A 115,343-nucleotide genomic window follows, 5' to 3' on the forward strand; every position below is an offset into this window, starting at 1 on the left:
ATGATGCCTTTTCGCCTCTCGCGCATCGACGTCGAGCAGGACGGCACGCAGCTCTCCACCAAGGCTCTCGACGAAAAAATCGCGCCGTACCTTCGCCGCCCGATTTCTGAAGCCGACATCAACGACCTGCTCGCCGAACTCACCGACTACGCACGCAGCCACGGCTACCCTGCGGCAGCCGCCTATCTGCCGGCGCAGTCGAATGCGGACGGCACACTCACCATCCGCATCCTCGCTGGACGCTACGGCAAAATCACCGTCGAAAACAGCGCCGCCATCAGCGACGCGAAAATCAAGCGGCTCGCCCATGCACTCAAAGAAGGCGCACCCATCGAAGGGAAGCCATTGGAAACCGCGCTCTACAACATCTCCGCCCTCGGCGGCATCGAAGCGGCGGGACTTCTCTCGCCGGGCACAGCCTTCGGCACGGGCGACCTCACGATCCGTGTCAAGGACGGCAAGCGCCAAAGCTATGTCCTCTACAGCGAGAACTACGGCAGCGAACCCTCGGGCCGCTACCGCTTCGGTCTGCAAGGGAGCTTTGAAAACCTCACGAAGAGTGGCGACCGTCTGAACCTGGGGCTGACCCTCTCCAACAAAGATCTGCACAACTACAGTATCAGCTACAGCCACCCCGTCGGCGCCGACGGCACCACGCTCGGCATTGGCGTCAGCCGCATGGACTACGAGCTATCGGGAGCTTTCCGCACGCTCGGCGCAGAAGGCACGGCGGACACCTTGAGCATCTTCGGCACGACGCCGCTCTGGCGCACGGCACAAAGCTCGCTCGCCGTCTCCTACGGCTGGGACTGGCGCAGGCTCAAGGACGAGTACAAGAAGGTCGGCATGGAGCTTGAAAAGCACAGCAGCACCTTCCATCTCGGCATCAAAGGGGCAGAGCGTCAATATCGCACCTCGTGGAGCTACGACCTCACGGGCTACTGCGGACATCTCGGCGCGGACTCTGACTGGGCGCGTCGGCAGATGAAGCGTGCAGGTACGGAAGGCAGCTTCACGAAAGCCGTGCTGAACCTCAACCTGCGCCACGAGATCAGCGACCGCTGGAACATCAGCCTCAAGGCGCAGGCGCAGAAAGCCGGAACGAACCTCGACAGCTCGGAAGAAATCTACCTCGGCGGAGCGAATGGTGTACGCGCCTACCCGCAGGGCGAAGCCTCGGGCGACAATGGCGTTCTCGGGAGTCTGGAACTGTCGTATCGGACGGATGTGCCGAACCTCGTTCTCAGCACCTACTTCGACATGGGGCGCGTGCAGTACGCCAACGACGGAAAAGACGGCAGCGAAACCCTCAAAGGCTGGGGCATCGGCATCTCTTACAGCCGCCCCGGCGACTACTTCCTGCGCCTCGACTGGGCGCGACGCATCGGCCTCGCCAATAACGCAAGCGACGACGCCAAGGCAAAGAACCGCCTGTGGTTCATGGTCGGCAAGGTCTGGTAAGAGAAAAGCAAAAGAGCGTGATACACAAAAAGCAACAGACCGCACACAATTCGGCTGCAAAAACAAGCGAAATGGCAGCCGACAGACAGCAGCCCCCTTCTTGTTGCAAGAGAAGGGGGCTGCTTTTCTGCGAGGAAGCGATAAATATGTGGAAATGAAGGAAAATCCCGAACTTGCCGCTATTTTTTCCGACAATGGCATGCCGTAAGCCTCTGTTTGGCAATCGTCCGGTGCATCTGTCTGCCAACGAATCTTGCGACCGTCTTGGTGATCTGAGCTGTGACGGACGCCGTCTTTGCCAAGTGGAGGGTGCATCGTTAGATTGTATCAAAGTTAGGGGTAAGACGGATGTCTAATGCGTGAAAATGATACAAAGGCTATCGCCGTCATACGCTGTGAAACCACAGTCTGCAAGGGCTTTCAGAGATCTCCTTGTCTGGAAGCCCGTTGATTTTTGACGATGGTCAGCGATTTTTCGCTCGATGGAAGCTCGACCAACTGGCAGGGGTGTCAAAGCCTTTGACACCCCTATGGTGCACCCGAAAGGAAAAATATCAGAGTTCATGAAGCCTTACGGGAACTGGCATCACGAGCATTTTTAGGACTCGGATTTTTGACGCCCCTGGATGTTTCACCGAAATTTTCAGCCTTGACAATCTCTGCCGTAGTGCATACCATGATAGTAGAACAAGGTGAGGAGGCTATAGGCGCGGTGAGAATCATCAAGAAGGACATTCCTGCGGAATATAGTGTACTGATTCAAAAATTTCGCTTGATAGACGATACGTTTTTCAACGTATGTTTTGACAACTATGTCGAGGGAATGCAGCTCCTGCTGCGTATCTTCTTTGACCGCGACGATCTCGTTGTCAAGCATGTCGTCACGCAGCAGAGCGCGGACAATCTCTATGGTCGTGGCGTGCGTTTCGACGTGTTGGCAGAAGATCGCGAGGGGAAGCTTTACGACTGCGAGGTGCAGCGTGCAAACGAAGGCGCGATCCCGCGTAGGGCGCGCTATAACAGCAGCATGATGGACTCGCGTGCATTGGCAAAAGGAGAGGATTTCTCCGCGCTTCCCGAAACATGGGTGATCTTCATTACGGAAAACGACATCTATGGCGAGGGCTGCCCTCTGTACCATGTGGAGCGAATCATAGAGGAGCTTCAGCGACCATTTGATGATGGAGCACATATTCTTTACGTCAACGGTGCGAATCGCGATGATACACCGCTCGGGACGAGCGGTCAACGTCGACCGCTCGTCTGCATCCTTCGGATTTGACTTGCGGGACGTTTTCGCATACGACCTATTAACCAATCAGCTGCATGCTTTGCACTTGCTTCTTGGATAGGTCAGCATGATGCAGGATTTCTTCTGTGAGAATCCCCAAAAGATGAAGTATAAGGAGCTTGCCCAAAGAGCGGATTACTTTAAGGCAGAAGCAGAGGGGGTACATACCATGTGCGAACTGATGGAGAAATTCGGCGAGAGGAAATTGGAAGAAGGGCGTATGGAAGGACGCCTTGAGGGGCGTGCTGAGGGACGTGCTGAGGGACGTGTCGAATCGGCTCGTCGGACGGCGGCGGCTTTAATTGCTTTGGGGAAACTCACACTTTCCCAGATTGCTGAAGCAACACAGTTGTCCCAGGAAGAAGTTGAACGCTTGGCAGGGTCAACAGGAGCATAAGAGAAGATCGACTGTTCCTCAACATTTTGCCCGAGAGAAAGCTACTGGTTACATTCGGTGTGTGGCATCTCTCGGGTTTTTGTTGCTAAAATTTCTGGCCTTCCGGAAACATGAAAATGACATCTATGAAGAGGGATTTCCTCTGTACCATGTGGAGCGAATCATAGAGGAGCTTCAGCGACCGTTTGATGATGGAGCACATATCCTCTACGTCAACGGGTCGAACCGTGATGATACGCCGCTTGGGACGAGCGGTCAACGTCGACCGCTCGTCTGCATCCTTCGGATTTGACTTGCGGGACGTTTTCGCATACGACCTATTAACCAATCAGCTGCATGCTTTGCACTTGCTTCTTGGATAGGTCAGCATGATGCAGGATTTCTTTTGCGAGCGTCCGGAGCAGATGAATTACAAAGAACTTGCCCAAAGAGCGGATTACTTTAAAGCAGAAGCAGAGGGGGTAAATGCTATGTGCGAACTGATGGAAAAATTCGGAGAGAAGAAATTGGAAGAGGGGCGTGAGGTAGGCCGCATTGAAGGACACCGTGAGGGAATGATCGATATGGCACGTTCCTTGCTCACGCTGAACGTCCCTGTCGAGGTGATCGAGAAGTCGAGTGGTTTGACGCGTGCGGAGATTCTGGCACTGTAAGACGTGTTTGCCGAGTGGTTTTGAGATCCGTTGCTCTATTCAAAAACTTACCCGAGAAAAATTTCGCCGTCGATATTTGGTGCGCGGAATTCCTCGGGTTTTTTGTGTTATTAGGGATAATGCTTTTATCTTGGTGCAATTGTCAACAAAAACTGGACATAAAAATTCCAAAAATAGTCATAAAAAAGCTAAATGTCAGACAAACCCTATCGAAGAGTTAGACAACCGTTGAAAACGGAGCGTTTCTTCCCAATCTTTTCTCTGGCGGCAGGTTTTTCGCCATGAAAGTCGAATGATGGTGATAAGGGCGAAGATTACAGCGATTTTTGAAGGGAGGTGGAAAAGATGGCAGACTGCATTTTTTGCCGTATCGCGGCGAAGGAGATTCCCGCGACAGCGGTCTACGAAGATGATTCCGTCATCGCCTTCAAGGATCTTGAGCCGCAGGCGCCCGTGCATGTACTCATCATTCCGAAGAAGCATATCAAGAGTTTGCTCGGCTTGACGCAGGAAGACAGAGCACTCGTCGCGCACATCCATGTCGATGTCGTGCCGCAGCTTGCAAAGGAACTGGGACTTGCGGAAAAAGGCTTCCGCGTCGTCGTCAATACGGGCGAGGAAGGCGGGCAGACCGTCGGGCATCTGCACTTTCATCTCTTGGGCGGACGTTCCATGCAATGGCCGCCTGGTTGATGGTTGACATCAAAAAGGGAAATCATGTATAATGTTAGCGTGCACGATGCAGTGTTGGCAATTTTCATGCCTGCCTTCCCGTGCGCCCCAAATCTAGTGGAGGGGGGGAAGAACAATGGCAAATGAGGTCAAAGTAGGAAAGAACGAAACGATCGACAGTGCTCTCCGCAGATTCAAGCGTACCTGCCAGAAGGCTGGTACTTTGGCAGAAGTTAGGAAACGTGAACATTACGAGAAACCGAGCGTCAAGCGCAAGAAGAAGTCCGAGGCGGCTCGTAAGCGCAAGTTCCGCGCATGATGATTCGTGATGGAAGCGTGTGAGAGAAGCTGAAACAAAAATCCGCAAAGCGTATGCTCTGCGGATTTTTTTCTTGCGCCATCTGGCGGAATCCTGATGAAAACGACAGAGAAAACATCTGCTCCGAGAAGAAATAAGAAAAAATAATATAAATATACAAGGACTCTTTCCAAACTTACGATAATCTGCTATAATAGGCGCAGGACAATTCAATAAGTGAAATTTAGGCGGAGTCTGTTCAATCAAGGGCTCCGTCTATTTTTCGGTCGGCTGTCCGTCGTTCTTCTGCCTCTCCAGCTTGACGGGGGAGGGCGGACAGAAAGGTGCAGGAGACTGTCTGGCAGACAGTCAAATTCAAGGAGGTTTTTATGGAACAGGAAACAATAGCTGGTATCATCTTCGTTGCGATGTATGCGGTGATCGTCTCTGAGAAGATCCATCGCACGATCATTGCGATGATCGGCGCAATCCTCATGATCGTCATGGGCATCATGACGCAGGAGACCGCCGTTCACCACATCGATTTCAACACGCTCGGGCTTCTGATCGGCATGATGATCATTGTCGCCATCACGAGCAAGACGGGACTCTTCAATTTTATCGCCGTCTGGGCGGCGAAAAAGGCGAAGGCCGACCCCGTGAATCTCTTGGTCTACTTGTCACTGATCACGGCTGTTTGCTCGGCGTTTCTCGACAACGTGACGACGGTTCTCTTGATGGTGCCGGTCACGTTCAGCATCACGACGAAGCTCCATGTCGATGTTATGCCGTATCTTTTGGCGCAGGTCATCGCATCGAACGTTGGCGGCACGGCGACGCTCATCGGCGATCCGCCGAACATCATGATCGGCAGCGCCGTCAAGGAACTGACGTTTGCAGCGTTCATTGAGAACCTTGCGATCATCTCGATCATCAACCTCATCCTCATCACGGCGATCTTCGTTCTGCTCTATCGCAAGCATTTGACGACGAAGCCCGAACTCAAGGCTCTCGTGATGCAGGAGAACGAGTGGGACGAGCTCAAAGACATCCCGCTTCTCAGGAAGTGTCTGTTCGTGCTCGGACTGGTCATCTTGATGTTCTTCCTGCATTCGCTCACGGGCCTTGAGTCTTCGCTCATCGCGATTGCGGGCGCGTTCCTCCTGCTCCTTCTGGTCGGCAAGGAAGAGTTCGTCGAGCACGCGATGCACGGCGTCGAGTGGCCGACGATCTTCTTCTTCATCGGTCTCTTTATCGCCGTCGGTGGCCTCGTGGAAACGGGCGTCATCCGCGATCTCGCGGTGCAGGGCGTCAATCTCACGGGCGGTGACGTGACGAAGACGTCGATGCTCGTCCTGTGGATGAGCGCGATCGTTTCGGCTTTCCTCGACAACATTCCGTTCGTTGCGACGATGATTCCGCTGATTCAGGATATGGGCGCGATGGGCGTCTCGAATCTTGAGCCGGTCTGGTGGAGCCTCGCGCTTGGCGCCTGCCTCGGGGGCAACGGCACGATCATCGGCGCTTCCGCGAACGTCATCGTCGCGGGCATGGCAGCGGAGAGGGGCGTTCCCATGACGTTCGTCCGCTTCATGATGGTCGGCTTCCCGCTGATGATCCTGACGATCCTCACGTCGACGGTCTACGTCTACCTGCGCTATCTCATGTAATCTGTATTTTTGCCTCCCTCGCTTGCGGGGGAGGCTTTCTTTTTTCTATGCGGCACGCGAAAGAAATGACCTTAGTCGAGCAGGATTTATGTCGCGCGGCTAGAAAAGAGGCAGAAGCAATTAAAATCATTGTGCAGCGCCGTTTGACTGTCGATGCATTCGCTGAAGGATCGCTGATAAATGAAGTCGCCTGAATGTGCAAAAATGGGCGATTGAGGGGATCAGCGATTTCCTGAATCGTCGAGGCAAGCGGTGTTTCCTTTGGAGGGATTTTCTGTGAAATTTTCTTCGGGGCGCGGCTTTGGCATGTGCGCCGTATTTGTTTTTACCGGCGCGGTGCTCGGTGGACTCTTGGGTGAGGCTCTGCGCGGCGTGGAGGCGCTTTCTTCGATTGCGCCGCTTCTTTCCGAGACGCATCCGGCGTTCGTCTTGGCGCCCGTGGCGATCAATCTCTTCGTCGTCAGCGTCAGTTTCGGCCTTTCTTTCACGCCGAACATCATGAGTCTCGTCGGCGTCATCGTCGCGCTCGTTCTTTTCCGACGTTATTGAGGAGGAATATTCATGTTCATCCTGGCATCGGCTTCGCCGCGCCGCCGCGATCTTCTCGCGCAGATCGGCGCTTCGTTCCGCGTGGAAGTGAGCGAGGCTGAAGAGGTGCGCGAGGCGAAGACGGCGGAGGAGCTTGTCCGCGTCAATGCGCTCGCCAAGGCACGCGCCGTGGCGGCGCACGCGGCGCTTCCCGTGCTCGGCGCTGATACCGTCGTCGCGCTCGCCGGACGCATCTTCGGCAAGCCTGCAGATGAGAGGGAGGCGCACGAGATGCTCGCCGCGCTCTCGGGGCGTGCGCACGACGTTCTGACGGGCGTCGCCTGGTGCAGGGGCGGCAAAGAGTTCTCGACGGTCGAGAAGACGCGCGTCTTCTTTGCCGCACTTTCAAAAGAGATGATCGCGCGTTACGTCGCTACGGGCGAGCCTTTGGGCAAGGCGGGCGCCTATGCCGTGCAGGGGCGTGCCGCCGTCTTCGTCGAACGCATCGAAGGCTCGTTCTCGAACGTCGTCGGACTGCCGCTTCATGCGGCGGCTCATCTTGCAGAAAAAGCGGGGGTCGATCTCTATGACGCTTCTCGTGCGTGATCTGCCCGCCGACGAGCGGCCGCGCGAAAGGCTTCTGGCCGAGGGCGCGGCGAGCCTTTCCAACACGGAACTTCTCGCCGTTCTCCTGCGCACGGGCGTCAAGGACGACTCGGTGCTCCGCGTCGCCGAGAAGGTGCTCGCGCTCTACAAGGAGCGCGGACTCGCCGCCATCACGCAGATGAGCGCGAAGGAGCTTTCGTCCATCAAGGGCGTGGGCATGGCGAAGGCGGCGACGATCCTCGCCGCCGTCGAACTCGGACGCCGCCTCGCGCTCAAGGCGGCAGAGGAGCGGACAATCGTGCACGGCCCAGCGGATGCCGCTTCCTATGTCATGCCGCGCTTTCGCTTCGAGCGCAGGGAGCACTTCGCCGTGCTGCTTTTGAATGCGAAAAACCACATCCTTGCCTTGAAGACGATTTCCGTGGGAACGCTCACATCTTCCGTCGTTCATCCGCGCGAGGTGTTCCAGGCGGCGATCGAGCAGTCGGCGGCGGCCGTCATCCTTGTCCACAATCATCCGTCGGGCGATCCTGCGCCGAGCGGCGAGGATCTCGCCGTGACGCGCCGCATGGTGGAGGCGGGGGAGATCATGGACATCCCCGTGCTCGATCACGTCATCGTAGGTTATGATAAATTTATTTCCCTAAAAGAAGAAGGTATGATACAATAGAACTCGTATCTTCATCAGCCATTATATCTATGATTGACGAGGCTTTTTGACAGATTTTTGCAGACGTGTTTTATGGGATGCGTGTGAAGAGAAGGGAGTTTTATTTCAACATGTGGAGTCTTTTTGGTGGCTTGTCCCGCGATATGGGCATCGACCTTGGAACCGCGAATACATTGGTGCATGTGAAAGGCAGGGGCATCGTTCTGCGCGAGCCGTCTGTCGTAGCGATAAAGAGTGAGAACGGCGAGGTGCTCGCTGTCGGTGAGGACGCGAAGCGCATGATTGGCAGGACGCCGGGCAACATTATCGCCATCCGTCCAATGAAGGACGGCGTCATCGCCGACTTCGACGTGACGCAGGCGATGCTCAAGTACTTCATCCGAAAGTCGATGAATACGAAGTCCTTCGTGCGCCCGCGCGTCGTCGTCGGCGTTCCTTCGGGCGTGACCGAGGTCGAAAAACGTGCTGTCATCGATGCGGCGCAGCAGGCGGGAGCGCGTGAAGCCTACCTCATCGAAGAGCCGATGGCGGCGGCGATCGGCGCAGGGCTTCCTGTCGAGGAAGCGACGGGAAGCATGGTCGTCGACATCGGCGGCGGTACGACGGAGATTGCCGTCATCTCGCTCGGCGGCATCGTCACGAGCCGCTCGATCCGCATCGGCGGCGACGAGATGGATTCGTCCATCGTGCAGTACATCAAGCGCCAGTACAACCTCATGATCGGCGAGCGCACGGCGGAGGAAATCAAGATCACGATCGGCTCCGCCATCGTGACGCCCGACGTTGACCGTGAAATGGACATCCGCGGACGCGACCTCGTCAGCGGTCTGCCGAAGACGCTCTCGATCCGCGCGAGCGAGGTCAGGGATGCTCTGAATGAGCCGATCTACAAGATCGTCGACGCCGTCAAAGGCACGCTTGAAAAGACGCCGCCGGAGCTGGCGGCCGATGTCATGGATCACGGCATCATGATGACGGGCGGCGGCGCGCTCCTGACGAACCTAGATAAACTGCTGAGCCACGAGACGGGCATGCCCGTCCTCATCGCGGAAGACCCCTTGTCCTGTGTCGGCGAAGGCACGGGCAAGTCGCTTGAAAACATCGAGCTTCTAAAGCGCGTCGTGATGATCTCTAAGAAGTTGAGACAATGAGCCGCATACGCAGAGACGACCAGGACTCGAACCGCAAGGTCTGGCTGCTCCTCGTTGCGCTCGTCTGCGTCCTCTGCCTCGTGTTCTTTGCGGGAAAGGGCAGGTTTCAGTCCCCCTTCCTGAGCCGCGCCGCCGAGACGGTGCTGCGTCCCCTCCAGTCCGCGACGGCCTGGGTGGGAGACAAGATCCACAGCCTCGGTACGGAGTTTTGGGAAGTCTATTACGTCTACGACCAGAATCGTATGCTGAAGAACGAGGTGGAAGGGCTGCGCGTGCAGAATCTCGAAGCGAACGAAGCGCTTGCTGAAAATGCACGCCTCAAGGCGCTTCTCGGCTACAAGCAGACGAAGACGCAGTTCGACCTCGTGGCAGCCCGCGTCATCGGGCGCGACTATGCGACGTGGTCGGGCGTCATCGTCATCGACCGCGGTACATCGAGCGGCGTGCATGAGAACATGCCCGTCGTGACGGAGAAGGGACTCGTCGGCGTCGTCGTTGAGGCCGCGCCGTACTCCTCGAAGGTGCGGCTGATCCTCGACCCGCGCGCCGCCGTCGGCACGATCGTGCAGCGGCAGGAGTCGCGCGTCGCGGGCATCGTCGAGGGCGATCCAGCCAATCCCCTGATGCCGCGCATGAAAAACATTCCGAAGTCCGCCGATGTCGTCGAGGACGACGTCGTCGTGACGTCGGGCTACGGCGGCGTCTATCCGAAGGGGCTTCTCGTCGGCACGGTCAAAGCGTTGAAGAACGACGAGGGCGGCCTGTTGAAGTACGCCGTCTTAGAGCCTGCCGTCGACTTCCAGCGTTTGGAGGATGTCGCCGTCATCGTGGCGTCGCGCGAGGCGCCGCCCGCACCGATCACGCCGCCCGCGCAGACGCCGGGCACGGAGACGGACCCGGCGGCAGAGAAGGCGGCAGCAGAAGCGGCGAAGCGTGCGGCATCGCAGCCTGCGCCTGCTCCCGCTCAGCCGGCCGCACCGGCGCAGCCGAAGCAGCCGGCGAAACAGCAGAACGCCCAGCCTGCCGTGCAGCCGCAGGGCGCACAGAAGCGCGAGGCAGGTGCGCGGCCATGATCAGCTACCGCAGGATCTTCTTTTGGCTTGCGTTCGTGATCGCACTCTTCGTCCTGCAGACCTCATTTTTCCCCGTATTTTCATGGAACGGCGTTTCGGTGAACCTCATGCTGGTTCTTACCGTTTCGTGGAGCCTCCTTTACGGGGCGCGCCGCGGTGCTTTTCTGGGCTTTATGACGGGACTCCTGCAGGATCTCACCACGGGCATGTTCTTCGGCATGGACGTCTTCGCCCTGACGATCATCGGCTATGCCACGGGCGCATTTTCGCGCAACGTGTTCAAGGATCCCGTGTTCCTGCCTGCGATGGCGACGATGTGGGCGACGGCCGCGCACTATTTCTTTGTGCTCGTTCTCATGCTGCTTCTCGGCTACGGCTTCAGTCTGCTCTATGTTGTCAAGACACTTCTTCCGGCGCTTTGCTGGAACGTTCTTTTCGCCTACCCCGTCTATCGCGCGGCGAGCCGCATGCAGTCGTGGCTGGGGCGGCGAAAGTAACGGCCGGGGCGCAGCGCCTCTCAGGGAAAAGATCAAGGCGCCTTGCGGGGCGTCTTCTTGTCTGAATGGGGAGATATACCTTTGGAAGAAAATGAAAACGAGTATGCAGGGCGCATGCATGTGCTCGGCGGCGTCATCGTCGCCGTCATCGTTGTGCTTCTGCTGCGGCTCGTCTATCTCCAGATCTACGACGGCGACTATTATGCGAGCCTTGCGGACGGCAACCGCATCCGCATCATCCCGAGCGTCGCGCCGCGCGGCAATTTCTTCGACCGCAACGGCACGCCTCTCGTCATGAACCGCCCGAGCTTCACCGTGTCGCTCTTGCCACTGTCGGGTACGATTCCCGAGGACGTCATCGAGCGATTGTCCGTGCTCCTTCATGTGCCGACGGAAGAGATTCACAAGAAGATCGACGCGCATGTCGGCTTCGATCCCATACGCATCAAGCAGGACATCGGCCCTGAAGTCTATACGATCATCGAGGAACAGCGCGACAAGTATCCGGGCGTCATGATCGAGGCGCAGCCGATCCGCGATTACGTCTACAAGACGTGGGGCGCACACGTCTTCGGTTACGTCAGCGAGATCAGCAACGAGGAACTGGAAAAGCGCAAGGCGGAAGGCTACAAGTCGGGCGACATCGTCGGCAAGTTTGGCTTGGAGCGCGTCTACGACAAGACGGTGCGCGGCACGGACGGCGGCAGGCAGGTCGAAGTTGATGTCGCGGGCAAGCCCGTGAACAATCTCGGTACGAAGGAGCCGATCGCGGGCAACGACCTCGTCCTCACGATCGATGCGACGATTCAGGTCGCCGCCGAACGCGCCATCGATCAGCAGCTTTCCGCCATCGGCGCCAATGCGGCGGCGGCGGTCGTCATGAATCCGCAGACGGGCGAGGTGCTCGCCCTCGTGAGCCGTCCGTCCTTTGATCCGAACCTCTTCGTCAATGGCATATCGACGAAGGATTGGAAGGTTATCAACGAGAATCCGTATCATCCGATGGACAACAAGGCGATCACAGGCGAATATCCGCCAGGATCGACCTTCAAGATTGTCACGGGCACCGCTGCGCTGCAGGAAAACGTCGTCTCGCCGAATGAGATCATCTACGACTCGGGACGTCATTGGATCATCCCAAAGGGCAATGCGGGCGGCGAAGCGCTCGGCCCTATCAATTTCATCCAGGCGCTCGCCCACTCGGACAACGTCTACTTCTATGAGATGGGCAATCGACTTGGCGTCGACCGCCTCGGCGAGTATGCGCGCATGTTCGGCGTCGGCTCGAAGACGGGCATTGACCTGCCCTACGAGGCCGAAGGTCTCGTGCCGAGCCGCGAGTACAAGAAGAAGGTCTACGAGGACGACTGGTATCTGTCGGAGACCTTCGATGCGGCGATTGGGCAGGGATTCGACCTTGTGACGCCGCTGCAGGCGGCCGCCATCATGGGGACGATTGCAGCGAACGGTGACCGCTATCAGCCGCATCTCGTGCAGCGCATCGTAGGACCTGACGGCAATACGGTTGAGACGATAAAGCCCAAGCGCATCGGCAGGCTCGATGTGCGCCCCGAGGTCATCGCGCTCGTGCAGCAGGGACTCAGGGACGTCACGAAGTACGGCACGGCGGCGGCGGCCTTTGGCGCGAAGTATCCCGTCGACATCGCGGGCAAGACGGGGACGGCGGAGAACTCGCACGGGCGCGACCACGGCTGGTTCGTTGCCTATGGGCCGTTCAACAACCCGACGATCGTCGTCGCGGTCATCGTCGAGCAGGGCGGCTTCGGCTCTCTGTCCGCCGTGCCGATCGGCAAGAAGATCCTCGACGCGGCTTTTGGCCTCGATACGCCCGAAGTCAAAGCTGTTCGTCAAGAAGTGGCGGCGCGGCAGAAATCTTGATATAATAGAATCGTATTACAGCAAGGAGAAACGACAGGGCAAATGCACCGAAGCCGTTTCTTGACCCTTTGTGCGGCGCATCGTCGCACACGCACGCAAAAGCGAGGAAATCATGGAGAAAGAAAGCGTATTGTTCAAGGGGCTGAAGACGGGGCTTCTGCTCGTGCTGGTGGGAAAGCCCGAGTTTTCTGTTGTTGAGCGCGAGATTCGTGAAAAGCTGGAATCGAGCGCCCTGTTCTTTCGGCGCGGCACGGTCATCGAGTGGCGCACGGGGACGTTCACGGCGAAGGAAAGCCTCGCTCTGAAGAAGCTCTTCCTGCAGCACGGTTTGTACTTCCGTGAGATGAAGGAAGAAGCTGATGCAAAGAAGCCTGTCGTCAGCGCGGTGAGCGGGGCGGCGGCAGCGGCGCGGGCGGGAGCCGTCCTCGGCAGGAAGAAGGCGGAGTCTTCCGAGATGAAGACAGAGCCGGACGCGGACAAGAAGGACGTGCAGATGCTCGTCGTGAACCGCACGCTTCGCGGCGGGCAAGAGGTGCAGAGCCAAGGCTCGGTGCTCGTTCTCGGCAACGTGAACCCCGGGGCGCAGGTCATCGCAGGCGGCAGCATCGACATTCGCGGCACTTGCCGCGGCATCGTCCATGCGGGCGCCTATGGCGACAGGGACGCCATCATCATCGCGGATCACCTGATGCCCGTGCAGATCCGCATCGCCGATGTCATAGCGCAGTCGCCCGAGCAGTATGAGAAGCCGGAGCTTGCCGAAAGGGCGAGCGTGCAGGATGGACGAATCGTGATTGAACCGATAGAAAGGTAGGAAGCAGCCGATGGCAGAAGTTATCGTTATCACCTCAGGCAAGGGAGGAGTCGGCAAGACGACGACCACGGCGAATATTGGCGTGGGACTCGCGAAGCGCGGCAAGAAGGTCGTGCTCATCGACACCGATACGGGGCTCAGGAATCTCGATTTGCTCCTAGGACTCGAACGCCGCATCGTCTATACACTCGTCGACGTCATCCAGAAGCGCACGACGTACAAGCGGGCGCTCGTGCGCCACAAGAAGTATGAGACGCTCTTCTTGATGCCGACGTCACAGGTCGCGGACAAGTCGGCGATCGAACCCGAGCAGATGAAGGAACTCATCACTGAGATGAAGGGAGAGTTCGACTACATCCTCGTCGACTGCCCGGCGGGCATCGAGCAGGGCTTCCAGACGGCGGTCATCGCAGCGGATTGGGCGATCGTCGTCACGATGCCCGAGATCGCCGCCGTGCGCGACGCCGATAAGATCATCGGCAGACTGCAGAACGACGGCAAGGAGATCAAGCTCGTCGTCAACCGCATTCGCTCGCAGATGGTCAAGGACGGCACGATGCTCGACATGGATGCGATCAACGACATCCTGTCCCTGCCGTGCATCGGACAGATTCCCGACGATGAGAAGGTCATCGATTCGGCGAACCGCGGCGAGCCGGTCATTGACAATGCGAACTCGCTCGCAGGCAAGGCGTATGCCAACGTCGTCTCGCGCATCATGGGCGAGGATGTGCCCTTTCTTGAAGCACCGAACGAGGGCTTCCTGCAGCGGCTCAAGAACATGATCCTCGGAAGGGGGAAGCGTGATGATTGAAGCTTTGCTCAAGATTTTCGGCAAGCAGGGCAAGTCGTCGCGCGAGATCGCCCATGATCGTTTGAAGGTCGTCCTGATCCACGACCGCTTGAGCGTTTCGCCCGAGGTCATGGACAAGATCAAGACCGACATCATCCACGTCATTTCTAACTATGTGGAGATCAATCAGAAGGACATGGAGATCTCGCTCGCCAACGATCAGGATTCCGTCGCGCTCATCGCGAACATTCCCGTGAGCCGAATGAAGCCCAAGGAAAGCAGCAGACGCTAGGAGGCGCAGGGGAAAATGAACAAGCGTTGGCTCAGGCGCATGGACTTCACATTGATCGGTGCGACGGCGGCGATCATCGTCATGAGCCTCATCGTCATCGGCAGCGCCACGCACATCAATACGGCGGGCGGCGATCACTACTGGTTCGTGCAGAAGCAGGGCGCATTCGTCGTCTTGAACGTACTCTTCGCCATATTCCTCATGAACTTCGACTACAAGGCACTGCAGAACTATGGCAAGAATCTCTACATCTTCAATGCCGTCATGCTTCTCCTCGTCATGATCATCGGCCAGACGGCGCTCGGCGCACAGCGCTGGATTCAGCTCGGTCCCATCACCCTGCAGCCGTCGGAGTTTTCGAAGATCATCATGATCATCGCGCTTGCTGCGATGCTGGAAGATCGCGTGGGAAAGCTCAATACCGTAAGCGACATCCTGCCCGTCGTCGGCTATGTGGCGTTGCCGTTCTTCCTCGTCCTCAAGCAGCCCGATCTCGGCACGTCGCTCGTTTTCATCGCCATTCTCTTGGGCATGATGTTCGTCGCGGGCGTGAACCTTCGCATACTTGCGGCAGGCTTTGCGGCGGGCGTGGCGGCGTCGCCCCTTCTCTGGCTCTTTTTGAAGGATTACCAGAAGATGCGCCTCAAGGTTTTTCTCGACCCGAGCGTTGACCCGCTCGGCTCGGGCTATCACATCATTCAGTCGAAAATCGCCATCGGCTCGGGGCTGATCTTCGGCAAGGGGCTTTTCGGCGGTACGCAGAGTCAACTGAACTTCCTGCCTGAGAACCACACGGATTTCATCTTCGCCGTCGTCGGTGAGGAACTGGGCTTCGTCGGTGCGGCGGCGCTGCTTCTTTTGTACCTCGTCGTGCTCTGGCGCGGCGTGAAGATCGCGCGTGACGCGAGCGACACTTTCGGCCGGCTGCTCGCCGTCGGCATCACCTCGATGCTCGCCTTTCATGTGCTCGTCAACGTCGGCATGACGACGGGGATCATGCCCGTCACGGGCATACCGCTGCCGCTCATGAGCTACGGCGTCAGTTCGCTGACGACGAATTTGATCGCGATTACGATCTTGCTCAACATCCACATGCGCAAGGCAAAGTTTGTATTCTGAGAGAGGAATTATTCCAGGGAGGATTTATGGTCAAGTTGGAACAGGAGATGCTTCAGGCTGTCGAGAAACCCGCACGCTATACGGGCGGCGAATGGAACGCACAGCCGAAGGACTCCGCCGCCGTCCTTTGCCGCATCGCGCTCGCGATGGCGGACGTCTATGAGGTCGGCATGTCAAACCTCGGGCTGAAGATTCTCTATGAGATTTTGAACCGCCGCGATGACATCGCGGCGGAACGTGTTTATGCGCCCTGGCTCGATATGGAAGAGGAAATGCGCCGCCGCGGCATCCCGCTCTTTTCGCTCGAAACCTTCCGGGAGATTTCCTCCTTCGACATCCTCGGCTTCTCGCTGCAGTACGAACTTCTCATCACGAACACGCTCAACATGCTTGACCTCGCAGGGCTGCCGCTCCATGCGGCGGAGCGCACGAACGAGCAGCCCTTCGTCATCGGCGGCGGCCCCTGCGTATACAACACGGAGCCAATCGCCGACTTCTTCGACTTCTTCGTGCTCGGCGACGGCGAGGAAATCGTCGTCGAGGTGTGCGACGCCTTGATCGCATGGAAGAAGGAGGGTCGCCCGGACGGCAGGCGTGGCTTCCTGCGCCGCGCTGCGCGGATTCCGGGCGTCTACGTGCCGTCCTTTTATGCGCCCGAGTACGATGCGCAGGGCATGTTCACAGGGCTTCGCATCCTCGATGAGGCAGCTTCGCCGCAAATCTATCGGCGCGTCGTCAAGGATCTCGATGCCACGCCGTTTTTGGAAAAGCCCGTCGTGCCGTACCTCGGCATCGTGCACGACCGCCTCATGCTTGAGCTTTTCCGCGGCTGCACGCGCGGCTGCCGCTTCTGTCAGGCGGGCATGGCGTACCGTCCCGTGCGCGAGCGCCGTCCCGAGACACTCGAATCTCTGGCGCGCACCCTCTTCGATTCGACGGGCTACAACGAGATGTCCTTGACGTCGCTCTCGTCCGCCGACTACTCGTGTCTCTCGCCGCTCGTCGACGGGCTTCTTGCCGGCACTCAGGGCGAGCGCGTGAGCTTTTCTCTGCCGTCTTTGCGCATCGACAGTTTCTCCGTCGACATCGCCGAGCGATTGCAGCAGGTGCGAAAGAGCGGCTTGACGTTTGCACCTGAGGCGGGCACGCAGCGCCTGCGCGACGTCATCAACAAGAACGTGACGGAAGACGACTTGTTGCACTCGGTGCGCACGGCATTTGAGCAGGGATGGAAGGCGGTCAAGCTCTACTTCATGATGGGGCTGCCGACTGAGACGGACGAGGATATCGTCGGCATCGCAGAGCTCGCGCAGAAAGTTGTCGACTGCTACAAGAAAGTCAAGGGGAAGCGCGGTGTCAAGGTCACGGTGTCCGTCTCGTGCTTCGTGCCCAAGGCGTACACGCCGTTCCAGTGGTTCGCGCAGGTGCCGCAGGAAGAATTCGAGCGCAGACAGCAGCTCTTGAAGGAGAGCATACGCGACCGCGCGATCTCGTTTCACTACCATGACGCACGCGCAAGCGTCCTCGAAGGAGCGCTGTCACGCGGCGATCGCAGGCTCTCAGCCGTCATCGAGACGGCGTGGCGAAACGGCGCGAAGTTCGACGGCTGGACGGATCAGTTCAAAGACGAGGTTTGGAAGGACGCCTTTTGCCGCTGCGGCGTTGCGCCCGAGTTCTACAGCCGGCGCACGCGCGATCCGGAAGAAGTCCTGCCGTGGGCGCACACGAGCCCTGGCGTGTCTGAGGACTTTTTGCGCCGCGAGTGGCAGCGTGCACAGGAGGCGGCGCTCACGCATGACTGCCGGCGCGAAACGTGTACGGGCTGCGGCGTCTGTCCCGAGCTTGGCTGCGACGTCGTCGATTGGAGGGGAGAAGCATGAAGCTGCGCGCACTCTTGACGAAGGGCGAGGAGATCCGTTTCATCTCCCATCTCGATTACGCTGCGCTCATCGAGCGGGCGATCCGCCGCGCCAAATTGCCCGTCGCCTATTCGGAGGGGTTCAACCCGCACATGAAGTTCTCGTTCGCCTCGGCGCTCGCCGTGGGCGTGACGAGCGAGGCGGAGGTCATGGACGTGGAGCTTTCGCGCCCCGTCGCGCAGCCCGAGGCGTGGGACAGGCTCGCCGCCGCCCTGCCGCTGGGCGTGCGCCTCGGTCGTCTCGTCCCGTACGAGGGCAAGGCGAAGTCGCTGATGGCGGCGGTCGACCGCGCCGAGTACCGCGTGCGCGTGCCCTATGCGGGCGCGGAGGAGGCGGCGCGGCGCGCTGTCGCCGCCTTCTTTGCTGCGCCCGAGGCCATCTATCGGCGCGTCCTGCCGAAGAAGACGCGCGAGGTCGATGCGAAAGCGTACCTGAAGGAAATCCGCGTCGAAAAAGAGGGCGGCGCTCTGCTGCTTTTCCTCGCTATCGCCGTCACGCCTGAGGGCAGTCTGAAGCCTGGCGAGGCGATTGGGCTTCTGGCGCACGACTTCGGTCTCGCCGTCGAGCCGAGGGAGGCCCAGATCTGCCGCACGGCGCTCCTCTCGGGCGGCAAAGACCTTTTCACCCTGATCGAATCGTAAGACCGATACCCATCGATGGAGTTGATGTGATGAAAACCATTCTTGTAAACTGCGCTCCCGAAGAGACGCGCATGGCGATCGTGGCAAACGACGAGCTTCTGGCGGTCGAGGTTGAGCGCGAGTCGCAGTCGCACCTCGTCGGCAACATCTACAAGGGACAGGTGCAGAACGTCCTGCCGGGCATGCAGGCGGCTTTCGTCGACATCGGCTGGGAGAAGAATGCGTTCCTCTACATCGGCGACGGCGTGCCGCACGAGGGCGCACAGAAAACGACGCCCGCCGCACGCATCCACATCGGCCAGCGGCTTCCCGTACAGATCACGAAGGACGCCATCGGCACGAAGGGGCCGCGTGCGACAATGCACCTGTCGATTCCGGGCAGGAACGTCGTGCTCATGCCGACGGCCGCCTACATTGGCATCTCGCGGCGCATCGAGGGTGAGGCCGAGCGCACGCGGCTTCGGGAGATCGCCGCGCGCATCTGCCCGGCGGGCATGGGACTCATCATCCGCACGGCGGCGCACGGGCAGACGGAGGAGAGTTTCCAGGAGGATGTCGACCGCCTCGTGCGCCTCTGGCAAACCCTGCAGGCGAAGAACAAGATGGCGAAGGCGCCGGCGCTCCTCTACCGCGATGCCGACCTCATCGTGCGCCTCGTGCGCGACTCCTTCACAGAAGAGATTGATGCGCTCTACATCGATGACGCCGACGCCTGCCGTCGCGTGAAGGAACTCGTCGAATCCATCTCGCCCGAGCTTGCACAAAGAGTCCATCTCTACGAAGAGCGCGAGCCGCTCTTTCGTCGCTACGGCGTGGAGGAAGAAATCGAGCGCCTCGGCGAGCGCGAGGTCGTGCTTCCCTCGGGCGGCTCCATCGTCATCGACAAGACGGAAGCGCTGACCGCCATCGACGTGAATACGGGGCGCTACGTCGGCAAGGCGAATCTCGGCGACACGGTCTACCGCACGAACCTCGAAGCGGCGGCCGAGATCTTGAAGCAGATTCGCCTCAGGGACATCGGCGGCATCATCCTCGTCGACTTCATCGACATGGACACGGACGAGCAGAAGGAAAAGCTCCTCACCTTTCTGCGCGACCGCGTGCGTTTCGACCGCACGAAGACGAATATCGTCGACATCACGGCGCTCGGCCTCATCGAGATCACGCGCAAGAAGTCGCGGCAAAACTTGGAGAGCATCATCTACAGCCCGTGCCCTTACTGCCACGGCCGGGGCAGGGTCGAATCGCCCGAGACGATCGCCATCCGAATCTGCCGTGACATCCGCCGCTTGGAGAGCAAGGCGCACGCGGGCGCATATGAGATCGAAGTGGCGAGCCGCATCGCACGCGCCGTGGAAACCGCCGAGCCGCTCGCACACCTCGCAGCCGAACTCGCGCTCCGCCTGACCGTCGTCGCCAAGGACGTCATGGCGCTCGAAAGCTACACGATCTTGCCCAAGGAAGATTGAGGCAGACATGCATGTGATGTTGTTTCGGAAATTTGACGAAAGTTTCGTCATGTCGTATAATAAGCATAGAAAAGGTGCTGCCGGCAAGCGGTCAGCCCCAAAGTTTTAGTAAAGGAATATCCCGCCTAAAGTTTGGGTGCTAGAGGCGGGGTATTCTTATTTTGCTTTTAACGCAACGATGCAAATCGTCACGCAGAAAACCAACGATAAAAAATCGTACAGCTCCATAAGCAACGCCCCTGCTGAGCCGTCCAAGAAGCAAGCCCGTGGGCGTAGCTGATTGGCAAACGGCTCGTATGCGAAAACGTCCCAAGAGCGTGAGCCGAAGGCGAAGCGCGATTGGCTGACGTTGACCGCCTTTCAGGGGCAAGAATCGACCGCCTACCGTTTGGGCAGCACCATTCATATTATAGCATAGGTTTGCGCTTTTGTGTGCTTTTCCCACTTGCTTTTCCGCCCCATCTATGCTAAAATTCTTCACGGTGTCTATAACGCACGCGCACTGACGTCTGCCCTGTGCTCCTTTGGGAGTGGTGCAGAGGATGAGGGGCGCGGAGGAAAAAACAGGAGGTGCACCAATTATGGCAGTAGTTTCTATGAAACAACTTTTGGAGGCCGGTGTCCATTTCGGACATCAGACCCGCCGTTGGAATCCGAAGATGGCGAAGTACATCTTCACGGAGAGGAACGGCATCTACATCATTGATTTGCAGAAGACCGTGCGCAAGGTTGACGAGGCGTACAACTTCCTTCGCAGCTTGGCGGAAGAGGGCAAGAGCGTTCTCTTCGTCGGCACGAAGAAGCAGGCGCAGGACGCCGTGAAGGAAGAGGCGACGAAGGCTGAGATGTTCTATGTCAACGAGCGTTGGCTCGGCGGCATGCTGACGAACTATCAGACGATCCAGAAGCGCATCCGCCGCTTGAAGGATCTTGAGCGCATGGAAGAGGACGGCACGTTCGACGTTCTGACGAAGAAGGAAGTCCTGCAGCTGCGTCACGAGATGACGAAGCTGGAGAAGTTCCTCGGCGGCATCAAGGAGATGAACCGTCTGCCGGGAGCGCTCTTCGTCGTCGATCCGCGCAAGGAGCGCATCGCCGTCGCTGAGGCGAAGAAACTCAACATCCCCATCGTCGCAATCGTTGATACGAACTGCGATCCTGATGAGATCGACTATGTGATTCCGGGCAACGACGATGCGATCCGTGCCGTCCGCCTTTTGACGAGCGCGATGGCGAGCGCCATCGTCGAGGGTCGTCAGGGTCAGGCAGGTGCAGGCGAGGAGGCGCAAGATGGCAAAGATTGACGCAAAGATGGTCAAGGAGCTGCGCGAGCGTACGGGCGCAGGCATGATGGATTGCAAGAAGGCGCTGACGGAGACCGACGGCGACATGGACAAGGCGATCGACTACCTGCGCGAGAAGGGCATTGCGAAGGCTGAGAAGAAGGCCGGCCGCATCGCTTCCGAGGGTGTCGTTGCAGCCTATGTTGCGGACGATGCGAAGGTCGCGGCGCTCGTTGAGATCAACTGCGAGACGGACTTTGTCGCCGTTACGGAGAAGTTCCATGCGCTTTGCGACAAGATCGCCAAGCACATCGCAGAGACGAATCCTGCCGACCTGGACGCCTTGAATGCGAGCACGCTTGAAGGCAAGACGGTGGCGGAAATCGTCACGGAAGCTGTCGCGAGCATCGGCGAGAAGATTTCGCTGCGCCGCTTCGAGCGCTATGAGAACGCTTCGGGTCGCATTGCAAGCTACATCCACATGGGCGGCAAGATCGGCGTGCTCGTCGACCTTTCGGGCGGCACGGCGGAGATCGGCAAGGATGTCGCCATGCACATCGCAGCGTCTGCGCCGACGGCAATCGACCGCTCGGGCGTGAAGACGGAAGACCTTGAGCACGAGAAGGAAGTCCTGCGCGCGCAGGCTCTCGAAGAGGGCAAGCCCGAGAAGATCGTGGAGCGCATGGTCGAGGGTCGCATCAACAAGTTCTATCAGGAAGTGTGCCTGCTGGAGCAGCCCTTCGTCAAGGATCCTGACAAGAAAGTTCAGGAGGTTCTCGGCGATGTCAAGGTCGAGCGTTTCGTGCGCTTCGAGCTTGGCGAAGGTCTTGAGAAGAAGTCGGAAGACTTCGCGGCTGAGGTCGCTGCTCAGATCAAGGGCTAAGAGATTTGGAATAAGAAAAGCTGCTGCATGGCGATGGATGAAAAATGTTTCTGTGCGGCAGCTTTTTTCCTGCCATTTTCAGGAAGTTGTCGCGAAAATGCACAACACCTTAGGAAGTTCTAACGGCAGGGCGGTTTTCTGAAAAGTGAAGAGGATTATTTCCATCTTCGTCGAATAGGGAAGAAAAGCAACGAGATGGGAAGATACTTCTGCAAGGAGGACGTTCATTTTGGATATTGCCAGCTACAAGCGTGTCGTTTTGAAACTCAGCGGTGAATCTCTCGCAGGAGATCAGGGCTTCGGTATCGACCTGCCGACCGTCGACGCCATTGCGGCCGAGGTCAAGAAGGTGCGCGAGCACGGCATTGACGTTGCCGTTGTCGTCGGCGGTGGCAATATCTGGCGCGGTCTTGCGGGAAGCGACAAGGGCATGGATCGGGCGCAGGCAGATTACATGGGAATGCTCGCGACCGTCATGAACTCGCTCGCCTTGCAAAGCTCTTTGGAAAATATCGATGTCGATACGCGCGTGCAGAGCGCCATCGAGATGCGTCAGATTGCCGAGCCGTACATTCGCCGTAAGGCTGTGCGCCATCTCGAAAAGGGACGCGTCGTGATCCTGGCGGCAGGCACGGGAAATCCGTACTTCTCGACCGACACGACCGCGGCTCTTCGTGCTGCTGAGATCGAAGCGGACGTCATCCTCATGGCGAAGAAGGGCGTCGACGGCGTCTACGATTCTGACCCGCGCAAGAATCCTGCGGCAAAGAAGTTCAGCCGCCTCGCATACATGGAGGTTCTGAATCGTGGCCTCGCTGTCATGGACTCGACGGCGACGAGCCTCTGCATGGATAATAAGATTCCCATCGTCGTATTCAACATTGACAAGCATGAGAATATCCTCAAGGCTGCGGTCGGCGAGGATATCGGCACGATTGTAGGGGGAGAGGAAGCATGATCAAGGATATTTTCCATGCGCAGGAAGAGCGCATGAAGAAGACGCTCGAAGCGCTGCGCCGTGATTTCGGCTCACTGCGCGCTGGACGCGCAACCCCTGCGCTTCTCGATCGCGTGATGGTCGACTACTATGGTCAGCCCACGCCCGTGAGCCAGGTCGCGGCAATCGCCGTGCCCGAGCCGCGCATGCTCATGATCACGCCTTGGGAGAAGACGATTCTGCACGACATCGAGAAGGCGATCATGAAGTCCGATCTCGGACTCACACCGAACTCCGACGGCACGGCGGTACGGCTTTCCATTCCGCAGCTCACGCAGGAGCGTCGCACGGAACTCGTGAAGTCGCTGAACAAGAAGACGGAGGATGCGAAGGTCGCGATCCGCAACATCCGCCGCGATGCGAACGAGCAGATGAAGAAGCTCGAAAAGGCGAAGGAAATCACCGAGGACGACGCAAAGAAGGGCCAGGACGACATGCAGAAGCTTGTCGACAAGTACATCAAGGCCGTGGAAGATGCGCGCGTCGTCAAGGAAAAGGAAATCATGGAAGTCTGATGGAAGAAGTCGATGTTTTGGGCATTCCCTGGCAGGAGGCGAAAGAGCGTCTTGAGGCGCTCGGATTCCTCTATGATGTGGAGTGGACACGTCCCACACGAGATTTTTTTCCGATAGATGAGCAGTCTCCCTATGTCGTGCGGCAGAGGCGAGAAGGCGATAAGATAAAGCTCGTGCTTGCAGCGCGGCTGCGAAAGGAGGTGTCCTGTCATGGCTTACAAGATTAGCGAAGAGTGCATTTCGTGCGGTTCGTGCGCTGGTACCTGTCCCGTCGAGGCGATCTCGGAGGGTGAGTCCCAGTACGTGATTGACCCGGAGAAGTGCATTGAGTGCGGTGCGTGTGCGGAAGGCTGTCCCGTCTCCGCGATTTCCGCGCCCTGATGCGCAGAAATGCATGAAAAAACCGCTGCCTGGCAGCGGTTTTTTTGTGCGCTTTCGAGGGAGCGCTTCCTTAACCTTCGCTTTCGGAGAGTTTCTTCTCGAAGCGGTCTTTGTTTGTATTCTTCGGGATACTCGTCGGATAATCGCCGCTGAAGCAGGCGTCGCAGCATGGGATGTTGCCGGCGAGTGCGGGCAGCGATTCGATCGGCAGGTAGCCGAGGGTGTCGGCGCCGACGATCTTCGTGATTTCCTCAAGCGTGTGATGCGCGGCGACGAGGTGATCGGCAGAGTCGATGTCCGTGCCGTAATAGCAGGGATGGAGGAACGGCGGTGCGGAGATGCGCAGGTGGATTTCCTTCGCGCCCGCCTTGCGGATGAGGTCGGTGATGCGCTTGCTCGTCGTGCCGCGCACGATGGAGTCGTCGATGAGCACGACCCTTTTGCCGTAGACGGTTTCGGCGATGGGATTGAGCTTGATGCGCACCTTGTCGACACGGTTTTCCTGCCCGGGCGCGATGAAGGTGCGGCCGATGTACTTGTTCTTGATGAGCCCGATGCCGTAGGGGATGCCTGAGGCGCGGCTGTAGCCGAGTGCCGCGTCGAGTCCCGAGTCGGGCACGCCGATGACGACGTCAGCGTCGATGGGATGCTTGGCGGCGAGGATCTCGCCAGCACGCGTCCTTGCCGCGTGGATGGAAACGCCGTCGATGATGGAGTCGGGACGTGCGAAGTAGATGTACTCGAAGACACACGATTTTCTAGGCTTCGTATGACAGTGTTCCAAGCGGCTCGTCATGCCGTTCTTCGTGAAGACGAGGATCTCGCCGGGCAGGAGGTCGCGCTCGAATTCGGCGCCGACGGCGCTCAGAGCACAGCTCTCAGAAGCGACGATCCAGGTGCCGTCGGGCATCTTGCCGTAGCAAAGCGGACGGAAGCCCTGCGGGTCACGCACGGCGACGAGCTTGGCGCTCGACATCAGACACAGTGAATAAGCGCCTTCGAGGCGGTTCATCGTCTGACTGACCGCGTCTTCGATGGAGGGAGTCTTGAGCCGTGCCTGCGTGATGAGGTAGGCGATGATCTCTGTGTCGATCGTCGTGTGGAAGATTGCGCCCGCGAGTTCGAGCTTGTCGCGCAGGACATCGGCGTTGCTGAGGTTGCCGTTGTGTGCGAGCGCCAGCTTTCCCTTCTGGTGGTTGATGGCGAGCGGCTGACAGTTGCGGCGGCTCGTCGCTCCCGTCGTGCCGTAGCGCACATGGCCGACGGCCATCGTGCCCTCGGGGAAGCGAGAGAGGACTTCGCGCGAAAAGACGTCGTTGACGAGTCCGAGATCCTTGTGCGAGGAAAAGACGCCGTCGTCGTTCACGGTGATGCCGCAGCTCTCCTGGCCGCGGTGCTGCAGCGCGTAGAGTCCGTAATACGCCATCGCGGCGACGTTCGCCGGCTCGGGGGAAAATGCGCCGAATACGCCGCATTCTTCATGTATGCTCATTCCTGTGCCTCCTGCTTGGGGGAAACTTCTTTTTCCCCTACATCGTACACCATGAGAAAAGTCATGTCAATGGAACGACTGTATACAAAATACGCAGGAGGATGTGCATGGATGGCAGAGGATTAAAATTTCTCGTGAAGCACAATAAATGATCCTAAGGGAAGGATTTCAAAAGGTGCATGTCGAAAAAGAAAAAAGCTAGGCTATGTCTGATAGATTGGCTTTTCCTGCAAATGGGTGGGCATAGGTCCGGCAGGTTCCTATTTTAGGAAGAAGACTGCACGAAGCAGCATATCCATGAATTTAGAGCAAGGGAGATCATTGGCATGAAAAACAAGCTGCACCATACTTTGACGAGGGCGGTGCTCTTGGGGCTTCTCGCGAGCACGGCGGCGGCGCCGGCGTATGCCGCGTCTTCGCTGTCAAAGCCCGGGCAGGACATCGAAGGGACGCTGCCTGGGGCAGAGGCGGGCGTCGAGAACAACATGAAGAAGAATACAGCGACGAACGAAGTGAAGTTCCTCGTGAAGAACATCCAGCTTGACGTCGAGGACGAGATCAAGTTCAACAATGCCGAGATTCGTGACATTCTCTTAGCGCGCATTGGCAAGGAGACGACGCTCGCGGGACTCAACGACCTGCAGGATCAGATCACGGCGTACTGCCGCAGTCATGGCTATCCGGCTGCCGCCGCCTACCTGCCCGCGCAGGAGTCCGAGGACGGCAATGTCATCATCAAGGTCATTCCTGGCCGTTACGGTGATGTGAAGCTCGACAACAAGAGCCGATTCAAGGATGCAGCGGCTCAGGGCTTCCTCGCGGGGCTAAAGAAGGGCGAGATCATCCGCACGAAGGATCTTGAGACGGCTCTTTACACGATCAGCGACTTCAGCGGAGCGCGTGCCGTCGGCACGCTCAGTGCGGGAAAATCGTTCGGAACGAGCGACGTGACTGTGCACATTGAGGATGGCAAACCGTCCTCGACCATCGTCTACGCCGAGAACTATGGCAGCGAGGCTACGGGACGCTACCGCTACGGCGCACAGCATTCGATCTACAACGTCGACGGCATGGGATCGAAGGTCAATGTCGGCGCCTTGATTTCCAACAAGTCGCTGCACAATTACTATGTGAACTACGAAGCGCTTGTAGGGCACGGCGGCACGTCGCTCGGTATCGGCTACAGCCGCATGGACTATGAGGTCGGCGGACCTCTGAAGCGTCTGGGAGCGCATGGCACGGCGGATACGATCAGCGTCTATGGCAGCCGCCCTATCTACCATACGACGGATGAAAAGCTCGCCCTTACCTACGGCTATGATTATCGCAGCCTCAAGGATGATATGGACGCTTTCGGCGGCATGGCGGACAGCAAGAAGCACTCGCACGATATCCATGCCGGCGTAGAAGGCTTTTGGCGTGACCGCAAGAGCGGCCTTTCGCTGAACTACAATTTCGTGCTGACAGCAGGCAATGTTACGGCGGATTCGTGGTATGCAAAGAAACTGGCGAAAAGTGCGGGAACAGACGGTGGCTTCACGAAGGCGGAGGCAAAGGTCACAGCCGTTCAGTCGCTTGGCAAGCAGGCGGATGTCATGGTAAAACTGTCAGGTCAGGCGGCATCGAAGAATCTCGATAGTTCCGAACAGATGTATTTGGGCGGTGCTAATGCCGTACGCGCCTATCCGCAGGGCACAGGCACGGGGGATAAAGGGATACTCGGCACGATTGAGTTCCGTTACTACACCAATGTGCCAGGGCTTGTCGCGAGTACCTACCTCGACGCAGGCCGCAGTTCGTTTGACGGCAGCACGACGACGCTGAAAGGGTGGGGTGTCGGTCTCGCCTACAATGCGCCCGACTGGTTCGCGCGCATCGACTATGCACGTCGCATCGGCTTGGGGAGATCACTCAACGAAACCATATCGGCGGATCGCGGTCGTTTCTGGTTCCTTGCGGGCAAGATCTGGTAATGGCGAAAAATACATAAGGCAGGCTGCCGCACGAAGCAAGGATGGGCTTCGTGCGGCAGCCTTTTTGTATGGGAGGCTCTCGTGGGACATGAGCAAGGTTATTCTGATCGAGGCACGATTCTTCTGATTTGTGCAAAGAGAAGATAAAATAATAAAAGGGCTTCAACTTCCGCCGCCTTTCCGATATAATAGGGGGAAGCAGCAAACGGAGGAAAATACTTTATGGAGAATGTGATTCGCATACAGGGCGCGCGCGCCCATAATCTGAAGAATATCGACGTGGAGATACCGCGAGACAAACTCGTCGTCGTCACAGGGCTTTCGGGATCGGGCAAGTCCTCGCTCGCTTTTGATACAATTTATGCTGAGGGGCAGAGGCGCTATGTGGAGTCGCTGTCATCCTACGCAAGGCAGTTCCTCGGTCAGATGGACAAGCCCGATGTTGACAATATCGAGGGACTTTCGCCGGCGATTTCCATCGACCAGAAGACGACGAGCCGGAACCCGCGCTCGACCGTTGGCACGGTGACGGAGATTTACGATTACATGCGATTGATGTTCGCACGCGCCGGCCGCCCGCATTGTCCGAAGTGCGGCAAGCCCATCGCGCAGCAGACGGTCGATCAGATGATGGACAAGCTTGAGGCTTTGCCCGAGCGCACGAAGCTCCTGATCATGGCGCAGATCGTTCGCGGCAAGAAAGGCGAGCACAAGAAGATTCTCGACCACATCCGCCGCGAAGGATATGTGCGCGTGCGCATCGACGGCGAGGTCGTCGACCTCGGTGAAGAGATTCACCTCGACAAGGCGAAGAAGCATACGATCGAAGTCGTCGTCGACCGTCTTGTCGTCCGCGAGGGCATGGAGCAGCGGCTTGCCGATTCCTTGGAGACGGCTTTGAAGATGGGCGAGGGAGTCGTCTACGTGCAAATCGTCGACGGCGAACTTTTGATGTTCAGCGAAAACTTCGCGTGCGTCGACTGCGGCATCAGCCTGCCCGAAATCACGCCGCGTATGTTCTCGTTCAACAGCCCTTACGGCGCATGTCCGACGTGCAGCGGCCTCGGTAGCAACATGGAGTTCGATCTGGAGCTTGTCGTACCCGACGATTCGCTGTCGCTTGCCGAAGGAGTATTCGCGCCGCTTTCCAAGAATCTCAACACCTATGCGAACTGCCAGATGGAGGCCGTTCTCAAGCATTACGGCTATACGGTTGACACGCCGTTTCGCGACTTGGACAAGAAGGTGCAGGAGTTTCTTCTCTATGGCACGGGCGAAGAGAAGTTCGAGTTTGGCTACGAGAACATGTTCGGCGAGTACAAGCTGCATCATTCGGCCTTCGAGGGTGTCATGCCGATGCTTACGCGGCGTTACCGCGAAACGGACACGGACGCGATGCGCGAGGACTACGAGAACTACATGACGATCACACCATGCCCTGCGTGCCATGGAGCGCGTCTTCGTCCCGAGGTGCTTTCCGTCAAGGTCGGCGGCAAGAACATCGCCGAGGTTACGGCGCTGACGATTCGAGAATGCGATGAATTCTTCTCCGAGCTTTCGCTCTCGGAGCGCGAGGCGAAGATCGCCGCGCAGATCTTGAAAGAGATCCATGCGCGCCTCGGCTTTCTCTTGAACGTCGGGCTTGATTATCTGACGCTCTCGCGTGCGGCGGGGACGCTCTCGGGCGGCGAGGCGCAGCGCATACGGCTTGCGACGCAGATCGGTTCGGGACTCATGGGCGTGCTCTACATCCTCGATGAGCCGAGCATCGGACTTCATCAGCGTGACAACAACCGCCTCTTGGCGGCGCTGCAGCATCTCCGCGATCTCGGCAACACGCTCATCGTCGTCGAGCATGACGAGGATACGATGTACGCCGCCGACCATATCATCGACATCGGCCCCGGCGCAGGGGCGCATGGCGGGCGTGTCGTCGCCGAGGGTACGGCGGAAGAGATCAAGAAGGTCGCCGAGTCCGTCACGGGACAGTATCTCGCACGGAAGAAGTTCATCCCCGTGCCGAGCCGCCGCCGGACGGGCACGGGCAATTTCATCGAGATCGTCGGCGCGGCGGCGAACAATCTCAAGAACCTGCGCGTGAAGTTCCCGCTCGGGGAACTGATCCTCGTCACGGGCGTTTCCGGCTCGGGCAAGTCGACGCTCGTCAACGAGATCCTCTACAAGGGCGTCGCCTCAAGGCTCTACCATGCGAAGGGAAAGCCCGGCAAGCACAAGAAGATTCTGGGACTTGAGCACGTCGACAAGATCATCGACATCGACCAGCAGCCGATCGGGCGCACGCCGCGCTCGAATCCTGCGACGTATACGGGCGTATTCGATGCCATCCGGCAGCTCTTCAGTCAGACGACGGAGGCGAAGATGCGCGGCTACAAGCCCGGGCGCTTCAGCTTCAACGTCAAAGGCGGCCGCTGCGAGGCGTGCCGCGGCGACGGCATCATCAAGATCGAGATGCACTTCTTGCCCGACGTCTATGTGCCCTGCGAGGTTTGCAAGGGAGCGCGATACAATCGTGAGACGCTTGAGGTGCGCTACAAGGGAAAGACGATCGCCGACGTGCTCGCCATGACGGTTGACGAAGCTGTGGAGTTCTTCAAGAATATCCCGCGCATCGAGACGAAGCTCAAGGTCATTCAGGACGTCGGGCTCGGTTACATCAAGCTTGGGCAGAGTGCGACGACGCTCTCGGGCGGCGAGGCGCAGCGCGTGAAGCTCGCGACGGAACTGGCGCGCCGCTCGACGGGGCGCACGCTCTACATCCTCGACGAGCCGACGACGGGACTTCACACCGCCGATATCGCGAAGCTCCTCGGCATCCTGCACCGCCTCGTCGACGGCGGTGACACGGTCGTCGTCATCGAGCACAACCTCGACGTCATCAAGACGGCCGACCACATCATCGACCTCGGCCCTGAGGGCGGTTCGGGCGGCGGCACGATCGTTGCCGAAGGCCGTCCCGAGGACATCGTGAAGGTCAAGGCGTCGTATACGGGCAAGTTCCTGAAGCCGCTGTTGGAAGAGAATTTTGAGAGGAATGTGAAATGAATCGATTGAAGAAGAAGGATCTTTTGACTTTGGGCTTCATGATGTTCTCCGTCTTTTTCGGGGCGGGAAACCTCATCTTTCCGCCTGCCTTGGGACAGGCGGCGGGGACGAACACGCTGCCTGCCATGCTCGGCTTCATGACGACGGGCGTCGGTCTGCCGCTCCTTGGCATCATGGCGATCGCTCTCGCGGGCGGCGAATATGTGCAGCTTCTGAAGAGGCGCACGTTTCCCTGGTTTGCGACGGCGCTTCTCGTCATCCTCTACCTCATCATAGGGCCGTTGTTCGCCATGCCGAGGACGGGCGCCGTCTCGTTTGAGATCGGCATTCGTCCCTTCGTCGGTGCGGGCGATGTCACGCTTCCGCAAGTCATCTACACGGCGCTTTTCTTTGGCGCATCGTACTATTTGTCGCTCAATCCGAACAAGCTCATCGACCGCGTGGGCAAGATGCTTACGCCCGCGCTGCTCGTCGTTCTTGTGATCCTCTTTTTGCGTACCTTCTGGTCGCCGATGGGGGAGGTGCTCGCTCCGACGGGCGTTTACCTGGAATCGCCCTATGCGCAGGGATTCCAGGACGGCTATCAGACGATGGATCTCCTCGCGACCATCGCCATCGGCGCGCTCGTTGTCAATGCCGTGCGCTATCGTGGCGTGACCGACACGCGCACCATCGGCAAGGCATGCCTCGCAGCCGGTTTCATCACCGTATTCCTCATGGCCTGCGTTTACGGCTCCTTGGCCTATCTCGGAGCGACGAGCGCGACGGTTCTCGGACATTCGGAGAACGGCGGCCAGCTGCTCGCCGAAGCCGTGCGCATCTTCTTCGGCGCGGCGGGCAACGTGCTCCTCGCGCTCATCATCATCCTCGCATGCATCACGACGTGCTGCGGCATCACATCGAGCGCCGCCATGTTCTTCCACAAGCTCTTCAAGAAGAAGATCTCCTACGAGCGCCTGCTGCTCTTTTCCATCCTCTTCAGCTTCGGCGCGTCGAACATCGGCCTCACGCAGATCATTGCGCTCGCCGTGCCCTTCCTCGTGGCGATCTATCCGCTCGTCATCGTCTTCGTCATCCTCTCGCTCTTCGATCGCTTCATTGGCTGGCGAAAGAGCATCTACCAGGGCGCGATTCTTTTCACGCTCGTCTTTTCGCTGACGGACGCGATGCATGCCGCAGGCTTCGGCTCTGCCGCCCTCTATGAAATGCTTGCCGCGCATGTTCCGTTCTACGGCGTCATGATGGGCTGGGTCTGCCCGGCGCTCGCCGGAGCGGTCTTAGGATTCATCATCTCGCTCGGGCAGAAAGCGCCGGCGCCGAAGGAAGCGTAGTGAGCACATGCGGGATGCCGCCGCACATGAAAAGAACCCGACGGATGGCCGTCGGGTTCTTTTCATGTGCAGGTCTCACGCGTAATACATGCTCGCGTTGATGGAAGCGGCAAGATCGAGCTTGTCCTTGAGCTTGAGCTTTTTCGGCTCGTTCTCGTAGTGGGTGATGCGGCGCTTGATGAATTGCGTGTCGATGTTGCCCGTGCGGAAGTAGCTGTCCTCAAGAATTTTCTGGTGCAGGGCAATCGTTGTCTTGACGCCTTCGATGCGGAATTCGCTTAGGGCACGTTCCATGATCTTGATGGCATCGCCGCGCGTTCTACCGTGCACGATGACCTTGGCGATGAGGGAATCGTACCACGGCTCGATTGTCAGTCCCGTCGTCACGCCGCTGTCGAAGCGTACGCGCGGACCGCTCGGCTCGTGCATGAAGGTGATGAGACCGGGAGACGGCAGGAAGTTGTTGTCGGGATCTTCGGCGTTGATGCGGCACTCGATGGCGTGACCGCGGATCTTGATATTCTTCTGCATGAGCCCCAGAGGCTCACCGTCGGCGATCTGGATCTGGCGGCGCACGATGTCGACGCCCGTGACGGCTTCCGTGATGGCGTGCTCGACCTGGACGCGCGGGTTGATCTCCATGAAGTAGAACTTGTTGTCGGCGAGATCGAGGAGGAATTCCACCGTGCCGGCATTCGAGTAGTGGACGCTCTTCGCCGCCTTGATGGCAAGGCGGCCGATCTCGCGGCGCATCTCTTCCGTCAGGGCGACGGAAGGCGACTCTTCGAGGAGCTTCTGATTGCGGCGCTGCAGCGAGCATTCGCGCTCGCCGAGGAAGAGCACCGTGCCGTAGTTGTCGGCAAGAATCTGCGCCTCGATGTGGCGTGAATGCTCGATATAGTGTTCGAAGTAGTGGACGACTTTCTTGAGATCGACGAGATGTAGGATGTTCTTGAGATCCTCTTCGGAATGTGCGACGAACATGCCCTTGCCGCCGCCGCCTGATACAGGCTTCAAGATGACAGGGTAGCCAACTTCCGCGGCAGCCTTCAAGGCCATCTCGTTGCTTTCGAGAGGGGCGCTGCCCTTTGACATCGGAATGCCGGACGGCGCCATGGCAGCGCGCGCTGCATCCTTATCGCCGACGAGGCGCAGGGTCTCGGGCATGGGGCCGATCCAGACGATGCCAGCCTTCGTGACCATCTCGGCGAAGTCGGCATCTTCGGATAGGAAGCCGTAGCCCGGATGGATGGCGTCGGACTTCGTCTGAATGGCTGCCTCAAGGACGGCTTCCTTGTTGAGGTAGCTTTCCGTCGCATCGGCGGGGCCGACGCGATAGGTGAGGTCGGCGAGCTGGACGTGCAGGGCGTTCTTGTCGGCGTCGGAGTAGATGGCGACCGCCTCGACGCCGAGCTCTTGACAGGCGCGGATGACGCGGACGGCGATTTCGCCGCGATTGGCGATGAGGATTCTCTTGAACATGATACAGCCTCCTGATTCATATTATCCTTTGAGTCCCGATCCTGTCAGTGGCACGACGACGCGATAGTTGTCGGGTTTTGCCGTACCGAAGATTTGCATGGCGCCGGCGAGAGCTGCGGCGCTTGTCGTTTCCACATAGATGCCTCGGCGTCCGAGCATTTCTTTGCACTTCACGATTTCTTCATCTTCAACGATAAGGACGTCACCGCCGCTGTTCGTGACGGCAGCGAGCATATCGTGCAAACGTTTGGGTGTTTCGATGCGGATCGATTCGGCAATTGTTTCCGTCTTTGGGCTCGCCGGTATCTTGTTGAACGCCTCGTAGAGCGGTGCACAGTTCTTGCTCTGCACGGGCACGAGGCGTGGCAGGCGGCCGATCTCGATGAAGCCGTAGTAAAGACCTAAGAGCATCGTGCCGTTACCGACGGGCAGGAAGATGTACTCGGGCACACTCTCGCCGAGCTGTTCATAAATCTCGTATGCCATCGCCTTCATGCCCTCGAAGAAGAGCGGATTGTAGACATGCGAAGCATAGTAGGCGTCGCCGAGGTTTTCCTTGACCGCCTGACACGCGCCCATGCGGCCGCCTTCGGTCTTGACGATCTTCGCGCCGTAGGCGGCAATCTGACGCAGTTTGTCGGGCGACGTCTCCTTTGGCACATAGACTGTGCAGTCGATGCCCGCTGCCGCTGCGTGCGCTGCGATGGAGGCGCCGGCGTTGCCTGCTGAATCGAGCGCGATCTTCTCAATGCCGACGTGGTGGATCTCATTGATCAGCGTGTAGGCTCCGCGATCCTTGAAGGAGCCAGTCGGCAGAAGGTTCTCTGTCTTCAGCAGATACTCTATGCCGTCAATCTTGATGCTCAGAAGATCGGTGTGCATGTGTCCGATCGTGACGTCATGCACCGTTTCTTCGTTTGCCGCCTTGTTCAGATGGAACATGCCGCCGCATTCGCAGCGGTAGTTCATCGAGCTGATGGGATATTTTTTTTTGCATTTCTCGCAGTAAAAATACACGGAGCATCCCGCCTTTCGTCATGGCATATGATTTCCCTTTGTTTAGTATTTTGTCGTCATGAATATATTCGCGTTTTCCTGCGCATTTCCTTTTCTTATGTAAATTTTCCTGCATCTCAATTGAAAGTTTTAAGAGAAAAATAAGGACAGCTTTGTGTTTCTCCAGAGAAAATGTGGTTGGCAAAGGAGAAGAAATGATGTATGATAGCATGTGAGAGGTTTTTATGACCTTTGTTTTTACTGCAGGGACGGCTTTTTTGATAGATATAAGAAGAACGAGGAGGGGCGGCCCTCTTTTTCTTTTCCGCCGGCCGTGCAAACGGCCTTCTTAGGAGAGGATTATGACAAATAAGATTTATGCGCTGGTCGGGCCGCACGCTTCGGGCAAGACGGTGCTGATCGGCAAACTTATGCAGATGGGGATTCATTACATTCCTTTATATACGACGCGGAAACCAGGAAAAATCGATTCCGATACGAGATTTTACCGCTTTGTCGGCAAGGCGGAGTTCTTCAAGCAGGAATTCATTGTGCACGTCACATATAAGGGTGACTATTATGGCGTCTTAAAAAAAGACGTTCTTTCGGCGTTGCAGGAGCATAAGATCAGCCTTGTGATGTTGGAGGCGAATGGCGTCAAGCAGCTCGCGCGCCTTTTGAAAGAGAATTTCGAGACGATTTTCCTCATGGTCGACTATGTGACGCTCGTCGAGCGCATGATTCGTCTCGGACATAAAAATAGTGAGATAAAGTATCATTTGGAATATGCGGAAAACAACAGTGAGTTTGACAACTGGAAGGACGCTACGCATGTCGTGAAGATCCGGAATGTGGCGAATCCGGGGACGGCGTTTGATCAGATCCTGGCAATCATGGGATTGATGCGCCTCCTGCCACCGGAGAAGCTCAAGGAATGCGTGCAATAAAGGGGCAGCCTGCAAGGGCTGCTTCTTTATTTTACAGAGAAATTTAGTCGACGGAAAATATTTCAAGATTTTTCAAAATATTATTGACAACTTATAGGAGATGTTTTATAATAAAAGTGCAGATGGAAGGAGGCATCCCTCGCGAAGATGTTTGCAGAAAGAGGAGAAACTTTAGTATGCAGACTAGCAAAAATAGCAGAAAAGCTTAAGGTAAGCTGAAGGTTCAGGCATGAGGCGCATCGTGGAGGAGGAAGAGCGTATTCCGAGACTATGATGAACAAGCTCACGGAGAGAATCCAAAGGGCGGCAAGCCGTTGCAGTATGGCGGCAGGAAGCGGAACGAATATTCATGAAGGGTTGAGGGGCGCTTGCGGAACTGATGTAAGGCAAGACGCAAGTGCCGAAGAATCCACGGATACGATCCGTGCGTCAAGGCGGAAGCTCATGCAGCTGCGAAGAACAATGCATGAGTTTGACGCAGAAGAAGAGCAGTTCCGATCAATTCCGAGTCCGAGTAGAAGAATCATGCGCAGGAAAAGCAGGGCACATAATGCCGATACCGCTTGACTGTTGAAAGAGAGCGCCAGAGAGTGCATCTCCATGCGGCAGGGCAAAGGCTTCATGGCTTCGGTGAAACTTGGGGAATCTGCGGGGGTCGACTTTCAAACAAAAAGGGAACTGGTGCATAAGTTAAGTTCAGCTTATGCACCAGTTCCCTTTTTGTCGTCAATCGTGCTGCGACCGTTGCTCTTGAGCCTTCGTTAAGGGGGACGGCATAGATGTGTAAAGAGGGAGGGCGGGGAATTTATCTGTGCAGGTTTAATGGCCGCTTTTCTTGAATCTCCCGCCTACGATGTCGTGGACGGCGTTGATCGTTACGAAGGCGCTTTCGTCGATGCTGAGGACGGTTTCCTTGAGTTTGTTGACTTCGAGGCGCGTGACGACGGAGTAGAGAACCTTTTTTTCCTCGCCCGTGTAGCCGCCTTCGCCGTAGAGGAGGGTGACGCCGCGTCCCAATCGCTCGGCGAGGGCAACATTGATTTTGTCCGGTTCGTTCGTGACGATCATGACGGCGTAGGATTCGTCAAGCCCTTGCACGACGACGTCGATCATCTTGGCGATGACGAAGTAGGCGACGAGCGAGTACATCGCCTTGTCCCAGCCGAAGAGAAGACCGGCGCCTGAAAGGATGAAAAGGTTGATGAACATGACGACTTCGCCGACGGAGAATACGGATTTCTTGTCGAGGATGATGGCGACGATCTCCGTGCCGTCGAGCGAGCCGCCCGAGCGAATGATGAGACCGACGCCGAGACCGACGATGATGCCGCCGAAGATGGCGGCGAGGAAAAAATCCTGCGTGACGGTCGGGAACGGTGCGAAGTAGGCCGACCATAGAGAGAGGAGGGCGATGGCGGTCAAGGTGGCGAGGGCGAAGGCTTTGCCAATCTGCTTGTAGCCGAGGTAGAGGAACGGGAGGTTGAAGAGGATGAGAAAGACGCCCAGAGGCTGCTCTGTGATGGCATGAGCCATGATGGAGAGGCCGACGACACCGCCGTCGATGATGTTGTTCGGGATGAGGAAGAGCTCAAGGCCGACGGCCGTGATGACGGCGCCGATGAAGATCGTCACATATTTTTGCATCAGGGCGAGCAGGTGCTTCTTGCGACTTTTCTTTTCTTTTTCCATAAAGCAGATCCTTTCGTACAGCCGGACGCTTCCTCAAGGAAGCGGATTCAGTCAATGACTCTTTCATTATACGGAAAAACGGGGAGTTTGTCACGGAACACTTGAATTTCAAGGCTTTCCGACAGTCGGAGTATGCTATACTCAATGTGTTGCCGCCCCCAGACATGGCAATGGAAAGGGGGTGCGTCAAGGATGTTACTCTCGTTTATGCTCTCCGTTTTGGCGGGGATAGTCTGCCACTATCTGTGCAAATGGTTTGACGGTTGAGAGCAACGGCAACAAGCCTAGGCGTTAGTCCCTGCCTGCAATATGGGAACAGAAAAGCCCCCAAGCTGCAACTTGGGGGCTTTTCGCGTGCGCCTAATGCTACTCTCGTTTGCCACCCATAGTATAGCATATTTGGTTGTTTGTATGCAAGCTAAACCCGTCGAAATCAAGGGGTAAATTTACCTGTACGGAAAAAATAGGAGACGTGCAAATTTTATTTGACAACGGGTGTTTCCTGTGATAGAATCACTTATGTTGATTGCGAGAGCGGTCGGCTTGTGACTCAGTAGCTCAGTTGGATCAGAGTATTTGACTACGAATCAAAGGGTCGGGGGTTCGAGTCCCTCCTGGGTCACCATTTTGAAGTTTTGCGCTGGCAGTAGCCGGCGCTTTTTTTGTGTGCAAGAGCGCTCGTCGTTCAAAATGCTTTATTAAGCGACTTCATTTTAGCAGCGTTTCCTTAAAATTATGAAGATGCTTCATTTTCTGCTTTAAAAATGAAGGGGATTCATGTATAATAGGCAAGGAGAGTTGGAGTGTGCAGGAGACTCCTTGAGCGAGGAGGATTTGTATGGAAGAAGATAAGATCAGCCGCCGCGAGATGAAGAAGATTCAGTCGCGCAAGGCGATTCTCGATTCGGCGGCAAGCCTGTTTCAGAGTCGCGGGCTGGAAGATGTTGCGATTGCGGATATCATGAGCGGGGCGGATCTTGGCATCGGTACGTTTTACAATTACTTTGACTCCAAGGACGATGTCTTGATGGAACTTCTGGGGCGCATCATGAAGGAACTGGGAGAAAGGGTGCGCGTCCTGTCCGAGGAGCGTAGGCCCGTGACGGAAATCCTGCGCGAGCTGCTTCTGGCCGCCGCCAGACTTCTTGGGCAGAATCGTTATGTGTTGCCGCTTTTCCTGCGTGCTGCACAGCAGGCGACCTTGCTGAAGCGCTCGGAGGCGAGCGTTTCGGCGCCGCCTTTCACGGTGCTTTTCACACGCTTGGTTGAGGAAGGCCAAGCGAATGGCGAGTTCCGCCATGACATCCCGACGGCGATCATCTCAGAACTTTTCCACTCGCTGTTTCAAGCAGCGGCGTTCAGTAAATTGGAAATTCCCTTCGAGGAGAACGTGCGCCTGAAGCTTGGATTGATTCTCGACGGCATGCGCGTGATTGAAAAGCAGGAAGAGCAAAAGGAATGAACGGGAGGATTTTTATTTCATGATCAGTGTAACGAAGCTTCTTTTTGCGCGTGAGTATTTCGGCGACTCGCTGCGCTATACGAAGAATGCGCATCGCATGAAAAACGGTGCTGCTGAAGGAATGGGACCCGTCGTCGTCTGGAATTCGACGAAGACGTGCAACCTCAAGTGCCGCCATTGCTACATGAATTCGGATGCCAAGAAGTATCAGAATGAGCTGACGACGGAGGAGGCGCGGCGCTTCATCGACGATCTCGCCGACTTTCGCGTGCCCGTGCTGCTCTTTTCGGGCGGTGAACCGCTCCTTCGTCCCGACTTCTTCGAGCTTGCGGCGCATGCGGCGGCAAAGGGCGTGCGCCCGACGCTCTCGACGAACGGCACGCTTATTGACCGCGCGACGGCGCAGCGCATTAAGGACATCGGCGTGGGCTACGTCGGCATCTCGCTTGACGGTCTCAAGGATGTGAACGACAAGTTCCGCGGCAAGGAGGGCGCCTACGAGGCTGCCATGCGCGGCATAGAGAACTGCACGGCGGTCGGGCAGCGCGTGGGGCTTCGTTTCACGATCAACCATCATAACATCATGGAACTCGACAAGATCTTCGATTTCATCGAGGAGGAGGGCATCAACCGCGTGTGCTTCTATCACCTCGTCTACTCGGGGCGCGGCAACGCGATGATGGAAGAGGATGTGACGGCACAGGAATCGCGCCGCGCCATGGATACAATCATCCGCCGCACGCAGGACTTCGAGGAGCGCGGTCTGGAAAAGGAGATCCTGACGGTTGACAACCATTGCGACGGCGTCTATATCTATCTCAAGACGCTCAGGGAGAAGGGCGAGGCGGCGGCCGAGCATGTGTGGAAGCACATTTCGATGAACGGCGGCAATCGCTCGGGCATCGCTTTCGGCGAGGTCGATCCCCTGGGCTACGTCCATCCCGATCAGTTCACGCAGCACCATACCTTCGGCAACGTGCGCGAGAGGAAGTTCGGCGAGATCTGGCAGGACACGTCGAACGCCATCATGGCGGGACTCAAGGACCGAAAGCCGCTTCTTAAGGGTCGATGTTCCTCGTGTCGCTACCTCTCGTGCTGCAATGGCAACTTCCGCACGCGCGCTGAGGCACGTACGGGCGATTTCTGGGCAAGTGATCCTTCGTGCTATCTGACGGACGAGGAGATTGGACTTGCGCGTGAGGAGGCGGCGATATGATCATCTCGTGGAACACGACGAATGCCTGCAACATGTACTGCAAGCACTGCTACCGCGATGCGGGCTGCAAGGCGGAGGAGGAGCTTTCGACGGCGGAGGCGAAGAAGCTCCTCGATGAGATCGCGCGCGCGGGCTTCAAGATCATGATCTTTTCGGGCGGCGAGCCTCTGACGCGCCCCGACATTCTGGAACTTGTAGAACACGCGACGAAGCTTGGCCTGCGTTCGGTCTTCGGCACAAACGGCACGCTGATCACGCCTGAGATGGCACGCGACTTGAAGGCGGCGGGCGCGATGGGCATGGGCATCTCGCTCGACTCGATGTCGCCCGCGAAGCACGATACGTTCCGCAGCTATCCGGGCGGCTGGGCGGGTGCTGTCGAGGGCATGAAGAATTGCCGCGCGGCGGGGCTGCCGTTTCAGATTCATACGACGGTCATGGACTGGAACGAAAAGGAGCTGGAGGCGATTACGGACTTCGCCGTGGAACTCGGCGCTGTGGCGCACCACTTTTTCTTCCTCGTGCCGACGGGACGCGCCGAGACGATCGAGGAGGAATCGCTTCGTGCCGAGGCGTATGAGAGCGTCTTGACGCGCATCATGAAAAAGTCGGAAGAAGTGGATATCGAATTGAAGCCGACGTGCGCGCCGCAGTTTTTGCGCATCGCGGGGCAGATGGGCATCAAGACGCGCTTTCGGCGAGGCTGTCTCGCAGGACTCAGTTACTGCATCATCAGCCCGCGCGGCAAGGTGCAGCCGTGCGCCTATCTCAACATGGAGCTTGGCGACGTGCGAAAGACGCCGTTCGACGAGATCTGGAAGAGCAGCGAGGTGCTGAACAAGCTGCGCACGCTCGAATATTCGGGCGGCTGCGGCACTTGCGACTACAAGCGTGCCTGCGGCGGCTGCCGTGCGCGTGCTGCCTACTACAACGATGGCGATTATATGGCGGAAGAGCCTTGGTGTCTTTACCACGGGCGCAAGGGATAGTATAATTAGATAGGCAGGGGCGACGGTGCGCCGGAAAGCGTGCCGCCGCCCTTTTGCGTGAGGCGGCGCGGGATGCTCAAACGGCGGATGTTAGTGCGTGCAGCCTGCAGCGATGGGGGTTGAAGAAAGGCGGCTTTTATGATCAAGCTGGTATTTTGCGATATGGACGGCACGCTTCTCGATGCGCAGGGAAATCTGCCTGAAGGACTCGGCGCTATCCTCACCGAACTCAAGGCGCACGGCGTGATCTTTGCGCCTGCGAGCGGCAGGCAGTATGCGGCGCTTCTGCGTCACTTCCGACCGTGGGCGGATGATCTCATCTTTTGCGCGGAAAACGGCGCTTACGTCGTGCGGCGCGGCGAGGAGCTTTTCTCTACGACGATCGCGCCCTACCTGTGCAGGGAAATCGTGCGCCGCGCTGCCGCCGTCAAGGGCGCCTATACCGTCTGGTGCGGCAAGGAGTACGCCTATGTGACGGAACGCAACGAGGATTTTTTCGCCGAGATGGAAAAATATTATACGGAATACAAGATGGTCGAAGATTTTTCTGACGTGCATGATGCGGCGATCAAGTTTTCTATATGCGATCCCGTGGAGGCGGATGCTGAGCGCACGATCTATCCTTCGCTGCAGGACTTGTCCGAGGAGCTGAAGGTCGTCGTCTCCTCGAACTATTGGGTGGACATCATGCAAAAAGATGTGAACAAGGGCGCCGCCGTGCGCCGCGTGCAGCAGCTTCTGGGCATTCGCCCCGAAGAGTGCCTTGCCTTCGGCGACTATCTGAACGACGTCGAGATGCTCGGCGCGGTAGGCGAGAGCTACGCGATGGAGAATGCGCACCCGAAGGCGAAGGCGGCGGCGAAGCATATCGCGCCGCCCAACACGCAGCACGGCGTGCTGCGCATCCTGCGCCGGCTGCTCGATGAAGGAAAGATGTAGGGAGGAAGATCATGAAGCTCGACTATCATATGCATTTGGAATACGGCTCTTACGATGAAGCGTGGGTGGAAGGATTCTTTCGGGCGGCGGCGGCGCGCGGCGTGGCAGAGATCGGCTTTTCCGAGCACAGCCACACGTTTCCGGAGTTTGAATCGCTCTATTACGATGATCTCATCTTGGATGACTCCTTCGTCGGCAGTTTTCAGCAGAAGTGGTTGAAGAAGAACAAGTTCAAGTATACGCTCGAAGAATACTTCGCCTTCATGGCAAAACTCAAGGAAAAGCACGCGGTCAAGACGGGCATCGAGGTCTGCAACTTCCAAGATCAGACGGCTGTTGCCAAAATCCTCGGCAGCTGCGATTTTGACTATGTGATCGGCTCCGTTCACTTCATTCGCGGCTGGGCCTACGACTCGTCCGAGATCAAGGCGGAGTGGGATCGCATCGCGCTCTTTGACATCTACGAATGGTACACGCAGGAGATCGAGAAGCTCTGCGCCTCGAAGCTCTACGATGTGCTCGGGCATCCGTTCAACATTCGCCTCTTCCGCTACTTTCCCGACTTCGATGTCACGCCTTTCTTGGAACGCGCCGTGTGCGCGATGGAAAAGGCGCAGATGGCGGTCGACATCAACACGGGTACGCTCTACCGCTACCCGATTGCGGAGATTTCGCCTTACGAGGATTTCATGCGCCTCGCGGCGGCGCACAAACTGCCTGTCATCACGACCTCGGATGCGCACAAGCCCGAAGATGCGGGCGCGTACAATGACGAGGCCGTCGCCTACGCACGGCGCTTCGGCTACGAGACGACACTGCGCTTCACGAAGAGGGAGCGCGAGGTCGTGCCGCTCGGCTGATCGTTGCAGCCGCTCCTTTCACCTCTTGCCAGACATGCGGATTTTTCGTACAATATGGGGGAGAGATTTGTACGTTTGTTAAAGAGAAAAGGGGGAGTCGCCTTGAAAAACGCATGGGAGAAGTTCTGTTGCGCGGTTGTTGCCGTGCTTCTTTTTGCCGTCGTGCCGTGCTGCGCTCTTGCTGCGCCCGATGCGTCGGAAGAATGGTATTGGTTGGCATCGGATGCGAAGTACAGCAAGTATTTTGCGCCGAACGAAGTCACGGTCGTCAAGAGTCTCAATGTCGCAGGCCTGGAGCGTGCGATGCCGACGGTCATCCACGGCTGGATAAAGACGAGCTTCAGCTATGAAGGCGCAAAGGAGACGATTGCGAACTACGGCATCAAGGATATTCTGCCCGATCCGGCTGCGCTTGCCTACAGCCTCGCACTCGTCGAGGTCAGTCCGCAGAATCGCACTTTCCGCTATCTGGAAGAGGACTTTTACGATGCGCAGGGAAACATCCTTTGGTCGAAGCGCACGCCTGGCTCGGAAAAGGAAATGAACTCGCAGCAGTATGATGAAACCTTTTATGCGGCAATCGTCGACAGCGTTTTCGGCATGGGCGAACTGGAGCGTCTGACGAGTTCGGATCGCTGGTATGAGCTTTGGAAAGAAAAGCGGTTGGACGGAGGCGAGGAGAGCGCCATGGCGGACACCTCGACGATGCGGCTCAAAGGGGAACTGCTCTTTTATTGGGAGTGGGTCACGAAAAAGGACGCCAAGGGAAATACGTTGGAGGTGCAGTTCCTCAAGCGCGCCTTGAACGTGCCGATGGGCACGGTAAGCACGAAGGATGGCAAGACTTGGACGCCGCAAGCGGGTTGGCAGGATTTGGAGGAGACGGATCTGACGTTTCACGGCATCCAGCAGGGCAGCAGGGAATATACGGGACTCCTGCGCCTGCGTACCTATACGGCGAAAAACCTCGCGTGGCTCTATCGCGCGAGCTTGGAGCCGAACGCCGAGCGGCGTCTCCAACGCGATGAGGAGTGAGGTGCGGGCATCGCGCCGGGCATCTTTGTCATGGGGAGTGGCTCGCCCCGTAGGAAAGTCAACGAGCCGATGGACAAGGAAAGGAATTTTTGATGCAGAACAAATACATCCGCAATTTCTCGATTATCGCGCACATCGACCATGGCAAGTCGACGCTTGCCGACCGCCTCATTGAAAGCACGGGCACTTTGACTGAGCGCGAGATGGAGGCGCAGGTGCTCGACAACATGGAGCTTGAGCGCGAGCGCGGCATTACGATCAAGGCGCAGACCGTGCGACTGCACTATCGCGGCAAGGACGGCGAGGTCTATGAACTCAATCTCATCGACACGCCGGGTCACGTCGATTTCACATACGAGGTGTCGAGAAGCCTTGCAGCCTGCGAGGGAGCGCTTCTCGTCGTCGATGCGGCGCAGGGCGTCGAAGCGCAGACGCTCGCGAACGTCTACATGGCGCTGGAGCACGATCTCGAAATTATCCCTGTCATCAACAAGATCGATTTGCCGAGCGCCGATCCCGAGCGCGTCAAAGAGGAGATCGAGGAGGCGATCGGCCTCGATGCGTCCGAGGCGATCCTGACTTCGGCGAAGACGGGCGTAGGCATCGAGGAGATCTTGGCCGCCATCGTCGAGCGAATCCCGCCGCCGAAGGGCGAGGACAATGCGCCGCTTCGCGCTTTGATCTTCGACTCGTACTTTGACTCGTACAAGGGCGCGATCGCGCATGTGCGCCTGATGGAAGGCCATATCAAGAAGGGCATGGAGCTGAAGATGATGGCGACGGGCAAGACTTTCGAGGTGACCGACGTCGGCTGTTTCCGTCCCGCGCCTGCAGAACTCGGCGAGCTTACGGCGGGAGAAGTCGGCTTCGTCGCGGGAAGTTTGAAGAACGTGCGCGACGTGCTTGTCGGCGATACCGTGACGAGCGCGAAAAATCCTGCGCCTGAACCGCTGCCCGGATATCGCGGCGTGACGCCGATGGTCTACTGCGGACTTTATCCTGTGGACAGCGCCGACTACGACAATTTGAAGGATGCGCTCGAAAAGCTGCAGCTCAATGATGCGGCGCTGATCTTCGAGCCGGAGACATCGATCGCGCTTGGCTTCGGCTATCGCTGCGGTTTCTTGGGTCTTCTGCACATGGACGTCATCCAGGAGCGGCTGGAGCGCGAATACGGCATGAAGCTCATCACGACGGCGCCCTCCGTCATCTACCACGTCCACAAGACGAACGGGACGATGCTCAAGGTCGACAATCCGTCGAAGCTTCCGCCGCCGACGGAGATCGACTTCATCGAGGAGCCATTCGTCAAGGCGACGGTCATCGTGCCGAAAGATTATGTCGGCCCCGTCATGGAAGTCTCGCAGGAAAAGCGCGGCACGTTCGAGAGCATGGACTACCTCGATACGAACCGCGTCATGATCATCTACCACATTCCTTTGAGCGAGATCATCTACGACTACTTCGATCGATTGAAATCGACGACGCGCGGCTATGCCTCGCTCGACTACGAGCTTGCCGACTATCGCCAGTCGCGCCTCGTGAAGCTTGACATTCTCTTGAACGGCGATCCCGTCGATGCATTGTCGACCATCGTCCATGCCGACCGCGCCGCGACGCGCGGCCGCCAGCTCGCGCAGAAGCTCAAGGAGATCATTCCGCAGCAGATGTTCGAGATTCCGATCCAGGCGGCTGTCGGCAATAAGATCATCGCGCGAGAGAACGTGCGTGCCATGCGAAAAGACGTGCTCGCCAAGTGCTACGGCGGTGACATATCGAGAAAGCGCAAGCTTCTCGAAAAGCAGAAGGAAGGAAAGAAGCGCATGAAGGCGGTCGGCAGCGTCGAAGTGCCGCAGGAAGCCTTCATGGCGATATTGAAGATCGACTGATTCCCGCGCGGTTCTGCGCTTCCTTTTATTGTGGGAATTGCCGAGCGAAGGGGAAAGCGAGAATTTGAAAGGAAAAGAGGCGGCAGAATGGGCGATTTCGGCGTGTATGTCCATATTCCCTTCTGCCGCCGCAAGTGCTTTTATTGCGACTTCCCTTCTTATGCAGGAGAAGAGCGATGGATGAGCCGCTACCGAGAAGCCCTGTGTCGCGAGATTGCGGCGCAGGGCTGTCGCTGTCTGCAGGAAGGGGCAGTGCGCACCGTCTACATCGGCGGCGGCACGCCGACGGCGCTTGCGGCAGACGACCTTCTCGCTGTCATCTGCTCCGTGCGCGAGAGTTTTCATCTGACGGGCGCGGAGGAGTTCACGGTCGAGGCGAATCCCGGCACGGTCGACGCAAAGCTTCTCGAGCGATTGCGCGAAGCAGGCGTCAACCGTCTGAGCTTCGGCGTGCAGTCGTTTTCTGATGCGCTGCTCGCTGTTATCGGGCGCATTCATACGGCGCGGGAAGCGGAAGATGCCGTGCGCATGGCGAAAGAAGCGGGATTTCGCGTGAGCCTTGACCTCATGTACGGACTGCCCGGGCAGACGCTTTCTGATCTCAAGGACAGTGTGGCGCGAGCCGCTGCGCTCGACATCGGTCACATCTCCGTCTATGGACTTGCCGTTGAGGACGGCACGTCGTTCGCCCGCATGGAAGAGGCGGGGCGGCTTCATCTGCCGACGGATGACGAGTGCGGCGATATGTACGACTATATCACGGCAGAATTGCCATGCTTGGGTTACCGCCGCTACGAAATCTCGAACTATGCGAGGGCGGGCGAAGAGAGCCGCCACAACCTCGCCTATTGGCAGGACGTGTCCTACATCGGTCTCGGCGCAGCGGCGCATTCGTATTGGCACGGACGGCGCACGGAGAACGAGCAGGATCTTTGCCGCTACATCGCCTGCATCGAAGGAGGCCTGTCGCCTGCAAGGGAAGAGGAGCCTTGCTCGCGCGAAAGCCATATCGAAGAATTCGCCTTCCTCGCGCTTCGCACGGTGGACGGCATTGACAAGAAGCGCTTTCGAGAAACCTTCGCTTCGGAAGTGCAGGATATCTACGGCGAAGTGATCGCGCGCTTGCAGGCGGCGGGCCTTGTTGAAGAAACGGTGAAAAGCATACGTCTGACGGCGCAGGGCATGAAGTTTGGCAATCGCGTCTTTGAAGCATTCTTGTTGGAGAGAGATGAAGCGTAGCTGCCGCAAGCGGCTTTGCTGGCAAACTTTAAGCTTTCCTCTTATATGTACGATAAATAAGAGGAGAAAGGAGCGATTTCGATGGATATGAGCATAGCGGCGATGTCGGTCGATCTAAGCCAGGCACGCTTCTCGCAGCAGTTCGGCATCTCCGTCATGAAAATGGCGATGGATACGACGGAAGAAGCTGTGGGCGAGATGTTGGAAAGCCTCGACCCTGCGGTCGGCAACAATATTGATATCGCGGTATGAAAAAGAGGGCTGTCGCACAAAATGTGCGGCAGCCCCTTTTTGCTTGACTCGATCGGTTGACAGCGCAAACTTCTGCAAGAGAAAGAAGCGTAAATTACACGCACAAACGTCCACTTTGTGGATATTGTGCGACGCCCTTACCAAAAACCGAACAATCAGTCAGCGCCCTTTGGGCTTGACTTCTTGGACTTTCATAGTAAACTTTCAGGACATATGTTCAGCCGTCGCGCGAAACGGCATGATTGTTTTTGCGTCCGTTTCCTGCAATGGGACCATCAGAGAGGCACGCTGTACATATGTCCTCACGCCTTACAGAAACCTAGCCAATCGGTCTGCGCCTTCGGCTTGACCTCTTGGGGTTTCATGGTAAAACTTTTTTGCGAAAGGCAAAAAAGATGTTGACTTTTTGACTTTTATCGTGTATATTTTAGTCATGGGTTAGCACTCAAGACGATTGAGTGCTAACAGCATGAATTATACGCACAAACGTCCACTTTGTGGACATTGTGCGCCGCTCTTAATGAAAGTTACCCAATCGGCCTGCGCCCTTCGGGCTTGGCTTCTTGGACTTTCATAGTAGACCTTATCAGAGGGGGTGTGAAGATGCTTGATGAAAGGAAGCAGCGCATCCTGCAGGCGGTAGTCGATGACTACATCTCGTCGGCGGAGCCTGTCGGCTCGCGCACTGTGGCGCGGCGTCATGATTTCGGCGTTAGTCCGGCAACGATCCGCAACGAGATGGCGGATCTCGAGGATATGGGCTACTTGGAGCATTTGCACACGTCCTCGGGGCGCATCCCTTCGTCGAAAGGGTATCGCCTCTATGTGGACGATCTGCTCTCGCCCGCACCGATTGACGAGCGCGAGAGGGCGTTGATTGACCACTGGTATCGAAAGCGCGTCAAGCGCGTCGAGAGCGTCTTTCAAGAGACGGCGAAGATCATTTCGCGCGTGACGAAGAATCTCGCGCTCGTCCTTGCGCCGCAGCTGGATGAAGCGGCTTTTCGCACGCTGCAGTTCGTGCCGCTGGGCGAAGATCGCGTCATCGCCGTCTTGATGACGGACGCGGGCTTCGTGGAGAACCGCGTCGTCAAGATGCCGAAAGGCGCGAGTTTCGAGGATTTCCAACGCATGGCGGAGGTCATCAACCGATGTCTTTCGGGCGAGAAGCTTTCCTCCATCGGCACGGCCGCTTTGAAGCGCATACGCGCCGAGGTCATGGACGAGTCGCTTTATCAGGCGGCAATGGAACTGATTTACGAAGCGCTCGACGAGGAGCGCAAGGAGCAGCGGCTCTATCTGGGCGGCACGACAGAGATGCTTGCGCAGCCGGAGTTTCGCGATGTGACGCGCGTGCGTGCGCTCCTCTCACTGCTCGAAGAAGAGAACTTCGTCAAAGACGTTCTGCAGAAGAAATCGCAGGAGGGGCTCGTCGTCACGATCGGCCGTGAGAACGAGTACAGCGGCATCGAGGATTGCAGCATCATTCGCGCGACGTACCACTTGGATGGCGAGTGCTTGGGCACGATCGCCGTCTTAGGGCCGACGCGCATGGAGTACGGCAAGGCGATGGCGCTCTTAGGTTATCTGAACCGCCATATCGCTGCGCTCGTGCAGCCTTTCCGCTGGTAGCGGCATAGCATGAAATACGAGGTGAAGGGAATGCCATCATTCATGAAGGATGAGTTGAAGAAGAAGGACGAGGAAAAGCTCGAGGAGATGAAGCGCGAGATCGACGAGGCGGAGGCCGCAGACACTGCGGACGTCGCAGAAGAAGCGACGGGAGATGTCCGCGAGGAGACTGCCGAAGGAAACCGTGAAGGTACCGAGGAGGCAGAAAATGGCGCGGACGATCCTGTGAAGCGTGCAGAAAAGCTTGAAGCCGATCTGGCAGAAAAGGACGCACAGATGCTGCGACTGCGCGCGGACTTCGACAACTTCCGCCGTCGTTCTGTGAAGGAGCGCGAAGAGCTTGCCGCCGTCGTCACCCAGGGCATCATCACGGATATGCTGCCGCTCCTCGACAACTTCGAGCGTGCACTTTCCGCCGAAGGTTCTGACCTCGACAGCTTCCGCGCAGGCGTTTCCATGATCTACAAGCAGATGCAGGAAGCGCTCGCGAAGAACGGCTTGGAAGTCATTGATACGAAGGACAAGAAGTTCGACCCGAACTTCCATCAGGCGGTCATGCGCGTGCAGGATCCCGAGAAGGAGGACGATACGATCGAGCAGGAACTGCAGAAAGGCTACATGGTAAAGGGGCGCGTCATACGCCCAAGCATGGTGCAGGTCGTTTCAAATTAAGTCAAATAGAGGAAACTCTTTTTATAGATATAAACATTTAGGAGGAATTCATCATGGCAAAAGCAATTGGCATCGATTTAGGTACCACGAACTCCGTCGTCTCCGTCATGGAGGGCGGCAAGCCCGTTGTCATCACGAACCCGGAGGGCAGCCGCCTGACGCCGTCCGTCGTTGGCTTCACGAAGACGGGTGAACGTCTCATCGGTCAGCTCGCCAAGCGCCAGGCTGTATCGAACCCCGACCGCACGATCGCGTCGATCAAGCGGCACATGGGCGAGAAGGACTACAAGGTTTCCATCGACGGCAAGGACTACACGCCGCCTGAGATTTCGGCAATGATCCTGCAGAAACTCAAGACGGATGCAGAAGCCTACCTCGGCGAGACGGTGACGCAGGCGGTCATCACGGTGCCGGCGTACTTCAACGACAGCCAGCGCCAGGCGACGAAGGACGCGGGCAAGATCGCGGGTCTTGACGTCCTGCGCATCGTCAACGAGCCGACGGCGGCTTCGCTGGCCTATGGTGTCGACAAGGGCGGCGAGCATACGGTTCTCGTCTTTGACTTGGGCGGCGGCACGTTCGATGTCTCGATCCTCGAACTCAGCGAGGGTATGGTCGAGGTCAAGGCGACGAGCGGTGACACGCACTTGGGCGGCGACGACTTCGACCACGCCGTCATGAACTGGATGGTCGAGGAGTTCAAGAAGGAGAATGGCATCGACCTCTCCGCCGACAAGATGAGCGCACAGCGCCTGTTGGAAGCGGCGGAAAAGGCGAAGATCGAGCTTTCGAGCATGATGGAGACGCCGATCAATCTGCCGTTCATCACGGCGGACGCCACGGGTCCGAAGCATCTCGACCTAAAGCTCACGCGTGCCAAGTTTGACGAGCTTACGCATGATCTCGTCGAGCGCACGATGGGGCCGACGCGTCAGGCGATGTCGGATGCGGGTCTTTCGCCTTCGGATATCGACAAGGTGCTTCTCGTCGGCGGTTCGTCGCGCATCCCTGCCGTGCAGGAAGCCATCAAGGGCTACTTCGGCAAGGAGCCGGATCGCAGCGTGAACCCGGACGAGTGCGTTTCCATCGGTGCGGCGATTCAGGCCGGCATCATCGTCGGCGAGGTCAAGGACATGCTGCTCCTCGACGTCACACCGCTTTCCCTTGGCATCGAGACCTTGGGCGGCGTTTCGACGAAGCTCATCGAGCGCAACACGACGATTCCTGTCCGGAAGAGCCAGGTCTTCTCGACGGCAGCGGACAATCAGCCGTCGGTTGACATCCACGTCCTGCAGGGCGAGCGTGAGATGGCAGCGGGCAACAAGACGCTCGGACGCTTCGAGCTTTCCGATATCCCGCCGGCACCGCGCGGCGTTCCCCGCATCGAGGTTGCCTTCGACATCGACGCAAACGGCATCGTGCATGTCTCCGCGAAGGATCTCGGCACGGGCAAGGAGCAGAAGATCACGATTCAGTCCGACAGCGGCATGAGCAAGGATGACATCGACCGCATGGTCAAGGAAGCTCAGGCGCATGAGGCCGAGGACAAGAAGCAGAAGGAGACCGTGGAGGTCAGAAACCGTGCCGATTCGGCTGTCTATCAGGCGGAGAAGGCGATTAAGGATCTCGGCGACAAGGTCGACAAGGCGAAGGCGGACGAAGTACAGGCGGCGGCCGATAAGGTCAAGGAAGCGCTGAAGGGCACGGACACGGACGCCATCAAGAAGGCGACGGAAGAGCTGGAAAAGCCGCTCTATGAGATGAGCGCGGCGGCGTACCAGCAGGCGGGCGGTCCTGAGGCTGCAGCAGCCGCGGGCGCAGCTCCCGGTGCGGGTGCTGCGGATGCAGGTGCGAAGAGCGAGGACGACAATGTCGTCGACGCCGAGTACACGGAAGTCAAGGACGACAAGAAATAAGCGTAAGAAGTGACGGAGAGTGTGGAGCGTGGAGTTCATGCTCCGCACTCTTTTGACGATAAAGGACAGGCGCACTGAGCGCTGTGAGGTGTTTATTGTGAGCGAGAAACGCGATTACTATGAGGTGCTCGGCCTCTCCAAAGGCGCTTCGGATGCGGACATCAAGAAGGCGTTCAAGAAGATGGCGCGCAAGTACCATCCCGATTTGAACCGCGACAACCCGAAGGAAGCTGCCGAGAAGTTCAAGGAGGTCAACGAGGCCTATCAAGTCCTCTCCGATCCGCAGAAGAAATCGACGTACGATCAATTCGGCCACGCGGCGTTTGACGGTGCGGGCGGCGGTGCAGGGGGCGCAGGGGGCTTCGGCGGTTTCGGCGGCGGCTTCGGTGGCTTTGGCGGCGGCATGGGCGGTTTCGGCATGGACGACATCATGGACGCCTTCTTCGGCGGCGGCGGTCGTCGTCGCGGGCCGAAAGGCCCTGAGCCGGGCAATGATCTGCGCTATGACTTGGAGATTACTTTTGAGGAAGCGGCGTTCGGCAAGGAGGTCGAGCTGACGGTTCCACGCACGGAAAACTGTGATGTGTGTCACGGCACGGGCGCGGCCGAGGGAACGAAGCCCGAGACGTGTCCCGACTGCCACGGCACGGGGCAGGTGCAGAAGGCGCAGCGCACGCCGCTCGGCAACTTCATGACCTCGCGTCCGTGCAGCCGCTGCGGCGGCACGGGGCAGGTCGTCAAGAATCCGTGCAAGAAGTGCGGCGGCACGGGTCACACGCGCGTCAACCGCAAGATCGAGGTCAAGATCCCTGCGGGCATCGACGAGGGGCAGCGCGTGCGCATCTCGGGCGGCGGCGAAGCGGGGCAGCGCGGCGGTCCGAACGGCGATCTCTACGTCTATATCTATGTGAAGCATCACAAGCTGTTCAAGAGGAGCGGCGCGGACGTCATCAGCGAGGTGCCGATCTCCTTTGTGCAGGCGGCGCTCGGCGACACGATCGAGGTGCCGACCATCGACGGCAAGGCGGAGCTGAAGATTCCCGCGGGCATCCAATCGGGCACGGTTCTCCGCATGCGCGGCAAGGGCATCCCGCATCTAAGGGGCACGGGGCGCGGCGATCAGCATGTGCGCGTCAAGGTCTTGACGCCACAGAAGCTTACGAGCAAGCAGAAGGATGCACTGAAGGCATTCGGCGACCTCTGCGGCGAAAGCGTCAATCCCGAGCAGAAGACGTTCAAGGATACGCTGAAGAGTTTCTTCAAATGAATATTCGGCGCGAAGTGATTGTGCGCGAAAAGGCATGGGAAAGGGGAGCTGCTCCGGCAGCTCCCCTTTGTGCTTGCAATATTGGCTTCTTGTTTAAATGTTATATGCACGTTGCCTTTGCTTTTGCGATGCGGCCGCTATTTCTTTCGCGCGACCGGATCGCTCAATCCCTCGATTGCGCCGCCTGCAATCGCCCATAGGTAGAGGCTGGCGGTACTTGCGTAGGGAGAGTAGCGCTTCTTGTAGCGCTCGAATCTCTTGTGGTCGATTTCCTTGTGTCGGTAGAGCATCCGAAGGCCGCGTTGTATGCCGAGGTCGCCGAAGCTCAGGACGTCAGGACGTCGGAGCGTGAAGATCAGCAGCATTTCCGCTGTCCAGGCGCCGACGCCTTTGAGTGAGGAGAGGGCGCAGATGACCTCGTCATCGCTCATCGCATACAAGGCGGCGATATTGAAATCACGGTTCGCAACCTTCTCGGCAAAGTCCATGATGTAGTCGACCTTGCGAAAACTCGTGCCGACGGCCTGCAGTTCCTCGCGTCCAAGGGAAAGCAGATGCGCCGCATCCACCGTGCAGACCTTCTTACAGAGCCTTGCCCAGACGGCTTCCTGCGCCTTCGTCGAGATCTGCTGCCCGATGATGTGATGCACGACGGCGGAAAACACGTCGTCATGCACGGGACGCTCCAGCACACCGAGGCTCTCGATGACGGCGGCGAGTTTCTTGTCCTTGGACTTCAAATAGGCGATTTCCTTTTCGCCGCAGGGAACATACATCATGTGCGTCCTTTCTACAGTACGGCGATGATCAAACTGCCGAGAGCGATGAGAAAGATGCCGATGCCGTGCGTGAGGCTGACTTCTTCCTCAAAAATGAGGATGGCAAGGAGGACGGCGAAGACGACGCTGAGCTTGTCTATGGGAGCGACGCGCGAAACGTCGCCAGTCTTCAGTGCCATGAAATAGAAGAGCCACGATGTCGCTCCGGCAATGCCGCTCAAAGCGACGCATGCCAAGGCTCTGCGGTCGGCAAACACTTCGGGCAGATGCGAGGCATGTCCCTGCACGACCATGACCGCGACGAGGAAGATCGCCATGATGACGCCGCGCACGGCAGTGGCGGCGCTGCTGTCCAGCCCTTCAAGGCCCATCTTGCCGAAGATGGAGACGAAGGCGGCGGAAAGTGCGGAGAGGAGTGCATAGAGAAGCCAAGAGGACATGAGTGAAACCTTTCTTTCCTTGTGGACGATACGAAAATACTGTATAATAGCGGCAGAGAACCACCAAAGGCTAAGCGGCTGCTTCTTCCACTTCCATTCTGAAAAGAAGGGAGGTGGCGCGTATGACTTCTTTCGAGTTGATCGTGATTTTGATCTTCGCGACAGGGTACATTATCGTGATAAAAAAGAAATAACCGCCCCCTCGCCAAAGGATAGCGGTTAGTTCTTAACCCATTTCTTTCGGAAGAGGTAGCCGTTTACGGTGGTTCTCTTCTTGTCTATATCATAGCAGATTCACGACACGCTTGCAAGTTTTTTGGTGTTTGGCGTACTACGGCTGATGGTACAACCACAATGGACATATATTGTCACGATAGCAACGAATTTGACGCATCAGACAGGAAGAAAATCGAAGAAGGATTGCGGGGCTTAGGTCTTGGAAACGAATAAGCGGGTATTTTAGGTATAAACTACACGCACAAACGTCCACTTTGTGGACATTGTGCGCCGCCCTTACAGAAACCTAACCAATCGGTCTGCACCCTCTGGGCTTGACCTCTCGGGGTTTCATGGTAAAAAAATGGAGCTATCCAAATAGCAGTTGGATAACCCCTGAAGCCTTGAAAATACTAAGCTGGTCGGAGCGACGGGATTTGAACCCACGACCTCTTCCACCCCAAGGAAGCGCTCTACCAAGCTGAGCCACGCCCCGACTGCTTTAGTATAGCAGACTTCTCCCGAAAAAGCTAGGGGAAATTTTCTTTTTTTAGAAAAACTTTGCGGCAGCAGGATTTTCGGATGGGGGAGTGCTCGGCTGATCCATGATGGAAAGTGTTTGAGATCGTACAAGTACAAAGGCATAGGAAGAAAGATTCTCATACAAGAGAATGAAGGACTTTTTTCGTTTCGGTAACAAGTGTTACCGAAGGGGGATGATCTCTTTGCTATGATAAGGCTGTCAGGAGGAACTGCCTCGTGCGGGTTCTCGTTACATCGCAAAGAGAGAGGATGGTATATATGGAGAACAAGATGTTTTGCTTTCAGTGTCAGGAGACGGCGGGCTGCAAAGGCTGTACGCAGGTGGGCGTTTGCGGCAAGAAGCCGGAGGTCGCAGGACTTCAAGACCTTTTGGTTTATGTGACGAAAGGGATTTCTGCTGTTTCGACGGCGCTGCGCGAGGCGGGAAAGACGGTTTCCCAAGCGGTCAATGATCGCGTCACGCTGAATCTCTTCATCACGATTACGAATGCGAACTTCGACGATGCAGCGATTGCCGATGCGATCGAAGAGACGCTCGGCATGAAGGAAGAGCTGCTGAAGGAGCTTGCCGACACGTCGAAGCTTCCGGCGGCGGCTCTTTGGAACGGTGCGAGGAGCGAATTCCAGGAAAAGGCGGCCTCGGCAGACGTCGGTGTTCTCGCGACGGAGAACGAGGACGTTCGCAGCCTCAGGGAGCTTGCGACGTACGGTCTCAAGGGCATGGCGGCGTACAATCATCATGCGAATGTCGTAGACTACCGTGATGAGGCGATCGACGCCTTCATGCAGAAGGCGCTGGCGAAGCTCTTAGACGACAGCCTCTCGGGCGACGATCTCACGGCTCTCGTGCTGGAGACGGGCAAGTACGGCGTCGATGTCATGGCGCTCTTGGACAAGGCGAACACGGAGACTTACGGCAATCCGGAAATCACGAAGGTTGATCTCGGAGTGCGCAAGAACCCGGGCATCTTGATTTCGGGTCACGATCTTAAGGATCTGAAGGAACTGCTTGATCAGACAGAGGGTACGGGCGTTGACGTCTACACGCACGGCGAGATGCTGCCCGCGCACTACTATCCGGCCTTCAAGAAGTACGCACACTTTGCGGGCAACTACGGCAATGCTTGGTGGCAGCAGAAGGAAGAGTTCGAGTCTTTCAACGGCCCGATTCTCATGACGACGAACTGCATCGTGCCGCCGAAGGCGAGCTATCAGGATCGCATCTTTACGACGGCTGCCGTCGGCTTTCCCGGCTGTCCGCACATCGAAGAGAAGAACGGCAAGAAGGACTTCTCCGCTGTCATCGAGTTGGCGAAGAAGTGTGCGCCTCCGAAGGAGTTGGAGCAGGGCGAGATCGTCGGCGGCTTTGCGCATGAGCAGGTCTTTGCGCTTGCCGACAAGGTGGTTGACGCCGTGAAGTCGGGCGCAATCAAGAAGTTTGTCGTCATGGCCGGCTGCGACGGTCGTCATAAGACACGCAGCTATTACCGCGATTTCGCCGAGGCTCTGCCGAAGGACACGGTCATTCTGACGGCGGGCTGCGCGAAGTACAAGTACATCAAGCTCAATCTCGGCGATATCGGCGGCATTCCGCGCGTGCTCGATGCGGGGCAGTGCAACGATTCGTACTCGCTGGCGCTCATCGCGCTGAAGCTTAAGGAAGTCTTCGGCCTCGCCGATGTGAACGAACTGCCGGTTGTCTACAACATCGCATGGTATGAGCAGAAGGCGGTCATCGTCCTCCTCGCGCTCCTGCACCTCGGCGTGAAGAACATCCATCTCGGACCGACGCTTCCGGCGTTCCTCTCGCCGAACGTCGCGAACGTGCTCGTCGAGACCTTCGGCATCGGCGGCATCACGGACGTCGAGAGCGACATCAAGAGCATGATCGGCTGAGCATCGTGTGTGCTGAAGCCGCATAGCGAAAAAGGGTTCCCTTTGCGAAAAGTAAGGGGAGCCCTTTTCTTATAAAAATTTCGGAGAGGGATGTAGAAATTTTATTTCAGGGACAAATCATGTCCCTAGATAGAACAAGGGCGGCGCATAAGTCGGGATGGACTTATGCGCTGCCCTGTTCATGTAAGGGACGGTCTATCGTGTCATTCTGTCAGCTTCGATGCCGCTTCTTCGATGTAGGGCATCTTCTTGTCAACCTTCAGGATATGCTGTACGAGCCAGTTGAGAAGGAATTTGATGAGTTTGTCGAGCGCGTCTTCCTGATCGCGGTCGATTTCGTCGAAGTCGATGTTGTTGAGCTTCTCGACGAAGGCTGTGTGTGCGGCGACCTGCTCGGCAAGGCCGTCATAGTTGATGCTCTTCATGTAGCGCTCCTCATCGGCGAAGTGCTTGATCGTGTAGTCGCGCAGTTCTTCGATGATCTCGATGATGTCGTCGAATTTATCGACGCGGAACTCGTCATGCACGAGTTCGTATGTTTGGCGCACCAAGTCGAAGAGTGTTTCGTGCTCCTTGTCGACGAGCGGTATCTGCGTGCGGAATTCGTCGGTGAAGGCGAAGGGATCGGCGGGCTCCTTCTTTGCCTTGATGACTGTCGTCGTCGGCTTTGCTGCCTTGGGCGCGACTGCCTTTGCCGCAGGTTTGACGGCAGAAGTGGGTGCGGAGGCTGCTTCCTCCGTGGGCTTCTTTGCGGAGGCTTTCGTCACTTTTTTTGCGGGTTCGGCTGCTTTCGCGGCAGGCGCATCGCCCTTGCTGCCTTCATTAGCAGGTGCAGCGGCATTGGTCGGCTTCGTGGCAGTGCGCTTCTTCGTCGTCTTTTTGGCGGGAGCGGCGGGCGCTTCTGGCAGCTGGGCTGCCGGCGCTTTTGCCTCGATGGTCGTTTTCGCCTTCTTTTCGACGGAGGACGCGTGCTCTTCCTTGATTTCCTTACTTGTATGTGCCGCTTCTCGTGCCTTGGCGGCTTCTTCGGCGTGCGCCGTTTCTGCTGCCCGCGCTTCCTTTGCCGCCCGTGCCTTCGCCTCGACGGCGGCGGCCTTTGCCTTCTTCAGTGCGCTGCCGATCAGCATGTCGCTCGATAAAATGTGCTGCAGAAACCATTCGTTGAGGAAGTGCAGGAGACTCGTAAGCTCCTCGTGGTCGTTCTGGAAGTTCATCGAGGATTTGTGCTGGTCGATGACTTCGCGAAAATGTGCGTGCGCCTCCTTCTGATCTGCAAGCTCGTCATCGCGCGACATGGCCATGATTTCTTCTTCGTAGACGTGCTGTTTGACGATATGATCGTGCATCGTCGCCAGGAGTTGACCGCTCAAGCGGTGGTACTCGTCCTCATGACCGGCGGCGAGCGCTACGCGCGCTTCTTCCATGTCTTCCAAGAGGCGGCGGTGTCCGTTGTCGATAAAGGGGATTCCTGTTTCAAAATTTTCCAAGAAGCGGTACATAAGGCTCACTCCATTTTTGCATAGTAATTCTCTTCTAAAGTATATCGTAGGTTAGGAGGTTTGTCTTAAGCTCGTCTTTTGACCCATAGCTATATCTGCTATAATGGAAAGAAATGAGGTGTGGAGGATGGAAATGGAACAGGAATCACTTTTTCGGCGAGAGATCGATTTGCCGCTGGCGGCGCGGATGCGCCCCAAAAGTCTCGCGGATTATGTGGGGCAGCAGCACCTCGTGGGCAAGGGAAAGATGCTCAGGAAGCTCATCGCCGAGGACAAGATCTTCTCGATGATCTTCTGGGGGCCGCCGGGCGTCGGCAAGACGACGCTCGCACGCATCATCGCGCGGGAGACGAAGGCTCGTTTCATCGACTTTTCCGCCGTGACGAGCGGCATCAAGGAGATCCGCACGGTCATGCAGGAGGCGGAGAAGAACACGGCGTACGGCGAGCGCACGATTCTTTTCGTCGATGAGATCCATCGCTTCAACAAGGCGCAGCAGGACGCCTTCCTGCCGTTTGTGGAGAAGGGAAGCATCATCCTCATCGGCGCGACGACGGAGAACCCGTCGTTCGAAATCAACAGCGCTCTTCTGTCGCGCTGCCGCGTCTTTGTGCTCAAGGCCTTGCAGAAGGAGGACATCTTGGGGCTTCTGTGCCGTGCGCTCGCCGCGCCCGAGGGCTTCGGCGAGCAGAAGGTGGAAATAGCGGATGATCTTCTGGAAGCTTTGGCCGTGTTCGCCAACGGTGATGCGCGAACGGCTCTTTCCACCTTGGAGATCGTCGTTTTGAACGGCGAGGTGGAAAAGGATGCGATCCGTGTCACGCGCGAAACGGTGGAGCAGTGTTTGGAGAAGAAATCGCTGCTCTATGACAAGAAGGGAGAGGAGCATTACAATCTGATTTCGGCGCTTCACAAATCGATGCGAAACTCCGATGCTGACGCTTCGGTTTACTGGCTCGCGCGCATGTTGGAAGCGGGTGAAGATCCCTTGTACATCGCGCGGCGCATCGTGCGCTTTGCGAGCGAGGATGTGGGACTTGCCGATCCGCGCGCCTTGGAGCTTGCCGTCGCGGCGTATCAAGCGTGCCACTTCATCGGCATGCCCGAGTGCTCGGTTCATCTGACGGAGGCCGCCGTTTACATGGCGCTCGCGCCGAAATCGAATGCGATGGAAGTCGCCTATTTGAAGGCAAAGGCCGACGCGACGAAGCGTCTCGCCGAGCCTGTGCCGCTCGTCATACGGAACGCCGTGACGCGACTCATGAAGGACGAGGGCTACGGCAAGGGCTATCAGTACGCGCACAATGCGAAGGACAAACTCACGAACATGCAGTGCCTGCCCGATGATCTTCTGGGAAGCGTCTACTACGAGCCGACGGAGGAAGGGCTTGAGGGACGTTTCAAGGCGCGACTCGCCGATATCAAGCGCTGGAAGAAGGAACATGGTGCGAAGTAGCGGCGGTGCAGAAGCGAGCGGAAAAGTGGCAGTGCAGGGGAAAAACCTTTCCCCTGTACTGCCACTTTTACCTCATTTAGAATTACAACTGGAACTTCTGCACTTCTTCCTGAAGTTTTTGTGCGAGTTCGGCGAGCGTCTGGCTGGCGTGCGCCATTTCCTGCATGGCGGCTGCCTGCTCCTCGGTGGCGGCAGAAATCGTCTGTGTATCTTCCTGCGATTTGTTGCTGATCTCCTGCACCTGGTTCATGGCGGCGATCATCTCGCTGCTCGTTTGGCTTACTGCCTGTACGGCATCAACGGCGGTGCGGATCGTCTGTTCGAGTTCGCCGAACTGGTTGGCGATATTGTCGAAGGCTGCTCCCGAAGCATTGACGGCATCGGTGCCTCTCTGGACATTTTCGTTTCCAGCCTGTATGGAATCGACGGCTTTTGTCGTGTCCTGCTGGATGGCGGTGATGCGTTCGGTGATGTCCTGCGTGGCGATGCCCGATTGCTCGGCGAGTTTTCGCACTTCTTCGGCGACGACGGCGAAGCCTTTGCCGGCCTCGCCGGCACGCGCCGCTTCGATGGCGGCGTTGAGGGCGAGGAGGTTCGTTTGCTCCGCGATGCCGGAGATGGTTTCGACGATGGTACCGATCTCGTCGGAACGCTTGCCCAGCGTATCGACGATTGCCGCCGAAGACTGCACTTGTTCGGCGATGGCTTTGATTTCGGTGATGGCATGACGGACTTTTTCCTGCCCGTCTACGGTCACTTCTTGACTCTTCTGGGCGAGATTCTGCATGGAAGCCGCGCTCTTTCGCAGCAGATCGATGGTCTCGCCCATCGCATGAGCCTGCTCTGTCAGATTGCCTATCGTATCGGCAGAGGCAGCAGCTCCCGCTGCCATGTTAGTGGCATTTTCCGCTACCTGCGTGACGGACTGCGTCGTCTGGCTTGCACTGGCGGTCAGTTCCTCTGAAGAGGCGGCGACGGATTCAGAGGAAGAGGCGACATTTTTGATGACGCTCTTCAAACGAGCCTTCATGCCGTTTGCGCTGTGCGCGAGCGTGCCGAGTTCATCGCTGCGATCTTCTGGAAGGTTGGCGACACGAAGGTTTCCGTTTGCAATTTGGCTCAAGGTATCGGCGAGCGTGAGCAGGGGGCGGATCGCTTTGCCGATGATGATGTATGACAGGAAGCTCAGGAGTCCTGCCAAGACGAGGACAGCGATGACGCTGGCGAGCATGAAGGAGTGGCGTACATCGTCCATGTCCGACGTGCGCACGTCGATACCGATGAATGCCATGCCGATATTTTTCCCGGCGGCGTCTTTCAAGGGGAGATAGGCGCTCATGTAATCCTTGCCGAGAATCGTTGTACGTCCTTCATAGGTCGCGCCGTTTCTCAGCACAGTGTTGACGATCTGGTCATCAGCCTTCGTACCAATATTGCGTGAGCCGTTTTGGTCTTTGACATTCGTCGAAATGCGCGTGTCGCCGGCAAAGAATGTAACGAAGCCGTGACAGCTGCTACCGAATCGGTCGACGATCTCCGTATCCTCGTTCATATTATGGTCGCCTTTGTAAAGAATGCCGTCTCGGACTTCCCAATCCCCCGGATAAAGGGAATCCATGTTGTCGACCATGATGCGTAGATTCGATGCTGCCTGTACCTGCAGCGAGGTGTCGAAGCCTGCGTTCGCACTGAACCACCCGATCAAAGCCATGACGATGCAGGCGATGATGAGACAGATGTTGAACGCAAGTACGCTTTTTGTTTGCAGTTTCATTACAAAGCCTCCTTTGTGGTTTTGAGTACGAACCTAAATAAACTATATTACATATATTGACATCTGTGATGTCCTCTAAAAGTTACATTATGTCCTTCTATATTTTAATTATTAATCCTTGAGATAAAAGTCTTGTTTAAACATTAGAATATAAAAAGAAGATCTATATATGAGTCCATGGAAACTCGTATACAGATCTTCTGTCAAATTATAGGGAAAAGTTCATTCTGTTATTCTGCAACGAAATGTTTTTCACGACAGCAGCAGACTGTCATTCGCCATTTCGTTGCCCGCCGCTTTTTCAAAGAGCGCGAGCAGGTCGCGCACGGTCAGGCGCGATTTTTCTTCGCCTTTGACGTCGACGAGGATGTTTCCTTCGTGCATCATGATGAGGCGGTTGCCGAGGCGAAGGGCGTCCTTCATGTTGTGCGTGATCATGAGCGTCGTGAGCTTGCGCTTTTCTACGATGGATTTCGTGATGTCGAGAACTTTTTCCGCCGTCTTGGGGTCGAGTGCCGCCGTGTGCTCGTCGAGGAGTAGGAGCTTAGGCTCGGCCATCGTTGCCATGAGAAGCGTCAAGGCTTGGCGCTGACCGCCTGAGAGAAGGCCGACCTTGGATTCGAGACGATCTTCGAGACCGAGGTCGAGTCCCGCCAGAAGCTCGCGGAAGCGCTCGCGCTGCGCCTTGGAGAAGCTCCAGCGAAGGCGCGGTGCGTTGCCGCGGCGTGCGGCAATGGCGAGGTTTTCCTCGATCATCATGCCCGCCGCCGTGCCCATCATGGGGTCTTGGAAGACGCGTCCGATGTACTTGGCACGCTTGTGCTCGGGCCACTTCGTGATGTCTGTGCCCGCGATGACGATGCTGCCCGCATCGACGCGGAAGGTGCCGGCGATGGAGTTCATCAGAGTCGATTTGCCCGCGCCGTTGCCGCCGATGACAGTCACGAAGTCGCCGGGCGAAAGGTGCAACGTGACGCCTCGGAGCGCGTACTTTTCTGTGATTGTGCCGGGATTGAAGGTCTTGGCGATGTTTTGAAGTTTGAGCATCAGCGAGAGCCTCCTTTCGCGCGGCGGATGCGCGCCTGGATGAGCGGCAGGGACAGCGCGAGCGCGACGAGCGCCGCCGTGAAGAGCTTGAGGTCGTTGGGCGGCATGCCGAGTTCGAGGACGATGGCGATGACGGCGCGGTAGACGATGGAGCCGCCGATGACGGAGAGAAGGCAGTTTTTGAAGCTGCGCGTGCCGAAGAGCACCTCGCCGATGATGACGGAGGCGAGACCGATGACGATCGTGCCGACGCCCATGCCGACGTCCGCAAAGCCGTTCGACTGCGCGACGAGCGCTCCCGAGATGGCAACAAGACCGTTTGAGAGCAGGAGGCCGAGGATGATCGTCATGTCGGTATTGACGCCGTTCGCACGGATCATGTGGGGATTGTCTCCCGTCGCACGAATCGCCGCGCCGAGTTCCGTACCGAAGAAGTAGTAGCACGCGACGCTGATGACGACGACGATGAGAAAGCCCATGGCGAGCACGGCGACTTCGCGCGTGAGGCCGAAGCTCTGCGCCTGCGTGAAAATCGTCTCTGTATTGAGGAGCGGCAGGTTCGCCTTGCCCATGATGCGAAGATTCACGGAGTAGAGCGCGATCATCGTGAGGATGCCGGCGAGAAGCGCGGGGATCTTGAGCTTCGTCGTCAGAAGTCCCGTGACGACGCCTGAGATCATGCCCGCGACGAAGGCCGCGAAGATGGCGAGAAGCGGTGTGACACCGGCGGCAAGGAGGCTCGCTGCCGTCGCCGCGCCCAGAGGGAAGCTGCCCTCGACGGTGAGGTCAGCGATGTCGAGGACGCGGAAGGTCAGGTAGACGCCGATGGCGAGGAGTGCCCAAAGGAGCCCTTGGGAAATCGTTGGTATGATGAGGTCCATAGAGAGAGATTCTCCTTTTTGAAAAAGCAGCCGCAAGGAATTGCTTGCGGCTGTTTCTTGGTTTTGATCGGGGACAGGAGCTGCAATTATTCGAAAATCTGTGCATCCTTCAAGATGTCGGCAGGAATTTGGATGCCGAGCGTTTCCGCGTTTTTCTTGTTGATGCTGACTTTGAGTTCCTTCGCCATCTCGATCGGCATGTCAGCGGGCTTCTTCTTGCCTTCGAGGATGTCGGCGGCCATGTGACCCGTCTGCACGCCGAGCTTGTAGTAGTCGATGCCGTAGGTCGCAAGCGCCCCCGCCTTGACCCAGTTGTCCTCGCTGCAGAACACGGGCTTCTTCGCCGGATTCGTGATGGAAAGGAGCGTCGGGACGGCGGAGGCCATGATGTTGTCCGTCGGCTCGAAGAAGGCGTCGACATCGCCGACGAGGCTGTTTGCCGCCTGCTGGATGTCGTTGACGGTCGAGATCGTCGCCGTGCGCACCTTCAGCCCGCGGCTCTCGGCGTACTCGGCAATCGCCTTCGCCTGCACTTCGGAGTTGACCTCGCTTGAGCAGTAGATGATGCCGATGGTCTTGACCTCGGGGCAGATCTTCAGCATGAGGTCGACCTGCTCCTTGATGGGGCTCATGTCGCTCGTTCCCGTAACATTGCCGCCGGGCTTCTCGTTCGAAGCGGCGAGCTTCGCACCGACGTAGTCCGTGATCGCCGTGCCGACGATGGGAATGTCGTGCGTCGCGTTCGCCATGCTCTGTGCGGCGGGCGTCGCGATCGCACAGACGAGATTCATCTTCGCGTTGACGAAGCGCTGCGCGATGTTCTGCAGATTCGATTGATCGGCCTGCGCGTTCTGGCGGTCGATGGAGATGTTCTTTCCTTCCTCGAAGCCGCGCTCCTTGAGTCCGTCGGCGAATCCCTTGTTCGCCGCATCGAGCGCATTGTGCTCGACGAGCTGCACGACGCCGATCTTCACGTCCTTTGTGTCGGCGCTTTGGCCGCAGCCGACGAAGCCGAGACTCGCTGTGAGAAGGGAAGCGCCGAGGATGAGCGCCTTGAACTTTTTGGAAATGTGCATGAGGATTCCGCCTTTCTTCTGTGTGGAAACGCATCTGAAGCCGCGTCGCCGAACAGTTCTTGATGAAGATTCCGGATGGATTCATGTAGAAAATATTGACGCAATATGGATATTATACATGTTTACAGAAAGAAATGCCATAGCTCTATGAAAATCAGGACGAAGCTTCTGGTTGACAATTTCTGTTAAACGCTATATTCTAGTACTTATAGAGAAGGTATGACCGGTGAATAGTATCATTGGAGGAGATTTTGATGTTTGGCATGAAAAAGGCTGCAGCCGCCCCGAATGACGGGCAGAATCTGGCGGCAGCCATTCAGAGGGTTGCACAGGGGCATGAGAAGAATCAGCTTTTCTCCAAGGCAGATTCGCGCGAGCCGTGGGCGGACGCGTTCAATGCGCTCATCGACAAGGTGAACGAGGAGATCGAGTACCAGAAGTTCCGCATCCGCACGGTCAATGATGCCGTCCATTCGGGGCTTTGGTATATGAAGATCAATGCGGACTTCAGCATCGCCTATGCCATCTGGTCCGACGAGTTCCGCCGCATGGTCGGCTTCCGTGACGAGAACGACTTCCCCAATACGGTGGAATCTTGGAGTTCGCGCCTGCATCCTGACGATGTGGACGGAACGCTTTCCGCCTTCACGCAGTGCATCAAAGATCTGAGCGGCAATACGCCGTACGATGTCGACTACCGCATGAAGGTGCACGACGGAAGTTACAAGTGGTTTCATGCCTCGGGCAACGTCGTGCGCAGCCAGAGCGGACATCCCGAAGAGATCATCGGCGTCTTCGTTGACATCGATGAGGAGGTCAAGAACAAGGAATATCTCGACTACACTTTGAAGCGCTACGAGGCGATCGACAGCATCCTGGCGGAAGGCTCGTGGAACATGAAGGTCGTCGGCGACGATCCGACGAATCCGAACAATGAGTTCTGGTGGTCGGATCGTTTCCGCCACCTCCTGGGCTTCTCCAATACGACGGACTTTCCGAACAAGCTGAACTCGTGGGCCGATCGCCTGCATCCTGAGGACAAGGCGCGCACCTTGCAGGCGTTTCAAGCGCATATCATGGATCGCAGCGGCAGGACGCCGTTCGACCTTGAGTATCGCTTGAAGACGAAGACGGGCGAATATCTGTGGTTTCACGCCGTGGGCAAGACGATCCGAAAGCCCGACGGCACGCCCGTCCTGGTCGCCGGAGCCATCGAGGACATCACGTTGCTGAAGACCGGCAAGGAACAGTTCTACAAGGAATTCGGCTCAAGGATGGAAGGGCTTTATCAATCAATCGAGACGATCACGACGCGCGTGAACGAGACGGCGGAGCGCACGACCGAGATCACCGGCGTACAGGAGGAAATCACGCGGGCGGCAGAGGATACGCGCACGCAGACGGAGAACACGCTGAAGATGACGGAGCTCATCATGAACATCTCGAAGCAGACGAACCTCCTCGCGCTCAACGCCTCGATCGAGGCGGCACGCGCGGGTGATGCGGGCAGGGGCTTCTCCGTCGTCGCTGAAGAGGTGCGAAAGCTTGCTGACAGTAGTCAGGAGGCTGTCGGCAAGATTGTCGAGGCTCTCGGCTCGATGGAGAAGGCCTCGGCCAATATCGAGGAGAAGATCAAGACGATCAACCTCTTGATTGAAAGGCAAGCGGAGGGGATGAAGGAAATCCATACGTCTGTGGTACAGGCGAAGGAAGTATCGGGCGACATTGAGAAATTGACGAAGAGTATGTAAGAAAGCACTGGATTTATCCGTGCTTTTCTAGGCAGAAGCCTAGGAAACGCCGCGAAGGAGCAGGAAATTGTGCTCCTTCGCGGCGTTTTTGTGCATCAAAGAGCCGAAAATTATGACGAGATTCCCCCTTGGCAAATTCTCTTTGTCCATGTATAATATCACTATGATAATACTTTAACGAAGAAAAGGAGTGCTTTGTTTTGAAGAAAATTTTATTCATCTGTTTGTCCCTCATGCTCGCGGCAGGCTTTATGGCGGGCTGCGGCGGACAGAAGGCGGCAAACGACGCGCCGAAGAAGATCGTCATCGGTCTGGATGACAATTTTCCGCCGATGGGATTCCTCGACGAGAAGAACGAGATCACGGGCTTCGACGTGGAATTGGCGAAAGAGGCGGCGAAGCGCCTCGGCACGGAGGTCGAGTTCAAGGGCATCGACTGGGCAAGCAAGGAGGCTGAGATTCAGAGTGGTCGCATCGACGCGCTGTGGAATGGCTTGGAAATCACGGAGGAGCGCAAGAAGAATCTGCTCTTTTCCGAGCCGTACATGAACGATCAGCAGGTGATCTTCAAGCGTGCGGACGACGCTTCGATCACGAAGGAAGACGATCTCAAGGGCAAGATCGTCGCGACGCAGAGCGCCTCGGGCACGGCAGAGGACTATGTGGATGGTCACAAAGATGTTACGGGCTACAAGGACGTCAAGAAGTACGCGGATTATTTGTCGGCGTTCATGGATCTCGAGAACGGCCGCGTCGACGCGATCGTCTGCGACGAGATCATCGGCCGCTTCTACATGTCGAAGCACCCCGACAAGATTGCCGCGCTCGACGGTCACGTTGGTCCCGTGACGCAGTTCGGCGTCGCTTATCGCAAGGATGATACGGCGCTCAAGGAGAAGATGCAGAAGGTTCTCGACGAGATGCGCGCCGACGGCACGATGGCGAAGATCTCGGAGAAGTGGTTCGGCAAGGACATCACGAAGTTGTAGTTTTGGAGGCTGTGCGCGAGCTTGGGGCTTGTGCACAGCCTTGCTGTATTTCGTGTTTTTTTATTGAGCGAGTACAGATCTCGTGATAAAATATAGAATAAAGAAAGGATATTTTTTGACATGGAGAGAGCTGTATGGCGCGGGTGAAGAGGACGTACAAGGATTCGCTTTTTTGCGATATATTCCGCCGCAAAGATTATTTGCAGGATGTATATCGCGGGCTTTTTGGGCGAGATGTTTCCTTGCAGGAAATACAGCTCATGACGCTGCAGGGGACATTCTTCAACGACGAGAAGAATGATGTGAGTTTCTTGGCGGGTAAGCGGCAAATTTTTTGATGGAGCACCAGAGCACTTTGAACGAGAATATGCCTTTGCGTATGTTTTGGTATATGGCGAAGCTTTATCGGAAGCAAGTGCCGAAGGATGCACCGTATCGAACGCGACGTCTCCAGTTGCCGGCACCATGCTTCTATGTATTCTACAATGGTCTTGATCCAGCGCCGGATGAATGGGAAATGCGTCTGTCGGAGGCTTTCGGAGGAGAGTGCTCCTCGTTGGAACTTTGCGTCAAGGCATATAACATTAATGAAATGTCGGGCAGCAGACTTCTTGAAAAGAGTCGTGCGCTCAAGGGGTATAGCGTTTTCGTGGCGCAAATCCGACGAAAAACGGCGGCGGGAGTATGTTTGGAGGGGGCTGTTAAGCAGGCAATCCGCTATTGTATCGAGCAGAATCTTTTGGCGGAATATTTTCTTGAGCGTGAGATGGAGGAGGTTTTTGACATGGTGAGCTTCAAGTGGGATCCTGAATTGGCAAAGCGTGTCCAGCTTCAGGAAGCACAAGAGATCGGCATGGAAAAGGGCATGGAAAAGGGCATGGAAAAGGGTGTGACGGAGATCGTGCTCAACATGCTGAAGAAGAAAAAATGGTCATTGCAGGATATTTCTGAAGTCTCGCAATGGCCGTTGGACAAGATTGAGAATCTTGGAAAGATGCATCAGCTTTTGTGAATTCGTTGTCGATGGTGTTGTGCGCTTTTTGCCTGCGCTGTGGAAACAGCAAGCAAAAGGCGCATTTCTCGTAGGAGATATAGTTTATGGAGCTGGATTTCATCAAGCTGAGTCCGCTGGGAAATACGACGGTATTTTTGCGCGGGGAGGCTGCACCGGAGGCGCGTGCCGCGCTTCTCTCTGAGGCGATGGATTACGATCATCTGGCGGCGGAGCAGGCGGGTTTCCTCGTTGCGCCGCATTCCGAGGAGGCGCTTTTTCGCATTGAGATGTCGGGCGGCGAGTTCTGCGGCAATGCGACGCTTTCAGCGGCGGCTCTGGCGGCATCTGAAGGTGCTGAGTCCCCCTTTTTTGTCGAGTGCTCGGGTGCACCCGAACCGCTTCGGGCAGAGGCGCATCCGCTCGGCTCGGGACGCTGGCTGGCGCGTGCCGAGATGCCGCAGGCGCATGAGGTGCGGCGTATTTCTCTTGACGGATTTTCGTTTGGGGGCGCGGCGATATGTGTATCGCTTCCAGGCATCGTGCATCTCGTCGTCGAAGCCGCAGACCTTTCGGCGGCGGATTACGACGAGATGCTTGCCCGTCTGATGTGCGAGACGGACGCCGATGCTTACGGAGTCGTGCCGTTTGAGCGCTTGGGACGCGATCACTTTCGCATCCGTCCCTACGTCGCCGTGCCGAGCGCTAAAAGCCACGTCTTTGAGCGTGCCTGCGGTTCGGGAAGTCTGGCACTTGCGCTTGCCGAAGGAGGCGAGCGTGGGCGCATCGTCGTCGAGCAGCCGGGCGGCACGCTCTTCGTTGAGACGGGCAAGCGTTTCTTCCTCGAAGGCGAGGTGCTCATTTCCTGCCGCGGTACGGTGGAACTTGCAGGTGTTGCGCGGTAAGGAGTCGGGAGTATGGGAAGCATGAACATACAGGAAATGGCGGACTGCATTGTTGCCGCATTTTTGCAGCATGAGCAGTACTGTGCGGAGCATCGCAAGGAATATGGGGAGGTGCTCGCGCATGTTTTTGCGATGGAAACGATCAATACGCCGATGCTGCATGAATTCGAGTCTCAGGCAGAGAGTGAAGCGTTTCAGAAATATTGCGGTTTGATTGAGCATCTTTGGAAAAATGGTGATGAGGAGGTTCGGAATGTGGTTGATGTGACGATCCTCGAAAGTATTTCGGATGACGGACGAATGTGGCAAGCTTTCGGCAGACATATTTCACAAAATTTCAGAGACTATATCAACAAGGAAGTGCTGACAAAGAACATCGTCATGGTCACCGTCCCGCCTTTGAGCGGAATGCCGCATGATGCGTTTCCGACGGGTCATGCATCTACCGCACAGAAATGAGCAGAACGAACCAATTTGTTGAAATATAAAGAAAATGTTGATATAATCAACTAAGAGAAAATCTGTACGTCATGGATGTGAGATTGCTGCTGTTGCATTTGATCGTGTATGAGAGGGGGATCTTGGTGGAAAATTTGCAGGTGGCGCGTTGTTTTTCCATTTTGGACGGACGTTCGCGCAGCTATGTGTTGGAAGCATGTCGTCCTTTGCAGCTTACGTATTCGGAGTACGTCCTGCTTCTGCGCCTTTTTGACTGCGAGGGGGCGAGTCAGGAGGATTTGTCGCGTGCTCTGCAGACGGACAAGTCCGCCGTGGCGCGCACGCTCAAGCTCTTGGAACAGAAGGGCTTCATCTGTCGCGAGAAGGACGCGGAGGATCGCCGCATCAAGCGCATCCGTCTGACGGAGTACGGACGCATGCAGCATCCGTTCCTGCTGTCCGTGATGAATTCGTGGGTTAATTATTTGATCGATCCGTTGTCGCCGCAGGATGTCTCCTGTGTGGAGCGCAACTTCCGGATTTTGGCGGAACGCTCGTCGAAGGTGGATTTTCGAGAGCTCATTGGGAAGACGACGCGGTGAAACTCGCAGGATGCAGAGAGGGGGAAACGATGTGAGATATGGGGTACGCAGTATTCTGGCGCTCCTTTTGGCGGGGCTTCTCGTCAGTGCCGCAGGCTGCGGCGATGCGCCGCCCGAGAAGGCGAAGCCGCCGTTGGTGCGCACCGAGCGCGTCGAGACGAATGAGGCGGCGCACGCGGTCAACTATGCGGGCAGTGTGCGCGGCCGTTACGAGAAGAATCTGGCGTTCCAGGTAGGCGGCCGCGTCATCGCGCGTGCGGTCAACGTCGGCGACCGCGTGGAAGCGGGAGCGCCGCTCCTGCGCCTCGACGCCTCCGACATCGTGCAGAGGTCGAGGCAGGCCGACGCCGCAGTCGATGCAGCGAAGGCGCAGCTCGACCTCGCGGCGGCAAATGCGGCGCGCTACCGCGAGCTTTACGCGGCCGAGGCCGTGCCCGCCGCCGTGCTCGACCAGTACGAGACTGCCTATGGGGCGGCGGCGGCGAGCTATCGGCAGGCGCTCGCCCAAGCGGCAGAGGGGCACAATGCCGTTTCCTATACGGAGCTTCTTGCCGATGCGCCCGGCGTGATTTCTGCCGTGGCAGCAGAGGCGGGACAGGTTGTCGCCGCAGGACAGACGGTCGTGACACTCGTCGAGTCGGGTGACCTTGAGGTCGAGATCGCCGTGCCCGAAGATCGTCTTGCCGATGTGCCGCCGGGCAAGGAAGTCGCCGTATCCTTCTGGGCGCTCGGCGCAGGCGTCGTTTCCGGCACGGTGCGCGAGGTCGCGCCGATGGCGGACGCCGTCTCGCGCACCTACCGCGTGCGCGTCTCTGTGCCCGCACCGCCGGCCGGCATGGCGCTCGGCATGACGGCGAATGTGGCTGTGGGACGGATGCCGACGGCAGCCGTGCGCCTGCCGCTCGCCGCCATCTACCAGACGGGCGGCAAACCTTCGGTCTGGCTCGTCGGCGCGGACAACAAGGTGTTCTTGCAGGAAGTTGCGGTCGACGGCTATGACGGCAACGACGTGCTCGTCCGGGGACTTCCCGACGATGCGCTCGTCGTGACGGCGGGCGTCCACAAACTGCGCGAGGGCGACGAAGTGCGGACGGGGGATGCGCCATGAGGAATCTTACGGAAATCTCCCTTAAGCACAAGGGGCTCGTATGGTATTTCATTCTCGTCGTCTTTATCGGCGGCATTTTTTCCTACGGCAAGCTCGGTAGGATGGAAGATCCTGACTTCACGATCCGCCAGATGGTCGTATCCGTCGCCTGGCCGGGTGCGACAGCGCAGCAGATGGAAGAGCAGGTCACGGACAAACTGGAGAAGAAGCTGCAGGATGTGCCGGGACTCAAGGAGCTCAAGAGCTATTCGCGCGAGGGACAGGCGGTCATCTATGTGACGCTGGACGACGCTGTGGCGAAGGAGGATATTCGTCCGACGTGGCGCGATGCACGCAATCTCTGCGAGGATGAGAAGCGCAGCCTGCCCACAGGCGTTTACGGCCCTTATTACAACGACCGCTTCGACGATGTATTTGGCTCGGTCTACGCCGTAACGGGCGACGGCTGGTCCTACGAGGAGATGCGCGAGCAGGCGGAAAAGACGCGCCGCGCCCTGCTTGCGGTCGAAAATGTGCAGAAGGTCGAATTGATCGGCGTGCAGCCGGAGAAGATTTACGTCGAGGCCGCGCGCGAGCGTCTCGCGGAGCTTGGCATACCGCCCGACGCGATCCTTTCTGCCATCCGTACGCAGGAAGAGATGACGCCGGCGGGCATGATCGAGACGCAGACGGACAACGTCTACGTGCGTGTCTCGGGCGCTTTCGACGACCTTGAGGCGATCCGCGCCCTGCCGATCGCCGCCGGCGGGCGCACCTTCCGACTCGGCGACGTCGCGAGCGTCACGCGCCGCTATGCCGAGCCGGCCGAGCCGAAGATGTACTTCAATGGCGAGCCTGCCGTGGGCATCGCCGTTTCCATGCGCCCGGGCGGTAACATCCTGACGCTCGGCAAGGATTTGCAGAAGAAAATCGCCGCGCTCAAGGACGACTTGCCGCTCGGCTTGGAAATCCATCAGGTCTCCGACCAGCCGCAGGTCGTCGCAGAATCCATCGATGATTTCGTCGACACGCTCAGAGAAGCCGTCATCATCGTGCTCGCCGTGAGCTTTCTGACGCTCGGCCTTCGTACGGGGTTCGTCGTCGCCTGCTGCATCCCGCTCGTACTGACGGGCGTCTTCCTCTTCATGTACGGTGCGGGCATCGACCTGCAGAAGGTGTCTTTGGGCGCGCTCATCATCTCCCTCGGGCTTCTGGTTGACGATGAGATCATCGCCGTCGAGATGATGAGCGTCAAGCTTGAAGAGGGGCTTGACCGCTTCAGCGCCGCCTCGCACGCCTTCCGTGCGACGGCGCTTCCGATGCTGACGGGCACGCTCATCACATGCGCGGGCTTCATCCCCGTCGCTTTCTCGAAGGGCATGGCGGCGGAGTTCTGCGCCTCGCTCTTTCCCGTCATTGCCGCCGCGCTGCTGCTCTCTTGGATCGTCTCCGTCATGGTCGCCCCGCTCCTCGGCTATCACATCATCCGCATTGAGCCGAAGCGCGATGAAAAGGGCGAAGCCTTGCTCCATCAAGGCCGATTCTATCGCGTGTTTCGCCGCGTGCTGGAGGCATTTTTAGCACATCGCCGTCTCGTGCTCGGCGTGACGGCGCTCGTCTTCGCTGCATCCATCGCGCTTTTGGGCGCTTGCCGGCAGGACTTCTTCCCGCCGTCTTTGCGGCCTGAGATCATCGTCGAGATGCACCTTGCCGAAGGCTCTTCTATGAAGAACACGGACGGCGAGGCGAAGCGCTTTGCTGCTTTCCTCGACGGCCTTGCGGACGAGTACAGGAACTATTCCGTCTATGTGGGCGAAGGTGCGCCGCGCTTCGTGCTGACCTTTGAACCCGTCTTGGCTGCGGACAATTATGCGCAGTTCGTCATCGTCGCGAACGACAAGGAGTCACGCGAGGATTTGACGGCGAAGATCCGCACGGAGCTTTCCGAAAACTTCCCGAACGTGCGTGCAAATCTCAAGTTCATCCAGACGGGGCCGCCTGCAGCGTACCCCATCATGCTGCGCGTCGAGGGAGAAGACAAGGAAAAAGTCATGTTGCTTGCCAATGAGGTTGCCGACCTCGTGGCGAGCGATGCGAACACGCGCGACGTGAACCTCGACTGGCAGGAAAAGAGCAAGGTTCTGCACCTCGCGCTCGATCAAGACAAGCTCAAGGCGCTCGGACTTTCGACGCAGATGGTGCAGCAGATGCTCTACACGGAACTGGCGGGAGTGAAAGCGGCGGAACTCTACGAGGGCGACCGCACGGTGGACATTGTGCTGCGGCTCAGGGAGGAGGCGAGGGACGATCTCTCGCGCCTCGAAGAATTGCCGATCTACCTGCCGCAGGCAGGCTATGTGCCGCTCGCGCAGGTGGCGAAGATTTCCTATGACGCGGAAAACGGCATCATCTGGCGGCGCGACTTGAAGCCCGCCGTGACCGTACGCGCCGACATCATCGCGGGCACGCCGACGGATGCGGCGAAAAAAGCGTACGCGGCGACGAAGGAACTGCGCGAGAATCTTCCCGCAGGATATGCCATCGAGCCGGACGGAAGCCTTGCAGACAGCGAGGATTCGATGAAATATCTTCTCGTGCCCGTGCCCGCCATGATCTTCCTCATCATGACGCTTTTGATCTTCCAGGTGCGCGAAGGCCGTGCCATGCTCATCACACTCTTGACCGCTCCTTTGGGCATCATCGGCGTCGCCTGCGGCATGTTCCTCACGGGCGAGCCGATCGGCTTCGTCGCCGACCTCGGCATCCTCGCGCTCTCGGGCATGATTATCCGCAACTCGGTCATCCTCATCGACCAGATTCAGAAGCATATCAAGGCGGGCGAGTCGCCGTGGCAGGCGGTCATCGACTCGGCTGTTCTACGCTTTCGTCCCATCATGCTGACGGCTGCTGCTGCGATCCTCGGCATGATTCCGCTGATGACGAGTTCTTTCTGGGGACCGATGGCGGTGGCGATAGCGAGCGGGCTTTCCGTGGCGACGGTATTGACGCTGCTCGTGCTGCCCGTCATGTACGTCACTGTCTATCGAGTGAAGCGGGAGACTTGAAAAGAAAAAATACGATCCCCAACTCTGGACTTTTGTACTAATATGTGATATATTATGGCAAAAGGGTCTTGTGTCTTGCAGGAATGACGGACGGAAGGCTTTCGTAGTCGGCAGTGAGAGGGCGGTGCATGGCAATGTTGGGGAAAAGAGGGCGCAGAGCGGAGCATGACTTTCTGCGCATTCTTGCGCTCGCAGCTGTTCTCTTCGTCCTCGCCGCCTCCTTGCCGAAGGCCTTGCCTGCAGTCGCCGCGCATGGACTTTCCTTGGATTCCCATGAGATGGCAGGCTTTTCCCTGCAGCATTCTGCTAAAGAGGAAGCTGAGCCTACGGAACTGCACTATTGGCAGAGCGCGAACCTTCCGGACGAGGGAGAAATGCAGGAACTTCTGCAGGAGGCGCAGAATGGTGCCGAAGGATGGAAGTGTGTGACTTATCCCGCACAGCCGCTCCTTTCGAGCGAGACGCGCTATGTCTATCTGACAACGAGTCTGCCCGAAGAGGGGTACAGCGGCACGGGTTTGTTCTTCAAGACGACGAACCAGTCGGTTCGTCTGTGGCTCGATGGCAAGCTCCTTTACGAATACGGTTCGATGGAGGACGGTGACTACAGCTACGGCACGCGCTGGCATCTCGTTCCTCTGCCGGAAGGCTATGCGGGGAAGACACTGACCGTCGGAATGCATTCTTTCAGCACGGTCGATCTCGGCCGCTTCGACCACCTGTGTCTGCGCGACATGCGTGCGAGCGTGGCGGAGCTTTTCTTCGCCGATCTGCCCTTCGTCTTCGGACTTTCTTTGATCTTCATGATGGGGGCGATCGTCGCCATCTATAGCTGCACCTTGCGCCGCAACCGAGGCGCCTACGTCTTTCTGCTGCTGTTCTTCCTCGTCTACGGCGTCTGGATGGTCAGCGTGATGAACGCGAGGTATTTCCTTTTCGATTCGCCGCGTTTCTGGTGGTTCGTGCAGCTTACGACAGTGTATGGCATAGCGATCCTGGCTTTTCAGTTTCTCGCGGGCTTCCTGCCCGCCGCGCAGCGCCGCACGATGCGCCTTTTGTCCGTACCCTTCGTGATCCTTCTAGTTGCTTCTGCTCTCGGCGAGGTCTTCGTCGCACGCGGCAGTTTCTTCACCTGCATGAACTTTTACTATCCGCTGGCGGCCATCTTTACGCCGTGGGCGAGCCTCTTGCTCTGGCGCGAGGCGAAGCGCGGCAACGAATACTGCCGCACGGCGCTCGTGCCGCTCCTCGCGATTGCGCCGCTCGGGCTTTTCGACGGACTTTGGTTTCAGTACCATCTGTTTGCGTGGGACACGTACATCACGCCTTTCGCGCTGCTGTCCTTCGTCGTCTTCGTCCTGAGCACGATTCGCATGCGCATTCGCGATGAGGTGCGCAGCGAAGCGGTGCAGAAGTCTCTGGAGAATGAAATTGTCGAGGCGAAGGAAAAAGCGCAGATCGATCCCTTGACGCGCTGCTTCAACCGCTACAAGTTCAACGATACGTTCCCCGAATGGGTGAAGGTGGCGCAGAATACAGACGGACATCTCGCGTTCATGATCCTCGACATCGATTTTTTTAAGCGCGTGAATGACGACTATGGACACGATGAGGGGGATCATGTGCTGCGCTCCTTTGCCGGGGTTCTGCACACTTCGCTCGACCGTCGTCACCTTCTGGTTCGCTGGGGCGGTGAGGAATTCGTCATTCTCTGCCTGCACTATTCACTGAAAGAGGCGGAAACCTTCGCCAATCATCTGCGCGAGCGGATCGCACAGGCGCCGATCTGCAACTACCGTCCCATCCAGTGCAGCATCGGCGTTTCGCGCTGGCATGGCGTGCAGAAGGACACGATGGAGGCGCTCTTGAAGCGTGCGGACGATGCGCTCTATCGGGCGAAGCAGGAAGGGCGCAACTGCGTGCGCATCGAGCAGATGGAAAGCCCGTCGCCCGATGGCGAGAGGTCAGAATGTGCGGAAGGCTCTCTGCTCGACAGCGAGAAGACGGAAGGCACCGAGAATCCGATGGCTGCCGGCGAGCGTGCGGAGTGCGCCGAAAGCGTGCCCGTGCATTGAGCAGGAAAACAAGAGTCACATGGAGAAATAACAGGGGTCGGCTGTATGCCGCGAAGGTTCGCAAAAAGCGTCTTCGCGCTGCAGGCGGCTCCTGTTTGCTGTTTTGGGCAGACGCCGATCAGACGGGGATTCCCGCTGATACATTCGGGGAGGAGACTCCCGAGGAGAAAGGAAAATCATACAATGACAAGAAAAGAGAAGTACCACCAGGTAAGGCGCGAGGCCATAGCCACAGGACTGGCACTCGCCGCGCTCATCGTCTATTGGCTCTTCGCCGGTTTTGGCACGGCGAATTTTCTTGACAATAGCATCCGCATCGCGGGGTTGCCGCTCTGGGTCGTCCTTGGCACGTTCGGCACATGGGCGATGGCGCTCGTCATCGTCACACTCCTGCTGCGCTTCGTCTTCCGCGATATGCCGCTCGACGATGAGGAGAGGCAAAAGGGGGGCGAGGCATGATGGAAAAGCTCTCGCTCCTATTGCCGCTCCTCGCCTTCATGGGGTTGATGCTCGCCGTCAGCTTCGCCGTGCGCGTGCGCAGGGAAAAGGAAGGCGCGGGCTTCGTCTCGCAGTACTTCATCGGCAACCGTGCGATCGGTGGCTTCGTGCTCGCCATGACGACGGTCGCGACGTACAGCTCCGTCAGCTCGTTCGTCGGCGGTCCCGGCATGGCGTGGAAGGTCGGCTTTGGCTGGATCTACATGGCGGTCGTGCAGGTCACGGCGATCTTCCTCGTGCTCGGCATCTTCGGCAAGCGCGTCGCGCTCCTCTCGCGCCGGCTTGATGCCGTGACCATCGTCGACATCATCCGCGCACGTTTCGGCTCGGATGCGCTCGCGAACCTTTCCGCATTCGTCATCGTGCTGTTCTTTCTCGGCACGATGACGGCGCAGTTCGTCGGCGGTGCGAAGCTCTTCGAGGCGGTCACGGGCTACAGCTACTTGACGGGACTCGTGCTTTTCGGCGCCGTCGTCGTCCTCTACACGGCGATCGGCGGCTTCCGCGCCGTCGCCTTGACCGACACGCTGTGCGCCGTCATGATGATGGTCGGCATCGTACTGCTCTTTTACTTCGTGCTTGAGGCGGGCGGCGGTTACCGGGCAATCCTAGAGACGATCGAGCGCGAGCATCCGGCGATGCTCACGCCTCTGTCCGCCGGCGACATGCCGCTCGGCCTCTACTTCACGCAGTGGCTGCTCGTCGGCATCTGCACGATTGCGCTGCCGCAGTCCGTCGTGCGCGGCATCAGCTACCGCGATACGCGCGGACTGCATCAGGCGATGCTCATCGGCACGTTCGTCATCGGCTTCATGAACATCGGCATCAATTTCACGGGCATCCTCGCACACGGCATTCTGACGGGTCCCGTGACGGACTACGGCACGGTCGACAACATCATTCCGCAGGCAATCGCACGCTCGATGCCGCCCGAACTCGCGAGCATCGCCATCATCGGCCCTCTGGCGGCGTCGATCTCGACGATCTCGGGGCTTCTGATCGTCGCTTCGTCGGCGATCATCAAGGACGTCTACATGCACGAAAAGATGAAGAAGGGGCGCGTCCCCTCGATGCGTCGCCTGCGCCTCCTGTCCATGACCTCGACCGTCATCATCGGCGCGCTCGTCTTCTTCCTTGCGGCCTCGCCGCCGAATCTCATCTGGCTCATCAACATGTTCGCCTTCGGCGGACTTGAGACGGCGTTCCTCTGGGTCATGCTCTTCGGCCTTTACTGGCGGCGCGCCAACAAGGCGGGCGCGATGCTCTCCATGGCGGGCGGCACCGTCGTCTACTGCGCGGCGCAGGCACTGAAGATTCATGTATTCGGACTGCATCCCATCGTACTGGGGCTTTCGTCTTCGCTCGCATTCTTCCTGCTCGGCACGTATCTGGGCAAGCCGACCGCCGCAGAAAGGCTTCGCGTGTTCTTCCCCGACAAATAAATCCGCTTTGCGGCCATCTCGCGCCGCCTTCGTATGAAAGGAAGGTTTCCCATGCGCTTCATCCATACCGCCGATTGGCACCTCGGGCGGCTCTTCTTCGGCCGCCATCTGACGGACGATCAGGCGCGCGTCCTCGACGAGCTTGTGCATCTCGCGAGAGACGCACGCGCCGAGGCCGTCGTCATTGCGGGCGACATCTATGATCGCGCCGTGCCGCCCGTCGAGGCGGTCGAACTCTTCGACGAGGTGCTCTCCCGCCTTTTGCTCGACGAAAAGCTCAAAGTGCTCTATATCGCGGGCAACCACGACAGCGCTGTGCGCCTCGGCTTCGGCAGCCGCCTCCTTGCAGGGGGCGGCGTTTTTGTCGCGGGGCAGCTGCAGGCGGATGTCGCTCCCGTCATCTTGGACGACGCGCACGGCAAGGTCGCCTTTTCGCTCCTGCCCTACATGGAACCGGCGACGGTGCGCTTCGCCTACGGCGAGGCGGCGAAAGATCTCGCGGGCTTCGACGAGGCGACTTCGTTCGCCGTCGCACGCGCGGCGGTGCTCGTGCCTGAGGGCTGCCGCAGCGTCGCCGTCGCTCACGCCTTCATTGCGGGCGGCTCATCGTCGGATTCGGAGCGGCCGCTTTCCGTCGGCGGTTCGGACAGCGTGAGTCCCGCGTGCTTCGCGCCCTTTTCCTACACGGCGCTCGGGCATCTGCACGCGCCGCAGCAGGCGGGGGCGGCGAACATCCGCTATGCAGGCTCGCTCATGAAGTATTCGTTCAGCGAGGCGGGGCAGAGGAAGGGGGCGACCATCGTCGACCTCGCCGCCGACGGCTCTGTGACGATTGAGGAAGCCGCGCTCGCCGCGCCGCACGACCTCCAAGTCGTGCGCGGCACGCTTCAGGAAATCCTCGAAGACCGCGAGTGTTTCCCGCAGAGTGAGGACTATACGGCCGTCGAGCTTATGGACAAGGGACCGGTGCTCGACGCGCACGGCAAACTCAGCCGCATCTATCCGAATGTCCTGCAGGTCACGCGCCCGGGACTCATGGAGCAGGCGGGCGCTCTGCGCGAGCAGGGCAGGAAGAAGCTGGAGCGTCCCGACGACGTGCTCTTCGGTGAGTTCTTTGCCGATATGACGGGCGAGACGCTCGACGAGGCGCAGAAGAAGGAGCTTTTTGATGTGCTCGAAGAGTTGCTGCGCGAGGAAAGGGAGGCGAAGATATGAGGCCGCTGCGATTGACCATGGAAGCGTTTGGTTCGTATGGGAAGAAGACTGTCGTCGATTTCACGGAACTCGGCGCGAGGAGCTTTTTCCTCATTCACGGCCGCACAGGATCGGGCAAGACGACGCTGCTCGACGCCATCTGCTTCGCCTTTTACGGCGAGGCGAGCATGGCAGGGCGCACGGGCACGATGATGCGCACGGACGAAGCGTCGCGCGAGGCGAGGACGAGCGTCGACTTCGTCTTTGCTTTGGGAACGCAGAAGTACCATATCTGCCGCACGCCGTCCTATGAGCGCATGAAGAAGGACGGCACGGGGCTGACGCCGGTGCAGGCGTCAGCGATGCTCTGGCAGGTTGAGGAAGGAGAAGCAGCAGAAAATGAGGAGCGCGTGCTCGCACAGCGTCCGTCGTCGGTGACGCAGAAGATGACGGAGCTTCTGGGCTTCGGCCCTGCCGAGTTCCGCCAGGTCGTCCTCCTGCCGCAGGGCGCGTTTCGCGACCTTTTGACGGCGAAGGTGGACGAGCGCGAGGCGCTCCTCGCGATGCTCTTCAAGACGGAGCGCTACCGCAGATTGGAGGAACTCTTCAAAAGCCGCGCCAAGGCGATGGAAGCGCGTAGAGCGGACATCAAGGCGCAGGAAGGGGCGCTCCTCGCGGGCGGCGCGGCAGATTCGCTCGACGCGCACCGAGCGGCGAGCGAGGAGAAGGAAAAAACGCTCGCCGTCCTCGAAAAGCAGGCGGCGGCGCTGCAGGAAAAGCAGGAAGCGGCGCAGCGTGCCGAGCAGGAGGGCATCCGTGCGGCGGAAATCCTGACGCGCTGGGAAAAGGCGCGAAAGACGCTCGCCGACCATGAGGAGAAGCGCGGCTCTGTCGAGCGCTACCGCGCACAGCTCGAAGAGGCGCAGCGTGCGGCACAGATCGAAGACGTGGCGGCGGGCACGGCGCGTGACCGCGAGAAGGCGAAGGAGCGCGAGGCTGAGTGCGCAGTGCAGGAGAAGCGGCGCGAGAAGGCGGCGCATGAGCTGAAGCGTGCCGAAGACGCGCTGACGCACGAGAAGGCGCGGGAAGGCGAGCTGGAAGAGGGCAAGGCGAAGGTGCGCAAGCTCGAAGAATACGGCGCGTGCGCGATCGACTTGGCACAGGCGCGGGCGCGTGCGAAGAGCCGCGAAGAGGCGGCGCGTCAGGCGGCAGAGAAGGCGGCGCAGGCGAAGGCGGCGCAGGAAAAGCTCGCCGCCGAGCTTCTCGCGCTCGGCACGCGCGAGAAAGAGCTTGCCGAGCGTGCGGCGAAGGTCGAAGGGCTTTCCCTTGCACTCGCGCAGAAGGAAAAGGAGCGCGAGGAGCGGCAGAATCTCGCCCTATTAAAGAAGCGTGCGGCAAAGGCGCAGGAAGCCGCCGAGAGCGCAGGCGAAAAGGCGCGTGCGGCGCGAGAGGAGCACGAGACGAAGCGCAGGAATCAGCGCGCCTTGGAGCATGTCTACATGGAAGGCCAGGCGGCGCTCCTCGCACGCAGTTTGGAAGCCGGCAAGGCCTGCCCCGTCTGCGGCTCGACTGCGCATCCGCATCCGACAGTAAGCAAAGACGAAGTGCCCGAAAAGGCGGATGTGGAGCGTGCGCGAAGCGAGGTGGAAAAGGCGGAGAAGGCGCGCGAGCAGGTGGAAAAGGCGAAGACGGCGGCAGAAGCCGACCTCGCTGCCGTGCGCGGCGAGTTGGCGGCGGCGCAGAAGTCGCTGACGCAGACGACGGAGGACGAGGGAAGCCTCGCCGCCGCCATTGCCTCCTTGCAGGCCGAGGTCAAGGCGGCCGGGCAGGCGGCAGCGGCGCAGAAGGCGGCTGCCGCCGAGCGCGAGGCACTGTCCGCAAGGCTCGTGCAGGCGGAAGCCGCAGAAAAGGAGGCGGCGAAGGACGCGGAAACCGCCAAGTCCGAGGCCGCACAGGCGACAGGAGCGCTGCAGGAAAAGCGTGCGGCGCTGCCCGAAGCATACCGCGAGCCGAAGGCGGTTGAGACGGCGCTCGCGGCGGCAAGACGTGGCGTCGCAGAGCGGGAGAAAGCACTGGCCGCAGCGCAGGACGCTTTCTCCGGCGCGGGGAAAGAGCTTGCAGCCGCTAGGGCAGCCGCCGAGGCGGCAAAGACGGCAGCGGCGCTCGCGCAGGAAGAAGCGCGAAAGAGCGAGGCGCTTCTCGCCGAGCGCTTAAAGAGCGCGGGATTCTCGGACGAAGCGGCATTTCGCGTCGTGCTCACAGGACACTTCGCGACAGCGGAAGGCCGCAAGGAAGTCTCCGATCGCATCCGCGCCTATGAGGACAAGCGGACGGCCTTTGCCGAGGCAGAAAAAAAAGCCGCCGAGGAGGCGGCCGGCATCGCGCCGCCCGACCTCGCCAAACTCAAAGCGGCGCGGGAAGAAGCGGCTGCCGCGTGGACGGCAGGCACGCGCGAAGCCGCAGCACTGGCACAGGAGCTGAAGGAGCGCAGGTCGCGCGAGGAGCAGCTCGAAAAGCTCGCTCTTGAAGCGGCCTCGCTTGAAGCCGCCTACCATACGACGGGCAGGCTCGCGGAAGTTGCTGCAGGGCAGAACGCCCACCGCATGCACTTCCAGACATACGTCCTCCGCTCGATTCTCGCCGACGTGGCGGACGCCGCGAACATGCGCCTCCTGCGCATGACGCACGGGCAGTACCGCTTGGAGCGCAAGGAAGGCGTCGCCGACATGCGCAGGAGCGCGGGACTCGATCTTGAAATCTTCGACGAGAACACGGGCTACGCACGCCCCATGGCGACCCTCTCGGGCGGCGAATCCTTCCTCGCCGCCCTCGCCCTTGCGCTTGGCCTCGCCGACGTCGTCACCAACTACGCCGGCGGCATCCGCCTCGACACCATCTTTATTGACGAAGGCTTCGGCACTCTCGACGCCGAAACCCTCGATCTCGCCATAAAAACTCTCATGGACCTCCAAAAAGGCGGCCGCCTCGTTGGCATCATCTCTCACGTGGAGGAACTGAAAAACCGCATCGACGTACGGCTCGAAGTAGAAAAGGGTGAGGACGGGAGCACGGCGAGGTTTGTCGTGGGGTAGATGAGGCGGCAAAGAAGTATGGGGTGTGCGGTAGAGATTCGTTCATAGGTGCAGAAGAGGCGTGCTGTTGTGATAAACTAAAATTGTAACAGAAGTGTCTAAAGAAAAACATCGAATGAAAGGAGATTTATCTTCACGAGTATCACGATGAGGAATCTCTCTATCGCGCCGTTGAGCATTTTGCCTATACCACGTACAACCATGTACGTCCGCATTCTTATAACGGTTACCGTACGCCATTCGAAGCAAGGTATTCGTCATAAGTTTATTGGACACTTATGTTACAAAAATGCTTGACCACAACAGCCCCCCATTTGACGGGTGGTCATGATTTGCATAAATTCCTCGAATAGCATCCGTCAGACATCTCATCTTCCTGCATTCATGCGAGACTGATTAAAGGGTTGCTACTTGAAGTTTCAACCCTAGTGGCTGCATGAGTTTCAGCAGTGTGTCGATTTTTGGTGTGGTTTTAAAGGATTCGATGCGTGCGACAGAGGACTGCGGCAAGCCGCAGCGTTCTGCAAGCATTCTTTGGCTGATGCCGAGGGCAGTGCGACGTTCAATCATAGAAGATACGATGGCTGCAATCTCCTCGATTCCCTCCATGTTGCGACGATTTTCTGCGTCGATGGATTTTACATGATTCTTGTAATCTTCCCATGTCTTCATTGCGGTCACTCCTTTTGTTGACGGATGTAATCCTTCCGTGCCTCTTTAGCGTGGGCAAGTTCTCTAGGCGGAGTCTTTTGGCTTTTCTTACGAAAGTGGTGCAGCAAAACATATCGATTATCGGCGTAATAGAAATAAAAAATGCGATTATTTCCTGGGCGGAGTTCCCATATACCATCTTCCAGATGTTTTGTGATTTTGCTTGGCAAATTTGTTCCGTTGCGTGCTAGAAGATCGAGATAAAAGATGATTTGTTCATACTGAATGCGTGCATCTTTGTTGCTTCCGCTTTTGAGGCGCAGTTCCTCGAGGAAATCCCATACGTCAGATATGCCGTTTCTTTTTTCGTAGAAATCAATTTGATACATAGTCCACTCCCTCTGTTCACTATTTATATGATAGCATAAAAGCTATCGCTATACAAGGAGGATTCCATGAACCCATTCAGCAAACTCTTTCTGCTGTATTACATACTGTTGCCAACCAAGCTGATTGCAATGATTTTGCATGAGTTAACACAGCGTGTTTCTGGCATTGATGTTCGTTCAAGAGCAAACAAAGTAGCGAATCTTTTTTCACGAATTGCTCGTCAGAAGTGTATTAGTAAAGAGCACGAAGATTGCATATCTCTGCTGCATGAATATCTTGATTCGATATTGCAAGCGATTATTGGTGGGAGGCACGCGAGTTCATTCAAAAGAGCGGCACCCCTTTTTATGCTTGGATATCCGATTGGGAGAACTTTGATTATGCAAATTTTAATATTGATTGGCTTGCATGGTGTGCAGAAAATTTATTAAAAACGATTGGAGAAATGTACAGGTACGAAAAAAGATTCAAGAGGCAGTAAGAAAGCAACATCTGGATGGATATAGAAACGCCAGTGCTATGAGGAGATACTTTGAGATCTTTGCCGTTTAGCTATATAGAGGACAGTCCGTCTGTGCTTTTAATGCAGGGCAATGTACGATATAATGAATTCGTAGAATAAACCGACTCCAAGAAGACGGGCGATATGATCAGCAATATAGAGATAGATAACAGCTGTGGCAGTATGCGCTGCGATGGCAATAAAAGATAGGAGATGGACTGCATGAGAACAAACGATACTCCGATCTTGGATTTGATGAAGGACATCGACAAGGGAAACATTCAATTGCCTGATTTCCAGCGCGGCTGGGTATGGGATGACAGTCGCATTCGTGGGCTTATTGCCAGCATTACGCAGAATTTTCCAGTAGGTGCCGCCATGTTCCTCGAATATGGCAATGCGAATGTACGCTTCAAATATCGCATGATTGAGGGCGCACCGTCCTGCAAAGCACAGCCCGAGCAGCTTATTCTGGATGGTCAGCAGCGGCTCACTTCCATCTATGCGTCTATGTGCAGTCCGAATGCCATCAAAACCAGAACCGACAAAGGCAATGAGATCAAGCGATTTTACTACATCGATATTGCCAAGGCAATTGATCCTGCTATCGATCGAGTGGAGGCTATTATATCCGTCCCAGAGTCGAAGCGAATCACATCCGACTTTGGCAGGAAAATTGACCTCGATGTTTCGACTGCCGAAAGGGAATATGCGAATAAGCTGTTTCCTCTGAATATCATCTTGGATGACGAGAAGTCCTTTGAGTGGGAACGGGCATATCTTGCTTATCACAGTAATTCACACGAGGCAAGCGACGAGTATAGAACTTTTCGTGGAAAAATTATAATGACCGTCACTCATTACAAAATTCCTGTCATCAGCCTGGACAAGGACACGCCGAAGGAAGCGGTGTGCCAAGTTTTTGAGAATGTGAACCAAGGCGGCGTATCGCTTACGGTTTTCGAACTCGTCACAGCTGTATTCGCTATGGATGATTTTGAACTCAGGAAAGATTGGGAAAAGCGCAAAAACAATCATCTCAACGGAGATATTCTGAATATTGTCACGGCTACGGATTTCCTGACTGCCTGCACGCTTCTTTCTGCCTATGAGAAGAAGGGTGTGGTGAGCTGCAAGAAGAAGGACGTGCTGAACCTGAAGCTTGCCGATTATCAAAAATACGCCGATGTTTTGATGCAAGGATTCGAGGAAGCGGAAATGTTGCTCTTCGAGGAGCGCATCTTCGTCAGCCGCGACCTTCCTTATACGACGCAGCTCATTCCATTGGCCGTTTTGTGCGCCTTGCTCTTGCTCGATCGTCGAATAAAAAATTCCAATGTGAAGAACAAAATCAAGCGATGGTATTGGTGCGGTGTATTCGGTGAGCTTTATGGAAGTGCCAATGAGACGCGTTATGTAAATGATGTAGTTGGCGTGATGAATTGGTTGAACGGTGGTGAGCTGCCCAAGACCATTGTCGATTCCTATTTCAATCCCATGCGCCTGTTGATGCTTCAGTCAAGACGGAGTGCTGCCTATAAGGGAATCATGGCGCTTATCATGAAGAATCACAGTCGTGACTTCATCAGCGGGCAGGAGATGGATCTTGTTCTCTATAAAGCCGCCGGCATTGACATTCACCATATCTTTCCGAAAAACTATTGCAAGAGCAGGGGATATGATTATATCAAGTGGGATTCCATCATTAACAAGACGCCCCTATCGTACAGTACCAATCGGGAGATAGGCGGTGTTGCTCCGAGTGAATACCTGGCGCGTATCGAGAAGAAAAAGGTAGAGCAGACAGACTTGTGCGATTATCTCGCCAGTCATTGGATTGATATGGCCGATTGCATGTCCGATGATTTCGAGAGATTTATCGTTCATCGCGCGAGAAAAATTCTCGATGCCATTGCAAATGTCACCGGCAAGCCGATTTCCGGCAGGGATAGCGATGAAGTGAGAGAAAAATTTGACGAAATTTTGTAAGCTATCTGCTCCGTGGATGTCTGGTTGTTTTGCGGGGAACGTTTTCACTAGAAGGACAAAGGCGGCTTCAACAAGAATTAGAAGAGCATACTGACTACGGAGGCGATACGATGGACAATAAAAAGGAAATGGAGCGGGCGGAGCTGCATCGGGCGATCTGGCAGATTGCGAACGATCTGCGCGGTTCGGTGGATGGCTGGGATTTCAAGCAGTATGTCTTGGGCACGCTCTTTTATCGCTATATCTCGGAGAAGCTGACGAATTACCTCAACCGTGAGGCGCATGAGGCGGGGGATGCGGCATTTGACTATGCCGCACTGTCCGATGAAGAGGCGGAGACGGAGCGCGAGAATCTCGTGGAGGAGCAGGGGTACTTCATCCTGCCGAGCGAGCTTTTTGCCAATGTGCGAAAAAGTGCGCCGACAAATGAAAACCTCAATGAAACGCTGGAAAAGGTATTTCACAACATTGAAGCCTCGGCGACTGGCACGGCGAGTGAAAACGATCTTGCGGGGCTTTTTGAAGACCTCGACGTCAACAGCAACAAGCTCGGCGCTACGGTGAAGGAGCGCAATGCAAAGCTCGTGAAACTCCTCGACGGCATCGGCGAAATGCAGCTGGGAGATTATCGGGACAACACGATCGATGCCTTCGGCGACGCCTATGAATACCTCATGCGGATGTACGCTTCGAATGCCGGCAAGAGCGGCGGCGAATACTATACGCCGCAGGAAGTCTCCGAGCTTCTGACGCGCCTCACGGTCATCGGCAAGGCGCGGGTGAACAAAGTGTACGACCCCGCCTGCGGCAGTGGATCTCTATTACTGAAGTTTGCCAAAATTCTCGGCAAGGAGAATGTGCGAAACGGCTTCTACGGGCAGGAGATCAACATCACGACGTACAATCTTTGCCGCATCAATATGTTCCTGCATGACATCAATTTCGACGACTTCGACATTGCGCGCGGCGATACGCTGACTGATCCGCAGCATGATGCGTTTGAGCCGTTTGAAGCGATTGTTTCCAATCCGCCGTATGCGATTCGGTGGGAAGGCAAGAACAATCCTACCCTTATCAACGATCCGCGCTTCGCGCCTGCGGGCGTGCTTGCGCCGCCGTCGAAAGCCGACTTCGCCTTCATCTTGCACGCGCTCGCGTGGCTGGCGGCGAACGGCACGGCGGCGATTGTCTGCTTCCCCGGCATCATGTATCGCGGCGGCGCGGAGAAGAAGATTCGCCAGTATCTGATCGACAGCAATTTCGTCGATGCCGTGATTCAGCTGCCGGACAATCTCTTTTTCGGCACGAGCATCGCGACCTGCATCATGGTGCTGAAGAAGTCGAAAGCGGACACGACTACGCTCTTCATCGACGCTTCGAAGGAATGTATCAAGGTCACGAACAACAACAAGCTCACGCAGGAAAACATCGAGCATATCCTGCAGATGTATACTGACCGCGCAGATGTTGCCTACACGGTGCGCCTCGTTCAAGGCAAGGAAATAGCCGCCGAGGACTACAACCTCTCCGTCAGCACTTACGTCGAACCGGAAGACACGCGCGAAGTCATCGACATCGTGGCGCTCAATGCAGAGATTCGCGAGATCGTCGCAAGGGAAGAAGTGCTGCGGTGTGAGATCGACAAGATTATTGCCGAGATCGAAGACGAGGAGGGAATTGCTCTATGAGCAGGCTGAAGGAGTTGATGGAAGAGCTTTGCCCGAGTGGAGTGGAGTATAAACAACTTGGTGAGATTGGAACACTTGTCAGAGGAAAAAGATTTGTAAAAAATGATTTTGCAGATATTGGAGTACCAGCCATTCATTATGGGGAAATGTATACCTATTACGGAATTTCTAGTAGTGAAGCTAAAACAAAAATACGTGCAGAAATCTCATCAAAGATGAGGTATGCACAAACCAATGATGTTATTATTGTAGGCGCAGGCGAAACTGTTGAGGATATTGGAATCGGTGTAGCTTGGCTGGGAAAAGACGATGTAGCTGTACATGATGCTTGCTATATTTTTCGACATAATATGAATCCGATATATGTATCGTATCTCTTGCGTACAGAAAGCTACCACAAACTAATTAAGAAATATATTACTACAGGGAAAATATCGTCTATTTCGGCGCAAGGCTTAGCGAAAGCGATCATTCCCGTCCCGCCATTGGAAATTCAAAATGAAATCGTAAAATTATTAGACAGTTTTACGGAGCTTACAACGGAGCTTACCGCAGAGCTTACAGCGGAGCTTACCTTGCGGAAAAAGCAGTATAATTTTTACCGCGACAGCCTTTTGAATTTTGTCCGTGTGGATGATACAATCGTTCAGACAGACAGACAGACAGACAAGCTCAAAGAATAAGTGAATTTGGGCTGTGGCGGAAAACGCAACATATAGAGTGGAAAAGTTTACGAGATATTTCCGTGCGAATTTCTTCGGGAGGAACGCCAAGAAAAACAAATTCTGCTTATTATACTGGCGGTACAATTCCTTGGTTGCGAACTCAAGAGGTGGAATTTAATTATATTGAGAAAGCGACATCTTTTATTACAGAAGAGGGATTAAAAAACTCATCGGCGAAATGGATCCCTGCACACTGTGTTATTGTTGCCATATCTGGTGCGACAGCTGGACGAAGTGCTGTCAATAATATCCCTGTTACAACGAATCAGCATTGTTGTAACATTGAAGTTAACGAGGAAATGGTTGAGTATAAATATGTGTTCTATTGGGTAAAAAGCCAATATGAAAAGTTGAAAGGGCTAGGGCGCGGCGCACGGGCAGATTTGAGTGCAGAAATTATAGCCAACTATCCTATCCCTGTTCCGCCTCTTTCTGAACAGTGCCGCATCGTCTCCATCCTCGACCGCTTCGACGCCCTATGCAACGATCTCACAAGCGGCCTCCCTGCCGAGATCGCCGCACGCAAGAAGCAATACGAACACTACCGCGATAAACTGCTGACCTTTCCAAGAAGCAACGGATAGTTCTAACGCATGGATTCATTAAGAAAACACAGAAGACTCCGGTACGAGAAATCGAACGTGCGAAAAAATATCGTGTGATTTATTGCGAGAGAGAGGAGAAATGACATGGATGATTTGGATCGCTATATTGCAGAGCAGATGAAAGACCCCGCTTTTCGCGAAGAACACGAACGGACACGTTTGGAATTCGCACTTACAGAACTCCTGATTACGGCACGCATGGAGCAGGATCTGACACAGAAAGAATTGGCGGAGAAATCGGGGGTTCGCCAATCGAACATCAGCCGTATTGAAAAAGGACAGGCGGTACCTTCCTTGGTGACGCTTGATAAGATTGCAAAGGCATTGGGAAAGGAAGTCCAAGTCAGTTTTGTCTGATGGGGCGAGGAGGTCGGTACATTGTACTATAACCTGATTGCAAGCGCGGAAGAGAGCACGGTGCTCGCGCAGTATGTTCGCGAGGAGCGTGCGCCGTATGCGGCGTATCAGTCGGAGGCGGCGCTTGAGCGGGCATTGATCGGGCTGCTGGAAGAGGAAGGCTATACGTATCTTCGGATTCATGACGAGGCGGAGCTGGTCGCGAATCTTCGAGAGCAGCTTTCGGCGCTCAATGATTATGCGTTCAGCGATGCGGAGTGGGAGCGGTTCTTCAAGGTGTCGATCGCGCCTGCGGGCGACGGCATTGCAGAGAAGACGCGGCGCATTCAGACGGATTACATTCAGAATCTTCGGCGCGATAACGGAACGACGAAGAACATCAAGCTGATCGACAAGGAGAACATTTACAACAATCGTTTGCAGGTCATCAATCAATATGTGGTGGAGGGCGGTGCGGACGCTCAAGCAGAGAATGCGGCGGCTCATGCGAATCGCTACGATGTGACGATTCTCGTCAACGGCTTGCCGCTCGTGCATTTGGAGCTGAAGCGGCGCGGCGTGGAGATTCGGCAGGCGTTTAATCAGATCAATCGCTATCAGCGCGACAGCTTCTGGGCAGGTGCGGGGCTGTATGAGTATGTGCAGGTTTTCATTATTTCGAACGGGACGAATACGAAGTATTATTCCAATACGACGCGTGCGAGCCATATCCGCGAGATGGATGCGGCGGGGCGCAGGGCGAGCAAGAAGACGAGCAACAGTTTTGAGTTCACATCGTTTTGGGCGGATGCGAGCAACCGCCTCATCACGGATCTCATGGATTTTGGACGCACGTTCCTCGCGAAGCATACCCTGCTCGCCGTCTTGACGCGCTATTCGATCTTTACGACGGAAGAGGTGCTGATGCTCATGCGTCCGTACCAGATTGCGGCGACGGAGCGCATTTTGTCGCGCATCAAGATCGCGTCGAATTACAAGACTTGGGGCAAGATCGAGGGTGGCGGCTATATCTGGCACACGACGGGGTCGGGCAAGACGCTGACTTCGTTCAAGACGGCGCAGCTTGCCGCAGGGCTGCCGGATATTGATAAGGTACTCTTCGTGGTCGACCGCAAGGATCTTGACTATCAGACGATGAAGGAGTACGACCGCTTTGAAAAGGGCGCGGCGAACGGCAATACGTCGACGCGCGTGCTCGCGGGTCAGCTCGCGAATGATGCGGCGCGCATCGTCGTCACGACGATTCAGAAGCTCGCCATGTTCATCAAGCAGAACAAGACGCACGCGATCTACGGCAAGCATGTCGTGCTGATTTTCGATGAGTGCCATCGCTCACAGTTCGGCGATATGCACACGGCGATTGCGAAGGCGTTTAAGAAGTATCATATCTTCGGCTTTACGGGAACGCCGATCTTCGCGCCGAATGCGTCGGGCGCGGGCAAGCCTTCGGCGCGGACGACGCCGCAGCTTTTCGGCGACAAGCTCCACACCTATACGATTGTGAACGCCATCAACGACGGCAATGTGCTGCCGTTTCGCATTGATTACATCAACACGATGAAGAGCAAGGCGGAGATCGAGGACAAGGAAGTGCGTGCCATTGACCGTGAGAAGGCGCTTGCCGCGCCCGAGCGCATCCGTGCCGTGACGGAATATATCCTCGCGCATTTCGATCAGAAGACGATGCGCGGCAAGGCGTATTCGCTCAAGGGACAGCGCGTCTTGGGGTTTAATTCGATGTTCGCGGTCGCGTCGATTCCTGTCTGCATGAAGTATTACGAGGAGTTCAAGCGTCAGCTGGCAGCGGCGGGGCGCGACCTTGCGGTTGCGACGATTTTCAGCTATGCGGCGAACGAGGACGATCCCGAGGACGCTTTGCCCGATGAGGATTTTGATACGGCGGGGCTTGACCGCACGAGCCGCGACTTCCTTTCGGACGCGATTGCGGACTATAATGCGCGTTTTTCTACGAATTTTTCGACGGACGGGGATTCCTTCCAGAATTATTACAAGGATCTTTCTCAGCGCATGAAGAAGCGCGAGATCGATTTGCTCATCGTCGTCAATATGTTCCTCACGGGCTTTGACGCGACGACGCTCAACACGCTTTGGGTGGACAAGAACCTCAAGTACCATGGGCTGATTCAGGCGTTTTCACGCACGAACCGCATTTTGAATTCGGTCAAGACGTTTGGCAATATCGTCGCTTTTCGCAATCTGGCGAAAGCGACGGATGATGCAATCTCGCTTTTCGGTGATGAGAATGCCGAGAGCGTCGTGCTGCTGCGCGGTTTTCGTGACTACTACGACGGCTATGACGATGCGAGCGGCCGTCATCACAAGGGCTATGCGGAGCTTATCCTGGAGCTGCGCGAGAAGTTCGCTGTCGGTGAGCCGATCTTGGGCGAGCAGGTGCAGAAGGATTTCGTGCGCGTCTTCGGCAGCATCTTGCGCCTCAGGAACATTCTCACGGCGTTTGATGATTTCGAGGAGAATGATCCTCTCCTGCCGCCGCGTGATTTGCAGGATTACCAGAGCATGTACTTGGACATTCATCGCGAGATGACGGGTGCAGGAAATGCGGAGAAGGAGAACATCAACGACGATGTCGTGTTCGAGCTGGAATTGATCCGGCAGGTGGACATCAATATCGACTACATTCTGCTGCTCGTGGAGAAGTATCATGCATCGAACGGCATGGATCAGAGCATCATCGGCGCGATCGACCGCGCCGTCGGCGCAAGTCCCGAGCTTCGGAGCAAGAAGGAGCTGATCGACGGCTTCATCAAGACGGTCAACACGAGTACGAAGGTGATGGAGGACTGGCGCACCTATGTCGATGCGGAGAAGGAGAAGGCGCTTGAGAAAATCGTGCAGGAGGAAAAGCTGAAGCCCGAGGAGACGGAGAAGTTCGTCCGAAGTGCGCTGCGCGACGGCAGGTTCAAGACGACAGGCACGGCGATTGATACGATCCTGCCGCCCGTTCGCCGCTTCGGCGGCGCTCGCGCCGAGAAGAAGGCGGGCGTCATCGAAAAGCTCAAGACGTTCTTTGCGACTTTTATGGGGCTGGTGGAGGAGTGAGGGAGCCGTCTGTAAAAAACAGGTGCGGTCTGTATTGAAACCATACAGACCGCACCTGTTTTTTATTTTTGCACTGCACTAGAACGGATCCTCCATCAGACGGACCTCGTAGATTGTGCCGTCTCCGTGGGTGTAGAAGATGAGGGTGGAGCCGGCGCCCTCATAGCTATAGGCATAGTCGGGTTCGCCGCTGTTGCCTTCAAGTCCCTCGGGCAGCCAGCCGAAGGCGCGCTCGATGTTGGCTGTGGTGCTGCCGACGTGCAGGCCTTGCGGTGTTTCGATGCCGTTGTTGGCGGTAGTGTTGATATCCATGACGCTGTCTCTGTCCGTGCGGATGAGGATTTTGAATGAGTTGCCGTAATAGTAATAGAGAACTTTTACGTCGGAATGGTTGGGTCCGATATTCGTATACATGCTGCTTTCCAGGCGGTCGGGTGTGCCGTAGATGCTTTCCACGTAGGCGCGGGAGCTGCCGATCTTGAGGCCGCCCAGAGAGAGTGCTTCTTCGGGCAAAGCGGTTGCCGAAGAGAGGTGTGTAGGGAGCAGCAGGGCGACGAGGAGCAGGAAGCGAGCGAGTGCTTTTGCTTTCATGAGAAAGATCTCCTTTTATCAATCTATAGAATACGCGTCGGTGAAAAGCTGCGGAGCGTCCGCGCGTTCGATCGTTAGCGTGAAGTCGCCGGAGGCGTAGGGAGCGAGGGCGTAGGGCGGGTAGAGGAAGACGAGTTCGCCGCGCGTGCCCATGTACCAAGAGAAGGTGTCGAGGCCTTTTTCTGCGGGGTGAATCCGTTCGAGTTGCTCGCGGATGTCGAAGGCGAACAGTTCTTCCTCACGTCCTGGGTATTGAGCATGGAAGGCGGCAGCAAGGGCTTGGAGCAATGCTTCGCGATTCGTGACGATGGCGGCTAGGGGTACTTCTTTTCCCGTTCTTGTATCGAAGCTCGTGCCGCCTTTGCCGTGCATCGGGTGTATGCCGCCCGCGTAGGTGATAGCGAAGCTGCAGAAGCTGATCATGTTCTCATCGACGCGTCCCCACTTCGTGATGACGGAGTAGTCGAAGTAGGCGGTCTCTTTGAGAACGCCGTTATCACGATCCTCTTTCTTGTATTCGTAGGCGAAATCGAAACCACGCTTCGCATCTTGCGCTTCCTGCCTGTTCCAAGCGTCGAGACCGCGTGCGAGCGGGGCGCGTGCACTGCCTTTGATGCGCAGCAGGGGGTGACTGCTGTAGGTCACGCACTTACCGTTGGCGTCGTAGGCTTCGATGCGATGGTCTTCGACGAGGAGCCACGGCACGGGAGCCTCGACGGAGCGTTCTTCGTCTTTGTCGCCGGAAGTTTTTGCCGGGCGCGTGTACTCTTTGATTGTATCCTGCTGCGCTGCCGCATGGACAACGGATGCAAGGGGCAAGTTGTCTGAGACAGGCGCAATGGGAGCGAGCAGGAGGACGGCTGCGAGGGAGAGTGCGTGGATTTTTCTCATGGGATGAACCTCCTTTTTGATGGATCTGCATATACTTTGCTTTTTCTCGTGTGCAATCGTGCGTGAAGTTGCAGCAAGACTTCGTTTAGGCCGCCGTTTATCGGTTGACAAGCCATCGGGAATATGTTAGTCTCCCTAAAACAAGGGGGTTGAATATGCAAAACAACGGGTTGCCTGTTGATCGCTCGCGCAGTTTGCTGCATCGCGCCAATCAGGCTTTTTTCTTTGTCGGCGGCTTCGGCGTGGCATCTTGGGCGCCTCTCGTGCCGCTTTTGAAGGCGCGGCTCGGCGTCGCTGAGGATGTGCTTGGACTCTTGCTTCTCTGCATCGGCGTTGGCTCGCTGGTGACGATGCCTTTTGCAGGAGTATTGGCTGGGCATTTCGGCTGCCGCCGCGTGATCGCTGTCGATTCGCTCGTCTTTGCGGCGCTTCTTATGGCTCTTGCCAGGGTGGACAATATCGTTCTTGCTGTGCCGACGCTCCTTTTGTTCGGCTCTTCCATGGGAATTATCGATGTCACGATCAATATCCATGCCGTGCGCGTCGAGCAGCTTTTGAAGAGGCGCGTGATGAGCGGCATGCACGCGCTTTGGAGCGTGGGCGGCTTCATGGGGGCGGGAATTTTCGGCGTTTGGATGGCGCTCGGATTCACGCCCTTGGGCGCGACGGCGTGTTCGGCGGGCATCATCGTGCTCATGGTGCTCGCCTTCGCGCGATTTTTGCTCGCGGGCAGGAGTGCGCCTGAGGGCAGGGCACTCGCCGTGCCGCACGGCATCGTCGCTTTTGTCGCGGCGGTCGCCGGTATATCCTTCCTCGTCGAGGGCGCTGTCATGGACTGGTCGGGCGTGTTTCTCACGGAGGTGCGCACGATGGACATGTCTCTTGCGGGCACGGGCTTCGCTGTCTTTTCTGCGGCGATGCTTCTCATGCGGCTCTTGGGTGATGCGATTGTCAATCGCCTGGGTGCGCGCCGCGTCGTATTCTTCGGTTCGGTCATCGCCATCGCGGGTTTCTTGCTCGTGATCGTTTCGTCCTCCGCGTGGCTCATCTTCCCCGGCTTCTTCGCGATCGGTTTCGGCTGCGCGAACATCGTGCCGATTTTCTTCTCATTGATGGGAAAGCAACAGGATATGACGATCAATGCGGCGGTCGCGGCGGTGTCGACGTGCGGTTACCTCGGTGTGCTCATGGGGCCTGCCGCCATCGGTTTCATCGCACACAGCACGAGTCTTTTGGCATCGTTCGCACTATTGGCCGTGCTGCTCTTCGTGCAGCTCCTCATTGGGCTGCATGTGTTCCGCAAGGTGGCGTGAGAAAAAATTCATCGGCGCGTGCCTATAAAGGCGGCGTAAGGGCAGCAGCAAAAGCTCTTGCGCCGCCTTTTCGCTTAAGTGCGATGCTCTTTGATGCACGCGAGGAAAGCTTCGCCGTAGCGCTGGCACTTTCTTTCGCCGACGCCCTTGACGTGCAGGAAGTCGTCGAGCGTTTCGGGCAGCACTTGGCACATGTCGCGCAGCGTCGCGTCGGAGAAGATGACGTAGGGCGGCACGCGGTCGCGGGCGGCGAGTTCTTTTCTGAGCGCCCTTAGGTAGTCGAAGAGCGAGATGTCGACGGGCTTTTCCTTCTGCTTTCGGGGGAAGTTCTGGAATACCTGCTCCTTGCCGCGCAGCACGGCGTAGGCGGGCTCTGCGAGCTGCAGCACGGGATATTCGCTCTCCGTGAGCGAGAGATACCCCGTGGCGATGAAGCGCTGGATCGAGCGCTTGATCTCGGCGAGCGTCTGCTCCTGCATGATGCCGTAGGTCGACAGTTCGTCGAGGTGCAGCGTGCGCACGCGCTGCTCGGCGGAGCCTTTGAGCACCTGCGCTGTCAGCGTCATGCCGTAGCGTCCTCTCATGCGGTAGACGCACGAAAAGATTTTCTGCGCATCAAGCGTCACGTCGCGCCGCTCGAAGTCGCCCTTGCAGCTGCTGCAGCGCTCGCACGAGGCGGCGGGGCTTTCCTCGCCGAAGTAGCGCAGGATGAAGGCACGCAGGCATTCGGGCGTGTGGCAGTAGTCGGACATCTTCTGCAGGCAGCCGAGTTCGTGCGCCTTACGCGCGGCATCCTCGGTCGAGATGTCGATCAGGTACTTTTGCGTCATGACGTCCTGCGGCGAGAAGAGCAGGATGCATTCGCCCGGCTCGCCGTCGCGTCCCGCGCGTCCCGCCTCCTGATAGTACGACTCGATGTTTTTCGGCATGTTGTAGTGGATGACGAAGCGCACGTTCGACTTGTCGATGCCCATGCCGAAGGCATTCGTCGCGACGATCGCCTGCACGTTGTCGTAGAGAAAGTCGTCCTGCGCCTTCGAGCGCTCTTCGTCGCTGAGTCCAGCATGGTAGGGACTGACGACGAATTTTTTTTGCTGCAGGAAGCGGCTCAGGGCGTCCGTCTCCTTGCGCGTCGCACAGTAGATGATGCCGGCTTCTTCGCGATGCGTGCGCAGGTAGTTCGTGATGAAGTCCTTGCGGTCGACGCCTGTGAGGACGCCGAAGAAGAGGTTCGGCCGGTCGAAGCCTGCGACGTGCACGGCGGGACGGTGAAGCGCGAGAAGCGAGATGATGTCGTCCTTGACGCGCGGCGTCGCCGTCGCCGTGAAGGCGCCGATCAAGGGACGCTTCGGCAGACGTTCGATGAAGGGTGCGATGGCGCGATAGCTCGGGCGGAAGTCGTGCCCCCACTGCGACAGGCAGTGCGCCTCGTCGATGGCGACGAAGGAAACGGTCTGCTCTTGCAGCAGGGATTGGAAGAAGTCGGTTTCGAGCCGCTCGGGCGCGACGTAGACGATCTTGTACGCGCCTTGTGCGATGGCGCGAAGCCTTTCGCGAGCCTCCGCCTGCCCGAGCGAGCTGTTAATGAATGTCGCAGGTGCGCCGGCCTCTGCGAGTGCGTCGACCTGATCTTTCATCAGCGAGATTAAAGGCGAGATGACGAGCGTGATGCCCGAAAAGAGCAGGGCAGGCACTTGGAAGCAGATGGACTTTCCCGCGCCCGTGGGCATGATGGCGACGGTTTCGCGGCCTTCGAGCAGGCTCTTGACGACCGTCTCCTGCGCAGGGCGGAAGCTCTTGTAGCCGAAGGTCTGCTGCAGGATCTGCAGCGCACGGGCGAAGTTTTGCTCGGGCATGGATGGACTTCCTTTCGTGTCATGGTATAATGTATGTCAAGGAGGCGGTACGAGTGCCGATGACGGCAAAACAGATGATACGGCTGCTTGAAAAGAATGGCTTTGCAGCGGTATCATCAAACTCCGGCTCGCATCAGAAGATGAAAAATTCTGCGACAGGGAAAATGACGATTGTACCCGTCCATACAGGAACATTGGGCAAGGGCTTAGAACATAAGATATTGAAGCAAGCAGGTTTGCTAGAAAGGCTGTGCGAATCGAAGGGAGGATATGAGCCATGAAGCATTATTATCCTGCTGTGTTTGAAACGGCGCAGGAGGGCGGCTATACGGTGACGGTGCCCGATATCGACGGTTGCTTCACGGAAGGGAAAACGCTGGAACAGGCAATGTGGATGGCGCAGGATGCGATTGGCTGCATGCTTGAGGACGTGGCAGAGGTGGATTATCCGAAGGCAAGCAAGGTGAATGACATTGATACGGCGGAATATGCGGACTGCTTTGTGACACTCGTGGAATTTGATCGACAGGTCTATGAGCAGCGCTGCAGGGATGTTGCTCTTGCGCGCGAACAGATCAAGGCGCTGGCATGAGGGTTGGCGTCATAGAATACGATGGTAGAAAAGGCATCGAGAGCATGATGCCTTTTTTGTGTACATCGATTCGTTCATCTCGTAACGAATCCTGAAAAGATTGCGATACACGAGAAGTGTCGTGCTTTTACAGTTACACCTTTCGCGGGAAATCGTTAAATCCCTTTAAAGCTCAGCGATTTCTTATTGTTACGCGGGGGGACGGGCAGTATAATAAATAACATAAAGTGGAAGTATACCCCTCGGGGAGGAGAGAGACGATGAAGAAATGGTGCAGGAAGCCTTGGTCGCTTTTATTGGCGGGAGCTTTCCTTTACAGCGTGTCATCCGTGGGAGCGGCGGCTGACCTTTCGCTTGCGGGCGCGGTCGAGCTTGCGCTTTCGCAGAATGCGGATCTGAAGATCACGAAGCAGGCGGAGGAGTCGGCGCTTGCTTCGCTCGGCGAGGCGAAGAGCGAGAAGGGATTCTCCGTCAGCGCTGCGGGCGGTTATTCCGTCGGCAGAAATTGGAATGATCGCGGCAACGCGACGTCGTCGGGGCTTAATGCGTCCGTCAAGAGCGGTATCAATATCTGGGATGGCGGCAAGGCGAGCGGCGGTATCGACAGCGCTAAGATCGCCATCTTGACGGCGCGCCTCAAAACGGCACGCGCCGAGGAGAAGCTGCGTCTTTCCGTCATCGAGTCGTATTACAACGCGCTGCAGGCGAAGAAGACCGTCGGTGTGAACAAGGCGTCCGTCGACAATTATCAGGCGCATTTGACGAACGTCGAACAGCTTTTCTCGGCGGGCAGCAAGGCGCGCATGGACGTGCTGCGTGCCTCCGTGGAGCTTTCCGATGCACGCCAGACGCTCATCAAGTCGGAGAACGACTATGAGATCAGTCTGGCGAAGCTTAGGAATCTTGTGAACATGGACAGGGATGAGCCGCTTCGCCTCACCGATGATGCCGTATACAGCCCGTTCGCCCCTGCGCTTTCCGACTGTCTCGCCTTCGGCGCTGAAAATCGCAAGGAGATTTGGATCGACAATTACGATGTCGTGCGCAAGGAGCTTGACATCGAGGTGGTCAAGGCCGGCTATACGCCGCAGATCGACTTCTCGCTGAGCGCGTCGGCGAACAAGGACTTCGAGCCTGCGTCGGACAGCAGTCGCGGCGTGACGGCAGGCATCAATATGAATTGGAACATCTTCGACGGCGGCAGAAAGAAGGCGCGCATCGAGGCGGCGGAAGCGGCGCTCGATGCCGCGCGGCTGCAGCTGGAAAAGGACAGGAACGATGTGGACTACGACATCCGCGCGGCGTACTTTTCGATGAAGGAGGCGGAAAACCGTCTGAACTCGACGCAGGACGCCGTAGACAAGGCGAAGGAGGACTACTTCATCGCACGCGAGAAGTACCGCGCGGGTGAAGGCATCATGCTCGACATCATCGACGCGCAGCTTGCGCTCTCGAAGGCGGAGATGAACCACATCAGCGCACAGTACGACTTTGCGCGCGGCAAGGCGCAGGTGGAAAACGCCATGGGGCAGAGCCTCACGGAGAGTGAGCAGCGTGCGGCGGACGCCATGGACGCCGTGCCGCTGGCGAGAGCTGAGATCAGCCGCAGGGATGCGGTGCACGCCTATGAAGAGAACGAGAAGGCGATGAAGGAGCGTCAGGACAGGACGGTCATTCCTTTCCCCGCGTCTGAGGCAGCGGCGGCGAAACAGTCCGCCGTGCAGAAGGAAAGAGCGTCAGGCGCGAAGGATTCGAATACAATGAATACAGCGAACGCGGCAAATGCGACGAATGCAGCTGATCCAGACAGTGCAGCGAATGCGGCGGCAGCGGCAGCCGGAAATGGAGGACGGGCATGAAGATTTTCGGCAAGGATATCACCTTCGGCACGAAGGCGAAGATAGCAGTGACCGCGCTCGTCCTCGTTGGCTGTGCTTTTGGCGGCTACAGCTACTATGAGGCGCAGCAGGCAGAAAAGGCCATGCGAGAGTCTGCGGGCGAGACGGCGACGGTGGTGCGCATGGAGATGAAGTCCACCGTGTCGGCGACGGGCACGATCATTCCTGTCGATTCCGTCGAGGTCAGCTCGAAGATCACGGCGCGCATCAAGAATGTGCTCGTCAAGGAAAACGACATCGTGACGGCAGGCGAGACGGTCGCGACACTCGACGCCAAGTCGCTCGCGACGAAGCGCGATCAGGCGCAGTTCAAGGTCACGAACGCCAAGGCGAAGTACGACCGCGAGGCATACCTCTACAGCATCGGCGCGAATCCGCAGACGACGTTCGAGGACGCGCAGTACAACTACGATGCTGCCAAGAGCGTCTTGGAAGAGACGGAGTCCGATCTCGCTGAGACGATCATCCAGGCGCCGATCAGCGGCATCGTCGTCGGCAAGCCCAAGACGGCGGGTACGATGGCGACGGCGGGAACGGACTATCCGACCGTCATCATGCGCATCGCCGACCTCTCGAAGAAGCAAATCATGGCGAAGGTCGACGAGACGGACATCGGCAATATCAAGGTCGGCCAGCAGGCGACGTTCACGGTCGATGCCTATTCGGGCAAGACCTTCACGGCGCGCGTCGCGAAGATCAGCCAGACGGACACCGCGAATACATGGCAGACCGTGTCCTCGTCGAGCACGACGACGACTTCTACTGCGAGTGTCATCTACTACTATGTGACGCTCGATGTCGACGATCCCGAGAACCTGCTGCTGCCGGCCATGACGGCACGTCTTGAAATCGAGACGGCGACGAAACCCAGCGCACTCGCCGTTCCCATCGCCGCATTGAAGACGGACGCCTCGGGAACATACGTCGTCGTCGAGATGCCCGACGGCACGAAGGAGAACCGCCCTGTCAAGACAGGCATCTACAGCGATGACTATGTGGAAATCCTCGACGGTCTCATCGAGGGCGAAACCGTGTCGATTTCCTACACGGCGACGCAGCCGCAGGTCATGATGATGGGCGGCGGCGGCCACCCGCCGATGTAAGTGCGGAAAGGAACGATCATGGAGCAAAAGGCGAAGGAAGAGCGAGCGGCGCAGGAAAAGGCGACGATCGAGCTTCGGGGCATCAAGAAACTCTATCCGATGGGCGATCAAATCGTCGCCGCGCTCGCGGGCGTTGATCTTACGATACGAAAGGGCGAGTTCGCCGCCCTCATGGGGCCGTCCGGCTCGGGCAAGTCGACGCTCATGAACATCCTCGGCTGCCTCGACCGCCCGACGGAAGGATCGTACAAGCTCGACGGCGAGGAGGTCGCGCACCTCTCGGACGACGCGCTCGCGCTCACGCGCAATAAGAAGATTGGCTTCGTATTTCAGAACTTCAACCTGCTCTCGAAGAGCAGCGCAGCTGAAAACGTCGCCCTGCCGCTCATCTATGCGGGCGTCGGAAGAGGCGAGCGGCGCGAGCGCGCCATGCACCTCTTGGAAGCCGTCGGGCTTGCCGACCGTGCCGACCATCAGCCCAACGAGCTTTCGGGCGGTCAGCGCCAGCGCGTCGCCATCGCGCGCGCCCTCGTCAACGATCCGCACATCGTCATGGCAGATGAGCCGACGGGCAATCTCGACACGAAGTCGACGCATGAGATCATGGAGCTCTTCGAGAAGCTTCATGCCGCCGGGCGCACGATCATCCTCGTCACGCACGAGCCGGACATCGCCGCCTGCGCGAGCCGTCAGCTTCTCGTGCGCGACGGCCTCATCACGCGCGACGAGGGCAGGGGCGTCAAGATGGATGTCGTATAGGAGGGAAGTCGCTTGTTGATTTGGGAAAGCATCACCATCGCCCTGCATGAACTCTTTGCGAACAAAATGCGCTCCGTCCTCACCATGCTCGGCATCATCATCGGTGTCGCCGCCGTCATTGCGATGGTCTCCATCGGCATGGGCGTCAAGAGCAACGTCGAGGACTCGATGGCGAGCCTCGGTAGCAACATGCTCATCGTCACGCCCGGCGCGGCGAACTCAGGCGGCATTCGCGGCGCGGCAGGATCGCGCGAGTCGCTGAAGTACGACGACGCCGTCGCGATCAAAAAGAAGATCAAGAACATCGACCACGTTTCGCCCATCGTGCAGCGCTCCTATCAGATTGTCTACGGCAATCAAAACTGGAATACCGTTGTCATGGGCGTGACGCCCGAGTATATGGCGATCCGCTCGCTCACGCTGACCGTCGGCACCTTCATCTCGCAGACGGACAACGACAAGCGCCAGCGCGTCGCCGTCATCGGCCCGACCGTCGCTAGGAATCTCTTCGGCAGCGAGAACCCCATCGGCAGGAACATTCGCATCCACAATCAGCCGTTCAAGATCATCGGCGTTCTCGCGAGCAAGGGACAGTCCTCCATGGGCCAGGATCAGGACGATGTGGTCATCGTGCCGCTGATGACGGAGCAGGAGCGCCTTCTCGGCATCACGCACATCCAGATGATCAACCTGCAGGTCAGCGAGGCCTCGAAGATCGTCCAGGTACAGAGCGAGGTCGAAACGCTGCTGCGCCAGCGTCACCACATCCTGAATGGCAAGGAGAATGACTTCACCGTCAACAACCTCACGAGCCTCGTCGAGACGGTGACGCAGCAGACGACGATGCTGACGATCCTCCTTGGCAGTATCGCGGGCATCTCGCTCCTCGTCGGCGGCATCGGCATCATGAACATCATGATGGTCTCGGTCACGGAGCGCACGCGCGAGATCGGCATACGGAAGGCGCTCGGCGCGACCTTCGGCAACATCATGCTGCAGTTCCTCATTGAGTCTGTCGTCATGGGCGTCGTTGGCGGCATCCTCGGCATCTGCCTCGGCTGCGCCATCTCCGTTGCCATCTCCCACCTTGGCGAATTCAAGACCGTCATCACGGCGATGCCGATCCTCATGTCCTTCTCGTTCGCCGTCGGCATCGGCCTCTTCTTCGGTATCTATCCGGCAAGAAAGGCCGCGAAGCTCGACCCGATCGACGCGCTTCGCTACGAGTAAGAGGTCGTCGAAAAGTGAAGTGACTTGCATGAGTTCTTCATTACCGTACGATGCGTGAAGCGCGGCAGAGTGCTGTTGCATGAAGAATCCCCCGAGAAATCTTCTCGGGGGATTCTTCGCTTTTGCCGTTAAGGATGCGTCCTACACTTGGATCTTGGCGACTTCGCCTTGCAGACTTGTGGCGATTTCGGCGAGCCCTTCGCTTGCATCGGCGATATTCTGCAGGGACTGCGTCTGCGTCTCCACGGCGCTGTTGCCCTCCTCACTCGTCGCGGCGTTTTCCTGTGCGAGCGCCGAGAGGCTCTCGATCACTTGGGAAACGGAGTGGCTTTTGTCCACGATATTCCGCGTCGAGTCGTTCATCCTCTTGACGACCTGCTCCGTCTCTTCGACGGCTTCGTCGATGCGGCGGAATTTTTCCTGCGTTTCATCGAGACTCGTGCGCGTTTCGTCGACGAGATGCCGGGACACTTCCATCGTGTCGACCGCCTCTTGAGATTTCTCTTTGAGTCCGCCGATGATGGCGCTGATTTCGTCGGTGAAGCTGCGGCTCTGCTCCGCGAGCTTGCGGATCTCGTCCGCGACGACGGTGAAGCCGCGTCCTGCCTCTCCGGCCCGTGCTGCTTCGATGGCGGCATTCAGGGCGAGAAGGTTCGTCTGCTCGGAAATCGACTGGATCATCTGGCTGGCCACTTCGATCTTTTCCGCGCTCTTGTTCGTCTCGATGACGACGCGAGCCACTTCTTCGGTCGCTCGGGAGGTTTCTGCCGATTTCTTCATGACATCGGCGAGGATGGCGATGCCTTCATCCTTGCGCTGGCGCACGGCAGCGGTTCCTTCATTGATTTTTTCGAGGATTTCCTGATTGCCGTCGAGCAGGGTCTGGATTTCGTCCAAGTGATCGGAGGCCTCCTGCGTGTCCTGTGCCTGTTTCGATGCACCGTCGGCAATGTTGTGGATGGCCGTCGTCACGTTGCGCGCGCTGTTGGCCGTGCTCTGCGTCGTGGCGGTCAGTTCCTCGCTCGTAGCAGCGACGGACTGGGAATTGCCATTGATCTTTCCGACGATGTCGCGCAGGCTGCTCGCCATCTTGCCGCAGGCGCGTGTGATGATGCCGATTTCATCGCCGCGCTCCAGGTATTTCGCAAGGTGCATATTTTTCTCTTTCTGCAGATCGAGTCCTGCAAAGCGCTCGATCATGCCCGCCATATCCTTTAGAGGTGCGGAGACGCGCTTGTGGATGAAGAAGCTCATGAGCGCGATGAGACCTGCACCGCAAGCTACTGCAATCAGCAGCGATATGAGGACGAGTGCCTTTGCCTCATGCGTGAACATCTCGTTGGAGACGGCGACGAGCGCCCCCCAAGGCTGTTCGATGCCCTTGAGCTTGATGGGGTTGAAGATATAGGTGGTAGGAAGCCCCGTGGATTCGGAGGTGCGCTCCATGGAGAAGAGCTCCTGGCCGAAGAATTTCTGTCCTTCGCTTTCGCTTACGCCCAGCATTTCATAGACGTTCTTGGAGACCGCGTCATCTTTCAGCCCGTGGGCAAGCAGCGTTCCCTGCGGGGTAAAGACGGCGAAGAAATTGTTCGGCGTGCTGATCGCCGCCATGTCGCTCTGGAAAGGAGCGGCGTCGAAATCCACCGTGACGGCGCCGACGAAACGACCGTCCTCGATGAGAGGGAAGGCGATGGTCAGCATGTAGGTGCGCTGGGTCGGCGTGACATCGTACCAGTAGGGATCGGTCAGCGTGATTTTCTGCGTCTTGCGCGGGGATTGATACCACTCGTCCGTCTCATAGCCGGCGAGCGGCGTGATCACGATGTCGGAGCCTTCCTTGCCCGCATAAGGGATGGCGCGCCCCGTGGCGTCGGAAGCGGGGGAGTTCACGAATGCGGCATCTTTGCCGTCGAAGGCGTTTGGCTCGAAGCAGATGCCCGAACCGACGATGTCGTCATTGGAAGCGACGGTCGAGCGCAGGGCGGCGATCAGATCGTCGCGATTGCGCTGCTCGGGCGGCAGAGACAGAATCTGTTGGACGCGCGATCTCAGATCCTGCCCCGATTGATAGACGGCAGTGTAGCGCGTCTCGATGGCGGCCGTCTTCATGCCGACCTCGTTGTACTTTTCCCGTATGCCGTCTTCAATCATGGTGTTGTACGAGCGATAGCCGATGAAGCTCATGAGAATGGCGATCATCAGCGTGACGCCGAGGAAGATGACAACATTGACTTGCAGTCCGATGCCGTAGCCGCCCTTTTGCGGGGTTTCCTTTGTTTTGTTCATGTTGTACAGCTCCTTTTCGGGGAGGCGCGCGCATTTTTCGTCAAGAAATGCGCCTCCTAATTTAGTTGACTTCATCTACTACTTTACAAAGACGGAATCTGGAATCTTTTAATATTATATCACATTTTTCAAAAAAAGTGGCACTTGAATATAATTTGACGATAAACTTTAGCGATACGAAGCGCTCCTACCCGAGCAAGGGGCTTTCGCCAAGCTTGTCGAGCAGCAGATTTGTTTCCATGACGCTCTTCTTGTGCGTGAGCGCGAAGATGAGGACGCTGTCCCAGCTCTTCTTGGCGTAGAGCTGCGGCAGATGAGCCGCGTGCAGCAGACGGCTCGTTTCCTTGAGGTCGAGTCCGAGCGCGAGGGCGAGCGCCAGAATTTTTGCGCGCGAGGGATTCTTGTCGCCGGAAAAGATATGGTAGGCGTATGTGGCTTCGAGTCCCGAGGTGCGGATGACATCGCTTTTCGTTCGATTCTTCTGCGAGAGAAGCTGCGCGAGATAAGGCTCCTCTTTTTCGTTGGAAAAGCACTATTGACAACTTGGCGAAAAAGGTTTACATTGAATCCGTAAATGTATTTCAACAATAGTCCGAATATTGCCTATATGAAGGAGAGGAGGGGCGGCACGACAGTCTATAGACTGACGGACAGAAGGAGAGTGATTTGCGATGGTTACATTTTTGGTGGCATTGCTCGCTTTGATTCTGGGCTACGTCATCTACGGCAGGGTTGTCGACGTGATTTTCTCGCCTACGGACAAGCCGACGCCTGCGTTGGTGCACGATGACGGTGTGGATTACATTCCTCTGCCGACGTGGAAGGTCTTCATGATCCAGCTTTTGAATATCGCTGGTCTCGGACCGATTTTCGGCGCTTTGCAGGGGGCGCTTTGGGGGCCGTGCGTCTACTTCTGGATCGTTCTCGGCACGATTTTCGCGGGCGGCGTGCACGACTATATGTCGGGCATGATTTCTCTGCGTGAAGACGGCAAGAGCATCTCGGAGGTCGTCGGCAATCACATGGGCAAGACGATGCTCTTCATCATGCGCATCTTCTCGGTCGTGCTTCTCGTCCTCGTCGGCACGGTTTTTGCGACGGGGCCTGCTATGCTCATCGACGGCAAGCTGTTGTCGCTCGGTTCTATCGGCGCGATCAAGATTTGGCTCATCATCATCTTGATTTATTACTTCCTTGCTACACTTTTGCCGATCGATACGTTGATCGCGCGTTTCTATCCGCTTTTCGGCGTCTGTCTCATCGTCATGGCGTTCGGCATCATGGGGGCGATGCTTGCGGGCGTCGGCGGTCACGTCATGCCGGAGATGGTCTTGGCGAACCTCCATCCGAAGGATATGCCGATCTGGCCGCTGATGTTCATCACGGTCGCCTGCGGCGCCATTTCGGGGTTCCACGCCACGCAGTCGCCCATGATGGCGCGCTGCCTGAAGGATGAGCGTCTCGCGCGTCCCGTTTTTTACGGCGCGATGGTTTCTGAGGGCTTCATCGCTCTCGTCTGGGCGGCGGCAGGCGTGACCTTCTACGAGAGCACGGGCGGCCTCGGCGCCGTGCTTGCCTCGGCAGGTCCCGGTGGCGTCGTCTACGATATCTGCGTCGGCTTCCTCGGTCCCGTCGGGGCGGCTCTCGCGTTGCTCGGCGTCGTGGCCTGCCCGATCACTTCGGGCGATACGGCGTTCCGCTCGGCACGTTTGACAATCGCCGACTGGTTCGGCCTTGAGCAGAAGTCGACGAGCAGACGTCTTGCGCTTGCCGTGCCGATCCTTGGTGTCGGTGCTGCTCTTACACAGATGGACTTCTCGATCATCTGGCGCTACTTTTCATGGACGAACCAGACGCTCGCTATGATTGTCCTGTGGACGGGATCTGTCTACCTCTATCGTACGTTCCGCGGCAAAATCTACTACATCATCGGCATGATTCCTGCGACCTTCATGTCGGCTGTCACGGTGACGTACATCCTGCAGGCGAAGGAAGGTTTCGGCCTTTCGACAGATGTTACATATCCCGTCGGTATTGCCGCCGCTGCGCTCTTCTTGTTCCTCTTCCTGCGCACGACGGTGCTGCGGCATGAGTGAAGAAATTTTCTGTCTGTGCGGCAGACGAGGACGAGTCGTGGAATGCTAAAGACGAACAGCAAGCCGAAAGTTGCCGAATCGCCCGAAAGATTCGGCAACTTTTTTCGCGCTCTACACAGAATTTCTCGCGCGGTGTATAATAGGGAGGTAGATTTCTTAGTTGATTTACAGTCGAATGGAAAAGGAGAGCGGCGAATGAAGCGAGATGTGATACGGGAAAAGGCAAAGGAAACGCTGGCGCTGGAAGCAGCGGCAGTGAAGAAGCTGACGGAGAATGTGGATGAGGAGTTCTGCCGTGCGGTTGAGTGCGTGCTGGACTGCACGGCTCGCATCGTCGTCACGGGCATGGGAAAATCCGGGCATATCGGACGCAAGATTGCCGCGACGCTTGCGAGCACGGGAACGCCTTCGTTCTTCATGCATCCAGCGGAGGCGTTTCACGGCGATCTCGGCATGGTGACGGACAAGGATGTAGTTCTGGCGATTTCCAACAGCGGCGAGGTGCAGGAGGTCGTGAAGATCCTGCCCGTCATCCATCGCATCGGTGCGACCATCATCGCCATGACAGGCAACCGTGCTTCGCAGCTCGCCGAGTACTCGGACTACGTCATCGACATCGGGCATGAGCCAGAGGCTTGCCCCTTGGGACTTGCGCCGACGACGAGTACGACGGCGACGCTCGCCATGGGCGATGCCATCGCCGTCGCTGTGATGTCCGTGCGGAATTTCAAGAAGCAGGATTTCGCGCTCTTCCATCCGGGTGGCGCACTCGGCAGACGGCTTCTCCTCAAGGTGCAGGACGTCATGCACACGGGCGAGGAAAACCCTGTCGTCTCGGGGGAGAAGACGGCGAAGGATGCGCTCTTTGTCATGACGGAGAAAGGCTTGGGCGCTGTCTCTGTCACGGATGCAGCGGGCAAGTTCATCGGGCTTCTGACCGACGGCATCATTCGCCGCGCACTCGCAAAGGACTATGCTTTCCTCGATGAGCCTGTGCACGAGATCATGTTTACTGAGCCGCTGACGATCCATGCCGATGAACTGGCGACGGCGGCGCTCTCCGTCATGGAGAAGCACGAGCCGCGCCCCGTGACGGTGCTGCCCGTCATCGACGAGAAGGGGGCGCCGGTCGGCATGATCCATCTGACCGATCTTTTGAAGCAGGGTGTGGTTTGAGCCGCATCCTGCCGTTGGGAATGGATGTGCCATAAAGTGTCGGGGCGTGTCGCTGGTACGTTGAGAGAATGGGTTCGTAGCGCGAGAATTTTTCGATAAATCCAGGATATGATAAGTTCTGCCTATGATAATATTTCTAAGAAATCACTAGACAAATGAGCAAAAAAATTATACAATATAGTTGTTTATGGGATGAAATCAGAGGAAGTAATATCCTCGTCCCGAGAACCATCAACAGGGAGGCATGGTTATGAATATTCATGAGTACCAGTCCAAGCAAGTCCTGCGGGAATTCGGCGTCAATGTGCCGAACGGCCTGCCGGCGTTCAGCGTGGAAGAGGCGGTCGAGAACGCGAAGAAGCTCGGCGCCGCTGTCACGGTCGTCAAGGCGCAGATCCACGCGGGTGGCCGCGGCAAGGCGGGCGGCGTCAAGATCGCCAAGTCCGTTGAAGAGGTCGAAGGCTACGCGAAGGAGCTGCTTGGCAAGGTTCTCGTCACGCATCAGACGGGTCCTGAGGGCAAGAAGGTCGGTCGCCTCCTGATTGAAGAAGGCTCGAACATCAAAAAGGAATACTATCTGAGCTTTGTCGTTGATCGTGCCACGGCGAGGATCGTCATGATGGGTTCTGAAGAGGGTGGCGTCGAGATCGAGAAGGTCGCTGCCGAGACTCCGGAAAAGATCATCAAGGAGTATATCGATCCTGTCATCGGACTTGCTCCGTTCCAGGCGACGCGCATGGCGTATGCCATCAACATCCCGGCTCCTGCGATTCGCAAGGCGGCGGCTCTGATGGAGAAGCTTTACAATGCGTTCATTGGCAAGGACTGCTCGCAGGTTGAAATCAATCCGCTCGTCGTCACGGCCGAGGATGATGTGATCTGCCTCGATGCGAAGCTGAACTTTGACGACAGCGCATTGTTCCGCCATCCCGACATCGTCGAACTGCGCGATGAGACGGAAGAGGATCCGAAGGAGCGCGAAGCTGCGGCTGCCGGCCTCAACTACGTCAACCTCGGCGGTGATGTCGCGTGCATGGTCAACGGCGCAGGTCTTGCCATGGCTACGGTCGATATCATCAAGCATTACGGCGGCGAGCCCGCCAACTTCCTCGATGTCGGCGGCGACTCCGAGCCTGAGAAGATCGCGAAGGCGTTCAACATCATGCTCGAAGGCGGCCAGGCGAAGGGCATCTTTGTCAACATCTTCGGCGGTATCAATCGCTGCGACAACATCGCGAACGGCATCATCGAGGCTGCGAAGATCATCTCCAAGGACGGCAAATCCCTCCCGGTTCCTGTCGTTGTCCGTCTTGAGGGCACGAAGGTCGAAGAAGGCCGCGAGATCCTGAAGAACACGCCGATTGCCAACGTCTTCCCCGCACCTACGATGGAGGGCGGCGCCGAGCAGATTGTCAAACTCGTTGCTGAGGCGAAGGCTTAAATCGAAAGGGAGGTCAAACACATGTCAGTTTTGATTGATAAAGATACAAAGGTCATCGTGCAGGGCATCACGGGCAAAGCGGCGACGTTCCACACGAAGCAGATGCTCGACTATGGCACGAAGATTGTCGCAGGCGTAACGCCGGGCAAGGCGGGTCAGAAGGTCGAGGGCGTTCCCGTGTTCAATACGGTTGCGGATGCTGTGAAGGCTACGGGCGCGACGGCTTCGGTCGTTTATGTTCCACCTCGTTTTGCGGCGGACAGCATCATGGAAGCGGTTGATGCCGGTCTCGATCTCGTCGTCTGCATCACGGAGCATATCCCTGTCCTCGACATGGTGAAGGTGCGCCGTTACATGGAAGGCAGGAAGACGCGTCTTGTCGGCCCGAACTGCCCGGGTCTTCTGACATCCAAGCAGTCGAAGCTCGGCATCACGCCGGCTACGGTCAGCAAGCCCGGTCATGTCGGCGTCATCTCGCGCTCCGGTACCTTGACGTACGAGGCTGCTTTCCAGCTCACGAATGCGGGCATCGGTCAGACGACGACGGTCGGCATTGGCGGCGACCCCGTCAAGGGCACGGACTTCATCGACGCTCTGCAGCTCTTCAAGGATGATCCCGAAACGTTGGCCGTTCTGATGATCGGCGAAATCGGCGGCACGGCGGAAGAGGACGCTGCGAAGTGGATTCAGGCGAACATGAAGGATAAGCCGGTTTCCGCCTTTATCGCAGGTCGTCAGGCGCCTCCGGGCAAGCGCATGGGTCATGCCGGCGCGATCATCTCGGGCGGCAAGGGCACGGCGGCTGACAAGGTCGCGGCTCTGAATGCTGCGGGCATTCCCGTTGCCGATACGGTCGCCCACATCGGCGAGACGATGGTCAAGCTCCTCAAGGAGAAGGGTCTCTTCGAGAAGTGCCATACCTGCTGAGTTTTGGCGGGATAAATAGCGAGATGCCACTGCGGTTTGCGGTGGCGTCTCGTTCTTGTTTTGGGCGGTCGTCTCTGTCGACGTTTGGTGTGACGGGGTTCGTGGCATGAAAAAGCCCGGGATGTGCATAGAGAACATGCACATCCCGGGCTTTTCATGTTTCTTGCTTAATAGTAGTAGCCATCCTCGTCGTAGGTGCTGCCGTCTGCACCCTCGGCGCTGACGGAGTAGTTGCCGTCCGCATCCACGGCTACGGCAGCGACGTTGCCCTCTTCGTCCGCTACGGCGTAGACGTAGTTGCCGTTCTCATCGTACCCTTCATACTCGTATTCGTCCGCCGAAGCGACGCCTGCCGTGCCGAGCATGATGGTGCAGGAAGCCATGACTGCAAAAGCTTTGAACCAGTTTTTCATAAATAACATCCCCTTTTTATGTGTGCCTTGCTCTATTCTTTTTCTAGTGTAACAGGAAGGTGGATGCTTTTCAACGAATGGGAAAAAAGTGTCGAGATCTTGCATGAAAGTGGTCATTTGCCTCATTTTTCCATGCGCTCGACCTGCGGCACATGCAGCAGGATGCTGAACCAGCCGTCCTTTTGCTCCGTGAAGAACTCGGCGCCGTACTTTTCCGCGAAGAGCAGAAGGGAGCGCGTGCCGTAGCCGTGGCCAGGCAAGGAATCTCTGCTTCTGGGCAGGCCGTTTGCGGCGAGTGGTACGGGCGTGCTGCGGCGGTTCTCAATGGAGAAGAAGATACTGGCACCCTTGGTACGCGCGAGGAGACGGATGGCTCGCTGCTGCTGCGGCTCTTCCTCTTCGGCATGGATGGCGTTTTCAAAGAGATTGCAGAGGACGAGCGAGAGATCGACTTCCGCGGCAAAGGAGGCGGGGAGGTCGATTCGAGCCTCGACGGCGATGTCCTTTTGGCGCGCTTGCCGCACATAGACGGAGAGCGCTGCATCGATCAGGGGATTGCTGGCGAAGTGCTCGACGCGCGTCGCATCGATCTGCCCGCTCATCCTTTGGACGAGCCGCATGGCGGCATCATCTTCGCCGCGCGAGATGAGGTCGGCGAGCATCTGCGCATTGTGTCGGAGGTCATGGCGCACGATGGAGAGGCGCGCCTGCTTTTCCTGCAGGGTGCGCGTATACTCGCCGATCGAGTTCATGCGCGTCAGGAGCGCGAGATTTCGTTCCGTCGTTGCTGCCTGCTGGAGGATGTACTCAAGGCCACGCCATGCGGCGAGAGCGATGAGCACGCCGCAGACGAACAGCAGAACGCGAGGGAAGAGGTAGCGGGAGGCAAGGACCTCAGGCGAGGTGGAGAAGTAGACATCGTGAACGAGCATGAGAAGCGGCAGCGGGCAGATGTAGAGCCAGAAGCGGTCGGTGCTGATCGTGGAAAAGCGCAGGAAGATTTGCCGGAAGAAAGGGCGCACGATGGGCAGTGCGGTGAGATAAATCGTGAGATTCAAGGCGCAGTAAGTGGCGAAGTGGTCGAAAAAGTCGCTTTCGTTGTTGAATGTCAGCACGAGGAGAATCGCGATCGTCGAGATCGTGCTGCTGAGAATGAACTGCATGCCGAGGATGAAGATGTGCTGCGCGATGTATGGTCGGATCATGCAGAGGTTCAGCAGAAAGTAGGGAAGAAAGCCGAAAAAGATATAAAAGAGTTTGAATGTGTGAAAGCCGTAGGACAGGATGCCGAAAAAAAAGAGCAGCACGGAAATGGCAAACTCGGCAAAGAAGATAAGGGCGTATCCCTGCAGCAGTCGCCGCCGCACCTTCGGCGCAAGGATGGAGCGAAACGGCAGGTAGCGCAGGTAGACGGCCGGCAGGAGCGAGAGTAGGAACAGGAAGGTGTTGAAGATGACGGCAAGACTGTTTTCGTTCAAGACAAACCCTCCAGACTGTTTGCTTATGTATGGTTTTGTGGTATTATACGATAGAAGTCGTACTTCGTCAAATGAATGACGGAGTCATACGGAAACAGAAAGGCGGGAAAGGATGCGCATTGCTATTGTCGATGATGAGGAAGAGGTGCGCGAGGTGGCGCGGCGCTATCTGGCGAAGATGCTCGCGAGATATTGGTCGAAGGAAACAGCCGTCGTGCAGCTTGACCTCTTCGATTCTGCTGAAGCGCTCCTGGAGGGCTTTGATCGGCAGTCCTACGATCTCGTGCTCCTCGACATCTGCATGCCCGGTCTTGACGGCATGGAAGCGGCGCGTCGCTTGCGTGCCGAAAGCGCCGACATCGGCATCATATTCCTCACGACGAGCGAGGAGTATCTGATGGAGGGCTATCGCGTCTTTGCCGACGGCTACTTCCTCAAGCCTCTGGGGACGGATGAGGAGGCTTTTCAGGCCTCTCTGCGTCATGTCTTCGCACGCCGCGATCAGTCGGCGCACGTTCTCAGCGTGGAATACAACGGACGCGCCCTGGAGATCCCCTTTCAAAAGATTTTCTATGCGGACATCGAAGGCGGCAGGCTGCACATCGTCCTCGAAGAGCGCGATTTTCACCTCTCGCGCCCTTTCACCTATGAGTGGAGCGCGGAGCGGCTGCTGCACGACAAGCGCTTCCTTGAATGTTACCATCGCATCATCGTCAATATGGACAGAATCGAGCGCATGGAAGAGGGGGCGTTCGTGCTCACGAGCGGCATGAAATTGCCGATCAGCCGCAGGCGGTACGGTGCGGTCAAGGTAGAGTATATGCAGTATATGCTGAATAAGTAGCAGCAAGTTGGGGGGCTTAAGATATAAGTCCCATGGGTCTTTCTGCTGGCATATCTGTGACCACTTTCGTGCAAGAAGAAGCCACTTTCTGCAGATTCTTTGCAGGAGGTGCTTTTTTTTTGCTACAATTTAAGCGAAGGGGAAATTCGGCAAGGATGTTCGATAGCGGGCTGAGGGTTTCATCTCCTTGCCCATTGCCGTACTTTTCCGAAAAAATATAAAAGGAGAGGGTAATATGAAGAGGAAGATGATGTTGACAAAGAGGTTACTGCTGCCGTTCATCGCCGTTCTGGCGATGCTCCTCGTCGCGGGCTGCGGCGACAAGCCAAAGGACACGGCGGACAAGGCTGTCCTCGCTTATGCGGAGCTTTATGCTTACGGTGACACGGACAAGACCGAGGCGGCGGGCTTGACGAAAGAGCAGAAGGAGAAGATCAGTGAGGCGCTCCTGACTGAGGTCGATCAGCAGTTCCAGAGCATGATGCTTTCCGAGGACAATGCGGTCGCTGTCACGAATTACTATATTGCCGATCGCAAGGCGAACATCACGCTCAAGGCGAAGGTCAAGAAGGACGACAGCGAGCATCCCGTTGTCGAGCTGACGGCTACGCCGGTCGACAAGGCGGAGTTTGACAAGATCATGCAGACGAACGAGGATCTCGTCGCTTTGGGTGTTGTCCTCGGTCTTGCACAGCAGCAGGGCGTCGATGTCCGCAAGGATCCCTCTTATCAGCAGGGAGCGATGGACGTCTTGCGCAAGTTCATCGACGAGATTCCTTACGACGATGAAAAGACGCTCGATGTGCCGTGCGATATGGTGAAGAGCGATGACGGCAAGACGCTGCACTGGGCGCCGAAAGATCCGAAGGCGATCCAGAAGTTCCTCGACGGCGAGAAGTAAGGCGCTCGTATCTCCGTGAGGGAAGAGCGGCTGCTTTGTATGAGCAATATGCAGCAAGATAAAGGGAATCGCGAAGGAGGGAATATGATGATGAATCGTTTTTGCCGCATACTGCGACAGGCTTTCGCGGTTCTTTTACTGACACTCATCCTTGCGGGCGGCTATGGTGAAGCGGTGAAATCGAGATGGTGTTTTGCCGCTTCCCATGACCTTGCAGGACTCGAAGATCGCGCCGTCGATATTGAGCCGTCGGATGGAAGCGTTTCCGTTACGCTCAGTGAAAGCGAAATGGAACTCCTCTCGTCCGTGCGCTGCAACCTGCTCTATCTCGACGAAAATGTCGTTATCCACCTCGGCAGCGATGCGAACATCGACGCCGATTGGGACACGGGCGTCTTTCGTGACAACTTCGACGGTACATGGCCGATGCTCGACGGGCATCCTGTCTACATCGAGCTCACCGAAGAAGGCGACGATTACAACCTCTATTCCATACCCATCAAGCTCAACGGCGAGGAGTGCATCCTGCAGGTTTCCTACAACTACAACGATGAGACGTATCACATCCTCGGCGCGTACCGCGAGCTTGAGGAAAGCGGCATGAGCGATCAAGAGCTGATTCCCTTGAGGGAGGGCGATATGGTCACGACGATCCATTTCGCGAAGTCCGTTTCCGACAATGATGATGATGAACTCGCTGCTGTCGAAGCCGAGACCTTCCAAATCGGCAGTCATCCTGCGGTCGAGGACGAAGAACTCGGCGACGGCACATACGGCTATATATTTGAGTTTCTTGCGCCGACGGGTGAAAGCGCCCTTTCGGAGATCGCTGTATTCAACATCGAGGGCGGGAACATCACGACATTTGATGAATGAGCGGCAGACCTTCTGCCGCCAGTATTATTCCAGTATATAGATCATATAACATCCTAAGGAGAGATTCATTATGAGCAAAAAAAGTCCAATTCTTGCAGCGATTCTTGGCTTCTTCGTTCTCGGCATTTTCTACAGCACGGGCTTCAGCAAGCAGGGCATCATTGCCGTTGTCGGAATGATTGTCGTCAGTTGGCTTCTCAGTTTTTTTGTCAGCCCGGAAGTCTCTGTGATTGTCAACCTCGTCGGTGCGTTCCTCGGCTACAAGTGGGCGAACGATCACAATGCATCAATCGAGGGCGGCGGTGCGATGTAAGGAGACGCAGCATCCAGTTTGCGTCTTTTGGCGCATCTTTTGCATCGTTTCGAGCAATCTCGAAACGATGTGCTTGTAACCGAGTCTGGCCGATAAAAAGCGTGCAGCGGAATCGAATCTGCTGCACGCTTTTTGCATGTTGATTTCATGGGAGCATCGCTCTGTCAGTCTTCCTGATCGACGAACCTCGATGCGAGCAGCTTCTTCTCCTGTGCGATTTTGTTGCGCTGGATTTGTCTTGACCAGAAGATGCTGGGAATAGCGACGCCGATGGCGATGCCGGCGATGATGCTCGCGGCTTCGACGCCGTTTCTAAGCGCCG

Annotated in this window: 102 protein-coding genes, 2 tRNA genes and 5 pseudogenes (1 of these 109 running past the window's edge); 88 read left to right on the forward strand and 21 right to left on the reverse strand. The window is 57.2% G+C overall.

What is annotated here, in order from left to right; translation table 11 throughout:
* From QZ177_RS04145 to QZ177_RS04285, 29 genes and pseudogenes are all read left to right on the forward strand, one after another.
* Positions 1–1,461, forward strand: a 1,461-nt coding sequence (locus tag QZ177_RS04145; RefSeq protein WP_294175616.1) for a ShlB/FhaC/HecB family hemolysin secretion/activation protein, incomplete at its 5' end; no start/stop codon positions are given.
* 712 nt (positions 1,462–2,173) lie between these two features.
* Positions 2,174–2,698, forward strand: a pseudogene (locus QZ177_RS04150) (PD-(D/E)XK nuclease family transposase); the annotation flags it as partial.
* 121 nt (positions 2,699–2,819) lie between these two features.
* Positions 2,820–3,149: pseudogene (locus QZ177_RS04155) on the forward strand (nuclease); the annotation flags it as partial.
* 112 nt (positions 3,150–3,261) lie between these two features.
* Positions 3,262–3,396, forward strand: a pseudogene (locus tag QZ177_RS04160) (nuclease); the annotation flags it as partial.
* Positions 3,397–3,517: 121 nt separating this feature from the next.
* Positions 3,518–3,802: pseudogene (locus QZ177_RS04165) on the forward strand (nuclease); the annotation flags it as partial.
* A 345-nt stretch (positions 3,803–4,147) separates the two neighbouring features.
* Positions 4,148–4,495 carry a histidine triad nucleotide-binding protein gene (locus QZ177_RS04170; RefSeq protein WP_006193397.1) on the forward strand — a complete coding sequence of 116 codons (348 nt, stop codon included), beginning with the start codon at positions 4,148–4,150 and terminating at the stop codon, positions 4,493–4,495.
* A 115-nt stretch (positions 4,496–4,610) separates the two neighbouring features.
* Positions 4,611–4,793: a 30S ribosomal protein S21 gene (gene rpsU, locus QZ177_RS04175; protein ID WP_006193396.1), complete on the forward strand. Its 183-nt coding sequence runs from the start codon at positions 4,611–4,613 to the stop codon at positions 4,791–4,793.
* 368 nt (positions 4,794–5,161) lie between these two features.
* Positions 5,162–6,442, forward strand: a complete 1,281-nt coding sequence (locus QZ177_RS04180; protein ID WP_294175617.1) for an ArsB/NhaD family transporter — start codon at positions 5,162–5,164, stop codon at positions 6,440–6,442.
* 47 nt (positions 6,443–6,489) lie between these two features.
* Complete coding sequence (locus QZ177_RS04185; RefSeq protein WP_294175618.1) at positions 6,490–6,636, forward strand: hypothetical protein; 147 nt, start codon at positions 6,490–6,492, stop codon at positions 6,634–6,636.
* Positions 6,637–6,718: 82 nt separating this feature from the next.
* Positions 6,719–6,991, forward strand: coding sequence for a DUF4321 domain-containing protein (locus QZ177_RS04190; protein ID WP_294175619.1), 273 nt, complete (start codon positions 6,719–6,721; stop codon positions 6,989–6,991).
* Positions 6,992–7,003: 12 nt separating this feature from the next.
* Entirely contained in the window at positions 7,004–7,576 is a 573-nt protein-coding gene (locus QZ177_RS04195; RefSeq protein ID WP_294175620.1) for a Maf family protein, read from the forward strand.
* Positions 7,557–8,246, forward strand: coding sequence for a DNA repair protein RadC (radC, locus tag QZ177_RS04200; protein WP_265071763.1), 690 nt, complete (start codon positions 7,557–7,559; stop codon positions 8,244–8,246). The genes QZ177_RS04195 and radC overlap by 20 nt, the downstream gene beginning before the upstream one ends.
* Positions 8,247–8,356: 110 nt before the next feature.
* A complete protein-coding gene (locus tag QZ177_RS04205) occupies positions 8,357–9,397 on the forward strand; it encodes a rod shape-determining protein (RefSeq protein WP_037370520.1) in 1,041 nt (346 codons plus the stop codon).
* A complete protein-coding gene (gene mreC / locus QZ177_RS04210) occupies positions 9,394–10,470 on the forward strand; it encodes a rod shape-determining protein MreC (RefSeq protein ID WP_009646781.1) in 1,077 nt (358 codons plus the stop codon). The genes QZ177_RS04205 and mreC overlap by 4 nt, the downstream gene beginning before the upstream one ends.
* Positions 10,467–10,967, forward strand: a complete 501-nt coding sequence (mreD, locus tag QZ177_RS04215) for a rod shape-determining protein MreD (protein WP_009646784.1) — start codon at positions 10,467–10,469, stop codon at positions 10,965–10,967. The genes mreC and mreD overlap by 4 nt, the downstream gene beginning before the upstream one ends.
* Positions 10,968–11,048: 81 nt before the next feature.
* Complete coding sequence (mrdA, locus tag QZ177_RS04220; RefSeq protein ID WP_265071067.1) at positions 11,049–12,866, forward strand: penicillin-binding protein 2; 1,818 nt, start codon at positions 11,049–11,051, stop codon at positions 12,864–12,866.
* A 112-nt stretch (positions 12,867–12,978) separates the two neighbouring features.
* The gene (minC, locus tag QZ177_RS04225) at positions 12,979–13,680 is read left to right on the forward strand and encodes a septum site-determining protein MinC (protein ID WP_037370517.1); all 702 of its coding nucleotides are present in this window, start codon (positions 12,979–12,981) and stop codon (positions 13,678–13,680) included.
* A gap of 10 nt (positions 13,681–13,690) precedes the next feature.
* On the forward strand, positions 13,691–14,494 hold the full coding sequence (minD, locus tag QZ177_RS04230; RefSeq protein ID WP_294175621.1) for a septum site-determining protein MinD: 804 nt from the start codon (positions 13,691–13,693) through the stop codon (positions 14,492–14,494).
* Positions 14,487–14,765, forward strand: a complete 279-nt coding sequence (gene minE, locus QZ177_RS04235; protein ID WP_006193614.1) for a cell division topological specificity factor MinE — start codon at positions 14,487–14,489, stop codon at positions 14,763–14,765. Before minD ends, minE begins: the two co-directional genes overlap by 8 nt.
* A 15-nt stretch (positions 14,766–14,780) precedes the next feature.
* Positions 14,781–15,884 carry a rod shape-determining protein RodA gene (gene rodA / locus QZ177_RS04240; RefSeq protein WP_294175622.1) on the forward strand — a complete coding sequence of 368 codons (1,104 nt, stop codon included), beginning with the start codon at positions 14,781–14,783 and terminating at the stop codon, positions 15,882–15,884.
* Between the two features lie 26 nt (positions 15,885–15,910).
* Positions 15,911–17,764 (forward strand): TIGR03960 family B12-binding radical SAM protein, encoded by a 1,854-nt coding sequence (locus QZ177_RS04245; RefSeq protein WP_294175623.1) that lies wholly within the window; start codon positions 15,911–15,913, stop codon positions 17,762–17,764.
* Entirely contained in the window at positions 17,761–18,444 is a 684-nt protein-coding gene (locus QZ177_RS04250) for a TIGR03936 family radical SAM-associated protein (RefSeq protein WP_294175624.1), read from the forward strand. Before QZ177_RS04245 ends, QZ177_RS04250 begins: the two co-directional genes overlap by 4 nt.
* 29 nt (positions 18,445–18,473) lie before the next feature.
* Positions 18,474–19,913 (forward strand): Rne/Rng family ribonuclease, encoded by a 1,440-nt coding sequence (locus tag QZ177_RS04255; protein ID WP_294175625.1) that lies wholly within the window; start codon positions 18,474–18,476, stop codon positions 19,911–19,913.
* Between the two features lie 581 nt (positions 19,914–20,494).
* Positions 20,495–21,217 (forward strand): 30S ribosomal protein S2, encoded by a 723-nt coding sequence (rpsB, locus tag QZ177_RS04260; RefSeq protein ID WP_013740604.1) that lies wholly within the window; start codon positions 20,495–20,497, stop codon positions 21,215–21,217.
* Positions 21,204–22,079 carry a translation elongation factor Ts gene (gene tsf, locus QZ177_RS04265; RefSeq protein ID WP_294175626.1) on the forward strand — a complete coding sequence of 292 codons (876 nt, stop codon included), beginning with the start codon at positions 21,204–21,206 and terminating at the stop codon, positions 22,077–22,079. The genes rpsB and tsf overlap by 14 nt, the downstream gene beginning before the upstream one ends.
* Before the next feature lie 229 nt (positions 22,080–22,308).
* Positions 22,309–23,037 (forward strand): UMP kinase, encoded by a 729-nt coding sequence (gene pyrH / locus QZ177_RS04270; protein ID WP_009646779.1) that lies wholly within the window; start codon positions 22,309–22,311, stop codon positions 23,035–23,037.
* Positions 23,034–23,591, forward strand: coding sequence for a ribosome recycling factor (gene frr, locus QZ177_RS04275; RefSeq protein ID WP_294175627.1), 558 nt, complete (start codon positions 23,034–23,036; stop codon positions 23,589–23,591). The genes pyrH and frr overlap by 4 nt, the downstream gene beginning before the upstream one ends.
* The gene (locus QZ177_RS04280; protein ID WP_294175628.1) at positions 23,591–23,818 is read left to right on the forward strand and encodes a PASTA domain-containing protein; all 228 of its coding nucleotides are present in this window, start codon (positions 23,591–23,593) and stop codon (positions 23,816–23,818) included. The genes frr and QZ177_RS04280 overlap by 1 nt, the downstream gene beginning before the upstream one ends.
* Positions 23,802–23,972, forward strand: a complete 171-nt coding sequence (locus QZ177_RS04285) for a 4Fe-4S binding protein (protein WP_009646785.1) — start codon at positions 23,802–23,804, stop codon at positions 23,970–23,972. Before QZ177_RS04280 ends, QZ177_RS04285 begins: the two co-directional genes overlap by 17 nt.
* Positions 23,973–24,042: 70 nt before the next feature.
* Here the strand turns inward: QZ177_RS04285 and purF are convergent, their stop codons facing one another.
* Complete coding sequence (gene purF / locus QZ177_RS04290; RefSeq protein WP_294175629.1) at positions 24,043–25,464, reverse strand: amidophosphoribosyltransferase; 1,422 nt, start codon at positions 25,462–25,464, stop codon at positions 24,043–24,045.
* Between the two features lie 326 nt (positions 25,465–25,790).
* On the opposite strand from purF, the gene QZ177_RS04295 reads away from it, so the two are divergent.
* The 3 genes from QZ177_RS04295 to brnQ all read left to right on the forward strand — a co-directional run bounded on the left by QZ177_RS04295 (position 25,791) and on the right by brnQ (position 31,831).
* Positions 25,791–27,437, forward strand: a complete 1,647-nt coding sequence (locus QZ177_RS04295; RefSeq protein WP_294175630.1) for a ShlB/FhaC/HecB family hemolysin secretion/activation protein — start codon at positions 25,791–25,793, stop codon at positions 27,435–27,437.
* Positions 27,438–27,659: 222 nt separating this feature from the next.
* Positions 27,660–30,500 (forward strand): excinuclease ABC subunit UvrA, encoded by a 2,841-nt coding sequence (gene uvrA / locus QZ177_RS04300; RefSeq protein WP_294175631.1) that lies wholly within the window; start codon positions 27,660–27,662, stop codon positions 30,498–30,500.
* Positions 30,497–31,831 carry a branched-chain amino acid transport system II carrier protein gene (brnQ, locus tag QZ177_RS04305; protein WP_294175632.1) on the forward strand — a complete coding sequence of 445 codons (1,335 nt, stop codon included), beginning with the start codon at positions 30,497–30,499 and terminating at the stop codon, positions 31,829–31,831. Before uvrA ends, brnQ begins: the two co-directional genes overlap by 4 nt.
* A gap of 75 nt (positions 31,832–31,906) precedes the next feature.
* Here brnQ and QZ177_RS04310 read toward each other — a convergent pair whose 3' ends face one another.
* Positions 31,907–33,313: an acetyl-CoA carboxylase biotin carboxylase subunit gene (locus tag QZ177_RS04310; protein ID WP_009645236.1), complete on the reverse strand. Its 1,407-nt coding sequence runs from the start codon at positions 33,311–33,313 to the stop codon at positions 31,907–31,909.
* 21 nt (positions 33,314–33,334) lie between these two features.
* Entirely contained in the window at positions 33,335–34,330 is a 996-nt protein-coding gene (locus tag QZ177_RS04315) for a pyridoxal-phosphate dependent enzyme (protein WP_009645233.1), read from the reverse strand.
* A gap of 341 nt (positions 34,331–34,671) precedes the next feature.
* Between QZ177_RS04315 and QZ177_RS04320 the strand changes: the two genes are divergently transcribed.
* Positions 34,672–35,256, forward strand: coding sequence for a hypothetical protein (locus QZ177_RS04320; protein WP_009645239.1), 585 nt, complete (start codon positions 34,672–34,674; stop codon positions 35,254–35,256).
* A gap of 819 nt (positions 35,257–36,075) precedes the next feature.
* On the opposite strand, the gene QZ177_RS04325 is transcribed toward QZ177_RS04320, so the two are convergent.
* Positions 36,076–36,945, reverse strand: coding sequence for a YitT family protein (locus tag QZ177_RS04325; protein WP_294175633.1), 870 nt, complete (start codon positions 36,943–36,945; stop codon positions 36,076–36,078).
* 547 nt (positions 36,946–37,492) lie between these two features.
* Between QZ177_RS04325 and QZ177_RS04330 the strand changes: the two genes are divergently transcribed.
* From QZ177_RS04330 to dnaJ, 14 genes are all read left to right on the forward strand, one after another.
* Positions 37,493–37,570, forward strand: a tRNA-Arg gene (locus QZ177_RS04330).
* A 213-nt stretch (positions 37,571–37,783) separates the two neighbouring features.
* On the forward strand, positions 37,784–38,407 hold the full coding sequence (locus QZ177_RS04335) for a TetR/AcrR family transcriptional regulator (RefSeq protein ID WP_009645231.1): 624 nt from the start codon (positions 37,784–37,786) through the stop codon (positions 38,405–38,407).
* Positions 38,408–38,426: 19 nt separating this feature from the next.
* On the forward strand, positions 38,427–39,623 hold the full coding sequence (gene nirJ1, locus QZ177_RS04340; RefSeq protein WP_294175634.1) for a putative heme d1 biosynthesis radical SAM protein NirJ1: 1,197 nt from the start codon (positions 38,427–38,429) through the stop codon (positions 39,621–39,623).
* Positions 39,620–40,612: a putative heme d1 biosynthesis radical SAM protein NirJ2 gene (gene nirJ2 / locus QZ177_RS04345; protein WP_006191181.1), complete on the forward strand. Its 993-nt coding sequence runs from the start codon at positions 39,620–39,622 to the stop codon at positions 40,610–40,612. Before nirJ1 ends, nirJ2 begins: the two co-directional genes overlap by 4 nt.
* Positions 40,613–40,750: 138 nt before the next feature.
* On the forward strand, positions 40,751–41,551 hold the full coding sequence (locus QZ177_RS04350; protein ID WP_294175635.1) for an HAD family hydrolase: 801 nt from the start codon (positions 40,751–40,753) through the stop codon (positions 41,549–41,551).
* Positions 41,552–41,562: 11 nt separating this feature from the next.
* Complete coding sequence (locus QZ177_RS04355) at positions 41,563–42,411, forward strand: histidinol-phosphatase (RefSeq protein ID WP_006191186.1); 849 nt, start codon at positions 41,563–41,565, stop codon at positions 42,409–42,411.
* Between the two features lie 102 nt (positions 42,412–42,513).
* Positions 42,514–43,446: a hypothetical protein gene (locus QZ177_RS04360; protein WP_294175636.1), complete on the forward strand. Its 933-nt coding sequence runs from the start codon at positions 42,514–42,516 to the stop codon at positions 43,444–43,446.
* Positions 43,447–43,538: 92 nt separating this feature from the next.
* Entirely contained in the window at positions 43,539–45,335 is a 1,797-nt protein-coding gene (gene lepA, locus QZ177_RS04365; RefSeq protein WP_294175734.1) for a translation elongation factor 4, read from the forward strand.
* Between the two features lie 87 nt (positions 45,336–45,422).
* On the forward strand, positions 45,423–46,574 hold the full coding sequence (hemW, locus tag QZ177_RS04370) for a radical SAM family heme chaperone HemW (RefSeq protein ID WP_294175637.1): 1,152 nt from the start codon (positions 45,423–45,425) through the stop codon (positions 46,572–46,574).
* 81 nt (positions 46,575–46,655) lie between these two features.
* The gene (locus tag QZ177_RS04375) at positions 46,656–46,826 is read left to right on the forward strand and encodes a YjfB family protein (protein ID WP_265071083.1); all 171 of its coding nucleotides are present in this window, start codon (positions 46,656–46,658) and stop codon (positions 46,824–46,826) included.
* 603 nt (positions 46,827–47,429) lie between these two features.
* Complete coding sequence (gene hrcA / locus QZ177_RS04380; RefSeq protein ID WP_294175638.1) at positions 47,430–48,458, forward strand: heat-inducible transcriptional repressor HrcA; 1,029 nt, start codon at positions 47,430–47,432, stop codon at positions 48,456–48,458.
* 30 nt (positions 48,459–48,488) lie between these two features.
* Positions 48,489–49,130: a nucleotide exchange factor GrpE gene (grpE, locus tag QZ177_RS04385; RefSeq protein ID WP_294175639.1), complete on the forward strand. Its 642-nt coding sequence runs from the start codon at positions 48,489–48,491 to the stop codon at positions 49,128–49,130.
* 53 nt (positions 49,131–49,183) lie between these two features.
* A complete protein-coding gene (gene dnaK, locus QZ177_RS04390; protein WP_294175640.1) occupies positions 49,184–51,046 on the forward strand; it encodes a molecular chaperone DnaK in 1,863 nt (620 codons plus the stop codon).
* 97 nt (positions 51,047–51,143) lie between these two features.
* The gene (dnaJ, locus tag QZ177_RS04395; RefSeq protein ID WP_294175641.1) at positions 51,144–52,313 is read left to right on the forward strand and encodes a molecular chaperone DnaJ; all 1,170 of its coding nucleotides are present in this window, start codon (positions 51,144–51,146) and stop codon (positions 52,311–52,313) included.
* Positions 52,314–52,450: 137 nt separating this feature from the next.
* Here dnaJ and QZ177_RS04400 read toward each other — a convergent pair whose 3' ends face one another.
* The 3 genes from QZ177_RS04400 to QZ177_RS04410 form a co-directional block, all read right to left on the reverse strand.
* The gene (locus QZ177_RS04400; RefSeq protein WP_294175642.1) at positions 52,451–53,092 is read right to left on the reverse strand and encodes a DNA-3-methyladenine glycosylase 2 family protein; all 642 of its coding nucleotides are present in this window, start codon (positions 53,090–53,092) and stop codon (positions 52,451–52,453) included.
* A gap of 11 nt (positions 53,093–53,103) precedes the next feature.
* The gene (locus QZ177_RS04405; protein WP_294175643.1) at positions 53,104–53,532 is read right to left on the reverse strand and encodes an EamA family transporter; all 429 of its coding nucleotides are present in this window, start codon (positions 53,530–53,532) and stop codon (positions 53,104–53,106) included.
* Between the two features lie 635 nt (positions 53,533–54,167).
* A tRNA-Pro gene (locus QZ177_RS04410) sits at positions 54,168–54,244 on the reverse strand.
* 305 nt (positions 54,245–54,549) lie between these two features.
* On the opposite strand from QZ177_RS04410, the gene hcp reads away from it, so the two are divergent.
* On the forward strand, positions 54,550–56,187 hold the full coding sequence (hcp, locus tag QZ177_RS04415) for a hydroxylamine reductase (protein ID WP_009647224.1): 1,638 nt from the start codon (positions 54,550–54,552) through the stop codon (positions 56,185–56,187).
* A 203-nt stretch (positions 56,188–56,390) separates the two neighbouring features.
* Here the strand turns inward: hcp and QZ177_RS04420 are convergent, their stop codons facing one another.
* On the reverse strand, positions 56,391–57,686 hold the full coding sequence (locus QZ177_RS04420; protein WP_294175644.1) for a hemerythrin family protein: 1,296 nt from the start codon (positions 57,684–57,686) through the stop codon (positions 56,391–56,393).
* A gap of 127 nt (positions 57,687–57,813) precedes the next feature.
* Here QZ177_RS04420 and QZ177_RS04425 point away from each other — a divergent pair, with 127 nt between their 5' ends.
* Positions 57,814–59,142, forward strand: coding sequence for a replication-associated recombination protein A (locus tag QZ177_RS04425; RefSeq protein WP_294175645.1), 1,329 nt, complete (start codon positions 57,814–57,816; stop codon positions 59,140–59,142).
* A gap of 82 nt (positions 59,143–59,224) precedes the next feature.
* Here the strand turns inward: QZ177_RS04425 and QZ177_RS04430 are convergent, their stop codons facing one another.
* The 4 genes from QZ177_RS04430 to QZ177_RS04445 all read right to left on the reverse strand — a co-directional run bounded on the left by QZ177_RS04430 (position 59,225) and on the right by QZ177_RS04445 (position 63,920).
* Entirely contained in the window at positions 59,225–60,916 is a 1,692-nt protein-coding gene (locus tag QZ177_RS04430) for a methyl-accepting chemotaxis protein (protein WP_294175646.1), read from the reverse strand.
* 252 nt (positions 60,917–61,168) lie between these two features.
* Entirely contained in the window at positions 61,169–61,963 is a 795-nt protein-coding gene (locus QZ177_RS04435; protein WP_264919525.1) for an ABC transporter ATP-binding protein, read from the reverse strand.
* A complete protein-coding gene (locus tag QZ177_RS04440; RefSeq protein WP_294175647.1) occupies positions 61,963–62,844 on the reverse strand; it encodes an ABC transporter permease in 882 nt (293 codons plus the stop codon). The genes QZ177_RS04435 and QZ177_RS04440 overlap by 1 nt, the downstream gene beginning before the upstream one ends.
* Before the next feature lie 86 nt (positions 62,845–62,930).
* Positions 62,931–63,920 (reverse strand): ABC transporter substrate-binding protein, encoded by a 990-nt coding sequence (locus tag QZ177_RS04445; protein ID WP_037369380.1) that lies wholly within the window; start codon positions 63,918–63,920, stop codon positions 62,931–62,933.
* 254 nt (positions 63,921–64,174) lie between these two features.
* Here QZ177_RS04445 and QZ177_RS04450 point away from each other — a divergent pair, with 254 nt between their 5' ends.
* The 15 genes and pseudogenes from QZ177_RS04450 to QZ177_RS04520 all read left to right on the forward strand — a co-directional run.
* A complete protein-coding gene (locus QZ177_RS04450; RefSeq protein WP_294175648.1) occupies positions 64,175–65,671 on the forward strand; it encodes a PAS domain-containing protein in 1,497 nt (498 codons plus the stop codon).
* Positions 65,672–65,871: 200 nt separating this feature from the next.
* A complete protein-coding gene (locus tag QZ177_RS04455) occupies positions 65,872–66,660 on the forward strand; it encodes an amino acid ABC transporter substrate-binding protein (RefSeq protein WP_366461661.1) in 789 nt (262 codons plus the stop codon).
* A 134-nt stretch (positions 66,661–66,794) separates the two neighbouring features.
* Positions 66,795–66,998, forward strand: a complete 204-nt coding sequence (locus QZ177_RS04460; RefSeq protein ID WP_294175649.1) for a hypothetical protein — start codon at positions 66,795–66,797, stop codon at positions 66,996–66,998.
* Between the two features lie 350 nt (positions 66,999–67,348).
* Complete coding sequence (locus QZ177_RS04465; protein WP_294175650.1) at positions 67,349–67,672, forward strand: hypothetical protein; 324 nt, start codon at positions 67,349–67,351, stop codon at positions 67,670–67,672.
* Positions 67,673–67,758: 86 nt separating this feature from the next.
* The gene (locus QZ177_RS04470) at positions 67,759–68,556 is read left to right on the forward strand and encodes a diaminopimelate epimerase (RefSeq protein ID WP_294175651.1); all 798 of its coding nucleotides are present in this window, start codon (positions 67,759–67,761) and stop codon (positions 68,554–68,556) included.
* A gap of 21 nt (positions 68,557–68,577) precedes the next feature.
* Positions 68,578–69,015, forward strand: a complete 438-nt coding sequence (locus QZ177_RS04475; RefSeq protein ID WP_294175652.1) for a hypothetical protein — start codon at positions 68,578–68,580, stop codon at positions 69,013–69,015.
* Positions 69,016–69,140: 125 nt separating this feature from the next.
* Positions 69,141–69,596 (forward strand): MarR family transcriptional regulator, encoded by a 456-nt coding sequence (locus tag QZ177_RS04480; RefSeq protein WP_294175653.1) that lies wholly within the window; start codon positions 69,141–69,143, stop codon positions 69,594–69,596.
* A gap of 31 nt (positions 69,597–69,627) precedes the next feature.
* The gene (locus QZ177_RS04485; RefSeq protein ID WP_294175654.1) at positions 69,628–70,704 is read left to right on the forward strand and encodes an efflux RND transporter periplasmic adaptor subunit; all 1,077 of its coding nucleotides are present in this window, start codon (positions 69,628–69,630) and stop codon (positions 70,702–70,704) included.
* Entirely contained in the window at positions 70,701–73,748 is a 3,048-nt protein-coding gene (locus QZ177_RS04490) for an efflux RND transporter permease subunit (protein WP_294175655.1), read from the forward strand. Before QZ177_RS04485 ends, QZ177_RS04490 begins: the two co-directional genes overlap by 4 nt.
* Before the next feature lie 134 nt (positions 73,749–73,882).
* Positions 73,883–75,823, forward strand: coding sequence for a diguanylate cyclase (locus tag QZ177_RS04495; protein ID WP_294175656.1), 1,941 nt, complete (start codon positions 73,883–73,885; stop codon positions 75,821–75,823).
* A 183-nt stretch (positions 75,824–76,006) separates the two neighbouring features.
* Positions 76,007–76,282: a YhdT family protein gene (locus QZ177_RS04500; protein ID WP_006193148.1), complete on the forward strand. Its 276-nt coding sequence runs from the start codon at positions 76,007–76,009 to the stop codon at positions 76,280–76,282.
* A complete protein-coding gene (gene panF / locus QZ177_RS04505) occupies positions 76,279–77,763 on the forward strand; it encodes a sodium/pantothenate symporter (protein ID WP_294175657.1) in 1,485 nt (494 codons plus the stop codon). The genes QZ177_RS04500 and panF overlap by 4 nt, the downstream gene beginning before the upstream one ends.
* A gap of 51 nt (positions 77,764–77,814) precedes the next feature.
* Complete coding sequence (locus QZ177_RS04510) at positions 77,815–78,978, forward strand: exonuclease SbcCD subunit D (protein ID WP_294175658.1); 1,164 nt, start codon at positions 77,815–77,817, stop codon at positions 78,976–78,978.
* Positions 78,975–82,049, forward strand: a complete 3,075-nt coding sequence (locus QZ177_RS04515; protein ID WP_294175659.1) for an SMC family ATPase — start codon at positions 78,975–78,977, stop codon at positions 82,047–82,049. The genes QZ177_RS04510 and QZ177_RS04515 overlap by 4 nt, the downstream gene beginning before the upstream one ends.
* Positions 82,050–82,174: 125 nt before the next feature.
* Positions 82,175–82,312, forward strand: a pseudogene (locus tag QZ177_RS04520) (IS3 family transposase); the annotation flags it as partial.
* Between the two features lie 133 nt (positions 82,313–82,445).
* On the opposite strand, the gene QZ177_RS04525 reads toward QZ177_RS04520, so the two are convergent.
* Both QZ177_RS04525 and QZ177_RS04530 read right to left on the reverse strand, forming a co-directional pair.
* A complete protein-coding gene (locus QZ177_RS04525; RefSeq protein ID WP_294175660.1) occupies positions 82,446–82,721 on the reverse strand; it encodes a helix-turn-helix transcriptional regulator in 276 nt (91 codons plus the stop codon).
* A gap of 5 nt (positions 82,722–82,726) precedes the next feature.
* Positions 82,727–83,089, reverse strand: coding sequence for a type II toxin-antitoxin system RelE/ParE family toxin (locus QZ177_RS04530; RefSeq protein ID WP_294175661.1), 363 nt, complete (start codon positions 83,087–83,089; stop codon positions 82,727–82,729).
* Positions 83,090–83,155: 66 nt separating this feature from the next.
* Between QZ177_RS04530 and QZ177_RS04535 the strand changes: the two genes are divergently transcribed.
* The 8 genes from QZ177_RS04535 (at position 83,156) to QZ177_RS04570 (ending at position 92,037) form a co-directional block, all read left to right on the forward strand.
* On the forward strand, positions 83,156–83,521 hold the full coding sequence (locus tag QZ177_RS04535; RefSeq protein WP_265071109.1) for a hypothetical protein: 366 nt from the start codon (positions 83,156–83,158) through the stop codon (positions 83,519–83,521).
* 293 nt (positions 83,522–83,814) lie between these two features.
* Positions 83,815–85,581: a DUF262 domain-containing protein gene (locus tag QZ177_RS04540; protein WP_294175662.1), complete on the forward strand. Its 1,767-nt coding sequence runs from the start codon at positions 83,815–83,817 to the stop codon at positions 85,579–85,581.
* Positions 85,582–85,691: 110 nt separating this feature from the next.
* Positions 85,692–87,269, forward strand: a complete 1,578-nt coding sequence (locus QZ177_RS04545; RefSeq protein WP_265071111.1) for a type I restriction-modification system subunit M — start codon at positions 85,692–85,694, stop codon at positions 87,267–87,269.
* Positions 87,266–87,952, forward strand: a complete 687-nt coding sequence (locus tag QZ177_RS04550; protein ID WP_294175663.1) for a restriction endonuclease subunit S — start codon at positions 87,266–87,268, stop codon at positions 87,950–87,952. The genes QZ177_RS04545 and QZ177_RS04550 overlap by 4 nt, the downstream gene beginning before the upstream one ends.
* 56 nt (positions 87,953–88,008) lie before the next feature.
* A complete protein-coding gene (locus QZ177_RS04555; protein ID WP_294175738.1) occupies positions 88,009–88,578 on the forward strand; it encodes a restriction endonuclease subunit S in 570 nt (189 codons plus the stop codon).
* Between the two features lie 17 nt (positions 88,579–88,595).
* The gene (locus QZ177_RS04560) at positions 88,596–88,682 is read left to right on the forward strand and encodes a hypothetical protein (RefSeq protein WP_265071766.1); all 87 of its coding nucleotides are present in this window, start codon (positions 88,596–88,598) and stop codon (positions 88,680–88,682) included.
* A 1-nt stretch (position 88,683) separates the two neighbouring features.
* Complete coding sequence (locus QZ177_RS04565; RefSeq protein WP_006193136.1) at positions 88,684–88,956, forward strand: helix-turn-helix transcriptional regulator; 273 nt, start codon at positions 88,684–88,686, stop codon at positions 88,954–88,956.
* Positions 88,957–88,977: 21 nt separating this feature from the next.
* Positions 88,978–92,037: a type I restriction endonuclease subunit R gene (locus QZ177_RS04570; RefSeq protein WP_294175664.1), complete on the forward strand. Its 3,060-nt coding sequence runs from the start codon at positions 88,978–88,980 to the stop codon at positions 92,035–92,037.
* A gap of 78 nt (positions 92,038–92,115) precedes the next feature.
* On the opposite strand, the gene QZ177_RS04575 is transcribed toward QZ177_RS04570, so the two are convergent.
* The gene (locus QZ177_RS04575) at positions 92,116–92,628 is read right to left on the reverse strand and encodes a hypothetical protein (RefSeq protein WP_294175665.1); all 513 of its coding nucleotides are present in this window, start codon (positions 92,626–92,628) and stop codon (positions 92,116–92,118) included.
* Between the two features lie 18 nt (positions 92,629–92,646).
* Positions 92,647–93,519, reverse strand: coding sequence for an RsiV family protein (locus QZ177_RS04580; RefSeq protein WP_294175666.1), 873 nt, complete (start codon positions 93,517–93,519; stop codon positions 92,647–92,649).
* 155 nt (positions 93,520–93,674) lie between these two features.
* On the opposite strand from QZ177_RS04580, the gene QZ177_RS04585 reads away from it, so the two are divergent.
* Complete coding sequence (locus QZ177_RS04585; RefSeq protein ID WP_294175667.1) at positions 93,675–94,832, forward strand: MFS transporter; 1,158 nt, start codon at positions 93,675–93,677, stop codon at positions 94,830–94,832.
* 74 nt (positions 94,833–94,906) lie between these two features.
* Here QZ177_RS04585 and recQ read toward each other — a convergent pair whose 3' ends face one another.
* Positions 94,907–96,688: a DNA helicase RecQ gene (gene recQ / locus QZ177_RS04590; RefSeq protein ID WP_294175668.1), complete on the reverse strand. Its 1,782-nt coding sequence runs from the start codon at positions 96,686–96,688 to the stop codon at positions 94,907–94,909.
* 59 nt (positions 96,689–96,747) lie between these two features.
* On the opposite strand from recQ, the gene QZ177_RS04595 reads away from it, so the two are divergent.
* From QZ177_RS04595 to QZ177_RS04620, 6 genes are all read left to right on the forward strand, one after another.
* On the forward strand, positions 96,748–96,969 hold the full coding sequence (locus QZ177_RS04595) for a type II toxin-antitoxin system HicA family toxin (RefSeq protein WP_294175742.1): 222 nt from the start codon (positions 96,748–96,750) through the stop codon (positions 96,967–96,969).
* A complete protein-coding gene (locus tag QZ177_RS04600; RefSeq protein WP_294175669.1) occupies positions 96,966–97,280 on the forward strand; it encodes a type II toxin-antitoxin system HicB family antitoxin in 315 nt (104 codons plus the stop codon). Before QZ177_RS04595 ends, QZ177_RS04600 begins: the two co-directional genes overlap by 4 nt.
* Before the next feature lie 260 nt (positions 97,281–97,540).
* Positions 97,541–99,139 (forward strand): TolC family protein, encoded by a 1,599-nt coding sequence (locus tag QZ177_RS04605; protein ID WP_294175670.1) that lies wholly within the window; start codon positions 97,541–97,543, stop codon positions 99,137–99,139.
* Entirely contained in the window at positions 99,136–100,281 is a 1,146-nt protein-coding gene (locus QZ177_RS04610) for an efflux RND transporter periplasmic adaptor subunit (RefSeq protein ID WP_294175671.1), read from the forward strand. Before QZ177_RS04605 ends, QZ177_RS04610 begins: the two co-directional genes overlap by 4 nt.
* A gap of 18 nt (positions 100,282–100,299) precedes the next feature.
* On the forward strand, positions 100,300–101,040 hold the full coding sequence (locus QZ177_RS04615; RefSeq protein WP_009645082.1) for an ABC transporter ATP-binding protein: 741 nt from the start codon (positions 100,300–100,302) through the stop codon (positions 101,038–101,040).
* A 66-nt stretch (positions 101,041–101,106) separates the two neighbouring features.
* Positions 101,107–102,270 carry an ABC transporter permease gene (locus QZ177_RS04620; protein ID WP_294175745.1) on the forward strand — a complete coding sequence of 388 codons (1,164 nt, stop codon included), beginning with the start codon at positions 101,107–101,109 and terminating at the stop codon, positions 102,268–102,270.
* Positions 102,271–102,411: 141 nt separating this feature from the next.
* Here QZ177_RS04620 and QZ177_RS04625 read toward each other — a convergent pair whose 3' ends face one another.
* On the reverse strand, positions 102,412–104,556 hold the full coding sequence (locus QZ177_RS04625; RefSeq protein WP_294175672.1) for a methyl-accepting chemotaxis protein: 2,145 nt from the start codon (positions 104,554–104,556) through the stop codon (positions 102,412–102,414).
* Between the two features lie 253 nt (positions 104,557–104,809).
* Here QZ177_RS04625 and QZ177_RS04630 point away from each other — a divergent pair, with 253 nt between their 5' ends.
* The 5 genes from QZ177_RS04630 to sucD all read left to right on the forward strand — a co-directional run bounded on the left by QZ177_RS04630 (position 104,810) and on the right by sucD (position 110,196).
* Complete coding sequence (locus QZ177_RS04630) at positions 104,810–105,130, forward strand: hypothetical protein (protein WP_294175673.1); 321 nt, start codon at positions 104,810–104,812, stop codon at positions 105,128–105,130.
* A gap of 97 nt (positions 105,131–105,227) precedes the next feature.
* A complete protein-coding gene (locus tag QZ177_RS04635) occupies positions 105,228–106,652 on the forward strand; it encodes a carbon starvation CstA family protein (RefSeq protein ID WP_294175674.1) in 1,425 nt (474 codons plus the stop codon).
* A gap of 195 nt (positions 106,653–106,847) precedes the next feature.
* Entirely contained in the window at positions 106,848–107,828 is a 981-nt protein-coding gene (locus QZ177_RS04640; RefSeq protein ID WP_294175675.1) for a KpsF/GutQ family sugar-phosphate isomerase, read from the forward strand.
* Between the two features lie 250 nt (positions 107,829–108,078).
* Positions 108,079–109,269, forward strand: a complete 1,191-nt coding sequence (gene sucC / locus QZ177_RS04645) for an ADP-forming succinate--CoA ligase subunit beta (protein WP_009645122.1) — start codon at positions 108,079–108,081, stop codon at positions 109,267–109,269.
* Positions 109,270–109,290: 21 nt separating this feature from the next.
* Positions 109,291–110,196 (forward strand): succinate--CoA ligase subunit alpha, encoded by a 906-nt coding sequence (gene sucD, locus QZ177_RS04650; RefSeq protein ID WP_009645156.1) that lies wholly within the window; start codon positions 109,291–109,293, stop codon positions 110,194–110,196.
* Positions 110,197–110,363: 167 nt separating this feature from the next.
* On the opposite strand, the gene QZ177_RS04655 is transcribed toward sucD, so the two are convergent.
* Positions 110,364–110,609, reverse strand: coding sequence for a hypothetical protein (locus QZ177_RS04655; RefSeq protein ID WP_265071125.1), 246 nt, complete (start codon positions 110,607–110,609; stop codon positions 110,364–110,366).
* Between the two features lie 122 nt (positions 110,610–110,731).
* Complete coding sequence (locus tag QZ177_RS04660; RefSeq protein WP_294175676.1) at positions 110,732–112,087, reverse strand: GHKL domain-containing protein; 1,356 nt, start codon at positions 112,085–112,087, stop codon at positions 110,732–110,734.
* 112 nt (positions 112,088–112,199) lie between these two features.
* Between QZ177_RS04660 and QZ177_RS04665 the strand changes: the two genes are divergently transcribed.
* From QZ177_RS04665 to QZ177_RS04680, 4 genes are all read left to right on the forward strand, one after another.
* Entirely contained in the window at positions 112,200–112,931 is a 732-nt protein-coding gene (locus tag QZ177_RS04665; protein WP_294175677.1) for a response regulator, read from the forward strand.
* Between the two features lie 235 nt (positions 112,932–113,166).
* On the forward strand, positions 113,167–113,832 hold the full coding sequence (locus QZ177_RS04670; RefSeq protein ID WP_265071128.1) for a DUF5105 domain-containing protein: 666 nt from the start codon (positions 113,167–113,169) through the stop codon (positions 113,830–113,832).
* Between the two features lie 87 nt (positions 113,833–113,919).
* A complete protein-coding gene (locus tag QZ177_RS04675) occupies positions 113,920–114,708 on the forward strand; it encodes a hypothetical protein (RefSeq protein WP_294175678.1) in 789 nt (262 codons plus the stop codon).
* Between the two features lie 70 nt (positions 114,709–114,778).
* Entirely contained in the window at positions 114,779–115,021 is a 243-nt protein-coding gene (locus tag QZ177_RS04680) for a hypothetical protein (protein ID WP_009645116.1), read from the forward strand.
* Positions 115,022–115,185: 164 nt separating this feature from the next.
* On the opposite strand, the gene QZ177_RS04685 is transcribed toward QZ177_RS04680, so the two are convergent.
* Positions 115,186–115,343, reverse strand: the 3' portion of a protein-coding gene (locus QZ177_RS04685; protein WP_294175679.1) for a threonine/serine exporter family protein. The gene runs 1,174 nt beyond the window's last position; only the last 158 of its 1,332 coding nucleotides appear in the window; its start codon lies beyond the right edge, outside the window; the stop codon is at positions 115,186–115,188.

The sequence above is a fragment of the uncultured Selenomonas sp. genome (assembly GCA_905372355.1).
Classification (GTDB): Bacteria; Bacillota; Negativicutes; order Selenomonadales; family Selenomonadaceae; genus Selenomonas.

What these genes read in the sequence shown, in the direction of transcription:
- QZ177_RS04170 (WP_006193397.1), top strand. Translation starts at nt 4,148, where the DNA reads ATGGCAGACTGCATTTTTTGCCGTATCGCGGCGAAGGAGATTCCCGCG.
- rpsU (WP_006193396.1), top strand. Translation starts at nt 4,611, where the DNA reads ATGGCAAATGAGGTCAAAGTAGGAAAGAACGAAACGATCGACAGTGCT.
- QZ177_RS04180 (WP_294175617.1), top strand. Translation starts at nt 5,162, where the DNA reads ATGGAACAGGAAACAATAGCTGGTATCATCTTCGTTGCGATGTATGCG.
- QZ177_RS04185 (WP_294175618.1), top strand. Translation starts at nt 6,490, where the DNA reads ATGCGGCACGCGAAAGAAATGACCTTAGTCGAGCAGGATTTATGTCGC.
- QZ177_RS04195 (WP_294175620.1), top strand. Translation starts at nt 7,004, where the DNA reads ATGTTCATCCTGGCATCGGCTTCGCCGCGCCGCCGCGATCTTCTCGCG.
- radC (WP_265071763.1), top strand. Translation starts at nt 7,557, where the DNA reads ATGACGCTTCTCGTGCGTGATCTGCCCGCCGACGAGCGGCCGCGCGAA.
- QZ177_RS04205 (WP_037370520.1), top strand. Translation starts at nt 8,357, where the DNA reads ATGTGGAGTCTTTTTGGTGGCTTGTCCCGCGATATGGGCATCGACCTT.
- mreC (WP_009646781.1), top strand. Translation starts at nt 9,394, where the DNA reads ATGAGCCGCATACGCAGAGACGACCAGGACTCGAACCGCAAGGTCTGG.
- mreD (WP_009646784.1), top strand. Translation starts at nt 10,467, where the DNA reads ATGATCAGCTACCGCAGGATCTTCTTTTGGCTTGCGTTCGTGATCGCA.
- minC (WP_037370517.1), top strand. Translation starts at nt 12,979, where the DNA reads ATGGAGAAAGAAAGCGTATTGTTCAAGGGGCTGAAGACGGGGCTTCTG.
- minD (WP_294175621.1), top strand. Translation starts at nt 13,691, where the DNA reads ATGGCAGAAGTTATCGTTATCACCTCAGGCAAGGGAGGAGTCGGCAAG.
- minE (WP_006193614.1), top strand. Translation starts at nt 14,487, where the DNA reads ATGATTGAAGCTTTGCTCAAGATTTTCGGCAAGCAGGGCAAGTCGTCG.
- rodA (WP_294175622.1), top strand. Translation starts at nt 14,781, where the DNA reads ATGAACAAGCGTTGGCTCAGGCGCATGGACTTCACATTGATCGGTGCG.
- QZ177_RS04245 (WP_294175623.1), top strand. Translation starts at nt 15,911, where the DNA reads ATGGTCAAGTTGGAACAGGAGATGCTTCAGGCTGTCGAGAAACCCGCA.
- QZ177_RS04250 (WP_294175624.1), top strand. Translation starts at nt 17,761, where the DNA reads ATGAAGCTGCGCGCACTCTTGACGAAGGGCGAGGAGATCCGTTTCATC.
- QZ177_RS04255 (WP_294175625.1), top strand. Translation starts at nt 18,474, where the DNA reads ATGAAAACCATTCTTGTAAACTGCGCTCCCGAAGAGACGCGCATGGCG.
- rpsB (WP_013740604.1), top strand. Translation starts at nt 20,495, where the DNA reads ATGGCAGTAGTTTCTATGAAACAACTTTTGGAGGCCGGTGTCCATTTC.
- tsf (WP_294175626.1), top strand. Translation starts at nt 21,204, where the DNA reads ATGGCAAAGATTGACGCAAAGATGGTCAAGGAGCTGCGCGAGCGTACG.
- frr (WP_294175627.1), top strand. Translation starts at nt 23,034, where the DNA reads ATGATCAAGGATATTTTCCATGCGCAGGAAGAGCGCATGAAGAAGACG.
- QZ177_RS04280 (WP_294175628.1), top strand. Translation starts at nt 23,591, where the DNA reads ATGGAAGAAGTCGATGTTTTGGGCATTCCCTGGCAGGAGGCGAAAGAG.
- QZ177_RS04285 (WP_009646785.1), top strand. Translation starts at nt 23,802, where the DNA reads ATGGCTTACAAGATTAGCGAAGAGTGCATTTCGTGCGGTTCGTGCGCT.
- purF (WP_294175629.1), bottom strand. Translation starts at nt 25,464, where the DNA reads ATGAGCATACATGAAGAATGCGGCGTATTCGGCGCATTTTCCCCCGAG.
- QZ177_RS04295 (WP_294175630.1), top strand. Translation starts at nt 25,791, where the DNA reads ATGAAAAACAAGCTGCACCATACTTTGACGAGGGCGGTGCTCTTGGGG.
- uvrA (WP_294175631.1), top strand. Translation starts at nt 27,660, where the DNA reads ATGGAGAATGTGATTCGCATACAGGGCGCGCGCGCCCATAATCTGAAG.
- brnQ (WP_294175632.1), top strand. Translation starts at nt 30,497, where the DNA reads ATGAATCGATTGAAGAAGAAGGATCTTTTGACTTTGGGCTTCATGATG.
- QZ177_RS04310 (WP_009645236.1), bottom strand. Translation starts at nt 33,313, where the DNA reads ATGTTCAAGAGAATCCTCATCGCCAATCGCGGCGAAATCGCCGTCCGC.
- QZ177_RS04320 (WP_009645239.1), top strand. Translation starts at nt 34,672, where the DNA reads ATGACAAATAAGATTTATGCGCTGGTCGGGCCGCACGCTTCGGGCAAG.
- QZ177_RS04325 (WP_294175633.1), bottom strand. Translation starts at nt 36,945, where the DNA reads ATGGAAAAAGAAAAGAAAAGTCGCAAGAAGCACCTGCTCGCCCTGATG.
- QZ177_RS04335 (WP_009645231.1), top strand. Translation starts at nt 37,784, where the DNA reads ATGGAAGAAGATAAGATCAGCCGCCGCGAGATGAAGAAGATTCAGTCG.
- nirJ1 (WP_294175634.1), top strand. Translation starts at nt 38,427, where the DNA reads ATGATCAGTGTAACGAAGCTTCTTTTTGCGCGTGAGTATTTCGGCGAC.
- nirJ2 (WP_006191181.1), top strand. Translation starts at nt 39,620, where the DNA reads ATGATCATCTCGTGGAACACGACGAATGCCTGCAACATGTACTGCAAG.
- QZ177_RS04350 (WP_294175635.1), top strand. Translation starts at nt 40,751, where the DNA reads ATGATCAAGCTGGTATTTTGCGATATGGACGGCACGCTTCTCGATGCG.
- QZ177_RS04355 (WP_006191186.1), top strand. Translation starts at nt 41,563, where the DNA reads ATGAAGCTCGACTATCATATGCATTTGGAATACGGCTCTTACGATGAA.
- lepA (WP_294175734.1), top strand. Translation starts at nt 43,539, where the DNA reads ATGCAGAACAAATACATCCGCAATTTCTCGATTATCGCGCACATCGAC.
- hemW (WP_294175637.1), top strand. Translation starts at nt 45,423, where the DNA reads ATGGGCGATTTCGGCGTGTATGTCCATATTCCCTTCTGCCGCCGCAAG.
- QZ177_RS04375 (WP_265071083.1), top strand. Translation starts at nt 46,656, where the DNA reads ATGGATATGAGCATAGCGGCGATGTCGGTCGATCTAAGCCAGGCACGC.
- hrcA (WP_294175638.1), top strand. Translation starts at nt 47,430, where the DNA reads ATGCTTGATGAAAGGAAGCAGCGCATCCTGCAGGCGGTAGTCGATGAC.
- grpE (WP_294175639.1), top strand. Translation starts at nt 48,489, where the DNA reads ATGCCATCATTCATGAAGGATGAGTTGAAGAAGAAGGACGAGGAAAAG.
- dnaK (WP_294175640.1), top strand. Translation starts at nt 49,184, where the DNA reads ATGGCAAAAGCAATTGGCATCGATTTAGGTACCACGAACTCCGTCGTC.
- QZ177_RS04400 (WP_294175642.1), bottom strand. Translation starts at nt 53,092, where the DNA reads ATGATGTATGTTCCCTGCGGCGAAAAGGAAATCGCCTATTTGAAGTCC.
- QZ177_RS04405 (WP_294175643.1), bottom strand. Translation starts at nt 53,532, where the DNA reads ATGTCCTCTTGGCTTCTCTATGCACTCCTCTCCGCACTTTCCGCCGCC.
- hcp (WP_009647224.1), top strand. Translation starts at nt 54,550, where the DNA reads ATGGAGAACAAGATGTTTTGCTTTCAGTGTCAGGAGACGGCGGGCTGC.
- QZ177_RS04420 (WP_294175644.1), bottom strand. Translation starts at nt 57,686, where the DNA reads ATGTACCGCTTCTTGGAAAATTTTGAAACAGGAATCCCCTTTATCGAC.
- QZ177_RS04425 (WP_294175645.1), top strand. Translation starts at nt 57,814, where the DNA reads ATGGAAATGGAACAGGAATCACTTTTTCGGCGAGAGATCGATTTGCCG.
- QZ177_RS04430 (WP_294175646.1), bottom strand. Translation starts at nt 60,916, where the DNA reads ATGAAACTGCAAACAAAAAGCGTACTTGCGTTCAACATCTGTCTCATC.
- QZ177_RS04435 (WP_264919525.1), bottom strand. Translation starts at nt 61,963, where the DNA reads ATGCTCAAACTTCAAAACATCGCCAAGACCTTCAATCCCGGCACAATC.
- QZ177_RS04440 (WP_294175647.1), bottom strand. Translation starts at nt 62,844, where the DNA reads ATGGACCTCATCATACCAACGATTTCCCAAGGGCTCCTTTGGGCACTC.
- QZ177_RS04445 (WP_037369380.1), bottom strand. Translation starts at nt 63,920, where the DNA reads ATGCACATTTCCAAAAAGTTCAAGGCGCTCATCCTCGGCGCTTCCCTT.
- QZ177_RS04450 (WP_294175648.1), top strand. Translation starts at nt 64,175, where the DNA reads ATGTTTGGCATGAAAAAGGCTGCAGCCGCCCCGAATGACGGGCAGAAT.
- QZ177_RS04460 (WP_294175649.1), top strand. Translation starts at nt 66,795, where the DNA reads ATGGCGCGGGTGAAGAGGACGTACAAGGATTCGCTTTTTTGCGATATA.
- QZ177_RS04470 (WP_294175651.1), top strand. Translation starts at nt 67,759, where the DNA reads ATGGAGCTGGATTTCATCAAGCTGAGTCCGCTGGGAAATACGACGGTA.
- QZ177_RS04475 (WP_294175652.1), top strand. Translation starts at nt 68,578, where the DNA reads ATGAACATACAGGAAATGGCGGACTGCATTGTTGCCGCATTTTTGCAG.
- QZ177_RS04490 (WP_294175655.1), top strand. Translation starts at nt 70,701, where the DNA reads ATGAGGAATCTTACGGAAATCTCCCTTAAGCACAAGGGGCTCGTATGG.
- QZ177_RS04495 (WP_294175656.1), top strand. Translation starts at nt 73,883, where the DNA reads ATGTTGGGGAAAAGAGGGCGCAGAGCGGAGCATGACTTTCTGCGCATT.
- QZ177_RS04500 (WP_006193148.1), top strand. Translation starts at nt 76,007, where the DNA reads ATGACAAGAAAAGAGAAGTACCACCAGGTAAGGCGCGAGGCCATAGCC.
- panF (WP_294175657.1), top strand. Translation starts at nt 76,279, where the DNA reads ATGATGGAAAAGCTCTCGCTCCTATTGCCGCTCCTCGCCTTCATGGGG.
- QZ177_RS04510 (WP_294175658.1), top strand. Translation starts at nt 77,815, where the DNA reads ATGCGCTTCATCCATACCGCCGATTGGCACCTCGGGCGGCTCTTCTTC.
- QZ177_RS04515 (WP_294175659.1), top strand. Translation starts at nt 78,975, where the DNA reads ATGAGGCCGCTGCGATTGACCATGGAAGCGTTTGGTTCGTATGGGAAG.
- QZ177_RS04525 (WP_294175660.1), bottom strand. Translation starts at nt 82,721, where the DNA reads ATGAAGACATGGGAAGATTACAAGAATCATGTAAAATCCATCGACGCA.
- QZ177_RS04530 (WP_294175661.1), bottom strand. Translation starts at nt 83,089, where the DNA reads ATGTATCAAATTGATTTCTACGAAAAAAGAAACGGCATATCTGACGTA.
- QZ177_RS04535 (WP_265071109.1), top strand. Translation starts at nt 83,156, where the DNA reads ATGAACCCATTCAGCAAACTCTTTCTGCTGTATTACATACTGTTGCCA.
- QZ177_RS04540 (WP_294175662.1), top strand. Translation starts at nt 83,815, where the DNA reads ATGAGAACAAACGATACTCCGATCTTGGATTTGATGAAGGACATCGAC.
- QZ177_RS04545 (WP_265071111.1), top strand. Translation starts at nt 85,692, where the DNA reads ATGGACAATAAAAAGGAAATGGAGCGGGCGGAGCTGCATCGGGCGATC.
- QZ177_RS04550 (WP_294175663.1), top strand. Translation starts at nt 87,266, where the DNA reads ATGAGCAGGCTGAAGGAGTTGATGGAAGAGCTTTGCCCGAGTGGAGTG.
- QZ177_RS04565 (WP_006193136.1), top strand. Translation starts at nt 88,684, where the DNA reads ATGGATGATTTGGATCGCTATATTGCAGAGCAGATGAAAGACCCCGCT.
- QZ177_RS04575 (WP_294175665.1), bottom strand. Translation starts at nt 92,628, where the DNA reads ATGAAAGCAAAAGCACTCGCTCGCTTCCTGCTCCTCGTCGCCCTGCTG.
- QZ177_RS04580 (WP_294175666.1), bottom strand. Translation starts at nt 93,519, where the DNA reads ATGAGAAAAATCCACGCACTCTCCCTCGCAGCCGTCCTCCTGCTCGCT.
- QZ177_RS04585 (WP_294175667.1), top strand. Translation starts at nt 93,675, where the DNA reads ATGCAAAACAACGGGTTGCCTGTTGATCGCTCGCGCAGTTTGCTGCAT.
- recQ (WP_294175668.1), bottom strand. Translation starts at nt 96,688, where the DNA reads ATGCCCGAGCAAAACTTCGCCCGTGCGCTGCAGATCCTGCAGCAGACC.
- QZ177_RS04595 (WP_294175742.1), top strand. Translation starts at nt 96,748, where the DNA reads ATGACGGCAAAACAGATGATACGGCTGCTTGAAAAGAATGGCTTTGCA.
- QZ177_RS04600 (WP_294175669.1), top strand. Translation starts at nt 96,966, where the DNA reads ATGAAGCATTATTATCCTGCTGTGTTTGAAACGGCGCAGGAGGGCGGC.
- QZ177_RS04605 (WP_294175670.1), top strand. Translation starts at nt 97,541, where the DNA reads ATGAAGAAATGGTGCAGGAAGCCTTGGTCGCTTTTATTGGCGGGAGCT.
- QZ177_RS04610 (WP_294175671.1), top strand. Translation starts at nt 99,136, where the DNA reads ATGAAGATTTTCGGCAAGGATATCACCTTCGGCACGAAGGCGAAGATA.
- QZ177_RS04615 (WP_009645082.1), top strand. Translation starts at nt 100,300, where the DNA reads ATGGAGCAAAAGGCGAAGGAAGAGCGAGCGGCGCAGGAAAAGGCGACG.
- QZ177_RS04620 (WP_294175745.1), top strand. Translation starts at nt 101,107, where the DNA reads ATGCGCTCCGTCCTCACCATGCTCGGCATCATCATCGGTGTCGCCGCC.
- QZ177_RS04625 (WP_294175672.1), bottom strand. Translation starts at nt 104,556, where the DNA reads ATGAACAAAACAAAGGAAACCCCGCAAAAGGGCGGCTACGGCATCGGA.
- QZ177_RS04635 (WP_294175674.1), top strand. Translation starts at nt 105,228, where the DNA reads ATGGTTACATTTTTGGTGGCATTGCTCGCTTTGATTCTGGGCTACGTC.
- QZ177_RS04640 (WP_294175675.1), top strand. Translation starts at nt 106,848, where the DNA reads ATGAAGCGAGATGTGATACGGGAAAAGGCAAAGGAAACGCTGGCGCTG.
- sucC (WP_009645122.1), top strand. Translation starts at nt 108,079, where the DNA reads ATGAATATTCATGAGTACCAGTCCAAGCAAGTCCTGCGGGAATTCGGC.
- sucD (WP_009645156.1), top strand. Translation starts at nt 109,291, where the DNA reads ATGTCAGTTTTGATTGATAAAGATACAAAGGTCATCGTGCAGGGCATC.
- QZ177_RS04655 (WP_265071125.1), bottom strand. Translation starts at nt 110,609, where the DNA reads ATGAAAAACTGGTTCAAAGCTTTTGCAGTCATGGCTTCCTGCACCATC.
- QZ177_RS04665 (WP_294175677.1), top strand. Translation starts at nt 112,200, where the DNA reads ATGCGCATTGCTATTGTCGATGATGAGGAAGAGGTGCGCGAGGTGGCG.
- QZ177_RS04670 (WP_265071128.1), top strand. Translation starts at nt 113,167, where the DNA reads ATGAAGAGGAAGATGATGTTGACAAAGAGGTTACTGCTGCCGTTCATC.
- QZ177_RS04675 (WP_294175678.1), top strand. Translation starts at nt 113,920, where the DNA reads ATGATGAATCGTTTTTGCCGCATACTGCGACAGGCTTTCGCGGTTCTT.
- QZ177_RS04680 (WP_009645116.1), top strand. Translation starts at nt 114,779, where the DNA reads ATGAGCAAAAAAAGTCCAATTCTTGCAGCGATTCTTGGCTTCTTCGTT.